Below are 110,349 nucleotides of genomic sequence, written 5' to 3' on the forward strand. Positions count from 1 at the left end.
AAGCCGTCGGCATCATGCGGTGCGTTTTCGCGCCGACCGGAAAGGACAATCATGCCCCCCTATCTGAAAGCCGGCGCAGCCTTGGGCGCGTTGTTGCTGACCTCCCCCATCGCCGCACAAGCGCAGGAAAAGCTGACGCTGGAGCGCGTATTCGCCAGTCCCGATCTGGCCGGGCCGCAACCGCGCGCGCTGAAACTGTCGCCGGATGGGTCGCTGGTGACGCTGCTGAAGCCCCGCGCCGACGAGAAGGAGCGGCTCGACCTGTGGGCGATCGACAGCAAGACCGGTGCGGAGCGGATGCTGGTCGATTCGAAGAAGACCGGCAGCGGCGCGGAATTGAGCGAAGCGGAGAAGATGCAGCGCGAGCGGGATCGGAGCGTCGCGGGCAGCACCGGCATCACCAGCTATGACTGGTCGCCGGACGGCAAGAGCATATTGGTGCCGGTCGATGGCGACCTCTATCTGGCCGGGCTGGATGGCAAGGTCACGCGCCTGACCGATACGCCCGACGGCGAACTGAACGGCGTGGTCAGTCCCAAGGGCGGCTTCGTATCCTTCGTGCGCGGCGGCAATCTGTTCACCCAGCGGATCGGCGAGCAGGAACGGCAATTGACGCAAGGCGCCAGCGACACGCTGAGCTGGGGTGTGGCGGAATTTGTCGCGCAGGAAGAAATGGACCGGCGTACCGGTTACTGGTGGTCGCCCGATGACAGCCGCATCGCGGTCGCGCGCGTGGACGAAAGCCCGGTCGGCATCGTCACCCGCACTGCGATCGGAGGCGAGGGGACGAAGGTCTATCAGCAGCGCTATCCCGCTGCGGGAACGCCCAATGCCATTGTCGACCTGTTCGTGATGAAGCCGGACGGGTCGGGACAGGTGCAGGTCGACCTGGGACCGGACAAGGACATCTACCTCGCCCGCGTGGACTGGTCGAAGGATGGCAGTACGCTTTATGTCCAGCGCGAGAACCGGGACCAGAAGCGGCTGGACCTGCTGGCGGTCGATCCGGCTACCGGCAAGGCAAAGGTGGCGCTGAGCGAAAGCGCGAAAAGCTGGATCAACCTGTCGAACAATTTCCATGCGCTCAAGGACGGCAGTTTCCTGTGGTGGTCGGAGAAGAGCGGCCATGGCCATCTCTATCGCGTGAGCGGGGCCAGGTGGACCGCGCTGACCAGCGGCGATTGGGAAGTGCGCGATGTGGTGGGCGTGGATGAAGCCAAGGCGCTGGTCTATTTCACCGGCAATCGCGAGACGCCGCTGGAGCAGCAGCTTTATGTGACGTCACTGGGCAAGGCTGAACCGGCGCGGGCGCTGACGCAGCAAGGCTGGTGGAATGACGCCGTGATGGATGGCGCAGCGAGCAAGGTCGTGGTGACGCGGCAGAATGTCGATCAGCCCAAACAGGTCTATCTGGCCGACAGCAGCGGCAAGCAGTTGCAATGGCTGTCGCAAAATGCGCTGACGGGCAACCATCCCTACGCGCGCTATGTCGCGGGCCATGTGAAAACGACGTTCGGCACGGTGAAGGCGGCGGATGGTACGACGCTCCATACCAAGATCATGACGCCGGCGATGGAGGCGGGGAAACGCTATCCTGTCTTCATGATCCATTATGGCGGGCCGGGTGGCGGTCGTCAGGTGACGAACACATGGTCCGGCGCGCTGAACCAATATCTGGTGGATCGCGGCTGGATCGTCTTTGCCATCGACAATCGCGGCACGCCCGATCGCGGCAAGGCGTTCGAGGACGCCATCTATCATGCCATGGGCACGGTCGAGGTGGACGACCAGTTGAAGGGCGTCGAGTGGCTGAAGGCCCAGCCGTTTGTGGACCCCAAGCGGATCGCCACCTATGGCTGGTCCTATGGCGGCTATATGTCGGTCAAGCTGCTGGAAAAGGCGCCGGGCGTATTCGCCGCGGCCGTCGCGGGTGCGCCGGTGACCAAGTGGGAGTTGTACGACACCCATTATACCGAACGCTATCTGGGCAAGCCGCAGGACAAGGCCAGCGCCTATCCGGCGTCGGGTGCGGTGGATGAGGCGGTGAAGATCACCGATCCGCTGCTGCTGATCCACGGCATGTCCGACGACAATGTGGTGTTCGACAATGCCACCGCGCTGATGGCCAAGATGCAGGGCGCGGCGGTGCCGTTCGAGATGATGGCCTATCCGGGCCAGACCCATCGCGTCGGCGGGCCGGGCATCAGCGTGCATCTGTGGAAGACGATCGAGCATTTCCTGGCCGAACATGCAGGCGGTCCGGCCGAGAAATGAGGCGAGACGCTATCGCCAGGCGTGAAAGATCGCCCGGCGATAGCGGTTCTTGTCGCGGAAGGGCATGACCCATCTGCGCCAGCCCTGATTGTCCAGTCCTTCCGGCAATACCTGAAACCGGGAATAGCCGAACCGCCGGCACATTTCGCGCAGCGCCAATATGTTGGGCGCCCAGAAATTGGTGGCGTCCTGATCCAGTTCCAGTTCCGTGAACAGGCGCATGGCCGGGACCGGTTCATGCCGCAGCGCCGTCACCGTTTCGATCACCAGATGATCGCTGCTCATCGCGGCGGCGGCCTCCAGCGTGCGATAGGGATCGGTGACATGGTAGAGCACGCCCAGCAGCAGCACCGTGTCGAACTGCCCCAGATCCTCGACCCTGTGGTCCGCGACGTCGAGGTCGAGCGAGCGGACCTTGGATCCGAAACGGGCATGGGCATGATCGAAACCGCGCTTGTCACCCCAGCCCTGACCCGACCAGCAGAAATGATCGGTCGCCAGCACCTCCGCCGCGCCGCGCTGCTCCGCCTGGAAGGAGAAAAAGCCATCCCACGCGCCGATATCCAGCACGCGCCGCCCGTCCAGCCGGTTGGGAAAGATCAGATCGGCTTCTTCGAGCAGCGATGTCAGCGGCTTGACGCCATCGGCCCGGACGCCATCTGGAAAGACGAAGCTGTGAAACCAGTGTTCGGGCAGGGGCGGCAGCAGGGTGGACTGCATCAGGACTTGGTATCCGTCTTGTTTTTGGGGAAGGGTTTGGGCGTTCCGTAACGGCGGAGCCATGCGGAGGCAATCGCGCGCTTTGTGCTGGGCAAGCCCTTCTTTCTGGACAAACGCCGCAGTATCGTTATGGCGCGCACTCCGCAAGATTTGCATTGGAGTGGAGACTTTAGTCATGGGTTATAAGGTCGTCGTCGTTGGTGCCACCGGTAATGTGGGCCGCGAGATGTTGACCATTCTCGCCGAGCGCGAGTTCCCTATTGACGAGATCGCGGCGGTCGCATCGTCGCGGTCGCAGGGGCTGACCGTCGATTTCGGTGAGACCGGCAAGACCATCAAATGCCAAAGCATCGAACATTTCGACTTTACCGGATGGGATATCGCCCTGTTCGCGGCGGGCAGCGGCCCGACGGCCGAATATGCGCCCAAGGCGGCGGCGGCCGGTTGTGTCGTCATCGATAACAGCTCGCTCTATCGCATGGACCCGGACGTGCCGCTGATCGTGCCGGAAGTGAACCCGGACGCGATCGACGGCTACAAGAAGAAAAACATCATCGCGAACCCGAACTGCTCGACCGCGCAGATGGTCGTGGCGCTCAAGCCGCTGCATGATGCCGCAAAGATCAAGCGCGTGGTCGTGTCGACCTACCAGTCGGTGTCCGGCGCGGGCAAGGCGGGCATGGACGAGCTGTTCGAGCAGAGCCGCAACATCTTCGTCGGCGATCCGGCCGAGCCGAAGAAGTTCACCAAGCAGATCGCCTTCAACGTGATCCCGCATATCGACGTTTTCCTGGACGACGGGTCGACCAAGGAAGAATGGAAGATGGTCGCGGAAACCAAGAAGATCCTCGATCCCAAGGTGAAGGTTACCGCAACCTGCGTGCGCGTGCCCGTGTTCGTGGGCCACTCCGAATCGATCAACATCGAGTTCGAGAACGAGATTTCGGCCAAGGAAGCGCAGGACATCCTGCGTGAAGCGCCGGGTATCATGCTGGTCGATAAGCGCGAAGATGGCGGCTATGTCACGCCGATCGAATGCGTGGGCGATTTCGCGACCTTCATCAGCCGCGTGCGTGAAGATTCGACTATCGAGAACGGCATCAACCTGTGGTGCGTCAGCGACAACCTGCGCAAGGGCGCGGCGCTGAACGCGGTGCAGATCGCCGAACTGCTGGGCCGTCGCCACCTGAAGAAGGGCTGAGCCCCGCATGATCTCCGGCGCTGTGGCGATGTGGAAAGCCCTTCCACAGGCGCAGCGCCGGATGATCGCGTTGTTGCTGGCCGCAATCGGCCTTGCCAATATCGCGCAACCCTTTCCCGATCTCGCGCCGCTCCAGCATGGCCCGACGATCGCGCTGATCCTTGCCGCGCCATGGCTGCTGCGGCGCTGGCCACTTTCCAATTCCGCCGTCGGCTGCATCTGGCTTTTCCTGTTGTTGCACACGCTGGGTGCGCGCTGGATCTACAGTTATGTGCCTTATGACGATTGGGCGCGGGCGGTGAGCGGGCATGATATTTCCAGCCTCATGGGCGCAACCCGCAACGGATATGACCGGCTGGTCCATTTCGCCTTCGGTGCGCTGCTGACGCTGCCGGTCGCGGAAGGCGCGCGGCGCCATATGCCGTGGCGGTGGAGCCTGACTTTTGCCTTTGCCGCCATCGGTCTGGGCAGCGCGCTCTACGAGATATTCGAATGGCTGCTGACCATGATCGCGGCCGGCGACACGGCCGACTATTATAATGGGCAACAGGGCGACATGTGGGACGCCCAGAAGGATATGGCGATGGCGCAGATCGGCGCGACGCTGGCGATCATCGCACTCTTGCGCCGCCGGGGCTGACGCCATATCGGCGGGGCATTGCTGCCCGACAAGGATTTGCCCCGATGACCGACCTTCCGATCGAACGCCATGACATCAAGGGGCGGGACGGGCTGCCGATTGCGGTGCATGTGGTTGGCGCCGATACCACCGAAACCCGCGATCTGGTCCTGATCCATGGCTATTTTTCCAACGCCTTCACCAACTGGATTCGCTATGGCCATGCCGCCAAGCTGGTGGAGGCGGGGTTCCGCCTGATCCTGCCGGACCTGCGCGGCCATGGCGAAAGCGCCAAGCCGCATGACGCCGCCGCCTATCCGCCCGACGCGCTGACCGACGACAATCTGGCGCTGATCGAGCAGATGGGGCTGACCGACTATGATCTGGGCGGTTATTCGCTGGGCGCACGCACGACGGTACGGATGCTGGCGCGCGGGGCGACGCCGCGGCGGGTGATATTGTCCGGCATGGGGTTGCGCGGCCTGACGCAGACGCTCGATAATGGCGGCTATTATACCAATGTCCTCACCAATCTCGGCTCGTTCGAGCGGGGCACGTCCGAATGGATGACCGAAGCTTTTCTGAAGACGACGAAGGGCGATCCGGTCGCGCTGCTCCATATTCTCAAGACCTTCGTCGACACGGACGAAGCGACGATCGCCGGATTTGCGCAACCCACGGCGGTGATTTGTGGCGCAGATGACGACAGCAACGGAAACGCGCGGGAACTGGCCGACATATTGCCCGACAGCCGCTATTTCGAGATTCCGGGCAATCACATGAACGCCGTCACCCGCAAGGAGCTGGGGCAGGCGATGGTCGATTTCCTGACCGCTTGACTGTATCGCCGAGGCAAGTCACGTTCCTCGCCATACACCGATAAGGGGAATCCCGTGAAAATCGCCATTTCTTTCGCCGCTCTTGCGGCCGCGCTCGTTGCTTCGCCACTCTTGGCGCAACAGGCTCCCACTGCTGCGCCCACTGCGGCGGAGGCGGACGCCTTCCTCGCCAAGGCGGAGAAGGCGCTGTTCGACCAGTCGATCGTCAGCGGCAGGGCGGCGTGGATCAACGCGACCTATATCACCGACGATACCGACGCGATGGCATCCTATTTCGGCGCGATCGACACCAGGCAGCGGGTCGATTATGCGCTGGAAGCGGCGAAATATGCGACCGCGCCGGGGCTGAGCGAAGAAACCAGGCGCCGGCTGACGCTGCTGCGCACGGCGCTGACCCTGCCCGCGCCGACGACGCCGGGTGCGGCCGAGGAACTGAACGACCTAGCGACCAAACTCCAGTCCGCCTATGGCAAGGGGAAAGGGACGCTGAAGGGGCAGGCGATCAACGGCAGCGATATCGAAGAGCAGATGGGGGAGAATCGCAACCCCGAAGAATTGAAGGAGATGTGGGTCAGTTGGCATGACAATGTCGGCGCGCCGATGCGGGCCGACTACGCCAAGCTGGTGAGCATCGCCAATGCCGGGGCCAAGGAACTGGGCTTTGCCGATACCGGCGCGATGTGGCGATCCAAATATGACATGCCGGCCGATGATTTCGCCAAGCTGACCGACAAGATCTGGGCGGAGGTGAAGCCGCTTTACGACGATCTCCATTGTTATACGCGCACCAAACTGAACGAGAAATATGGCGATGCGGTGCAGGCCAAGACCGGGCCGATCCGCGCTGACCTGCTCGGCAATATGTGGGCGCAGGAATGGGGGAATATCTATGACGTCGTGGCGCCGGCCGGTGCGGGCGACCTGGGTTTCGACACCACCGACCTGCTGAAGACCAAGGGCTATGACCCGGTCAAGATGGTGAAGGCGGGCGAGGGCTTCTATAGCTCGCTGGGTTTCGAGGCATTGCCGCAAAGCTTCTGGGATCGCTCGCAAATCACCAAGCCGCGCGACCGCGAAGTCATCTGCCACGCATCGGCCTGGGATCTGGACAACAAGAACGACATCCGCATCAAGATGTGCACCAAGGTGAATGGCGACGATTTCGTCACGATCCATCATGAACTGGGCCATAATTATTACCAGCGCGCCTATCAGATCCAGAAGCCGCTCTATCTGGACGGCGCAAACGACGGTTTCCATGAAGCGATCGGCGATTTCGTCGCGCTGTCGATCACGCCTGATTATCTGGTGAAGATCGGCCTGCTGGACCCGGCCAAGGTGCCGGGTGCGGACAAGGATCTGGGCCTGTTGCTGCGGCAGGCGATGGACAAGGTGGCCTTCCTGCCGTTCGGCCTGCTGATCGACAAGTGGCGCTGGGGCGTGTTCGACGGGTCGATCCCGGAGAGCCGGTATGAACAGAGCTGGACCGACCTGCGCCGCCAATATCAGGGCATCGTGCCGCCCGTGTCCCGCGACGAGACGAAGTTCGATGCCGGCGGTAAATATCATATTCCCGGCAATACGCCTTATACCCGCTACTTCCTGGCGCGGGTGTTGCAGTTCCAATTCTACGAGGCGGCATGCAAGCAGGCCGGTTGGAAAGGGCCGCTGCATCGCTGTTCCTTCTATGGAAACAAGGCCGTAGGCGCGAAACTTGATGCGATGCTGAAGATGGGGGCGTCAAAGCCCTGGCCGGACGCGCTGCAAGCCTTCACCGGCAGCCGTGAAATGTCGGGCAAGGCGCTGGTCAATTATTTCGCCCCGTTGCAGAAGTGGTTGGTTCAACAGAATAAAGGCAAGTCTTGCGGCTGGTAAGTCGGCGTAAAGATTGATAAGCGGCTGGCGCATGAACGCGCCAGCCATTCTTCTTTCGCTGCTCTTTGGCACGGCGACCGTGATGACGGTCGCGCTGGCCGTAGCATGGTCCCACTTCGGGCGGCAGAAATATGTACTGACCTGGACCGCATCCTATGCGGTGGGCATGTTGCAATGGATGGCCAATGCCGGCGGCTTCTTCCTGAAAAGCCCCTTCTGGTTCATCATCACCGGCATCGGGCTGATCATCAGCGGATCGTTACTGGCGATCGGCGTGCGCCAGCGATCCGGCAAGCCTCTGCGTCTGGTCGGCTTCGCCATTCCTGCCGCGATCGTGATCCTGGCGATGGCCTTTGCCATCGGCCCGGTGGGTAGCCAGATCATGCAGGGCCTCATCATTCCCTGTTATGTCGGGGCGTTGTTGGCGGTGAGCGCGGTTTCGCTCTGGCCGAAGGGCCGCCGCTTCACGCCGCCTGAACTGGCCTTTTTCGTTGCGCTGCTGATCTTCGTGATCGTCCAGTTTGCGCTGGCCGGCGCGGCGATGATGATCCAGGGTCCGGAAGTCGGCAAGGATCTCTATCGGCTGATCTTCAGCATCTTCACGCCCACCACCTATGTCGCCACCGCCGTTACCGCGGTGCTGGTGGTGGCGGGCGACCTGGCGGAGCAATTGCGCACGCAGATGCGCCATGACCCGCTGACGCAGGTGCTCAATCGCCGGGGACTGGACGAAGCGGCGGCGCAGGCGATCGCGCAGGCGCGCCGGCACAAGCGTCCGCTGGCGCTGGTGGTCTGTGATCTGGACGGGTTCAAGGCGCTGAACGACGGACATGGTCATATTGCCGGCGATCAGGCGCTGCGCGGCTTTTCCCGCCTGCTGACCAGCGCGGTCCGACGCGGGGACGTGGTGGGTCGCATGGGCGGCGACGAGTTCGGCCTGCTGCTGCTGGACACCGACGCCATCGCCGCCGCCGAAGTGATGGAGCGGGTGCGGGCTGAAATCGCGCATCTGGCGCTGCCGGGCGTGCCCGTCACCGGCCTGCGCGCCAGTTTCGGCGTGGCGGAACTGGTCGCGATCGACCAGCAACTGGAGGACATGGTCGTGCGCGCCGACGCGGCCCTGTATACCGCCAAAAGGAACGGCAAGGACCGCATCGCCATCTGGCGCGAAGCCGCTTAACGGAAGGGCGGCTCGTTGAAGGCGCGCAGCTTGCGACTGTGCAGCTTCGCCCCTTCTTCACGCAGTAATTCGCAGGTCATCAGGCCGACGCGCAGATGGCTGGCGATGGCTTCCTCATAGAAGCGGTTGGCCTGACCCGGCAGCTTCAATTCGCCATGGATCGGCTTGTCCGATACGCAGAGCAGGGTGCCGTAGGGCACGCGGAAGCGATAGCCCTGTGCTGCGATGGTGGCCGATTCCATGTCGATGCCCACCGCGCGCGACAGGCTGAACCGCAGGGCCGAACTGGAATAGCGCAACTCCCAGTTGCGATCGTCGGTGGTCACGACGGTGCCAGTGCGCAGGCGGCGCTTGAAATCCTCAGGATCGCCCTTGCCCAATACCGCTTCGGCGGCCTGCGCCATGGCGACCTGCACTTCGGCGATGGCCGGCACCGGAATTTCGGGCGGCAGCATTGCGTCCAGCACATGATCGTCGCGCAGATAGGCATGGGCCAGCACATAGTCGCCGATTCGCTGGCTGGGGCGCAGGCCGCCGCAATGGCCAATCATCAGCCAGGCTTCGGGACGGACGACCGCCAGATGATCGCAAATCGTCTTGGCGTTGGACGGGCCGACGCCGATATTGACCAGCGTGATGCCGCTGCGGTCGGGCGCGATCAGATGATAGGCGGGCATCTGGTGCCGGCGCCATGCACTGTCGGCGATCATGCGCGCGGGGTCGGCGGTTTCGGGCGTCACATAGACGCCGCCCGCGCCGGACAGGGCCGTGTAGCGGCTGCCTTCGCGCTGCAACTCCGCGCAGGCCCATGCCACGAATTCATCGACATAACGGTGATAGTTGGTGAACAATATGTAGCGCTGCACATGTTCGGCGGGCGTGCCGGTATAATGTTTCAGCCGTGCGAGCGAGAAGTCGGTGCGCAGCCCGTCGAACAGGGCGAGCGGCCGGTCGCCGTCGATGTCGGGCATGAACAGGCCGTCGGCGATCTCGTCGCCGATCTCCGCCAGTTCGGTAGCGGGGAAATGACGGGCCAGTTCGGTCGGCGGGGTGCCGTCCAGCGCGTTGATGTCGAGGCCATCGAGCACATAGGGGAAGGGGATCTGTTGCTCACTCAGCCCGGTTTCCACCTCCACGCCATAATCGCGGACGAGCAGGTCGATCTGTTCGGCCAGATATTCGGCGAACATGGCGGGGCGCGTGACGGTGGTGACGTAGCGGCCCGGTTTCGACAGGCGCGCGAAGGAGCGGCCCGGCGGCGGCGCGTCGCTGTCGCCATGATAGATGATCCGCAATTCGGGATAGCAATAGCGCCGGTCGGTCTTCGCTTCCGGCGGCGGGACACTGCCATCGCGGGCATAGGCCCGCATCGCTTCCCGCAAAGTTTCAATAGATGTCTGATAAATCTGGTCGAGCTGTGCGACCGCCTTGTTGCCGATGCTTTGTGTCATCGCCCCCTGTTACCGCCTTTGCGTGACGGAAGGAAGACGCAGCTTCGCCGATTGCGCAGCGGACCTGAAATCCGCTGCGCAATCGCCGGGAATCAAAGCTGTTCGAGCAGATAATCGGCCGAAGAAACCTTGAAGTCGCCCGGTGCCTCTACGTTCAATTCTTCCACGACGCCGTCCTTGACGATCATGGAGAAGCGCTGGCCGCGGGTGCCCAGGCCGAACTTGCTGCCGTCCATGGTCAGGCCCACGGCTTGCGCGAAATCGGCATTGCCGTCGGCGAGCATCGTCACCTTGCCTTCGGCGCCGGCGGACTTGCCCCAGGCGCCCATGACGAAGGCGTCGTTGACGGCGGTGCAGGCGATTTCGTCCACGCCCTTGGCCTTCAAGGCTTCGCTCTTGTCGATGAAGCCCGGCAGATGCTTGGCCGAGCAGGTCGGGGTGAAGGCGCCGGGCACCGAGAAGATAGCGACCGTCTTGCCGGCGAAATAGTCTTCGGACGGCACGGCTTCGGGGCCGTTTTCAGTCATCTTGGTGAAGGTGGTGCTGGGAAGGCGATCGCCCTTGGAAATGGTCATGTCATGTCTCCTGGCCTTTGACGGGCGGGAGGTCGTATCTTGCCTTGCCGCTGTCAAGGTAGAGGCGTCCCATTAACTTAGGAATGTGCCGCAACGCCCCAAGCGTGCGATACATGTCCTTGGCAAGGCGGTGCAGCAGTTTATATTCATGTCATGATCCAAAAATCTTTCTATGCCGGGCATTTTCTGCTCGCTCTTCCGGGCATGGCAGACACGCGGTTCGACCATTCGATCGTGGCGCTGTGCGTGCATGACGAAAATGGCGCTTTGGGCATCGCGGTCGGCGAGGAGATGGAGGGCGTGACCCTGCGCGAACTGCTGGAAAGTTTCGATATCGATGGCAGTCAGGTGGCCGATGTGCCGGTGTTGCGGGGCGGGCCGGTGGAGCCGCGACGGGGCTTTGTGCTGCATTCGCTCGACTGGGGCGGGCAGGATATGGTGCAGGTCGATAATCGTTGGGGCCTGTCCGGGTCGCTCGACATATTGCGGGCGATCGCGGAAGGGCGCGGGCCGAGCCGCTACCTGGTCGCGCTGGGCTATGCCGGGTGGGGCGCGGGGCAACTGGAACAGGAAATGACGGGCGAGAGCTGGTTTCTGGCCGATGGCGACCCTGACCTGTTGTTCGACGTGCCCACGCGGCGCAAATGGGCCGCCGCTTATGCCGCTTCGGGCGTGGATGCGTCGCATCTGGTGTCGGGCGCGGGGTCTGCCTGATCCGTCATGAACGCGACATAAAGAAATCTTTATATGAGTTGCCATGGGCTTTGCCGGTTGGTAAGGCGCATCCCATCGCCATCGTCCGCCATGCGGCCGAACGGCACAATTTCAAGCTGACGGAGATATGATCGTGGCCACCGCACCCGCCACCCAGGCGCAGGATTATGTGATCGCGGACATCGGCCTTGCTGCCTTTGGTCGCAAGGAAATCGAGATCGCCGAAACCGAAATGCCCGGCTTGATGGCCCTGCGCGCCGAATTCGGTGCGTCGCAGCCGCTCAAGGGCGCGCGCATCACCGGCTCGCTGCACATGACGATCCAGACCGCCGTGCTGATCGAGACGCTGACGGCACTGGGCGCGCAGGTCCGCTGGGCGACCTGCAACATCTATTCGACGCAGGACCATGCTGCCGCCGCGATCGCCGCGTCGGGCGTGCCGGTCTTCGCCATCAAGGGCGAGACGCTTCAGGAATATTGGGACTATGTCGAGCGCATCTTCGACTGGCACAATGACGACAGCGGCGTTTGCAACCTGATCCTGGACGATGGCGGCGACGCCACCATGTTCGCCCTGTGGGGCGCGCGTGTCGAGGCGGGCGAGGAACTGTTCACGCCGTCGAACGAGGAAGAGGAAATCTTCGTCGCCGTGCTGAAGCGCGTACTGAAGGAGCGTCCCGGCTTCCTGACCAAGACCGTCCAGTCGATCAAGGGCGTGTCGGAAGAAACCACCACGGGCGTTCACCGCCTGTATGAACTGTCGAAAAAGGGCAAGCTGCCCTTCCCCGCGATCAACGTGAACGACAGCGTCACCAAGTCGAAGTTCGACAATCTGTACGGCTGCAAGGAATCGCTGGTCGACGCGATCCGTCGCGGCACCGACGTCATGCTGGCGGGTAAGGTTGCCTGCGTTGCCGGTTTCGGTGACGTTGGCAAGGGTTCGGCCGCGTCGCTGCGCAATGGCGGCGCCCGCGTTCTGGTGACCGAAGTCGATCCGATCTGCGCGTTGCAGGCCGCGATGGAAGGCTATGAAGTCGTGACGATGGAAGACGCCGCGCCGCGCGCCGACATCTTCGTCACCGCGACCGGCAATGAAGGCGTCCTGACCGTTGACCACATGCGCGCCATGAAGAATATGGCGATCGTGTCGAACATCGGCCATTTCGACAGCGAGATCGAGATTGCGGGTCTGTCCAACATGAAGTGGACGGAAATCAAGCCGCAGGTCGATGAAGTCGAGTTCCCCGACGGCAAGAAGATCATCGTCCTGTCGAAGGGCCGTCTGGTCAATCTGGGCAACGCCACCGGCCATCCCAGCTTCGTCATGTCGGCCAGCTTCACCAACCAGACGCTGGCCCAGATCGAATTGTGGACCAAGAGCGAGACGTACGGCAACGACGTCTATGTCCTGCCCAAGCATCTGGACGAAAAGGTCGCCGCGCTGCATCTGGAAAAGCTGGGTGTGAAGCTGACCCAGCTCAGCCAGCGTCAGGCCGACTATATCGGCGTGCCGGTGGAGGGGCCGTTCAAGCCGGACCATTACCGCTATTGAGCGAATGCCGTCTGGCAAAAGGAAACGGAGGGAGGTGGCAACGCCTCCCTTTTTTCTTGCGCCTGGCTTGGCCATCAGGCGGTTCTGGTTTAGGCCCGGTCGGCTTATGAACAGGGACTGGCAGGCTATGGCGCGCAAGGGGCGGATGTCGTGACGACATTGTCCCCCTATGCCGCGATCATTTTTGGCGTGGTGCTGGCCGGCTGGCTGGGCGCTGGGGTATGGGCGTTGCTGAGCGGCCAGCGGATGCGCCGCGAGGGCATGCAGGCGCAAGGCAAGCTGGATCGGCTGACCATGTTGCTGGCGTCGGCTCCCGCCGCGCCGATCATCATCCATCCCGATGGGCGTCTGGAAGCAGCCGATCGCCTGGCCAAATGGCTGGGCAAGCCGCGTGTGCCGACCTTCGCCTCCGAACTGACGGCGCCCGACGGGGGGCTGGAGCCGGAGGATGCCGCCGTGCTGGCGCAGGAGATCGCATCCGCCCAGCGCGCGGGGAAAAGCTTTGCCCTGCCGGTGCGCGGCCATGGATCGAACCGCCTGCTGCTGGTGCGCGGTGCGCCGGCCGGGCCGGGGATCGCAGACAGCGGGGGCGTGATCCTGTGGATTTTCGACGCGACCGACAGCCAGTCGGAAATCCAGTCGCTGCGCGGTCATGTCGAGCAATTGCGCGACGCGCTGGAGGCGCTGGCCGGGCTGGTGGAGGCTGCGCCCTTCCCGATGTGGCATCGCACGACGGACTTGCGTCTCAGCCTCGTCAACAGCGCCTATGTCAGGGCGGTCGATGGGGCGGGGGCGGCCGACGTCATCAGCCAGGGTACCGAGCTGGTGGAAACCGTCGCCGGTCTGACGCCGAAAGCGGCGGCCGCCGATGCCATCGCCCGCGACGAGCCGGTCGAGCGCATGGTGCCCGCGACGATCGACGGTGAACGACGCACGATGCGAGTCGTGGATGTGCCGCTGGGTCCGGCGGGCGTTGCGGGCTATGCGGTCGATCAGCATGAACTGGAGCAGGCGCGGACCGAGCATCGACGGCTGGAGACGGCGCAACGCGATTTGCTCGATCGCCTGTCGGCCGGCGTGGCGCGTTTTGGCCCGGACCGGGCGCTGCGTTTCTGGAACCAGCCCTTCATCAGCCTGTTCGGCCTGCGTCAGGATGCGCTGACCGACGCGCCGCTGTTCGAGCGGGTTCTGGACCAGATGCGGGACGCGCGACGCTTGCCCGAACATCGCGATTTTCCTGCCTGGCGTGGTGAACGGCGGCAATGGTTCCTGTCGCCCCATCCGCTGGAGGAAAACTGGCTGTTGCAGGACGGTACCCATCTGCGCGTCTATGCCCAGCCCTTGCCCGATGGCGGGCTGCTGCTGATCTTCGAGGATCGCACCGAGCAGGTGCAATTGTCGAGCGCGCGCGACACGCTGCTGCGGGTGCGGACGGCGACCTTCGACAATCTGTTCGAATCGATCGGTGTCTTTTCATCCGACGGCAAGCTCCAGATGTGGAACAGCCGGTTCCGCACCATCTGGGGCGCAAGCGAGGATTTGCTCGCCGGCCATCCGCGCATCGACGATCTGATGCGCGCGGTGCAGGCGAAGCTGACGAAGCCGGAACAGGCCAATCTGGTGCGCGAACTGGTGCGCGCCGCCACGGTCGAGCGCAAGCAGCGGATGGGCCATGTCGGTTTTGCCGATGGGCGCATCTTTGAATTTGCCGCCATCCCGCTGCCCGATGGCAATGCGCTGTTCACCATGCTGGACGTGACCGACAGCCGCCGGGTCGAGCAGGTGCTGCGTGACCGGAACGAGGCACTGGAGCAGGCGAACAAGGTCAAGACCGCGTTTGTCACCAATATGAGCTATGAACTGCGGACTCCGCTCACCACCATTTCCGGTTTCGCCGAGATGATGAGCGCGGGCTATGCGGGCGAGTTGAGCGAGTCGGCGAAGGGCTATGTCGACGGTATCCTGCAAAGCACGGCGCGGCTGTCGATGCTGATCGACAATGTGCTGGACCTGACCCAGGGCGAAGTGGGCACGCTGCCGATCGAGCTTGCGCGCGTCGACTTGGGCAAGGTCGTGCAGGACAGCGCCAGCCGGATGACGATGGACGCGACCGCCAAGGGTATCGAGATCGAGATAGCGTTGAAGGACAGCCTGGGCGCAGTGCAGGGGGACGCCCGGCGGATCGGGCAGGCGATCGACCATCTGCTGGAAAACGCGATCCGCTATTGCGGCAAGGGCGCCCGCATCCTGCTGCATGGCGACGGCACGGGCGAGAAGGCCCGGATCGTCGTGTCGGACAATGGCCCCGGCATCAGCGCGTCGCAACAGGGCGCCATCTTCGATCCCGCCGCGCGCGCCGGGCAGGCCCGCAATGGCGGCCGCGCCGGCATCGGCCTGCCGCTGGCGCGCCAGTTGGCGGAGGCGCATGGCGGCACGCTGCAACTGGTATCGGAAGCCGGGCAGGGGACGATGGCCGTGATCGAACTGCCGCGTGGCTGAGGCTGTCATGGAACTGAGCGGCGAGGCGGCGATGCTGGATCTGGGCCGGCGGATCGCGGTGCATGCCCGGATCGGCGACGTCATCGCGCTGGAAGGCGGCCTTGGCGCGGGCAAGACGACGCTGGCGCGGGGCCTGCTGGAAGCGCTGGGACTGGAGGGCGAGGCGCCCAGCCCCAGCTTCGCCATCGTCCAGCCCTATGACGTGCCGGAAGTGCGCCTGCCGGTCGCCCATGTCGATCTTTATCGACTGGATGATGCGGCGGAGGCCGAGGAACTGGCGCTGGGCGACTATCTGATGGACAGCCTGCTGATAATCGAATGGCCCGACCGGCTGGGCGATGCGCTATGGCCGCATGCCCTGCGCCTCAGCATCGACTTTGCCCAAGATGAGGCCGGGGAGGACGCGCGGCGCTTGACAGCGGACGTGCCGGACGCTTGGACGGAGCGATGGTCACAGATATGATCCCCCCCGCCACCGCGCCCGCCTTCCTCGCCGACGCGGGATGGGATCGGGCCGCCATCGTCCCGCTGGCCGGAGACGCATCCTTCCGCCGCTATTTCCGCGTGCTCGACGGCGGCCGTCGTGCCGTGCTGATGGATGCGCCGCCGCCGCATGAAGACCCGCGCCCCTTCATCGCCGTTGCCGAACATCTGCTGGCGAACGGTTTCGCCGCGCCGCGCATATTGGCGCGCGACCTGGAACAGGGGCTGGTGCTGATCGAGGATTTCGGCGACCTGCGCGTAAAGGAACATCTGGACGCCGAGCCGGATGCGGAACTGGCCGTCTATGCCCGCGCGATCGAGTTGCTGGCCGACCTGCACAGGCTGCCCGCCGCCGACGTGCCGCCCTATGACCGGGCGGTGTATCAGCGGGAGGCCGGGCTGCTGACGCAATATTATTGCCCGGCGATCGGCCTGGAAGTCGATTCCGACGCCTATGTGCGGGCATGGGATGCGGTGCTGCCGCTCGTGGAACAGTCGCCCAGCCCGACCGTGACGGTGCTGCGCGACTATCATGCCGAAAATATCATGCTGATCGACGGGCCGGCCTCGCACGGGCTTGGCCTGCTCGATTTTCAGGACGCGCTGGCGGGCCATCCGGCCTATGACCTTGTGTCGTTGTTGCAGGATGCCCGGCGCGATGTGCCGGTCGAGGTCGAAGCGGCGATGCTGGCGCATTACAAGGCGGTCGCCAGCCCGCCGGCCGATTTCGATGCCGCCTATGCGGTGCTGGGGGCACAGCGCAATGCCAAGATCATCGGCATCTTCACGCGACTGTGGAAGCGCGACGGCAAGCCGCGCTATCTGTCCTTCCTGCCGCGCATGTGGGGCCTGCTGGAACGCGACCTGAAGCATCCGGCGCTGGCCCCTGTCGCCGACTGGTTCGCCGCCAATATTCCAGCCGACAAGCGCCATCAGGCGCTGAAAGAGCATATTCCCGCATGATCGACACCGCCATGCTGATGGCCGCCGGATTGGGCAAGCGCATGCGCCCGTTGACCGCGACCCGGCCCAAGCCGCTGGTGAAGGTGGCTGGCAAGCCGTTGATGGACCATGCGCTCGACCGGCTGGAGGCGGGCGGCATCAGCAAGGTGGTGGTGAATGTCCACTATCTGGCCGACACGGTCGAGGCGCATCTGAAGGCGCGCAAATGCGGTTTGGAGTTCGCCGTGTCGGACGAGCGGGCGAAGCTGCTGGAAACCGGCGGCGGGCTTATCAAGGCGAAGGCGCTGCTGGGCGATCAGCCGTTCATCTGTGCCAATAGCGACAATCTGTGGATCGACGGGCCGCAGGAAACGCTGGGCATGATGCAGCGTATCTGGAACCCGGACAAGATGGACGCGCTGCTGCTTCTGGTGCCGCTGGCCCGCGCCACCTGTCATAAGGGGCCGGGCGATTTCCATATGGATGCGACCGGCCGGTTGACCCGGCGCAAGACCGCCTATGTCGCGCCCTTCGTGTTCACCGGCGTGCAGATCATGACGCCGAAGCTGCTGGTCGATCCACCGGCGGACGTGTTTTCCACCAACATCTTCTGGAACCGCGCGATAGAGGCCGGGCGCCTTTACGGCGTGTCGCATCAGGGTCTGTGGTTCGACGTCGGGACGCCGCAGGCCATCCCCGTCGTGGAGTCGATGCTCGCACATGGGTGAGCGCAGCAAACCCGCCTTGTTCACCATTCCCGCGCACCGCGCCTTTGCCGATGCGCTGGTAGCGGGACTGCTGGCCCAGCATCGCGGCGATGCCATGGCGCTGGCGCAAGGCATGGTGCTCTTGCCCAATAATCGCGCCATCCGTGCGGTCAGCGATGCCTTCGTTCGCCAGTCCAATGGCGGGTTGCTGCTGCCCCGGCTGGTTGCGATCGGTGACCCGGACCTTGGCGAACAGGTCGGCGGCGCACTGGACCCTCTGGGCGAGGAAGAGGCGGTGCCGCCCGCGATCGCGCCGATGCGTCGGCAGATGATCCTGGCGCGCATGGTGCAGCAGGCGAGGCCGGAAATCGACGCCGGACAGGCGCTGCTGCTGGGGCAGGCGCTGGGCGCGGTGCTGGACCAGATGCAGGTGGAGCGGGTGGCACCGGGGGCACTGCGCGACCTGCCGCTGTCCGAAGAACTGTCCAAACATTGGCAAACATCGCTCAAGATATTCGAGATTTTGATCGCACGCTGGCCCGATGAACTGGCCCGCATGGGCTGCATCGACCTGGCCGACCGCCGCAACCGGTTGTTCGACCGGCTAACGGCGCGCTGGCATGTGCATCCGCCGGCGGGCTTCGTGGTCGCTGCCGGCATTTCCACCACCGCACCCGCCGTCGCCGCGCTGCTGCGCCGGATCGGAGCCATGGCCAATGGCATGGTGGTGTTCGCCGGCCTGGATCAGCATATGGACGAGGAAGCATGGAAGGCGATCGGTCCGTTCGATCCCGACCCGCTGACCGGGCAGCGACGGCCCGGCCATGAGAGCCATCCGCAATATGCGCTGAAGCTGCTGCTCGATGCCATGAGCGCTACGCGCGAGGACGTCGCCAACTGGCGCTGGGGCAGCGAGCATGATGCGCGGGCGGTCCGCAGCCGTAATATTTCCAATGCGATGTTGCCGCCGAAGCTGACGAGCCGCTGGCGCAACCTGAAGACCGCCGACCGGTCGCTGGCTGGGGTGGAAGCGCTGGAACTGGCCACGCCGGGCGAGGAGGCGCAGGCTATCGCCATCGCTTTGCGGGAGGCGCTTGATACGCCGGAACGGACCGCCGCGCTGGTGACGCCCGACCGGCAACTGGCGACGCGCGTGTCGGCCCATTTGCGCCGCTGGGGCATAGAGGCCGACGATAGCGCGGGTCAGCCGCTGTCGCGGCTGCTGCCCGGTACGTTGCTGATCGCCATCGCGGAAGCGGTGGCGGAACGATTTGCACCGGTGCCGTTGCTGACGCTGCTCAAACATCCGCTGGTGATGAAGGGCGAGCGGCGACTCGGTTGGCTGGAGGGCGTGCGCGCACTCGACCTGCTGCTGCGGGGGCCGCGGCCGCAGGCGGGACTGCATGGCATAGACCTGATGATGCACGCCCGCCCGGACGACAGGCAACGTGTCCTGCGCGAACAGGTGTGTGCGTGGTGGCCGGATGCGCGGGCTTTGCTGGAGCCGCTGGAAACGGCCTTCGATGCGGCCGCAGACCTTGGCGAACAACTCGCGGTGCTGCGCGAGCAGGCTGGCGCACTGTCGGGCGATGCCGTCTGGTCCGGGCATCAGGGCCATGCCGCCGCCGACCTGTTCGCGGAAATGGAAGCGGCAGCGCCCGAAGGCCCGCGTCAGGCCGATCCGCGCGCGCTGCCGGTGCTGCTCGATCATATGCTGGGCGGCGTATCCGTGCGGCCGCCGCAGGGGGGGCATCCGCGCATCAGCATATTGGGCCTGATCGAGGCGCGGCTGATGCAGGCGGACCTCATGATCCTTGGTGGGCTTAACGAAGGCACCTGGCCCGGCCTGCCGTCGCCCGACCCATGGCTGGCGCCGCGCATCCGGCGCGAACTGGGGCTGCCGGGGCTGGAAACGCGCATTGGCCTCGCCGCGCATGATTTCTCCAGTGCGCTGGGCGCGCCGCATGTCCTCATCACCCGTGCCCGGCGGGGAAGCGGTGGGCCGGCGGTCGCCTCGCGCTTCTGGCTGCGGCTGAAGGCGATGGCAGGGCCACAATGGAAATCGGGCGACCGCTATGCAGCGATGGCAGGCGCGATCGACGCGCCGGGTACGCATCGTCCGGCCGGGCGACCGGCCCCGGCACCCCCTGCATCGGTGCGGCCGCGCGTCATTCCGGTTACCGATGTCGACCGCCTGAAGGCCGATCCCTTCGCCTTCTATGCCAAGCGAGTCCTGCGGCTGGCGCGGCTCGACCCTGTCGATGCCGATGCCGGGCCGGCGTGGCGCGGGACGGCGGTGCATGATGTGCTGCAACGCTGGGCCGAAGCCGGCACGCTCGATCCGGCCGATCTGGAGCAGCGCGCCCGCGCCATGTTCGAGCAGCCGGAAGTGCACCCGCTGCTCAAGGCTCTGTGGCAACCCCGCCTGATCGAGGCGATCCGGTGGATCGCGGCCGAAGTGGTGAAGGACGAGGCGGCGGGGCGCACCATATTGGCCGTCGAGCGGGAGGGGCGGGCCGACATTGCCGGCGTGACGCTGATGGGCAAGGCGGACCGGATCGACCGGCTGGCCGATGGCCGCATCGGCATCATCGACTACAAGACCGGCAAACCCCCAAGTGCGCGGCAGGTGAAGGCGGGCTATTCGCTGCAACTGGGGCTGCTGGGCATCATCGCCGAGTTGGGCGGGTTCGACGGTTTGGGGACGCAGCCGAAAGCGGGCGATTTCGAATATTGGTCGCTGGCCAAGAAGGGCGATCAGTTCGGCTATCGCGAGCGGCCAGTCGATCCGCTGGGCAAGCGGGACAAGGTCGTCAGCGATGAATTCACCGCCCATGCCCATGAACATTTCGAGGCACTGGCCAACGCATTCTTGCTCGGCACTGTGCCGTTCCGGGCGGAGATCAACCCCGAAGTCGCCAATTATGGCGATTATGACCAGCTCATGCGGCTGGAGGAATGGTATGGCCGCGACGATGGCTAAGGCACGCGCGCTCCAGAAACTGCTGGGAGATCAGGCGCGGGCAGCCGCGCCCGACGCCCATGTGTGGCTGTCGGCGTCGGCCGGCACCGGCAAGACGCATGTGCTGACAGCCCGCGTCTTTCGCCTGCTGTTGCAGGGGGTGAAGCCGGAAAATATCCTGTGCCTGACCTTTACCAAGGCGGGCGCCGCGGAAATGGCCGACCGTATCCATGACCGGCTGGCGGCATGGGTGCAGATGGATGAACCCGACCTGTTCAACGATCTGGAGGCGCTGGGCGAGGAATCCGGGCCGGAGCAACGCGACTATGCCCGGCGTCTGTTCGCCGAAGTGCTGGAGTCGACCGGCGGCGGCCTGCCCATCCAGACCATCCATGGCTTCTGCCAGCAATTGCTGACCGCTTTTCCACTGGAAGCGGAACTGACGCCGGGCTTCCGTCCGCTCGACCAGCGCGAGCAATCCAGCCTGGCGCGGCAAACTCTGGCCGACATGGTGGTGCGCGCGCATGACCAGGGCGACGAGGCGGTGATTGGCGCGTTGCAGGCGCTCAGCCTGCGGCTGGGCGAAGGCGGAGCGGCGCAATTCCTGCTGCGCTGCGCGGCGAAGGGGGAGGCGCTGGATGCACTGCCCGATGCCATCGGGCCGGAACTGAACGCACAGATGGAGTTGCCGGAAGGCGATGTCGATCAATGGCTTGCCGGACAATGTTCCGATGCCATGTTCGACATGCGGACATTGGACGGGATCGTGCGCGCCAATGTCGAATGGGGCAAGACCCGCGCACTGGAGCGATGCGACCGGATTGCGGCGTGGCGTGGGCTTGATCCGGCGGGGCGGGCGGCGACGCTGGCCGACCTGCACCGCGCCTGGGCCAAGGCGGATGGCGATTTCCTCGACAGCAAGGGCTATGTACCGCCGGTCGATGGCTATGCCGAGATGGCAATGCGGCTGTATGAGCGGTGCGGGGCGCTGATCGCGACGAAGCTGCGCGCCGATTATGCGGCGCTGCTGGCGCAGGCGCTGCATGCCGGGCGTGCCTATGCCCGCGATTATGCGCAGGCCAAGCGGCTGGCAGGCGCGGTCGATTTCGACGATCTGATCGCGCGCACGGCGTCTCTGCTGGAACAGTCGGGCATTGCCGAATGGATCCGCTACAAGCTGGACCAGCGGATCGACCATATTCTGGTGGATGAGGCGCAGGATACCAATGTGCGGCAATGGACAATCGTCGCCGCCCTGACCGCCGAGTTTTTTGCGGGTGAAGGAGCCAAGGGCGACAAGGTAAGAACAGTTTTTGCCGTCGGCGATTTCAAGCAGGCCATCTTCGGTTTTCAGGGCACCAGCCCCGCCGAGTTTCGCGCTGCCCGGATTGCTTTTTCGAGATATGCCCACGAAGCGGGCCACGACTTCTTCGACCTGTCGCTGGACCGGAGTTTCCGATCGACGCCGGCCGTCCTCGACGTGGTCGACCGCACCATTTCCACGCTCCGCGCCGAGCGGTTGGGGATGGAGGCGGGGGAGGTGCGCCATGTCAGCGCCAACCGCCATCCCGGTGAGGTCCAGCTCTGGAAACCGGTCGTCGCCAACCTGTCCGAGGATGCCGAGGGCGAGGAGGATTGGGCCGCCGATCAGGAGCGGACGCTGGCGACCCGGATTGCCCGGCAGATTAGGCAGTGGATCGACGACGGGTTGATGCTGGAAAGCCGGGGGCGGCCGGTGCGCGCGGGCGATATCATGATCCTGGTGCGCCGCCGCAGCGAACTGGCGCGGCTGATCGTCGCGCGCCTCTATGAGGAGAAGGTGGCAGTCGCGGGGATCGACCGGCTGCGGCTGAACAGCCCGCTGGCGGTGCGCGACCTGCTGGCAGCTTTGCGCTTCGCGGTGCAGCCGGAGGATGAACTGAACCTCGCCGCACTGCTGGTGTCGCCGCTGATCGGGTGGACGCAGGACGAGTTGATGACGCGCCTGATCGGGCGCAAGGCCGGGCTGTGGCGGCACCTCAACCGGACTTTGGACGACGCGCTGTTGCAGCCTTTGCGCGAGCTGCTGGCGGTCGCGGATTTCACCACGCCCTATCGTTATCTGGAGGCGATCCTGTCCGGGCCGATGGATGGGCGGCGGCGGCTGGTGGAGCGGCTGGGCAGCGAGGCGGCCGATCCGATCGAGGAGTTGTTGAACGCCGCGCTCGCCTTTGAAAGCGACGATCACCCCTCGCTCCAGCGCTTCATCGACTGGTTCGACAGGGGCGAGGTGGAAATCGTGCGGGATGCGGCGGCGCAGGGCGATAATCTGCGTCTGCTGACCGTGCATGGCGCCAAGGGGCTACAGGCCCCGATCGTGATCCTGGCCGACGCCTGCCTCGACCCCGATGCCGGCAATCGCGCGGATTCGCTGGTCTGGAATGGCCTGCCGATCCTCGCGCCGCGCAAGCCGGAACGGCAGGGGCCAATCGGCGCCGTGGCCGAAGCGGCGGCGCAGGTGGAGAAGGAGGAACATTGGCGGCTGCTCTATGTCGCCCTGACCCGCGCGGAGGAGAGGCTGATCGTCGCGGGATCGCTCGGTCCGCGCGCCAAAGGCGAGGTGAAGAGCGAAAGCTGGTACGCCGCCGTCGAGGGCGCGATGATTTCGCTCGGTGCGGAGTGGGAGGCTGATCCGCTTTGGGGCGCGGCACGGCGCTGGCAGGGCGGCGAAGTCCTGCCGTCCAAAGCAGCGGAACCAGAAAGCGCGGCTGAAGCCGTTGCCATGACCGAACCATCATGGCTGCGCCAGCCTGCTCCGGCCGAAGCGCGGCCGCCCCGGCCGCTGGCGCCATCGGCACCGGTCGAGGACGATGTGCCCTACCCGCCGCCGACCCCGGCGATGCGCGCGGCGGCCGAGCGGGGGCGCTGGCTCCATGCCCTGTTCGAGCGATTGCCCGATCTGCCGATGGATCGTCGACGGGATGCGGCCGATCGCTGGCTGGTGCAGCAGGGCGTGGCCGATGCAGCGCAGCGCCATGACGTCATCGAGCAGGCGCTGCGCGTGATCGACGCGCCGGATTTTGCCGCGCTGTTCGGCCCCGATGCGCTGGCCGAAGCGCCGATTGCGGCCGTGGTGGGGGAGGCGGTGATCGCCGGGACGGTCGATCGGCTGTGCATCGGCGCCGATCGCATCCAATTGGTGGATTTCAAGACCGGGCGGGTTGCGCCGCTGACGCTGGCGGATGTGCCGACGCCGCATATCCGGCAGATGGCCGCCTATGCCGCGGCGCTCGCCGTGATCTTCCCCGACCGAGCGATCGAGGCGGGGCTGCTTTATACCAGCGCGCCCCGCTTCATTCCGCTGCCGGCCAGCCTGCTGGCGGCGCACAAGCCGGGCTTTGCGCCCGCACAGGAGAATTTGCCGCTCTGACCCGTTGAGCCGCATGCGCGCCCATCCTAGATATCGACCAACGCAAAGGAGTTTATTGCAATGGCCACCAAGGCAGTCACCGATCTCAGTTTCAAGGACGACGTCATCAACAGCGACAAGCCCGTGCTCGTCGACTTCTGGGCCGAATGGTGCGGCCCGTGCAAGATGATCGGCCCGGCGCTGGAGGAAATCTCCGAGGAACTGGCGGACAAGGTCACGATCGCCAAGATCAACATCGACGAAAATCCCGACGCACCGGGCCAATATGGCGTGCGCGGCATCCCGACGATGATCCTGTTCAAGAATGGCGAAGCGGCCGCGACCAAGGTCGGCGCGGCGCCAAAGAGCGCGCTCAAGGGCTGGATCGAAAGCGTCCTGTAAGCTGCTGAACGTGTCGGGCTGAATTGTCCGGCGCGCCCGGCCGAACCGGGCCTATGTCAGCGGGATCATCACCGACTGGGCATAGGCCGGCCGGGCGCGCAGCCGGTCGTACCAGGCGCGCACATGCGGCACGTCCGGCCGCTCCATGTCGAGCGTGAAGAAGCTGTGGGCGTACACGCCCATCGGCACGTCTGCGACACCGAAAGAGACACCTGAAAGCCATGGCTGCACCGACAATGTGCGGTCCAATATCCGCATCGCCGCGCCCGACGCCGCCGCCGATGCCGCGAGGAGCTGTCCATCTCGTTGTTCGGTCGGAATGCGGACCAGTTGGAGGAAGGCATCGCGCTGGGCGTCCGCAAAGCTGAACTGCCAGTCCATCCATTTGTCACCCTGTGCCCGTTCAGCCGGGTCGATCGGCCAGAGGGCAGGGGCGTAGCGTGCCGCCAGATAGCGCAGGATAGTGTTGGATTCCCACAAGGTAACATCGCCATCCTCGATCGTGGGAATCAGCCGGTTGGGGTTCCTAGCCAGATAATCGGCGCTCATCCCGAACTTGCCGCCGACGTCATGGCGGACATAGGGCAGGCCGATTTCGTCGGCGAACCAGGCGATCTTCTTGACATTGTGCGAGTTCAATCGGCCCCAGATCGTCAGCATGTCCTATCCTTCAATCGAAGTCCGTCAATCGAACAGCGTCGCCGCTGCCTTGTCCCACAAGCGGGGCGAGGATGCCCCCATCAGCCCGCGCCGCAAGTCCCCCACCTTGTAAGGCGTTCCGTCAAGGCGCTGGCAGCAGCCGCCCGCTTCATTGACGAACAGGGTGCCGGCCGCATGATCCCAGGGCAGGACGCGCGCAAAGACCGACACGTCATTCTGCCCCAGCACCAGCCGGGGATATTGTTCGGCGGCGCAGCGGGGAATATCCACCAGCGTGAAGATGGCCTGCGACCGGCGCATCATGTCGGCGCGCTCCTGTGGGTCCATGAAGATGGTGGAGATCGCCGCGACCGGCAGGTCGCCTTCGGTTTCGCGGGCCTGCACCTGCTGGCCATCGACATGGCTGCCGCCACCGAGCATGGCATGACACAGCCGGCCGGTCAGCGGATCGAGTATCCAGCCCGCCAGCGTCGTACCGGCATCGGCCAGCGCCACCATGATGCCGAAGGGCGGATTACCCGACGCGAAATTGCCGGTCCCGTCGATCGGGTCGATGATCCAGTTCAGCCCGTCGCCCGCCCGATCCAATATCGCCGGGTCGGCGGCACAGGCTTCCTCGCCGATGACGCCGGCTTCGGGCAGGATCGCGGCCAGCCCTTCGGCCAGGCGGATTTCGCTTTCCTTGTCGGCGATGGTGACGAAATCGTCCGCCGCCTTCTCGCTGATCTGGTCGCTGGACAGGTTGCGGTAGCGAGGCATAATGATATCACGCCCCACATCGCGCATCAGGGCGATGACGGGTTCATGCAGTTCCAGCATCGGTGACGCCCCTTTAGCTGCGATAGTCGGCGTTGATCGAGATATAGCCATGGGTGAGGTCGCAGGTCCAAACCTGCGCCCGGCCTTCGCCAAGGCCAAGGTCGACGCCGATCAATATGTCCTGACCCTTGAGATGGGCGGCGACGGGGGCCTCGTCATAGCCCTCGACCGCCAGGCCGCCGGTCGCCACCTGCGTCGCGCCGAAGCGGATCGACAGCGTGTCGCGGTCGGCCGGCTCGCCTGCCTTGCCCACGGCCATGACGACCCGGCCCCAATTGGCATCCTCGCCCGCAATGGCAGTCTTGACCAGCGGGGAATTGGCGATCGACAGGGCGATACGATGCGCGCTGGCGTCGCTCTCAGCCCCTTCGACGCTGATGTCGATGAACTTGGTCGCGCCTTCGCCGTCCCGCACGACCAGATGGGCAAGCTGGCGGCAGAGATCGGTGAGCGCGGCATGGAAGGCGTCGGCGCCGGCATCGTCCATGGACGCGATCGGCGCATTGCCCGCCTTGCCGGTGGCGAAGGCCAGCACAGTGTCGCTGGTGGAGGTGTCGCTGTCGACGGTGATGCAGGAGAAGGTCTTGCGGTTGGCGGCCGACAGCATCTGTTGCAGCAGCGCGGGGTCGATCGCGGCGTCGGTGAAGATGTAGCCCAGCATCGTCGCCATGTCGGGCGCGATCATGCCGGACCCCTTGATGATGCCGACCAGTTCGACCCGCTGGTCGCCGATCATGGCGGAGACATGGGCGCCCTTGGCGAAGGTGTCCGTGGTGCCGATGGTGGTCGCCGCCTCTTCCCAGCCACAGGGGGTGGCGGTGAAGGCGGCTTCGAGGCCGGCTTCGGCCTTGTCGATCGGCAGCGGTACCCCGATCACGCCGGTCGAGGAGACTAAGATGTCGGACGGCTGGCAGCCGAGATGATTGGCGACCTTGGCCGCGATCGCCTCCACCGCCGCGCGGCCGCGATGGCCGGTGAAGGCGTTGGCGTTGCCGGCATTGACCACCAGCGCGCGGGCCGAACCCAGCGGGATGGCATCGCGGCACCATTCTACCTCAGGCGAAGGGCATTTGCTCTGCGTCGTCACCCCGGCGACCGCCGTGCCGGCGTCCAGTTCGACATAGGTCAGGTCGCAGCGCGCCCATGCCTTGTATCCGGCGCGGGCGGCACGCAGCGTCACGCCGTTAATGTCGGGCAGGATCGGGAAGGCGGCGGGGGCGAGGGGCGAGCGATCGGTCATGACGGGCGAAATGCGGCAAAATCGAGCCAGGGTCAATCACTGCGCGACGGGGGAAAACGGCCGGTCCGAAGATAGAGCCGGCCCACGCCATCGGGCATCGTCAGCATCCGATAGCCGTGGCGACGAGCATAGGCTATCAGCCCGCCGTCGGGGCGCAGCGGCAATTTGCGGGTGCCGTTCTCATAGCCGGTCAGGATCGCAGCAGGCGGAGCGTGGTCCATGTCGGCGAGCGTGGCCGGGATCATCGCATGCACCTGCCGCGCCAACACCGGTCCCATCGTCCAGCCGGTGCGGTAGGCGAAGGGACCAGCGGCGAAGCGCGGGTCCAGGTCAAGGCCGCTGCCCAGGATCATGTGCGGAGACAGAGTAACGATATCGTCGCCATGACCCATGGCACGCACGGTCATGCCGACCCAGCGCGCGCCGGCGTCCGCCTTCAGGACCGGCGATCCTCCGCGCAGCATCGAGACGATATGGCGGGTTGCCGGCAGCATGCCCGGAATGGCGGCCAGACAGAGCAGCCCGAGCAGCGCCTGCCGCCGGGTGAAGGTCCAGCGGCGCGCATCGTCGAGCAGATAGCCGAGCGCCAGTGCCAGCGACGGGAGCAGCGGCATGACATATTGAACCTGCGAAGGGGTGGGCAGCGCGGCACCGATCAGCGCCCCGCCGGTCATCCAGATCGCCAACCGCCGCCCCGGCGAACGCACGCGCCCCCGCGTCGCGATCCAGTTGCCGCAAAGCAATAGGAGCGCGACGAGTGCCGGCCCCTTCCACAGATATTTGAGCAGGTCGGTCAGCTTCTCCAGCCTGTCCAGTTCATCGAACGCGCCATTGGCGGCATACCAGGCATGCGGGGCGGTCGCGCCATAGGTCAGCACACCATAAAAGAAGGCATCCGGCGCCGCCCACCAGGCGATCAGCATCGGCGCCATGCCCGCCAAGGCCCCCAGCGCCAGAAAGCAAGCCGCCTTGAAGCCGCAACGTCCGCCCGTGAACAGGACGAACAGGCCAGTCATCAACCCCAGCGGCGCGAAATTCAATTTGGTCGCGATGGCAAGGCCAAACAGGGCGCCAGCAATGAACCAGTATCCGCGCTTGCAGTGGCGCAGAGCCAGCAGGCTGACCAGCAGCCCCATGGCGGACAGCAGGGTTGGCAGCATATCGTTGCGCACCACCGCACCGGTAAACTGAAACGCGGCGGTGGACGCCACCAGCAATGTTGCGATCGCCGCACTATCGCGCGACACGCCGGCGACCCGCTGCGCCAGCCAGAGCGCTGACAACGTGAAAAGCGCCGTCAACGCGGTCGCCAGTCGCATCGCCAGCACCATATGATCAGGGAATAGCCAAGCCAGCGGTGCATAGGTCCAACTGTGCAGTGGCGGCTGGAGATAGAGAAAGTCGCGGAAGATCAGCAGCCGGCCGCTGAAATAGGCGCCGGCGACATATTGGCTTTCGTCATGATCGAATTGAGTCGCGATCGCCGTCAGCCCGAACCACAGGGCCAGCGCGATCGTCACCGATATGGCGACCGGCAAGGCATAGCTGCGCGGCGGCGCAAGAACGAACGAACGATACAATTTTGCGACCCTTGCCCTATGTCACGCTGTTGTGGCGCAGCTTATGCGACCTGCAAAGCGTTCCGCGCCCTGATGACGCCACCACCCGACGAAAACCGCCTGCCGCGCGACCATGACATCGTCGCGACAGGTCGGGTTCAGCCGCAGTCTGATTGACTAACGGATGTGCCGTGCCTAAATCGCGGCGCATATCTGCGTGCGTCTCTCGCAAGGAGGCGGAACGTCCCCCTATTGTCAGGAATTTGCATGTTCGGCGCACTCGCCAAGTCCATCTTCGGATCGTCCAACGAACGTTATGTGAAGTCGCTGGGCAGGATCGTCGATCAGATCACCTCCTTCGAAGGCGCCGTGCAGGCGATGAACGACGAGGAACTGGTCGGCCAGACCGCCCGTTTCCGCGAACGGCTTGCCAATGGCGAGACGCTGGACGATCTGCTGCCCGAAGCCTTCGCCACGGTTCGGGAAGCGGCCGTCCGCGTGCTGGGCATGCGCCATTTCGACGTGCAGATGGTGGGCGGTATCGTCCTGCATCGCGGCGAAATCGCCGAAATGCGTACGGGTGAAGGCAAGACGCTGGTCGCGACGCTGGCCACCTACCTCAACGCACTGGAGGGGAAGGGCGTTCACGTCGTCACCGTGAACGATTACCTGGCCAGCCGCGACTGCGAATGGATGGGCCAGGTCTATCGTTTCCTGGGCCTCACCACCGGCGTCATCGTGCCGAACATCAGCGAGGATCAGCGGCGCGAGGCCTATGCCGCCGACATCACCTACGCGACGAACAACGAGCTTGGCTTCGACTATCTGCGCGACAATATGAAATATGACCGCGCGTCGATGGTCCAGCGCCCGTTCAACTATGCGATCGTGGACGAGGTCGATTCGATCCTGATCGACGAAGCGCGTACGCCGCTCATCATTTCCGGCCCGACCGACGACAAGTCGGAGCTCTATGTCGCGGTCGACGCGATCGTGAAGCAGGTGACCGAAGCCGATTATGAGAAGGACGAGAAGCAGCGTACCGTCACGCTGACCGAGGATGGCACCGAGAAGATCGAGCGCCTGCTGGAGGACGCAGGCCTGCTTCAGGGTGCGAACCTCTATGACTTCGAGAATACCGCCGTCGTCCATCATGTGAACCAGGCGCTGCGCGCGGTCGTGATGTTCCGCCGCGACATCGACTATATCGTCAAGGACGGCAAGGTCGTCATCATCGACGAGTTCACCGGCCGCATGATGGACGGTCGCCGCTGGTCGGACGGCCTGCATCAGGCGGTGGAAGCCAAGGAAGGCGTCCAGATCGAGCCGGAGAACCAGACGCTCGCATCCATCACCTTCCAGAATTATTTCCGCATGTACCCCAAACTGGGCGGCATGACCGGTACGGCGGCGACCGAAGCGGCGGAATTCTTCGAAATCTACAAGATGAACGTCGTCACCATCCCGACGAACAAGCCGGTACAGCGCATCGACGAAGAAGACAGTTTCTACAAGAATCTGGACGACAAGTTCCGTGGCATTGCCAAGACCATCAAGGTCCATGCGGAACAAGGCCAGCCGGTTCTGGTCGGCACCGTGTCCATCGAAAAATCGGAAATGCTGTCGGAATTCCTGACGCAGGAAGGCGTGCCGCACGCCGTCCTGAACGCCCGTTTCCATGACAGCGAAGCGCACATCGTCGCGCAGGCGGGCCGCAAGGGCACGGTGACCATCGCCACCAACATGGCTGGCCGCGGTACCGACATCAAGCTGGGCGGCAATCTGGAAATGCGGGTCGAGGACGAACTGCGCGACATGCCGGAAGGGCCGGAGCGCGACGCTGCGATCGCCCGGATCGAAGCGGAGATCGAAGTCGAAAAGCAGGAAGTGCTGGCCGCCGGCGGTCTGTTCGTGCTGGCGACCGAGCGGCATGAAAGCCGCCGTATCGATAACCAGCTTCGCGGTCGTTCGGGCCGTCAGGGCGACCCCGGCCTGTCGCGTTTCTACCTCAGCCTTGACGATGACCTGATGCGCATCTTCGGCCCGGACACGATGTTCGCCAAGATGATCCGGTCGAACCTGGAAGATGGCGAGGCGCTGCCCCCGTCCAAGTGGCTGAGCAAGGCGATCGAGACTGCCCAGCGCAAGGTCGAGGCGCGCAATTACGATATCCGCAAGCAGGTGGTCGAATATGATGACGTGATGAACGACCAGCGCAAGGTCATCTACGAACAGCGCAGCGACATCATGGACAGCGACACCGTGGACGATGTCGTGATCGACATGCGCCATGAGACGGTGAACGATCTGGTGGGCGCATCCTGCCCGCCCGGCAGCTATCCCGAACAGTGGGACATGGAGCGGCTGAAGGCCCGCACCGCCGAGATACTGGGGCTTGAACCAGATTTCGACGCCTGGCTGGCCGAGGATTCGGTCGATCCTGAAATGATCGAGGAACGTCTGTCTGCCCTGGCAGACGAAGCCGTCGCGGAGAAGGTCAGGGAGGTCGAGGCGTCCGACTGGCACATGATCGAAAAGTCGATCCTGCTCCAGAGCCTGGATCATCACTGGAAGGAGCATCTCTCCACGCTCGACGCCCTGCGTCAGGTCGTGCATCTGCGCGCCTATGCGCAGAAGACGCCGATCAACGAATATAAGCAGGAAGCCTTCGCTTTGTTCGAGCGGATGCTGGAGAATATCCGCGAGGATGTGACCGGCTCCATCGCCCGCGTCCAGTTCCGCATGGAACAGCCGCCGCTGGAAGATTATGGCCTGCCGGTCCTGCCGGACTTCATCACCACGCATATCGACCCCTTTTCGGGCGAGGATAACAGCGCGGATATCGACGCCGGCAGCTTTGGCGGCGTCACCACCACCATATCGCGCGCGCCCGTAGGCAACGCCTCGGCCGGTGAGTTCGCCAATCTGGACATCAGCCGCAATGCGCCTTGCCCGTGCGGATCGGGCCAGAAATACAAGCATTGTCACGGCGCCCTGGCCTGACGATAGTTTAAGGGGCCGGGCGATGTGCCCGGCCTTTTTCGTTCCAACAGGTCGTTAACCAAAGTCTTTCACCTTTCCGCAACCTTCTGCATGGACTTTGGTCTGATCCTGGGGGGCGACCGGGAGAAAGGCTATGGACAGCATGACCTATCGCGCGCGTGCGGAACGCCGCCGCGAGAGCCGTTATGACGCCGAGGTCGAGGCGACGCTCAATTGGGATGGCATCAGCCAGCCGGTCACGATTCGCAATATTTCCATATATGGTGCGCTGCTGACCGGCACGTGGTTGCCGGCGGTCGGGGAATGGGTGACGCTCATTGCCCAAGGATTGGAAGTATGTGGCACGGTTATCTGGGACGGACCGGACCGCTGCGGCCTGCTGTTCAGCCATCCGGTAGATCCGGTCGCGATCATCGCGGAAGCCGGCATCCACAGGATGGACCTCCCGCCCGTCATCCTTCACGGCACCGGCCCCAGCAGCTATGCCTGAGCACTCGTTTCGGGAAAGGCCGGCGGAAGCGGCGACTGCCGCAGTTTGAACCAAGCCGCAATATAGGATACTGAAAAGATTGGCAAATCCGGCATATTTTGCAAGAGCATACTGCCGGCAAATGCCAAGCCATGCTAACCACCGCTGACTTCGAAGAACGGGCCGTGATGGCTTGGTTGTTCTGTCGATCGGCCCTGGTGATGAAAGAAGGCGCGGCAGCCTTTGGCCTCCATCTCGGCCATGTGGCGGGTAGCAGGGATATTCGCTTTGGCAGAGATGAGATCATGGCAAGGGTCGCTGTCGACACGGCCGTTGGGAATGCCATATGAAGATATCTCGCGACATGTGCGCCTGCGCCTCTGAGCCATGCCGACTGAGCCGCGCTCCTCTACCAGCGCTAGAGCGCGCTGCGTTAAATCCGATGCAGGTCGCGCGCTCTAGTTTTTTGTTTTCGCATCGTTTTAAGCGAAAAACCGGTTCCCACTTTTCCGCAGCTGATTGCCGGCGTGCTGTTGCCGAGCCACCGGCTTATTCCAGCATCTCGCCGATCTTGGAGGACAGATGCTCGATCTGGAACGGCTTGGTGATCATCTGCATGTTCGTGCCGAGGAAGCCCGCGCGGATCGCCGCGTTTTCGGCATAGCCTGTGACGAACAGGATCGGCAGAGCGGGCAGATGCTCGCGCGCGACCTCGGCGAGCTGGCGCCCGTTCATTCCCGGAAGGCCGACATCTGTGATCATCAGGTCGAACTTTCGGCCGCTGTGGAGGAGCCGGATGGCCGATTGCGCCTCAGCGGCCTCGACCGCCTTGTAGCCCAGTTCGCTGAGAACATCGCGCACCAATAGCCGCACCGATTCATCGTCCTCGACCAGCAATACGGTCTGGCCGTCCCCGTGATGGATCGGCGCAGGTGCGCCATCCTCCTCTGCGATGCCGCCCTCGGCGACCGGAAGGAACAGCTTGACCGACGTGCCTTCGCCCGGTGTCGAATGAATGCGGACCTGCCCCTCCGATTGTTTGGCAAAGCCATAGACCATCGATAGGCCAAGTCCCGTCCCCTGGCCAACCGGCTTGGTCGTGAAGAAGGGATCGAACACTTTCTCCAGCGTCTTGTGATCCATGCCGACGCCACTGTCCGAAACCGCGACGACGACATAGCGTCCCGGAATCGCCCCCGGATGCGCCTCGCAATATATCGTATCGAACGCCGTCACGCTGGTCTCGACCGTCAGCGCTCCGCCCTCTGGCATGGCGTCGCGAGCATTGATTGCCAGGTTCAGGATCGCGCTCTCCAACTGGTTGGCGTCGACAACGGCCGGTGGAACATTGCCGCCCGGCAGGATCGAAACCGAGATCTGCTCGCTCATCGTCCGACGCAGCAGATCCTCCAGCGATGCGACCAGCGCGTTGACGTCCGTAGCCCGGCTGTCGAGCGATTGACGGCGCGAGAAGGCCAGCAAGCGCGCGGTCAGCCCTGCGGCGCGGTGGGCAGATACGCTGGCGGCTTCCATGAACCGGTCGAGATCGTCCAGCCGTCCCGCTGCGATCCGCCGCTTCATGACGTCGATCGCGCCGATCACGCCGGTCAGCATGTTGTTGAAGTCGTGCGCGATGCCGCCTGTCAACTGGCCGACCGCTTCCATTTTTTGCGATTGACGCAGCGCGGCCTCGGCCCGTTCGCGCACTTCGGCCTCCGCCTCTAAATCACGCAAAGCTTTGGTCAGGGCTTGGGTCCGTTCGGCAACCTGTTGCTCAAGCCGGCCTGCGGCTTGGGCCAGCGCAACCTGACCGCGCTTTTGTTCGTCGATATCGACGATCACGGAAATCGCGCCGGTTACCCGATCGCCATCCAGCAGAGGAATTCCGCTTACCCGCGTCCATACCGGCTCCCCGATCGCCGGATGATGCAGGAATTCGACGCCTGGCACGCGCTCACCGCGCAGCGATCGTGCCGTTACATAGCGCTTGCGCTCTATGCGGCTGCCATCGGCTTCATAGCCTTCCCAACGATCCTCCGAACCCGCGATGCGCGACGGCACCTCGCCTGTCGGCAGGAAGCGTCGAAATTCGGGGTTGGACAGAAGGGTCGATCCGTCCGGATTCACGAACGCCACGCCCACCGGGATCGTATCGAGCAAGGTCGTCAGGCGAATCCGTTCGCTGACCAGTTCTGCCAGCTGGTCGCGGATTTCGAACTGCTTCTGCCGCGCGCGCATAGCCGAGATAATTGCGCTGAACAGCGATTCGCTGCTGAGTGGTCGTTCGAGCAGCACGACGTTGATGGCGCTTGCGGGCAGCCGCCGCCGGATGGCTTCGCTCGTCGCCGCGCGCCCCGCCTGGCGCCCGGCCAGCAGCACGAAAGGCACGTCCGACCATGTCGGTTGCGCCTCAAGCGTCCGATTTAGCGGCCCAAGATCGGTGAACAGCGCCTCCTCGGTGATCAGGATCACCCCGACATCCTCATCAAGCGCTTCGGCGATATCGGCAAGCGATGCACAGATGCCGACGTCATAGCCTTGCGTGCCCAGCAGTTTGGCCACGCTCGCCGCGTCGTTGGCATAGGGTGCGCTGACCAGGACGCGATGGCCGTTGGGTGAGGAACGATGCACCTAGCCGCGGTCTTCCATCAATGGGGTTTTCCCCCCGACATATTCGGGTGTACCGGTCAGAACGCCGCGGAACTCCGCCAGCGGCGCTCCGATGCGTATGCCCTGCGCATCGATGCGTAACTCGCGGATCGTGTCCTCATGCTGGCCGCTGCGATTTTTGACGACAGAGATCGCCTTGCGGATGCGGCCCCGGCTTTCGAAGAAGCGCAGCAGGATGACAATATCGGCGATGTACGAGACGTTTAGCTCGCTGGTGTGCATCGTGCCGAAGAACCCGGATTGGGGGTTGATCAGAAACGTCACCACGCCAGCCTGGTTGAGATAGGACATGAGCTCATGCAGTTGCAGGATCAACTGCTGTTCCTGCGGCATCGCGGCGAGATAGCCGTTGAGGCTATCGATCAGCACGACCTCGACGTTGTTCTCCTCAACCTCGCTGCGAACCATCGCCGCGAACTGCCCCGGCGTGATCTCCGCCGGATCGATCTGGCGGATAGCCAAGCGACCGTCCGACATCAGATCTTGCAGGTCTATCCCGAACGCCTGCGCGCGGCTTATCAGGGTACCGATACGCTCATCGAACTCATAGATTACCACCTTTTCCCCGCGGCGGCACGCGGCCGCCATATATTGCAGCGACAGCGTCGTCTTTCCAGCCCCCGCCGGTCCCGTGATCAGCGTCGAGGTGCCGCGCGCGGGGCCACCGTTCAACAGCGCGTCGAGTGCATCAATGCCGCTCGGCACCGGGTCGCCGATGAACGGGGTGTGGTGATCGGCCGCGATCAGGCGCGGGAAGATATCGACGCCGCCCCGGCGGATGATCATATCGTGATAGCCAGCGACGAAATCGACGCCGCGCATCTTTTGCACCTGCATACGCCGGCGCGCCGCGCCGAAATCGAGCGTGTGCCGTTCAAGCGTGACCACCCCGTGGCATAAGCTGTGCAGTTGATTATCCCGCCCGCCGCCTGATCCGGTCATGTCGTCGACCAGCAGTACGGTGGTGTCGAGCCCGGCAAAGAACTGTTTCAGGAACAGCAACTGGCGACGATAGCGCAACCCATCCTGCGCCAGCAGACGCATTTCGGAAAGGCTGTCGAACACGATCCGTTTAGGCTGCACCCGCTCAACTTCCTCGCGGATCAACTGGATCGTACCGCCCAGTTCCATTTCCCAGCTATGCAGGATCGATTGGTCGCGGCTTACGCCCAGCACTTCGTCCGCCGAGGCCAACTCGAACAGGTTGACCCCGTCCAATGACCAGCCATGCGACTTTGCAACGACATCCAACTCCTCGCTGGTTTCCGACAGCGTGATGTAGAGAACCGGCTCGCCACTGCGCAGGCCATGCAGCAGGAACTCGAGTGCGAGCGTGGTCTTGCCGGAGCCGGGCATGCCTTCGATCAAGAACAGCCGATTGGCCGGAAGTCCGCCACGCAAAACGAAGTCGAGGCCGACATTTCCAGTTGAAACTCGTGCATCTTTGTAACCCATCGGCAATCTCTCTCGTGTCCGACCGTCGCTCCATAGCGCGATGCCAATTGTCGCAGACTGCTCTCCATCAAGCTGGCCTGGCGACCTCATATTTCTTAAACGCCAAAACCAACGGTCGGGTTGCACCCGTAACGATTTGGAGGAACGATATGGCTCCGTTGCAGCGGCAATCGCACGCGCTCCACGTTGAGCGTGCGGATGAGCCGGATGATCCGTCTTCCTGCGATGCTGAGCCTTATGCCATTGCCGATCAAAGCTGCTGTTCAACAGCAGCACGAACGTCCGGTCCTCGATAGGAAGCCTAATTAAAAGAGCTTAAAAGCCTGCGGTCCTGTCAGATGATCCATCAAGATTTTCATGCCTTTCGCTGCCGCGCATAGAGCAGTGCGGCGACAATGGCGGCCGATCCGATCCCGACAGCAGCACCGAGAATTTTTGTTGGAACGGAAATTCCGTTTGCCTGCCCGCTCTCGTCCGGTTCGTTAGATGGCGTATCTGCCTGTATGCTTTCAGCATGGGGCGCGGGGTGCGCGGGATATGGCGGCATGCTGGCCGGAGGCACGGAAGGCCGATATGTCATAATTCTCTCCTTGTACCCATCAAACGCACGGATGACGGCGGGGTTGCGCTTGGGCGTCCAGCGCTCGGCAATAGCTGCGCCAGTTGGTATGTGCTTGAGCAGCGTCCCCGAAATTTTTCTACATGTCGCTATATGTGCGCCGCATGGTACGCCATGAGGATCAATAGACTGATATGCTGTGACATGTGGAGGTGCGCAAACTCCTCCGGGTTCTTCCGATAATTGGGATTGACGCCTTGCAAGCTGCTCGGGCCGCTCCATATTGTGCAGTGCAGCATAAATCGATTGCCGGAGGGATTGACGGCTGACGTTCCAAGATAGGAGATTTTCGCGTGACCAGTTTATCCGCCACGATCGCCCGACTGGCAGCAATGCGCGCTGGCCAATCCGTCCAAGCTGGTGCGGTTGGTGCAGGCCGATTAGCGAAATTTGACGCCTTTGGGACCAACCCCGGTGGGTTGAGCGCTAAAATCCATGTTCCCAAACGCATTGCCGAGACACCCGCGCTGGTCGTCGTGCTGCATGGCTGCACGCAAAGCGCCGGAGGGTATGATCACGGGTCGGGCTGGTCACAATTGGCAGATGAGCACGGCTTCTTGCTGCTGTTTCCGGAGCAGCAGCGCACAAACAATCCCAATCTCTGTTTCAACTGGTTTTCTCCTGCCGACAATGGCCGCGACCTGGGCGAGGCGTTGTCCATCCGCCAGATGATCATGGCGATGGTGAACGTCCATGGCGCCGACCCATCCCGCATATTCGTCACCGGCCTTTCCGCAGGTGGCGCAATGACTTCCGTTATGCTTGCCTGCTACCCCGAATTGTTTGCAGGCGGTGCGATCATTGCCGGCCTGCCGCATGGATCGGCGTCCAATATTCCGCAGGCGCTCGAAGCGATGCGAGCGCCCGAGGCTCATGATGGAAAGGAACTCGGTAACCGGGTCCGTCGCGCGTCGGATCATGATGGCCCCTGGCCCCGAATTTCGATCTGGCATGGAAGCGCCGACGCGACGGTCAGCAGCGCCAATGCGGACGCGATCCTTGCCCAGTGGCTGTCGGTGCATGATCTTGATGCTGCGCCGAATGCTGTCGAACAGATAGCTGGCCATCGGCGGCGCGCCTGGAACGATGCTGAGGGGCGCCCGCTGGTCGAGGATTATCGCATCGCCAATATGGGCCATGGTACGCCGTTGGCCACGTCCGGGAAGGATGCTTGCGGAACGGTGATGCCGCATATGATCGAGGCGGGCATTTCATCGACGCGCCGGATCGCGGAGTCCTGGGGGTTGCTGGGGACGAAGACGGAATCCTTTTTTGCGCAATCAGTTGGCAATGTGCACAAGGGAACGCCAAATCTGCCGGTGCCAAGGATAGGCCGGCTGGAAGAACGGCCTTCCGAACCGTCCGGCTCGGCTCCATTGGGCAAGGCAGGCGTTGAAAAAATCATCCACGATGCCCTTCGCGTTGCTGGCCTCATGCGGTGAGAATGGTTCAGCGCGCGCGTTACGCCCGGCGGATGCGATAGGGACCATTGCGGGACGCCATGACCTTTCCCTTCCAGCTCAGCGCGACCAACTCATCATCCAGCATCTGATCGACTGCGGCATGGACGATCGGCATCACCGCGCGCCACGACTGATCATTCGGATAAACGCCGGCCGGACCGGCAACCGCCCTTGCGACCTCACTTGGACAGATTGTCGCTTCCGCTGAGCGGCCGTCGAGCAACCGTAAAACGGTGCTGCGCATGCCTGCTATCCGCTCCGGGGTAATGTCAGGGGTCATTGGATCCGTTCAGAATGACTGCCAGATTGAAGACGGTCATGCCCGGTCCTGTCCGAGCTTCCATGTCGACGGCGCCGCTCCGAGCAAAATTTGACCTGCTCCCAATCCCGCGCCGATTTGTTGCGCCAAGCAAATGCGCGCACGCAGCCGAGGCAGCTCTTGGAAGGGAGTTTCAGTTTGCGATGGGTCATGACTTGATCAAAGCCCGATCTCTTCCAGCGCCGAGGCAAGTTCTGGATCGATCGCGTGATCGGACTTGGGTGTCAGGCGGTTCAGTGCAGTGCGCAGCCGCTGTTGCGCTACTTGCAAAGTCTTATGCCGCACCTCGCGCGTGAGGTTGGTTCGCCATGACCGGCTCTCGCCCAGCAGGGCCGCCCATTTCGCTTCTTCCGCCGCCAAGATCGACAGTGCCAACCGCAGACCATCCCGGCGGCCATGTGCATAATCCTGTTCCATGGTCATTCCTCAGCAAGTCGCATTCCATGCTTCGACAACATGCAATTGCAATGTTTGGCGCAATGCAGTGCATCGGCCTTGTATAGGGGATTGCTAACGTACTGACGCAGGTTAATTCTTGCTTTTTGGAAGGGTCTTTCCAGCTTTCTGGTGGTTCAGATGCCGAGGCTGCTGCGTCTGGCAGCGGCACTGAAACGAGGATGACCCATGACCGAATTCAGCCATGATATCTCGACGCTCAACGGCCTGATCGCTACCACTCTTGATAGTGTTGATGGCTATACCGAAGCCGCCAAGAACACGGAAAATTCCGGCTTTGTGACATTATTCAACGGTCTTGCCAGCGAACGGCGTCAACTGGTTTCGCGGCTCCAGCAGGAAGTGTCCTCGCTTGGCGGCGAACCGGAGGATGATGGTACGATCCTGGCCGGCGCGCATCGCGTTTTCCTGAACCTCAAATCCATTGTCACCGGCCATGATGACAAGGCGATCATCAACGAGGTCGAAGCCGGCGAAGATCATATCAAGGCCAAATATGAGGACGCAATCGAAGACCGGGATCTGTCGCCCGCCGTGCAGACGCTCGTCTCATCGGCCTATGGTTCGGTCAAAGCTGGACATGACGAAATTCGTGACATCAAGCATTCGATGGAACGTTGAATTTATGGCGGCGGGGCAACCCGCCGCCTTCATTCTCTAAAATGCTGAAGACTTGCGGGCGTCTGCCAATTCGGCAGCGCTCGCTGCTCGCCGCAATATGACGCGATTTTCGATTCTGGCGATCAGACCCATATTCTCGAACCCATCAAGCCATCCTTCCATCGGCCACAATTCCCAACGATCGTAAAAGCGCTGCGCGTTGCGTACGATATCCTCCAGATGCTGGAGCGGCGGATCAAACACGTCATGATGCTGGTGGAAAGCGCCCGCGCCGCCTTTGAAGAGCAATGGAACGCCCGCATCCCGCGCCCGAAAGCCGAAGTCGGTATCTTCCGCGCCATAGCCACTGAAGGCCTCATCGAAGCCTTGAAGGTCAGCGAACCGGCTCCCCCTGATAGCAAAGACCAGTGACCAGAATAAGCCGGCATTGCCTTCCACGCGGATGCCATCTGCGGGGAATGCGCGGACCGGATGGGATCGCGCCGATAGTTTCAGGCTCTCTTCGTCCCATCCATCGCGAGCGGCTGTCGGACCGAGATAGAAGGCTTCGGCGCAGATCAATCCGTCGACGCGCTCAAGCTGATCGCGCATTTCCCCCACGAGGCCGCGCATCGGTATGCAGTCGACATCGAGGAAGAGAAGATGCTCGCCTTTCGCGATATGGGCCGCCGCGTTGCGAGCGGCGGCGAGTGGCAGGCCAGCCATTCCAAGGGTGACAAGCCGGACCGGAAAAGCCGCATCAGGTGCCATGATGGGAGGCGTACTTCCCATGTCGACAATGACCAGCTCGTCAGGTGGAACGACGCTGCGCCGCAACCCTTCCACCAGTTCGGCAAGATGATCTGCCCGGTTCTTGACAATGGTCAGAACACTGATGGTCATGGATTGCGCCGCCACAGATCGAGGCGATAGCGTGGCCGACGACTGGCGGTGACGACATCCAATGCACCGGTCAGCGGCGCAAGTAATTTGGTCACTGCATCATCGCCGCTTTGCGGATAGTCGGTGTCCCCTGTGAAGTGGACCAGCAGAAGGTCGCCGCCAGTCACAAGATGCGTTTCCAGCCAGTCAGCGGTCCGGCAAATGTCCCGGTCGTCCCAATAATAGGCGACTTCGGACAGGACCACCAAATCGAAATGCCCTGAGGGGGCGTCTTGCGGAAACGCCATCTGGGCAAAGCTGACGTGATCGAGATGCGCGACACGTTGTCGCGCTGCCGCCAACGCGGTTATGCTGACGTCGATCGCGAAAAGGCTTTTGCAAAAAATACCGAGTTTCGCCGTCAGCACTCCTTTGGCACAGCCTATTTCAAAAGCGCTGGCGTAGGTCCGTCCGCCAAGCGCCGCCACGCTGTCTTGATATTTCGCTTGTTCATAAGGGCTGGTTTCCAGATCCCACGGATCGTTCGTCCCGCTGAACATATGTTCGAAATAATCGGGGCCGATGGTCGACTGATGTCGGTTCATGCGCGCCTCCTGACGTACAAAAGATCGTGCGGTGTCATCGACCGCTTGTCCCTGGGCAAACGAAAACCGATACCGTGCGAGGCGGTGAGTTGGCTGCGATGGGCGGCAAGGGCCTGACGTCTGACACCCGGCAACATCGAAGGCGCGATCAGCGCATTATGGGTCTGCGCCGCAGGCGCTTCGCCCCAGACGCAATATTCGGCAACGTTGATCCTGCCGTGTGACCTGATCCCGACGGCATGAGCCAAATCCGCTGCCGCCGCATGGTCGCAATGGGGTTCATGGGCGGCGGTCGTCGCCAGCATGTCGACCCGCAATCGCACGCAGAGCGCCGCCAGGGTGCGGCAACTGCGCCTGAAAATCGCTGAGCCTGCATCTTCAGGAGCGCCGTCTTTCCACCCGAGGAACAGGGGCGGCTTCGTCCATGGGCCGGCAAGGCGTCGATAGGCTCGCTGCGCCTCCCGCTGACGCGCAGCAATGAGAGGGCCTGCCTTGCCGTCCTTCAGCAGATGCGATCCCGATCCGTCGGTCAGGTAGACAAGGCCAGCCAGCCTTCCCGCCTTAGCCATATGCGCGATCAGCGCGCCTGTACCGAGCGTTTCATCGTCGGGGTGCGGGGCGATGACGAGCCAACGCAATGTGCGCCATGGCCGCGCCGTCAGCGGATGTGCGCCGCCACGCCTGCTCACCACAGCGCGTCTCCGCTGCCCCAGACATCATGGTCGATCCATGCGATCGCGGCCTGATCCTTGGCATAGTCCGGTCCGGCCTGTCTCAGATAGACGCTCAAATCCCTGATGATCTTGTCGATACGCTGCCCGTCGATGGCGCTGCGGGTGCCGATGATCCGGCTCGCATATTCCATGACGTCGAGCGCCGCACGCTCCACGACCCCGCGGGTCATGCGGGCAAACGCCGGGCCATCCTGATGCCCAGCCGCTGCGCGGGCGGCGCATTCGCGGACCCACAGATAAGCGGACCGTGCGGCGACGACGGCATCGGCAAATTTGGCGCGTTGCAGCGGGTCTTCGCGGGCGACCATCGTCATGGCGGCGCGGGTTTCGGCCAGCAGCGCCTCGATACCGCCAAGCTGGACGGCGGTGAACCGCCATGCGCCGGTGGTGAAATCGGGTTCCCGGTCATAGTCGCCGCCCTGTCCCAGCAGAGCGTCCGGCGCGACGGCCATGCCGCCGAGGTCGTAGATCCCGCTTCCCGTCGCGCGCATGCCGCGCATCCGCCATTGCGAAAGATCGGTTCGCGCTGCTTCGTCCGCCTTTGCGATGACGAGCCTTCGCGGACCATGTGACGATTGCGCCGTGACGATCGCATAGGACAGCCCACCAGCGCCGGTCGCGAAGGATTTGGCGCCTTCCATGGTCCAGCCGTCATCCGCCCCGACAAGCCGAACGCCGGGCGGTGGCTCGGTCGCCCACACCCCGAACAAAGCGCCCTCCTTGAGTTGCTGCCGCAGGACCGCCAGTTGACCGGTCGTCGCGAACCAGTCGAACAGCAGCAGGGCGTTGACGTGCCCTTCATACAGGCGACCGACGCTCAGGTCCCCGCGTCCGACAATGCGCAGGACGTCCATCATGGACGCATATCGGGCATGGCGGTCGGGAAAGGCGTCGCCCCCTGCATCCGGCGGCGCGAAGCTACGCAGCAATCCCGCATCCCGCAGCAATTTTACGCTCTCGACCGGAAAAACCGGGGCGGCATCATAGCGAGCGCCAAGTTTGCTCAGCGGTTCCACGATCATCTGCGCACGCTGCTCCGGCGTACCGCTCTCCGCCGGCTTGTTTTCGGCAAAGCTCATGCCGCTTTCTCCTGCGCCGGATCGACTGCATCAGCCATACTGCCCAACCATTGCGCAGCGAGCCGTGCGCCATCGGGAACGTGCAGCTTTCGCCTCGCCCGTGACGGTAACGCCAGTGCATCCATGATGTGCCCTGACCATCGTTCGGGTTCGGGCCAGCGGTCCAGGACCAGAGCCGCGCCAATCTCCCCCAGCCGTTGCGCCGTCATGCGTTGCTCCGCATAAGGCCGCTCTTGCGGGATACAGACAAACGGGCGATCGACGGCCATCACGCTGCTCACCAGACCATCGCCCGCCGCGCCGACGACCAGCGTCGCACGGGCAATCTCTCTATCCGCATCCTCGACCCAGCCAAGAATTTCGAGATTTGCGGGCGGATCATGCGGCGTCGAACATGGTCCGATCACCCGCCACCGCCATTGCGGACAATGCCGGGCGGCCTGTGCCAATGCCTCGCCATCCCCGGCTTTTCCGCCGCGACCGACAACGACCAGAATGATCGGATCGACGCCGTTGACTGTCATTGTGCGTGCTGGAGTTACGCCGGGCAGATAGCGCGTCTTTTCAACCACCCATGATGGGGTCGATGCCGCTTCGATATCCCGATGAAAGGGCGCCAGCAGGGCCGTCGCGCCTTTGAACGCCTCCAGATGCGGCCCGTCGGTCCGATCGCCGTTCAGCCGGACATAGACGATCGGGACCGACGCCAGACGCGCCAGCATGGCGACCTCGACCGAAACGTCGATCACCATGAGGGCGGGCCGGTGCATATCGATCCATTGCGCGATCGTCGCGACCCGCGAACGGATGCCTTCATGATCGATCGGGGCATAGTGCAGGCTGCCGGGCCGACAATCAGACTCGTCCGCTCCGTCGAAAGCGCCGGTATCGAGGCGGTCGTCGGCAAGGTCGATGCCCTGCGCACCGATCCCCGTCCCAAGGAGGACGACACGGCCACCGGATGCACTCGCGATGGCGCGAGCGCGGGCGAGATGCCCGGCGCCATGATGATGGACATAATAGCCGATGGGCCGCGAACTCATTGACCGGCCTCCAGCCGCATGTCGTGCGGCATGGGTGGCAGGCCCGCCTCATCCTGCGCGATGCTGGCATGGCCATCGGGATGCTGGCGCATGGATTTACGCCATGTCGCCCGCGCGACCCAGTGGGCAAAAGCGGGCGCCATGGGTGCGCTTTTCATTTCGGCCGCGTCGTACAACGCCCGCATCGCCGCTGCCATGCCGCCTTCGGCCCGCCCATCGGTTCGTGGCGACACCCGGACATAGACGTCGGCAGGATGGGCGAGCCTGCCGCCCATCGCCACGGCCGCCTGAACCAGTGCGCAATCTTCTCCCGTCGGCAGAAGCGGAACGCCGCCACAGGCGAGATACAGGTCGGCCCGAATGGCGAGGGACGCGCCCGTGTGATCGCCATGTCTCGGCGCGGGATCCCAGGCGATCGGATCGATGCGATCTTCTATCTCGCGCACCTTCACCCAATAGTCATTCCAAACCTGGCGCAGTCGGGCAGCGCCTGGGGGTAAAGGTTCGCGCTCTTCGTCGATGACGATCCTGCCCCCGATCAGATCGGCGCCGCGCGAAAAAGCCGCTGCTATATTCGTCAGCCATTCGGGAGGCGGACGCACATCCGCATCCGTGCTGACGAGTATTCCTGTATCAAGGCTGGAAAGGCACCGAAGCCCCTCCGTCATGGCCAGCCGCCGTGCCGATCCGGCATGGGCCAGAGTCGCTGGAAATTCAGTCACCACAGCCCGAATGTCCAACCTGTCCGCGTGACGCACCCGTGCCTGGCTGATCTTTTCCACACTGTCGTCCGTCGTGTTGTTCACCGCAATCGAGACGCAGATGATTCCGGGCCAAGACTGCGCGGCGATGGCATCCAGCAATATAGGTAACCGATCGCCCTCATTGCGCGCGGGGACGCATACGCACAGGGAAAGCGGCGATGCGCCGCGCGCCGTCATGGCATGGCGCGACAGGCGTTCAAACATGGAGCGAGGCATCCGTCCGAGCGCCGGAGCGCAACGTCGTTACAGGCAGAACGGCAGGGGGCATGGCATCATCCCCGGCATTGCTGACCAGCCGCAACCGTGCATCCGCGCCCGCTGCAAGTCTGCCATAGAGCGCTTCATAGGCGTCAATCATATGTTCGGCATCGCAAACCTGCTCTGCACGGCGGCGACATGCACTTCGATCGAGCGACAGCGCCGCCAGCGTGGATCGGGCAAGCGATCCGACATCATCGGGAACCGCCAGCACACCGCATGAGGCGTCGAGAATGTCCGGGATGGCGCCACGGGCGAAAGCGGCGACCGGCACGCCGCAGGCAAGCGCCTCCGCCACGACCAGTCCATAGGGTTCGTCCCATTGCGGCGTACATAGAAAGGCGCGTGCGCCACCGACCAGTTGCGCCAGCTTTCCGTGCGACAAATGGCCGACATGCATGGCATCGAACCCCAGATGCGGGGCGATATGGTCGCGGAAATAGACTTCGTCCAGGATAGGCCCCGCGATCCTCAGCGGCAATCCGACCTGTTTTGCCGCTGCTATCGCAAGATGCAGCCCCTTTTCCGGGACGATGCGACCATACCAGATCAGATAGGGCTGCGCATCGGGCTGGGGGTGAAAGGCGAACCGATTAAGATCGATGCCGTTCATGATGACCGCTTGCGTCGGCAGGACATGGTTCCACAGCTTGCCCACGGCATTGGACACCGCGACAAAGGCATTGTTACGCGCCCGGCACAGGCGGATGCCGCTTTCCAGCCAGCAGAAAGGCGGCGTGTGTAAAGTGGTCACCATCGGCATCGGCAAGCTGTCCGCCATCGTCACCGGAATATAGTGCAGGCTGTTATTGTGGATGACGTCGAAACGCCGATTGCGCAGGTCGCTCATCAGGCTGAGATAGGCGTGATGTTCCTTGAAGAATGCGACATCCGGCGCTTCGGCCGTCCCGACGGTACTGATAGCCGTTTCCGAACAGATGGCTTCCAGACCAAGGGCGGAATCCGACCGAGAAGAGGCGAATATGGTGACGGCATGGCCCCGATCCCGCAGCGACCGGGCAAGCAGATGGGTGTGCATTTCCAGCCCGCCCGCAAAGGGTTCGGCAATCGGGTATTTCAGGTGGGCGATTATGCCGATCCGCATTCGGAATAGTCCTTACAGGCTAGCCAGCGGGACCGGCGCGCAGCCGGCCCTCGACGGGATATGAAAGGAAGGATCAGCTTTCCGGCCGGGCATCCAGATCGACGGCGGCTTCGCGTGGCCAGTAACGCAGCGCGCGGCAGGCTTCGATGAATGTCTTGGCGTCGGACGGCTTGGCGATGGGAATACAGGCCTCGTCCAGATCCTCGGCGATACCCGCCTTGACGAAGATCGCCTCCGCGTCCTTGCCGATGCCGATATATTTGCAATGGGCGAAAGCATCGGTCGCAAAATCCTTGGCCGCTGCATCAAGCGCCAGCAAAGCCGCGCCTTCTGCTGACGTCAGGATGACCACGGCGTCGAACAGAACCGACGGTCCACCATCGACCTTGTGCTTAGCCGCAACCGTCGTGCCATCGGACAGGGTTACGCCGGCGATCTTGGGCGCGATGACTTCATAGACCGCGCCTTCGCTCTCGATCGCCTTCAGCAGCGCCTTGAAGATCGCCGCGTCCGCGCCATCGCTCAGCATGATGCCGACCTTGCGCCCCTTGAATGAGGGCGGCCCATTCTTGGCGATGCTCAGCTTGTCCGACGGCGCCAGATCGGCGATCGGTGCGCGCGCCGCAATGGCCGGATCGGGCAGGGCCATGCCCAGGCCATCTGCGACCGTCGCCGCCAAAGTCGCGTCGATGTTCAACAGATGCGACACGGTGCGCGACCGGATATCAGGGCGCTCCACCTTCGACAGTTCGAACACCAACGCGTCACCGATATGCTTCTGCTCGATCGGCGTCTGGCTGATCAGAAACTGACGCGCCTGGCTGTAATGATCGGCGAAGCTTTCCGACCGAACGCGCTGCTTGGGACCATCGGCGGTTTCGGCATAGCTGGTAAAGCCGCGCACCGGGTCTTCGCGGGGGCCACCCTGCGTCGGTCCCCAGCTATTGGGTTCATAATTTACGCGACCTTTTGGGTTGCGCATGGCCATATGGCCGTCCTGCTGGAAATGGGCCATCGGGCATTTGGCCGCATTGATGGGCAGATGCGTGAAATTGGTGCTGCCCAGCCGCTTGATCTGCGTATCCAGATAGGAAAAGTTGCGGCCTTGCAGCAGCGGATCATTTGAAAAATCGATGCCCGGCGGCACATTCTGCGTCATGAACGCGACCTGCTCGGTTTCGGCGAAGAAGTTATCGACCACCCGATCGAGCACCAGCCGTCCTACGATGCGAACCGGCACCAGTTCTTCCGGGATGATCTTTGTCGCATCCAATATGTCGAAATCGAAACTGTCGGCAAAGGCGTCGTCGAAAAGTTGGACGCCCAGTTCCCATTCGGGGAAATCGCCGGCATTGATCGCGTCCCACAAATCGCGGCGATGGAAATCGGGATCTGCGCCGTTGATCTTGACCGCTTCGTTCCACACCACCGACTGAAGCCCCTGTTTCGGCTTCCAGTGGAATTTGACGAAGGTGGATTTGCCGTCCGCATCGACCAGCCGGAACGTGTGGACGCCAAAGCCCTCCATGGTGCGGAGCGAACGGGGAATCGTCCGGTCGGACATGATCCACATGATCATGTGCATGGATTCGGGCGTCAGGCTGATGAAGTCCCAGAAATTGTCATGTGCGGTCTGCGCCTGGGGGAAGGCGCGGTCGGGTTCGGGCTTGGCGGCATGGATCAGGTCCGGAAATTTGATCGCATCCTGGATGAAGAAGACCGGGATGTTATTCCCGACCAGATCCCAATTGCCCTCCTGGGTATATAGCTTTACCGCAAAACCACGGACATCGCGGGCAAGGTCCGCCGACCCCTTGGACCCTGCGACTGTCGAAAAGCGAACGAAAGCGGGGGTGCGTTCTCCCACCCGCTGGAATATGTCGGCGCGTGAGACATCGGCAAGGCTGTCTGTCAGCTCGAAATAGCCATGCGCGCCATAACCGCGTGCGTGAACGACGCGTTCGGGAATGCGCTCATGGTCGAAATGAAACATCTTCTCGCGAAAATGCGCGTCTTCCATCAAGGTCGGACCGCGTGCCCCTTGTTTCAGACTGTTCTGATCGTCGGCCACGGGGATGCCATGTTGCGTGGTCAGCGTCGCAACGCCGTCGCCTGCAACCTGACGCGTTTCCCCGCCGTTCCCCTGCGGTTCGGCATAAGTCGGGCTTATGTCCGCGTCATCGGGCAGCGCCGAAGCCATATGCGGAGATTCGCCCCCGATATCGCACGGCGACAGGTCGGCTGACGTAGTCCTGGCCTTTGCCTTGTCATTGGGTTGCTTCGACGGCGACTGGGTCTTGGCCATGGTCATCCTCATCCGATTAAGTGATTGGCGCGGAAACAGGCTGACCGACCGAAATGGATCGCAACAGCCCTGACTGCGGGGGAGATGCAGTTAGAAACAGGCAGCGCGATGCGAAGTTGCGGCTTCTGCGCGTAAATTAACCTGTGTCATCACGATTGTCGGAACCGGTAAGGCAACAGCTAGGCGTGCGGACCGTTATAGCTTCGCACCTGCATGGGCGGGGGTGCATCAACGCATTCAGACAGGGTCCGATATCTATGTTCACCGAGCGGTTTCTCAGGCACAGGCGCGGCGTGCACCTTACGGTCGAGGAACGGGCGCGGCTTGAAGCGGCTATCGGCGAGATCAAGACCTTGCCGCCGCGCACCAATATCGTGGTGGCGGGCGAGGAACTGAATCAGAGCATTTTGCTCCTGGAAGGGTTCATGTCCCGCTATATCGATGATCGTAACGGGTTGCGGCAACTCGTCGCGGTTCATGTGCCCGGAGATTTTGTCGATCTGCACGCATTTCCGCTCAAGATACTCGACCATGACGTGGCTACAATGACGCCGGCTACGGTCGCAATAGTTCCACACGCTCAACTGGAGGCGATTACGCAGGATCTGCCGGCGCTATCGCGAAAGCTGTGGTTTTCAACATTGATTGATGCAGCGATCCACCGCGCCTGGCTATTTCGTCTTGGTCGACTGGACGCTGTGGGGCGGGTCGCGCACTTCCTGAGCGAAACGAACGTCCGCCTTATGTCTGCAGGGCTCAGCGACGGCCGGCGGTTTGCGCTCGGCCTGATACAATCGGATCTGGCTGAAATCTGCGGGCTTACCAACGTGCATATCAACCGTGTTTTGCGGCAACTGCGCGAGGAAAAAATATGCGTTTTCCGCTCTTCCCTCGTCGAAATATTGGAGCCTGAACAATTGGCCGCCATGGGCCAATTCGACCCTGCCTATCTTTATATCGACCTACAGGTCGCTGAACCTATATCCTCCCGCCAAAGGCCGATTTCATGATAGATTTTTCCAATGCTCCACAACCGCTGAAGGAACCAGGACGCGCCAGTGCCGAAGATGGTCTGGTCATATTGGACGGGCCGAATGGGGTCGCCATCACGTTGACTGCGGATGCGGCGCGGAAAACCGGCCATAGCCTGGTTGCGGCCGCCGAGATCGCGGAACGGCAGGCGATGGGTAGGGGATAACGGCTGCGATCGGGAAATGTGGAGAAGCTACACGTCGTAGAGGCGCCGGTCGCGGCGGCGAAAATGGCGCGGTTTCAATTAGCTATACCAATTGTTGGCGGAAGCGGTGGACTTATTAAGTCTTGCCATAATTATTTGAAATCAAAGTCAAATCATTATGCCAAGTGTCTATTTCCCACGCCCTATACCACACTTATCCGGTTTCCTTAGCCGTCCACCGATGTCCGGGTACGTTGAAGCGATATATTGAGTGTGTCTAGTCCTGAAATTTGCTGGGCCAGCTATCAGTATGACTGACATTGAAACCGCTGCTTCTGGCCGATAGGCGAATGGCCGGTTCGGGGTTGGCATGTCGCGATAGCTGCCGCTCGCGCGCGTCGCCCACCGACCACATTTGAACGATTGTCGTTACGATCTGAACGTTGGGTTTTGACGGAAGCTGCCGATCAAGCTGGACACAGAGCACGCAGCGGCTGACATCCGCCTGGGCAGTTGGCCATGATGGGGGTATATGTGGCGGTCTTATTGGGACCGATCGAGTTCGACAAAAAATTATTAACCGTCAATTGCGACGAGATATTTTAGACGAGTGGTTCCACGACCCCCGACGCTTTGAAGACAACCGATGGCGCACTCTTGGTGAACGTCCCAGCAAAATCTGTTGTTGTCCTTGCTCTCAATTGAACAGAGCAGCTATTGCTATGACGTGGTCGACCCGTCATCGCTGCCACGATGGCGTAGATCGCTGGCTTCGATCAGCCGCACCATATCAGCCAATGTTGCGGTCGTTGGCGCACTTAATCCCAACAACTCTGCTGCGGCGACGATGGCACCGTTAATGGACTCGATTTCGGTCGGGCGGCCAGCCAATCGATCCTGCAGCATCGACGCTTGATGATTTCGATGGTTGGCAAGTGCGAACGCGATTTTCGCATCAATACGGCCCCTGTCCAGGCGGATGCCTTTGGCCGCAGCGACGTTCACCACTTCGCTGGCAACGGCTCCGGCAATGCGTCGCCCAGGTTCCTCATCCATGCCCCCGACCGTCAGGCCGGTTATGGTTGCCATCGCGTTGAGCGCCGCGTTGAACGCTGCCTTCTCCCAGATCGCGACCAGAATGACCGGATCGGCCTCGGCCTGTAGCTTGCCGCGATTGAGCAGTGCTGCAACGGGGTTCGCTGCGGAATGCGCATCGGCAGTCATGCCGCCCAGGCGGATATGGCCTTGGCCATGCGAATGGACCTGCCTCGCCCCGACCAGGTCCGACGGCAAGTCTGTCACACCCATGAGGACCCGGTTGGGCGTGAAGATTTCGGCGATGATTTCCGCGTTGCCGATCCCGTTCTGGAGGGTCAGCCCATGGGCATGACCGTCTGCCAGATGCGCGACTGAACGGATCGCGGCTACGCTATGCATCCCCTTGGTGAAGAGCATGACCAGATCGACCGGTCCTGCAACATCGCTCGCCACGGCCGCACGCACGGGTATCACGCGCTCGCCGTCATCATCGGACAGGACAATGCCGTCGCTGTTGAGGAGCGCCAAACGCTGCCTGTCCACATCGACGAGTGTCACATCGACATCGGCTTCGACAAGACGTGCAGCAAACAGGCAACCCATGGCACCCGCGCCGACGATAACGATATTCTGCATAAAGCCTCTCACCCTTAAAGTGTGAGATGCTGCTAGGACCGGGCGGGCGGCAACGCAAACGGGGGTGATGCCCCGTCCGCGCCGACAAGGGGCAAGAAAGACAGCATTCGGCAAGCCGCATCCGGCAACAACCCTCGACGCCTGCGATAAACGAAAAACCGTCGATGGAGGGTCAATTCGCTGACGGTGAGCAAACGGACGGCCCCGCTCGCCACGTCGCTCTGGATCAACGGATGGGGCAGCCAACCCAGGAGTCGCCCCTGCGCGACGAACGATAATTGCGCCCCGACCGAGCCGGTTTCGACCGCGACGATGGGTAAGCCGCGTCCAGCCTGGCGCACCATCTTTTCAAACAGCGTGCGCGGGGTCGATCCTGGCTTGGGCATGATCCAGTTCTCGGCCAGAACCTTGTCCAGATCGACATCGCTTTGCCGCGCAAGAGGATGGGCCGCCGCGCAAAAAACGGTATAGACATCGTCGAAGCGACATTCCCCGAGCGGCATAATCTCGTCATTTGCCGGTATTTCCGCGGCGATCATAAGGTCGATGCGGCGTGACGTAAGCGCCTCGATCAGATCGCCGTCCGGCGCTTCCATCATGTCAATGCGCAGGGCAGGGGAGTCCTTCAACAATCTGGCGGCAGCGCGCGGGACGATGCTTCGCGTCACCGCCGCTACCGCGCCAATCCGCACGGTGCCACGGCGCAGTCCTTTCAGCGCGTCGATCGTTTCGACCGCTTGTTCCATCTCGAAAAGCAGCAACCTGGCATGGGGCACAAAGCCTTCGCCAGCTGCGGTCAGCGCCATGCCCTTGCTCAGCCGATCGAACAAGGGCAGCCCAAGTCGAACCTCCATATCCTGTATCAATCGGCTGAGCGTCGGCTGCGTCATGTTGACCGCTGGTGCTGCCCTCCCGATGCTTCCACAATCGACGACGGCAAGGAAGGCGCGCAATTTTCGTTCGTCAAAAGTCATGCATTATTTGCATGGCCTTGTCGGTATTTTGCAATGGTGAATATGCCTCTCCTCGCACAGTAAATTCCGGTAGGCGAAGGAGCGAGGCAAATGACGACGGTAAGAGATGCGACCATAAAGCTGCTGCGCGCTTTTGGCATGAACATGATCTTTGGTAATCCTGGATCGACCGAATTGCCGATGTTCCGCAATTTTCCTGCCGATTTTCGCTATATTCTCGGCTTGCAGGAGTCGGTTGTCCTGGGCATGGCCGATGGCTACGCGCAGGCAACGCGCAACGCCGCGCTGGTCAATCTCCACTCATCGGCCGGAATGGGCCATGCGCTTGGCAATCTGTTCACCGCCTTCAAGAACCAGACGCCACTGGTTGTGACCGCCGGACAGCAGGCGCGATCGATCCTGCCCTATGAGCCTTTCCTCTTCGCCGACCGGCCGACTGAGTTTCCTCGCCCCTTTGTGAAATGGGCCTGCGAACCGGCCCGTGCGCAGGATGTCCCCGCCGCCATTGCCCGTGCTTATTATGTCGCAATGGAACCGCCCTGCGGCCCAACCTTCGTGTCCGTGCCTGTCGATGATTGGGACCAGCCCTGCGATCCCATCGAACCGCGCCGCATCGCAGCCATCAATCCGGGCGATCCCGTTATGCTGGCTGAAGCCGCCGAAGCGCTGGCGGCGGCCAGCCGTCCGGCCTTCGTCGTCGGCGCCGGCGTCGCGCGGGATGATGGCTGGGACGAAGTGATCGCGCTCGCCGAACGGCACACGGCCGCGGTGTGGGTGGCCCCCATGTCGGCGCGCAACAGCTTTCCCGAAGATCATCCGCTGTTTGCCGGCTTCCTGATGGCAGGGCGCGAGGCTATCGTCAAAAGCCTGACGGGTCACGACCTTATCCTCGTCCTCGGCGGCCCCATGTCGCTTTATCATGTCGAAGGTTTCGGGCCGCATGTGCCCGAAGGTGCCAAGGTCATCCAGATTGTCGACAATCATGCACAGGCCGCATGGTCGCCAACCGGCACGGCGATCATTGCCCACGCCCGTCTTGCCCTTCGCACCCTGATGGCCGGGCCGTCACCGGTCAGCCGCGCCATGCCGAAAGCGCGCGCACCAGTGCCGGAACTGGATGGTCGTGTCATGACCAGCGCCTATCTGTTGCAACAAATCGCCCGGCACCGTCCGGCAGGCTCCGTGATTGTCGAGGAAGCCCCCTCCAGCCGGGGGGCAATGCACGACCATTTGCCGATCATTGATCGCGACGGCTTCTACACCTGCGCTAGCGGGGGGCTTGGCCATGGCCTTCCTGCCGCCATCGGCGTGGCGCTGGCCCGGCCAACGGACAAGATCATTGCAGTTTTGGGCGACGGGTCGAGCATGTATGCCATTCAGGGATTGTGGTCGGCAGCGCAGTTGGGCCTTCCCATCAGCTTTGTCGTCGTGAAGAATGGGCGCTATGAGGCGCTTAACAGCTTCGGTCGGATTTTCGGCTTGCAGGAAACCGTTGGTACGCAACTGCCCGACATCGACTTTTGCGCGCTGGCGCGCGGACAGGGCATAAAGGCCAGACGGGCCATGAATGCGCAGGAACTGGATGAGGCACTCACGGCGTCCTTCAGTGCCTCCAGCCCCACGCTCGTCGAAGCGGTCGTGGATTGATTGAGGGATGACCATGTTTCAGGGCAGGCTCGCAGAGCTTATCGAAGACCGGCCGGATGACGGCGTGTTCCGCGTCAGTCGCGCCATTTTCGATGACCCGGATATTTTTACGCTGGAGATGCGCCGCATCTTTGAAGCTGGATGGATCTTTCTGGGCATCGCATCGCAAGCGGCTGCGGCGCATGACTTCTTCACCACGACCGTCGGCCGCGTGCCAGTGCTGGTGACGCGCGACGGAACGGGCCAACTGCATGGTTTCGTCAACAGCTGCCCGCACAAGGGCTCACGCGTGGCGCAGGTCATGCAGGGCAATGCCCGGCTTCATGTTTGCCCCTATCATAGCTGGACCTTCGACAGCGCAGGGCAGAATAAGGCGATCAAATGGAAGAAGGCCGGCTGCTACTCGGAAGGCTTCGACCAGACGAGTCATAATCTGGCACCGCTTCCCGCCTTCGGAGAGTATCGCGGCTTCGTTTTTGGTAGCCTGTCTGCCGATGTGCCGTCCCTCACTGATCATCTGGGCGAGGCGGCCAAGCTGCTCGATCTGGTGGCGGACCAGAGCGACGAGGGCATGGAACTGGTGCCGGGCGGCGTTACCTTCACCTATGACGCCAATTGGAAGTTGCAGCTGGAAAATTGCTCTGACGCCTATCATTTCACCTCGGCGCATCCCTCCTACATTCGGGTGCTGGAACAGCGACAGAAGCAGGCCGACGATTCGGTGGTGAAGTCAGTTTTTGAAAATAGCGACTATTGGACCGGAGAGAGCGAAGGCGTCGCGGGCGGCAGCTACAGCTTCGCCCATGGCCATGTGCTCAACTGGGGCCGCTTCGGCATTTCGGAGGCACTGCCACTCTATGAACGGGCGGATCAGTTGGCGCAAAAACATGGGCGCGCCAAGCGCGACTGGATGTTCAACATGCGCAATCTCACCATTTTCCCCAATTTGCAGATTGCCGAAAACGCCTCCAGCCAGTTGCGCGTGATCCGCCCGCTCTCTGCCGGAAAAACCGAAATGCGGACCTGGTGCATCGCGCCCAAGGGCGAGAGCGCCGAGGCGCGTCGGCAACGAATTCGCCAATATGAGGATTTCTTCAATCCGAGCGGCATGGCGACGCCCGACGACACTGTGAGTTATGAAAATTGCCAGCGGGGCTTTGCAAGTGGCGTCGAACCCTGGCTGCAAGGCTATGCCAGGGGCCAGACCGCCAGCAAGCCTGGCGGCAACATTTTCTCAAAGGCGCTGGGGATGGAACCGGAACGCAGCGTTCTTTCCGACGCGCAGCTTTGCGATGAAACGCTATATCACAGCTATTATCGCGAATGGGCGCGCCGGATGGCCGGGGCGGTGAAGGCATGAGCGGTCCTCTGACCCGTGCGGAGGCGGAGGACCTGCTCTACCGCGAAGCGTTAGTGCTCGACCGCGGGGAGTGGGACGCATGGCTCGAACTCTACACGACCGACGCCATCTTCTGGATGCCCGCCTGGCGCGATGAGGTGACCCCGACATCAGATCCAGACAGCGAGTTATCGCTCATCTACTATCGCGGCCGCCGCAATCTGGAAGATCGGGTATGGCGTGCAAGGTCCGGCATGTCGGTCGCCTCCAGCCCGCTGCCGCGGGTTGTTCACGCAGTGACGAATGTTGTCCTGGAAAGCGCCGACGAGACCGGGGGGCGAACTGCATCGAGCTTTACGGTTCATCTTCACGACCGCCGCAGCGAACGCAGTCATGTCTTCTTCGGGCGATACGAACATCATCTCGTGCACCATGATGGTGCGTGGCGCATCGCGGCCAAGAAGATACTGCTATTGAACGATGTCATTCCAACTGTCGTCGACTTTTATTCGATTTGAAGACAGCGCCTTGACCGGCGCGGTCTCAGGCCATGTTTACTATTCAGCCAGGTGGAAGGCCACGGAAGGCGCCCCGCAAACTTCTTTCCAGTTCTGTTACCAAAGCTCCACGGTGCAGGTTACGCGCAATTCTGCGGATCAACAGGTTGGGCAACGGCTGTTCCATCGGCAACATGACCATTGCATCGGCCCCTCCTATATCGTCACCTGTAGAAGCGAACAGGCAGCCAAAACCCTGCCCGCGGCGAACGCTGGTCAGGATCAACCCATAATCGTCGGATTCCACAGCAACCGGGGGATGTCCCAAGCCATATGCCTCCAATGCTCGATCAATCAGCGGGCGCAACGCAGTGCGTTGGCTCAGATGCACCACGGGCAGGGCAGACAGGTCAGCGCGCGTGACGCTCGACTGGGTCACCAGGGGATGATCTCGTGCCATGAATATAGCAAGCGGTTCCTGTGCCATCGTCGCCGTAAAGGGCTTTGCTTCCAGCTCGTCATGTTCAAAGGCGAAATAATAGGCCAGATCGACCGCGCGGCGGGCGACTTTTTGGGGAAAATCGGGCGCGACGCTGCCGTCAATATCCAGCTCAAGCATGACTTCGGGATGTTGCGCCCGGAATGCGTCGATGCCTGGCTGCAGGTAGCGCATGATGTAGGGATGCGCGCCCAGCACGATCTTGCGTGACGTGCTTCCCTCCGATGTGTCGTAAAGATAGGATAGGTCATCCAATATATTGGACGCATGTTGAAAGGCGCGCTGCCCCAGGCTGGTCAGGAGAGCTGGCCCTCCCGGTCGGCGTTCGAACAGATGATAGCCGAGATTATCCTCGAGCGCCCGCATGTTCGCGCTAACCGCCTCTGGCGAAATGCCGAGGTGATCCGCGCAACGGCGGAAACTGCCATGAGCTACAATTCCTGCAAAAATCTCCATTTGTCGAAAGGTAATCACGCCATGTGGTCCTAAGCAATTCCTTATCACTTGCTAAGCGCCCGCTTCCTTCCCGGCAAGACGCGTTTTGCATTAACTGCATCCAATAAGACGGCCATGACGCCGCCCGAAAAAGAGGATGCAAGATGGCCGATAATGATGCGCTTCTCCGCAGGATTGGGGAATTGGAATCCCGCCTGGCGGCGATCGAGGATCGCGATGCGATCCACCGCCTCCAGAACATATACGGCTATTATATCGACAATCGCTTATGGCGTGAGCTGGCAGATTTGTTTGCCGAAGAAAGACCGTCTATGGAGATCGGGCGACGGGGCAACTATATCGGCAAAGAGCGTATCTTCCGTTTCTTGCGCGACGTGCTGGGTGGCGGGCGCACGGGTCTGCTCAAGCATGAGATCATCAATCATATCCAGCTCCAGATGGTGCTGACGATCGATCCTGGCGGGCAGAGCGCCAAGGCGCGCTGCCGTGCAATCGTGCAGGGCAATTCCCCGCCCGGTTCGGGCAAGATGCTCTGGGCCGAGGGCCTATATGAAAACGCCTATGTAAAGGAAGCCGACGTCTGGAAGATCAAACGTCTCTGGTGGGTTCCAACTTTCTACACACAGATGGATGGCTTCGACAAAGCGGTTTTCGAGACTGGTCCTGCAAGCACGGAATTCCCACCCGATGGTCCATCCTATCCATCGGATGATGCGCTCGGCCGATCTTTCCCGCCATTCCATTATCCACATCCGATAACCGACTGCGAAGGCGCATCGCCGTCTTCCGGCCAGGAGGGTTGATCCGACATGTGCCCAGACCAAATCAAACCCGTCCAGGATGTTCCCGGTGCCTCGGGCGCCATACCAGAAGCGCTGCACATCGGCACAAACGACCGGCCTTATGCAGATGATTTCGGGGCACCCGGCGTTGCGTTGCAGCTTCTGCACGCCGACGTCGAGGCAGGGACCTTCGCCGTCCGTATCCGGTTCCGGCCCGGTGTTCAGTTGCCGCCGCATCACCATACCGGCGTCGTCTTTGCCTATACGATTTCGGGCGAATGGAATTATCTCGAATATCCTGAATCCCCGCCCAGCCGGGCCGGTTCCTATCTTTACGAGCCGCCGGGCACCGTACACACGCTGAAAGTGGCGGACCATAATCAAGATGTGACCGATGTGATTTTCGTCATCACCGGGGCCATGCTGATCCTGGACGAGGCGGGGTCTGTCGTCGCGGTGCTCGACGCTGCGAGCCATATGCGCGACTGGCCTGCCGCGCTGCGCGAACAGGGCAAGCCGGTGCCGGAGATCATCCGTGGCGGACGCCTATCCTACGATATTCCGGCCTGACAAAGAGCATGACATATGACGTGATCATTATCGGCGCAGGATCAGCCGGTTGCGTGCTCGCCAACCGTCTGTCGGCCGATCCGGCGCGCAAAGTGTTGCTGCTGGAAGCCGGAGCAGAAACGCGCCATCCGCTGATCAGAGCGCCTGTATCCTGGCATCTGGCGTCAGAAAAGGCGCGCTTCACATGGGGCTATCGCAGCGAACCGGAGGATGAAAGCGGCAATCGCAGCCTGGAACTGGCGCGCGGCAAGGTGATGGGCGGTTGTTCTTCCATCAACGGCCAGATGTATTCGCGCGGCAATCGCGGCGATTATGACGGCTGGGCTGCGATGGGCCTGGACGGCTGGAGCTATGACGATGTGCTGCCCTATTTCCGCCGCGCGGAAACCAACTGGCGCGGCGATACTGCCTATCATGGCGGATCGGGTCCATGGCACACCGCGCGCAATCCCCAAGCGCCCCATATCTACCCCACCATGATCCAGACGGCCGCCAATCTGGGGTTTGGCGAGGTTGAGGATTTCCACGGAGCCAGCCAGGACGGCTTTGGAATGCCGGACTTCAACGTGCGCAAGGGACGGCGCGACAGCGGCGTCACGGCCTATCTCGATCCGGTCCGCCATCGCAGGAACCTGACCATCTTGGATCGAGCGCTGACCACACGTATCCTGCTTGAAGGCACGCGCGCCGTGGGCGTGGAATATGTGCGCAACGGCAGAACGGTTGCACTGCGATCGGGTGAAGTCATCCTGTCGGCAGGCGCATTCAATTCTCCCCATATCCTCATGCTGTCGGGGGTTGGACCGGCCACGCATCTGAAGCGCCAAGGCATTCGCGTCGTCGCGGATCTGCCCGGCGTCGGCACAAATTTGCAGGACCATCCGTTGGTTGCGGCAGGCTTTGCCGCATCGGCTCCTCTTGGGTTTGAAGCGATGCTGCGTCTCGACCGTCTCGCGCTCCATGCGCTCCGATGGGGCGTGACCGGCGGCGGCCCGATCGGTCATGCGCCATTGTCGGTACAGGCCTATCTGCGCCTGCTGGAGGCGACGGATCGACCCGATACGCAGTTTCAGGTCAGCCATGTGTCTTTCATGTCGCGCCCCTGGTTTCCCGGCTGGCGACCGACGATCGGCAATCAGTTCACCGCCGCGGCGATGCAGTTGCGGCCCCATGGGCGGGGCAGCGTCACGCTGCGATCGGCCGACCCGCGCGACCCACCCCATATTCGCCTGGGCCTGCTTCAACATCCCGCAGACCGCGCCGCAGCGCGCAGCATGTTGCGTTTCATCCGTACATTCTTCGCCTCAGCCCCGCTGTCCGATATCATATCGGGAGAGATCTACCCCGGCGATGCCGCCCAGTCGGACGAGGAACTGGACGCTGTGATTCGCCAGACGATCATGACCGGTGCCCACCCCACATCCACCTGCTCCATGGGTGTCGATCCTGCGACGTCGGTCGTCGATGCGACGCTCAAGGTTCATGGCATCGAGGGTCTGCGCATTGCCGACGCATCGGTCATGCCACTGATCGTCAGCGGCAACACCGCCGCACCCGCTGTCATGATCGGCGAAAAAGCATCTGATCTGGTCCTGGGGCAGCGCCTCGCGCCGGAACGGACGCAGCCTGATCGCGAGCTCGCGGCATGAAAAACACCGTTTCCTCTGGAGCATCCACCGTCATGTCCACCCCGCCTTTCATACGCCTTGCCCATCCCGACAAGCTTTTCATCGGCGGCGTGTGGGTTGATCCTGTGAAAGGCGGACGGATCGACGTGATCTCCGCCCATAGCGAAGCGGTCATCGCCAGCGTGGCCGAGGCGACGGAACAGGATATGGATGCCGCCGTCGCCGCCGCGCGCGCCGCCTTCGATCATGGGCCATGGCCGCGCCTCAGCCCGGCGGAACGGGCGCAATGGCTGCAAAAGCTCCATGCGGCACTGGAAATCCGCGTCCCCGAACTTGTTCGCGCCTGGATCGACCAGATCGGTGCCCTGGCCCATGTGGCGCCGTTCGTCATTGGCGGCGGCATGCAGACATTGCAGTTCACGATCGACCAAGCGGGAACCTACCCGTTTGTGGAAAAGCGCCTGCCCTTTGACGGTCGCGGCCAAGCCCTGATCGTGCGCGAACCTGTCGGGGTGACCGTCGCCATCGTGCCCTGGAACAATCCCTTCGGCATCATGATCAGCAAGCTGGCGTCGGCCTTGCTGGCGGGTTGCACGGTCATCATGAAACCCGCACCGGAAACGCCGATCGAGGCTTATATTATTGCTGAGGCGGCGGCGGCGATCGGACTGCCGGCCGGTGTAGTCAATCTCGTACCCGGCCATCGGGAAGCCTCCGATCATCTGGTTCGCAACCCTGGCGTCGACAAGGTAAGCCTGACCGGATCGACCATCGCGGGCAAGCGGGTCGCCTCCGTCTGCGGCGAACGGCTGGCCCGTTGCACGCTGGAACTGGGGGGCAAATCGGCGGCGATCGTGCTGGACGATTATGACCTTGAGGCCGCAGCCAAGGTCCTGACCGATACCATCATCATGTCGGCAGGACAGGTTTGCGCCACATTGTCCCGCGTCATCGTCTCGCAGCAGCGGCACGACGCATTGGTCGAAGCGATCCGCGCCGAGATGGCGAAGGTGCGTGTCGGCAGCCCGTTCGAGCCCGATACCCAGCTTGGTCCGCTCGCCCTGGAGCGGCAGCGCGACCGGGTGCTCGACTATGTTGCGATCGGCAAGGCGGAGGGTGCACAACTGATCTTTGGCGGCGGTCGACCCGCTCATCTAGCGACAGGCTATTATGTCGAACCGACGCTGTTTGCCGGTGTCCGTTCGTCGATGCGGATCGCACAGGAGGAGATATTCGGTCCTGTGCTGGTCGTCATACCGGTCGCGGATGAGGCGGACGCCATCCGTGCGGCCAATGATTCTGATTTCGGCCTCTTCGGGGCCGTGTTCACCAACGACAGCGAGGCTGCCTATCGCGTCGCCCGTGCTGTGCGCACCGGCACGATGACCCAGAATCATTTTCGGTTCGATCCGTCGCTACCCTTTGGCGGCTTCAAGCAGTCGGGCATCGGCCGAGAAGGCGGGGCCGAGGCAATTGGCAGTTACACCGAAATCAAATCGATCCTGCTCGACGCCGCTTTGGACGCGTGATGCAGCACATGGGAGAGTGACATGAAAATAGTCGTCACAGGCGCGTCGGGCCATTTCGGGAGCGGAGTGGTCCGGCAACTGCTTGATCGGGTCGCGCCGCAGGATCTGATCCTGGTCACCCGTGATCCGACCCGTCTTGGGCATCTGACCGACCGTGGGGTCACGGTCCGGCATGGTGATTTCGACGATCGTCAGTCGCTGGTTGCCGCATTTTCCGGCGGCGACAAATTGCTGCTCATCAGCGCGACCAAAGTCGGCTTTCGCATTCCACAGCATCGCAATGCGATAGAGGCGGCAGCCGAGGCCGGTGTAAGCCATATCGTCTATACTTCGTTCATCGCGTCCGATGACAGCAATCCCTCGCTCGCCGTGTCCGATCATCGCACGACGGAAAAGCTGCTGGCTGCATCGGCTCTCGACTGGACGGTTCTGCGCAACGCCCAATATACCGATGCGGTGATCGAGGCGATGGCACCCCTGGCCTTGCAACGGGGACGTTGGATCGCGTCTGCCGCCGATGGCAAGATGGCCCATGTGTGGCGCGATGATTGCATCGCCAGCGCTGTCGCAGTGCTGAGCACGCCTGGCCATATCAACATCAAATATGACATTACCGGACCGGAACTGCTCTCGTTCCGAGAAATCGCCGCCTTCATATCGCATGTGACCGGCCGTTCGATCGCGTTCGAAGCGGTGACAGACGATGCCATGTACGCATTTTTCGACGCGCTGGGCATCCCGCGCGAAGCGGTGCCGGACCAAAGCGTAGGTGACGTCCCTTGGTCGAGCGACGACATGGTGTCGTTCGAATGCGCCATCCGCGAAGGTCATATGGCGGTAATTTCTGACCATGTCGAACAGCTTACCGGACGCAAGCCCAGATCCGTTCTCGACATGGCCATAGACCGCCGAGGAGCGCTGATGGCAGCCTGAAATTCAAATCATAATTCATAAAAGAGGGAGAGTAATATGAACATCGAAGATAGCTTTTCGCGCATTGTCGCGTGCGCTTCGACAAGTGCGATCGCGCTTCTGGCTGTACTGGGTACCTCGCCACTACAGGCGCAGGAGGCTGACCCATCATCGGACCAGCCACAAACGCAGGACATCATCGTCACCGCCCAGTTCCGCAATCAAAAGCTTCAGGATACGCCCATTGCCATCACGGCGGTGACCGCGGAAACATTGGAGGCCAGGGCGCAAGCGAGCGTCAACGACATCGCGACTTTCACCCCCAATGTGAATATCGCCCCGGCCTTCGCCTCGTTCGGCAGTTCGATCAACGCATTCATTCGCGGCATCGGCCAGAATGATTCCAATTTCGCCCTGGAGCCGGGCGTCGGCATTTATATCGACGACGTCTATTATGGCGCGACCTTCGGCGCGGTGTTCGACCTTAGTGATCTTGAGCGGATAGAGGTGCTGCGCGGCCCCCAAGGGACTTTGTCGGGCAAAAATTCGCTCGGCGGGTCGGTCAAGCTGTTTTCCAAGAAGCCCGACGGCACGGGCGGTGGCTATATCGAGGGGACTTATGGCCGGTTCAACCGGATCGACCTGCGTGGCGGCATCAATCTGACACTGGCCGATGGCCTCTATCTTCGGGCGTCGGGCGTCAGCAAGCATCGCAATGGCTTCCTCAAACGACTGGACTATGGCTGTGCCAATCCGGCTGGCGGGATCGTGGCCAATCCGGCGGCGGGTGACGGATGCAAGATCGGCACCGAAGGCGGGCAGGATCTGAACGCCGGGCGTCTTGCCTTGCGCTATGCGCCCGATGGTTCGCCGCTCGAAATCAACCTGATTGTCGATGCGACAGAGGACAAGTCGGAACCGGCGGCATCGAAACTGATCTTCGCAGGCAATCCGGGCGTGCGTAGCTATGATCCCGCCAATCCCGCAGGTGGTGTGCCCTTCGACAGCCGCTTCATCACAGGTGCCCATAGCTATAGCAGCTATGCCAGCTATGCGGCGGGTGGCAATTTCACGACGGTCTTTGGCACGCCCTATGTGCAGACGCCCGGTTTTCAGGCGAGGCCGGAAAGCTCGGTCAGCGCCAGGGGTGTTTCAGGCTCGATCGATTATGAACTGACCGATGCACTCAAACTGAAATCGATCACCGCCTATCGCTCGGTCAAGGGCTATAGCGGCGTTGATCTCGACGCCTCGCCGCTCAACCTTGGCACGCAGGGCAATCATTTCGAGCATAAGCAGTTTACCCAGGAATTGCGCCTGTCCGGCCAAGTGGGCGATCTGGTCGATTATACTGTCGGCGGCTTCTATTATGACGCCGATGGCCTGATCCGCCAGCGCGTCAACCTGCCCACGGTGCTGATGGATTTCCTGACCGATGATCCGGTCAAGACCAGCAGCAAGTCCGGCTTCGCCCATGTCGAAGTCCATGCCAGTGACGATCTGAACTTTATCGGTGGCCTGCGCTATACCAAGGACAAGAAGACCTACACGTTCAGCCGCCGCAATGCCGACGGCAGCGCCATCAGCGGTATCCCGCTGACGGAGAATTTTGTCGTCGCCTCGCTGGACGGCATTGCCGACACCTTTACCGATGACCGCTGGGATTTCCGCCTGGGCGTCAACTATCGCTGGTCGGATGCGCTGATGACCTATGCGCAGGTTTCCACCGGCTATAAGGGCGGCGGCGTCAATCCGCGTCCCTATCATCCGGGTCAGTTGCGGACATTCGGTCCGGAGACGCTGACCACCTATGAAGCCGGTTTCAAGGCCGATTTTCTCAATCGCGCCGCGCGCGTCAACGGCGCTATATTCTTCAACAAATATAAGGATATCCAGATCACGCTGCTGGCCTGTCCGGAGGTTCCCTGTTCCCTGCCGGCCAATGCGGGTGATGCCGATGTGCTGGGCTTTGAGCTGGAAGGGACGCTGCAACCCGTCGCGGGGCTGACGCTGGACGGGTCGGTCGGCTATCTCGATTTCGACTATAAGCGCGTCGATCCATCGACCTTCGTCACGCTGGACCAGACCGCGCCGTTCGTCAGCAAGTGGCAGGCTTCGGCGGGCATAGCCTATGCGTTGGACCTGGGATCGGCAGGCACGCTGACGCCGCGGGCCGACTGGTCCTACCGCTCCAGCTTCTACTTCACCGCCCCGAATAATCCGGGGAACAAGGTGGACGCGCGCAATCTGGTGAACATGCGCCTGACCTATCAGACAGTGGATGAGGATTGGAGCGTTGCGCTGGGCGTGACCAACCTGTTCGACAAATTCTATTATGTCGGCAAGAATGAGAATGTGGCGGGCTTCGGCGTCAACCAGGGCATATTGGCACCGCCCCGCGAATGGTCGATGACCATCAAGCGGAAATTCTGATCGTCCGACAGATGGCTGCGGAGGGCGAACGGCGCTCGCCGCAGCTTTTTGCGCACTGATGGATCGAAGGCCAGATCGGGGTGGCGCTGGCAAAGCTATAGAAGGACCATTATGATGTGCCAGACCGAGGGCTTTCCCGCCCTGAAAGTGCCAGAACGCTCCATTCCCGTCCCGCGCTCGATCAGCGTCCAGGCGCAGGCTGTGCTTGGCAGGGCCGCCGGAAACCCTCTCGTCTGGCCACCCTATCCGCCGCTTGATGATGTCGACGCCTGGCTGGAATATATCGACGCTGCTGACGCCAATATGAAGGCGATGATCGAGGCGATGCCCGATCCGGGCGACGATGCCGCGTTCGAGACGCTCCAGATTGGCGATGCAGCCTGTTTCCGCGTGCCGACTGGCCCGGACCCGGAGGATGGATCGGGCAATATCCTCCTCACCATCCATGGCGGCGCGCTGATCGGGGGCGGTGGAGCGCTTTGCCGCGTCATGGCGTGCAGGGCCGCGGCGCGCATCGGCGCAACCGTTTACGCACCCGACTATCGGATGCCGCCGCGCTTTCCCTATCCGGTTCCGCTGGACGACTGCCTCGCCGTATATCGCGCGGTGATTAATCGTCACGCGCCGGACAGGATCGTCGTGCATGGCAATTCGGCTGGCGGCAATCTGGCCGCCGCGCTCATGCTCAAGGCCAGGGCGGAGGGGCTGCCGCTGCCCGCGGGCCTCATATTGGAGACGCCGGAACTCGACCTGACGGAATCGGGCGACAGTTTTCAGACCAACGCGATCATCGATGTCGTGTTGCAGGGCAGCCTGATGGCGGCAAACTGCCTCTATGCGGGCAGCCATGATCTGGAAGAACCCCTTCTCTCGCCCCTATTTGGCGACTTTGCGGGCGGCTGGCCCCCAACCCTGCTGACGGCGGGGACGCGCGACATGTTTCTATCGAATGCCGTTCGGATGCATCACCGGTTGCGCGCAGCGGACGCCCCCGCAGAGCTGCTGGTCTATGAGGCGATGCCCCATGGCGGCTTCTTCGGAACGCCAGAGGATGACGCCGTCTCAAGCGACATCCGCGCGTTCGCCCGCCGCTGCTGGTCCTAGCGGCGATGCGGTGGGGCGGCGATCCAGGGTGACGCGCCTGTGTAAAAGCTGCGAAGTACACAGTACCGCAGGCCACGCATGTGCGCGGGCGCGGACCCGTGGCACGGATTTCGCAACAGGAGATTTTGCGAAACGCACGCGCGGCGGCGGGCCGTCCGGGCGGGGACGGACGATGGGAAAAAGTCAGGGGCGGATGGCGTGGCGCAGGGGTGCAGGACAGCGTGTGTTCTTGGGCGATGGTCGACCGTCTGCTTTTCTAACGCCTGAACCTGAACGAATGGCCGCTTCCAAGAAATAGAAATTACCCGTTCGACGGCGACAAATGGCGCATTACCGCTCGGCAGTTCGTCGTCTTAGACTGGCGCAGTGTTGCCGGGCCGACTTACGGTAGGAATGGCCGGTAGCGGATTGTCGGATTTCCGGTGGCCGGGCGGCGATAGCCAACGGCCATCCTTCTACACCGGCGATCGGTCGAATAGCTGCAAGTCGGCTGTCGACCAAAGCCGGGCGCAAAGGCATATTTCTCACACTCCGGAAGCGGACGCTCTCTTGTATTATGGCTGTCGGTAAGCGGCCACTACCCATATCTAACGACAGGTGGCGCAGATGATAAACCGTGCGTGACTGACTGGCGCAGATCGGGGATGGCGGCTTTGATCCTGGCTGCAACCGCATCTTCGGCTCTTTGCCGGCGCCCAGCATCTGACGATGCCAGATCCTGCCTTATCCACATTGGAATTCGAGCAACGGTTGAGGCGAGGAGGGCACAAAGAATCTGGCCCGACCGCGCATGGCGTGCATCGTCGGAAGCACTGTCTGAACCGCTCAATTGATTGCTCCTACAGATTTTAACCGGCACGCTTCAATCAACCGGCGCAGGCTCTCGACGAGGACAAGTGTGGAGCTACCCAATTTCACAACCTCAACTTCGCGATCTGCGATCAGCACATACAGCGTGCTGCGACTGACGCCGATGAAGCGGCAAGCGTCGGGGACGCGCAAGCATATGGGTTCAACGTTGCTGCCTTGCTGTTCTACGTCAACATTTTGGAAGGCTGTCCGCTGGGCCATGCGAAGCTCTTTGGTGCTGGCGGTGACGAACAAGACCGCTGGGGAGAAACGGCCAGCCCACCACCGTCGCCGATTATCGGTGACGCGAAAGGTGGGTGCTACATGACGTTTCTACGCCAGAGTCTGTCATTCTACGCTCATGCGTCGGCAGATTGGGTTTAGGCGGATGCTATCGGCTTTGCATGGGTATTGCGGCGTTCCCTTCCGACGCGCTCTCAGCACTGCGGTTTAGAGATATCTGCCAGCGCCAGAATTGTTGAAATCATTAGAGAATTGGCGGGAGGAGACGGCGGGGCCTCATCGGTGACGGCTTAAATACAGTAACTAGACCAACCACATAGCCCACAGCCGACGGCGGGCCTTTTATCTCGCCCTCCTATTTGGGCCAGTGTTTTTCGTAGGTCTCGCCATCGTCGTTCCTCTTTCATCAAAGTAAAATGCAAGGTCTGCCGCGCCTGTATGTGAACTCCTGCAAAGCATTCGAGGTCAGGTACGCCGCGCACTCCTCCGTGCTCATCGACGGTGTGTTGGAACTGATCGCAAGCAGCGTTCGAACCGTCGCGGCACATGTCGCTATCGGATTTACGGGGCAGCATCACAGGCATTCGAGCGTGGTCCAGCAATGCTGGCCACAGGCGAGATATCGTGCTTCCCGTTTTCCTGGTCTGTACCATTCCTCTGCCGCTCGCGCGGTCCTCCTTAAGCGCTGTGGGCCGTCACAAAGGCGACGCCCGTGGGTTTTCCCTGTCATGATCGGGCAGCGGCAAGGCGCTGCACCTTGGCTGCATTGCGGACGGCGATCTCCTGTTCGGCCGTATCGGGATCGCCGACATAGAAAGTGCCGTCGCGCCACATGGCATGCATGGTGACGGCGAGCTTGAACGACTCCCCTTCGCGCAACCTGACCATGAAGGCTGCCACATCGGCATAGGGCATGGCCGCAAAATGCCCGTCCTTCTTGGGCTGGCGCGGAAACCCCTTGGTGATGGATCGCATCGGCGCTTCGGTTTCGCGGTAGCCCGACGCAAACGCCCAATCTAGGACAGCGCCGATCCGCTGGCGCACCCGGCGCGCCTTTTCCGGCTTGGTCAGCCAGATTTCGGCAAGCACGTTGCGGATCATCCGGCCAGTAATCTCCGACACCCGGATATCGCCGATGAGGGAAGGCGAAGGCTTCCAGCGCTCGCAGCCATTGCCCTTCATGCTTCTCGTTGCGCCAGGTCTTGCGATTGGCCGCATAGACCTTCGCCGTCGCTTCCCTGAACGTCGGTATGCCGCTCGCCTTACGCTTCTCGAAAACCGGGTCGGGGCCAAGCTCAACCCAGGTCCGCACCACGCGCGCCCGATCGCGGGCGACGGACAGCGTCACCTTCGATGCGCTGCCTAATCCGATGTCGCGCCTACGCCCATGCTTCTGGACCCTGCACACCCAGCTTTTGGAGCCAGTGGAGCCGACCACCAGGAACAGGCCGTCACAGTCACCGAAACGGCCCGGTCGCTTCGCCGCCTTCACACCTGTTACAGAGAGCTTTCCCATGCCGATATTCTCCCACGCTTTTTACCACACGCCAAATCGGTCACCGACAGATGCGAGGGGATGACGTGGGACGCGGATCAGCCCGAAAGGCCCGTAAATACTGGCCTTTTTTTTCGGTTCGCTGGGGATGTAGGAAAACAAGGTTTTGGCGGAAGCGGTGGGATTCGAACCCACGGTGAGCGTAAACCCACGGCGGTTTTCAAGTTTAGCGTAACCGGCGTTAGCGCATGTTTGCAGAGGCTATCATAAGCAAGCCGAGCTAAGGGAAACAGCCATATTTGGCCGCTGGACGTTTTACGTAGGTTGCCGTAAGTTAGCGCAAGCTGCTTATGACTTGCTTACGAGGTTTCCCGCAATGGCTATCAAACTGACAAAGACGGTCGTTGACCGCATCAAGCCCGGCCCAAAGGACGAGTTTCATTGGGACGCGGAGGTGAAGGGCTTCGGCGCTCGCGTGACGCCCAAGGGTAAGGTCACGTTCGTGGTGCAGGGACGCGTTGAGGGGAGCGGCAAGGAAGCCCGCATCACCATTGGCCCATACGGCGTGTTCACGGTGGATCAGGCGCGCGACGTAGCGAAGGAGCATTTGCGCTCCATGCGGATGGGGAACGACCCGCGCGACGTAAAGAAGCAGAGTGAGGCGATGAAGGTGACGCTCGCTTCCGTCATGGAAGCGTATGTTTCCCGACCGGGCAAGCTCAAGGAAACAAGCCAGTGGGCGATCCGCCGCCATGTGACCACGACCTTCGCGGCGTGGAAGGACAAGCCGGTCGTCAACATCACCGAGGATATGTGCCGCACCCGGTATCGCGAGATATTGACGAAGGGCCTGCGTGGTAATCGCGAGGGAGGCTCACCGGGGCAAGCAAATCAGGCGTTTTCGGTTCTCGGGGCGCTGCTGAACTACGCTGCACGCCAGCATAAGCGGGCGGACGGTTCGCCGCTGATCTTGCGCAACCCCGTTGCCGTTCTGCGCGACGACAAGGTGAAGTTGAAGCCGCGCACCGCGCGTATCCTTGACGCCAAGGTCGGCGCAGCTTGGAATGCGCTGACCGAGTGGCGCGCCAACGCTCATAATCGCGATACCATGTCGAGCATCGACCTTGTGCGGTTCCTCATGCTCACTGGCCTGCGCATCGGTGAAGCGTCGTCGCTCAAGTGGAGCCAGGTCAAACTGGAGGAGGGATATTTTCACCTCCCGAACCCGAAGAACGGCAACCCGGTGTCAATGCCGCTCTCGACGCAAGCGGCTGATTTGCTGAGGGCGCGCCCGAGGGTTGAGGATAATGAATACGTGTTCCCGTCATGGGGCAAGCTGGGCCACATCAAAGACCCGCGCGATCTGATGAAGAAGCTGAGCAAAGTGGCGGGGACGAACATAACCCCGCACGCACTTCGGCGGACGTATACGAACATCGCGCTGACTCACTGCGACATCCAGAAATACAGGGCCGACCTGCTCAGCAACCGCCTCACTCGCGACGTAACCATTGAACACTATTTCGATACGACGAACCTTCAGAAGTTCCAGCCGGAGGCGCAGAAGATCGGCGACTATCTCGATCTTGAAGCGGCGAAGGTGGCCGGTGCCAACGTGGTAGTGCTGGCGCAGCGAGCGTGACCCACGCGCTGGGCCGCGCAGCCTCGCGCACAGCGGCGATCGCGTAGCGCCGCCGGGTTAGGGGCGGCGGGGTGGCGATCGCGCCCCACAGCGGCTTACAGCGAGAGCCGGTCCCGGTCGGTCAAATCGAACTATTCGGGCAAATCGGTCGAAGCCGGCATTAGGCCAATCGCCCCCTGATCGGTTTACGGACCAAAAATCTGCCGACCTGATCTTTGCCGATTACGCTCTCCCGGTTCGGGACGGTGGACCTGCATTTTATCCAACATTGGCCGTTTAGCTTGTGCTAACAATGCAGTTGCTGTTCGTCCTCCATGGCAGGGCGACGGCGCAACGGGCTTCTTGCGAAGCTGCCGACACCCCAATTCCCTGCTCTGGGTTCCCCGCAGGCCATCGCCTAGCGGCTCATGGCGCTCGCGGGCATTGCAGGAGTGTCTGCAATGAGTGCCGTTAAAGTTCTCAATCACTATGAAGCCGCCGCGTTGATCGGCGTCACGCCCGCCACCCTCCGCTTCTGGCGCTGCAAGGGCAAGGGGCCGCCCTTCATCAAGCTGGGCCAGTCCAAGCAGGCCGGGGTTTGTTACGACCCGGCTGACATCGAGGCATGGAAGGCGGCGCGCAAGTTCGCGTCCACCAGCGCCGCGACCGTCCAGTATCCCGCCACAGCATGAACGTCATGAATAGGGGCCGGACGCCCAGCAGCATCCGACCCCCGAAAGGTATCACAGTGACCAGCGCCAATTATAGCGGCCTCGCTGCGAGGTCGCAAACATCAACATGCCCCGAAGTTTGTGCGAAATACTTTGCTTCGCGTAAAAATTTGCCGAGTGCAGATGGCGACAGGCAGAAATCCCTTATTACCCCGACCCGGCAGGAGGTGCATCATGTCTCAGCCGCATGAAGTCGATGGCATCACCTACGATCCAGCTTTCCTTGCGGAGACACTTCCGCCGCGTGATCCTGAACTTGGTTTCCATCTCAACTGGAAGGAGAAGGTTGAGTGGGAACAGAGCCGCGTGAAACTGGCGGAGCAACATGCGCGCGCCGAAGAGGCGAAGACAAAGCGTGAGCGAATGCGGCGAGGGCTTGGACCCGACGCATCCGACGCTCCCCGTGAGCTTGTCTTTCGGTCGCTGGGTGGGGTTCAGATGCACGCCATCGAATGGCTTTGGACCGGGTGGATTCCGAAGGGATATATCACCCTGCTGGCGGGCGAGACGGGCGCGGGCAAGTCCACGGTGTTCGCGGACGTGACGGCGCGTGTGACCACAGGTGCGCCGTGGCCCGGCGAATACGACTGCCCCAACGCATGGCGGAAGCCCGAGCGGGTGCTGTGGCTGGGCAGCGAGGACAGCATTGAGGAAATGACGGTGCCAAGGCTCACCGCGTGCGGTGCCAACCTTGCGAACGTGGTTGAGATTCAGGGCGTCATGCAGGAAGGCAAGCGCAACACGTTTTCCATGCAAGACGACTTGGAGGCGGTGAGCAAGGGGTTGGCGGAGGCGCGCGACATGGGCGATCCGTTTGCCATGCTCGTTATTGACCCCGTGACCAGCTACCTGCCGGGGCAGAAGCTGCGCAAGGTCGATCTCAACGACGCTGGGCAACTCCGCACGGTGTTGGAGCCGTGGTTGATCCTCGCGCAGACGCACAACATCGCCATTGTCTGCGTGACCCACTTTGCGAAGGCGACTGACCGCTCCATGCTTCATCGCGTCCTCGGCTCGACCGCATTCGTTCAGACTTGCCGCAGCCTGTGTGCCGTGATGGAGCCACCCCGAACCGAGGACGAGGAACTGGACCCTCACGCAAAGGTGTTCATGCAGGTGAAGATGAATCTGCCAGAACATCCCGGCGGAGCATGGCGTTTCAATACCGAGCGTGTCGAGGTTGGCAGTGACCACAGGAACGGCAAGCCGATCTACGCCACGCGCCCGGCATGGGACCAGCTAGACCCCGCACTGACCCCGAACAGCACCGTGGGCAAATCACGCGGACCCAAGAGCCAGTATGAACCGCAATTCGCCATGTGGTTCCAAGGCTTCTACCTGATCTATCCTAACCACGAGTGGCTGCCTGTCAGCACGGTGAAACAGGTCGCCTTGCAAGAGAAGGTCGTCTCGGCAAGCTGGTGGGACAAGCATAGCGCTGACCACATGCAGAAGGAGAACATCAAAGGCACTTGGATGTGCCGACCGAAGCAAATTGCCCCTGCTAAAGAGTGAGTTAGGTGGGGAAAGTGGGGGGTGTGGTTGCAAACTGGGGAAACTGGGGAGGGTGGTGGCTAAGCGTTTGTTTTTACTCACTCCACCCCCCACTGCCCCCACAGCCCCCACTCCCCCCACCTTGCGGGGTTTCGTTACATGCGCGCCCGCGTGCGCAACGCTGGTCCCACCTGTGGTCATTACAGCGATCGGTGTTAGAACCGTCCGTCAATCACAGGGGCGCTTCTTGCGACATCAACTCACCGGCAATGCAGGCATGTATCATGTTGCGCGCGAACTATCCCGGCGCGGCTGGCACGTTATGCCGACCGTGCGCAATGCGCGTGGGGCGGACCTGTATGCGGCGAGCGAGGACGAGGCGCGGGTGTTGCCCATTCAGTCCAAGGCGCTGTCGAAACGCAACCCGGTCCCGCTAGGCGGCTCGCTCGACACCCTGCGCTCCGAATGGTGGATCATCACGATCAACGCCAATACCGACATGCCCACCTGTTTCGTGATGACGCTGGCCGAGGTGAAGGACGCTGCGCACCGTGGTCAGAACGAGGCGGGCAAGGTGTCATATTGGCTCCAGCCGAAACACTACGACCAGCTTGAATATCGGGACGCATGGCACCGGCTGGGTGAGCCGTAGGTCAGCCAGTGCCTTCGCAGATGCCAATTATTCGCGCCACCAGTTCCGGCATTGAGCATCGATAGGGAACGAACTTGTCTTTGCTATCGATGTTCGTGTTGGGTCGGATGACAAACTTCTTCTCGGTGGTTCTGCCAAGCTGCGGCAGTATGGCCAGCGGGACGAACCATGTGGTCAGGAACTGCGTCAGGTCGTCATTCATTAGTGCAGCGACGAGATAGGTCTGGCGCGTCTCGTTGAAGGTCGCACGCCGCACCTCGAAATGCGTGCCAGTGCCGCGCTCCTTCGTGCCGGGCTTGAACAGCGTCACGGTGCGGCACTTTAATTGGATAGCGACAGACCGCCCGGTCAGCTTGTCGAAGAACAGCACGTCCAACCCATCGTCGTCAGCCAGCGGTTGGAATGGCGAGAGCCGACCGTCGCTTGCCTTCATGATGGCGTTCACCAGCAAGTTTTCGCCGATGGCACCAATTTGAGTTGAAGATAGAGGCATGGTCGCCCTCGTAACCTGTCTTGCAGATCACCGCTACTGTGGTCACCACATGCAGCGAGCAGCGCCGGGGGTAGGGGCACCAAAGCCGCACCGTCGCCGCTACACGGGCACCCCATGCGTGCCGCGCCCCCAGCGTGCCCCGTAGCGCCGCGTAAGTGCATGTAGATCAAGCCAAAAAGTCAGGAACGGCAAATACGGTATTTTGCGGTCCTAACAGGCAGAACTGAACTAAGTGACTGTTAAATAACAAAAACAGGTTGCGGACCTTCGCGCGGCCTAGTTACGCATAAGCCTACCGTAACTTATCAGCCGAAAGTGTAGTTCGATATGGCCGATGAAATTGATGTCCGCGTCAGCCTCGATTTGGACCCCGAAGCCGCGATGCTCACCATCACTGACTACGACGACGACACTGCGTCTTATGTTGGTCCTGCCAAGGCAGCGTTTAGCGAGGCCTTTACTTCGTTGCGCGCCATCCACGACGCCAAGGCAGCGGTGGCGGAAGACCCGACCCTTACGGAAGCGGGCGCTCTGCTAAAGGTCGCGGACTACGCCGACAAGCGTATGATCGCCAAGGTCTACCCCCTGTGGGACGCCGCGTCGTCCACGCTCAATGCCAAGGTGGAGGCATGGGAGAAGGAAATGACGAAGGAGGTCGTTTCCAAATCTTCGCAAATGGTGTCGGGCGAGATTCGCGCCCATTTCAAGGGTCTCAAGACCGGCGAACGCTTGACCACGCTGTCACAAGCAATCCGCGATGGCGATGAGGTGGTCGCGTCTGCTGTGCTGGGCGCGCCCGCTATGCTGTCAGGCTTCGATGAAGAAATGAAGCAGGTGATGCTCCGCGAGTATCACGAGCGGTTTAACGCTCCGCTTGCCAAGCGCCTCCGAGCAGTGACAGCCGCGCGCGATCTAATCGACGGTCGCATGGGCGTGCTGAAGCGGGAGGTCGCCAAGGCAGTCGGCACCATCAAGATCAAGGGCAACACGTTCGACCTGCACGGTCAGTATTCGGGTGAGATTACCCCGGCGCAATTGCGGGCAAAGCGGGACAAATCCAACAAGCCCTTCACGCTCTGAACGATCCGACCTGATTGATGTGAGGCTGCTTTATCATGGACACGAACCCTATCCCTCCGTGGCGCGAAGGCTGGCAACCCGCCCCGCCTCGCGAGAAGCCGACGCCGGGACCGCCGGGGAACCCCAAATGGGTAAAGGGCATGAAAAGTCCCAACCCGGCTGGCCGGCCGCCCGGTAGCAACGCCCAAACCAAGTTGGTCCAGCGCATGTTGGAGAACGCGGACGGCATCGTGGACATGCTTCTGGCCAAGGCGATGGAGGGCTGCACTAACAGCGCCAGCCTGATCCTCAGCCGCATCATGCCCAGCATCAAGGCCCAGGCGCAGCTTGTGGCTTTCGATTTTGACCACACCGCCCCGGTCAGTGCGCAGGTCGAGCAGGTCATTTCCGCGATAGCGGATGGCACCGTGCCCGCCGACATCGGACGGCAGATTATCGACGCCATCGGCACCCTGAGCGCCATCCGAGCCAACGAAGAGCTGGAGGCGAGGATCACCGCCCTTGAGGAGAAGCAGGGGTGAACGCGCAAACGGCAAAATTAGCGTCGTTTGCAAAAAGGCCGAGAGCGAACGGCAATATCGAAAATCCACTCCTAGGGAGACCGGCATGACTGACTTTCGAAGCTGGCGCGCTACTCATCGTGCCATGTGCCCGGAACCGGGTCCGCGCGACCTGTTCCTTGTCATCATCATCAACGGCAGGCGCGCTGCTATCCAGCACGCGGATGAATACGAGCGGTGGCGGGTAGCTGCGGAGCGCCTTGCGGCAAGCGAGAAGTGCGACGTGAAGGTGCTGCCCATGTCGGGTAGCGAGATGATGAACTTCCTCGGAATCGAGCCAGCACCGCCCCAGCCCATCGCCAACCTCGATCCCGCGTTTCGCGAGCAGGCGGTGAAGAACTGCATGGACGTGCTGCGCGAGTGCAACGGGTCATACGACCGTGAAGTGGCGCTGGACCTGCTCGGTCACCTTGGGGTGATGCAATGAAGTATGGGATGCCCATCGAATACGCGCCGCGCATCGTTGAGCGCCACTTCGGGGTGTCGGACGAGCAGCAGCTACTCGCTAGCGGCGTGCTGGACCACAACCTCCGCGTGGCATGTATCGCAAAGGCGCTGCTCGACAGACCGCTTGCGCCGTCTGCACCTGTTGCAGTGCCAGCACCGGAAGCGGCGCCCGCGCCAGAGGTAGCGCCGCCCGTTGTCGCCATCACCCAGCGCGCGCGACCGGACAGCCTGCGCGAGCGGTTCGGCATCGGGTAGCCGCATGGCAGGCTCCCGCGCTTTGACCCGCCGCGTGAAGCGGATGGAGGAAGCGGGGAAGCCAAGACCGTCGCTTATCGCAGTCTGGTATGGCTCGTTTGACGCATGGGTTGAGCAGGAGGTGCTGCCGGGGGTGGAGAACGGGACACTGGAACCCGACGACATGGTTGATATTGTCGCTGCCCTTCGCGGTTGGGAGGCACTGTATGCGCGCTGACGGTGAGCCAGCGTGGCTCCTAGCGTGGCGGGAGCAGCTGAGTCAGCCAGCGTCGGCAGCGCACGCGCGCACGACGATCAAGATTTACGCGCCGCGTGACACGTTCAGTTTCCCAGCGCGGGAGGGCGCGGACTGGCAGGGAATGATTGTCCCGAAGCGATGGGATTATGACGGGTGCGTGCGCCGCGAGCCGGTGGTGGACGCAGATGCCAGCCCGCCGCGTGTGGTCAGGAAGGTGGGCTGGCAGCGTTGCATGAAGTGCCGCCGTCCATTCTTCTCGGAGGACGTGATCCGCCTACGACTATGCACGGGAGGGGGCGGCACCACCGGCTGTCGGGGAGATGAGGACAGATTTAGATAGAGGTTGCGTGGCAATGAACGCCGCCACGCCGAGGTATAGCGGTGCGTCCCTCGATAATCCAACGACCGCACCAGCGGGGGCGCTCCTTCTACGCCCTGACGCTGTGCAACGCCTCGCGCCTTCGGGTGCGGGGCGTTGCTGCTACCCGCCGCGCGGTATCCAGCCTTTGGAATTACGAGCCGGAACAGGTATGCCCTTGGCTTCAAGACGCTTGATGACCAGAGGCTCCAGCATTGGCCCCCATCCATCCCAGTTGGCCTTGTAGCAGGTGTCGCAAACCATCATGTCATAGGCGTGGAGCTTGTGACCTTCATAGCGATGGGGTCCATGCTGATATTGCCGCCCGCAGACATCGCAAGGAAACGTGAGCGCATCCATATCGCAGCCTTTCGATCAGAATTGGCGGAAGAGGTGGGATTCGAACCCACGGAACGGTTGCCCGCTCGCCGGTTTTCAAGACCGGTTCCTTAAACCACTCGGACACTCTTCCACGCCGTTTCGGGGCTGGCAGCTTACGACAGGCTTATGGGCATAACCACATGCCGAATCGGACCTACGCTAACCCCTTGTATTACCGCTCCTAATTCCCGTTCACGCCGACAAGCTCCGGTAGCTTTCAAGACCGCTGCCTTAAACCACTCGGCCACACTTCCATTGAACGGCTTCCTAGCGTGCACACCGATATTGCCAAGCGAAAATCGCGACCGGCACGGTTCATCGCCTTAAGCGACCGGCGATCGCAATAAAGGATTCACCTGCCGCCCTGCCTGTGCAACAACAAGGGGATGAGGGATTCTTTACGTTCGCCCGTCCTGTCTTTGTTGCTTGGCCTGACCGCCATTACCGGTGGCAGCGTCGCTGTTGCGCCTGCTCAGGCGCAGGATAGCGCGGATTTCCGGGCCTATCTGGAAAGTCTGCGGCCCAAGGCACGAGCCATGGGCATCCGCGATGCGACATTGGACAGCGTCTTCCCGACGCTGACGATCAATCCGCGCGTCGTGCAACTGGATCAGAGCCAGCCGGGCGGGGGCGCCTATTCGCCCATTCCCAATTTTGAGCCGTATCGCCGCCAGCATGTCGACGCCGCGCGCATCAGCCGTGGCCGGATCGCCTATCAGACGAACCGGTCGCGCCTTTCCCGAATCGAAGCGGAAACCGGCGTTCCGGAGGAGATCATGGTCGCCATCTACGGCCATGAAACCAACTATGGCAGCTATACCGGCGATTTCGATCTGATCCGGTCACTCGCAACATTGGCGCATGAAGGTCGCCGCCGGACATTGTTCGAGCCGGAATTGCTGGCGACGCTCAAGATGCTGGACAATGGCGTGCCGCGCAGCCGGCTGGTCGGTAGTTGGGCCGGTGCGACCGGCTATCCGCAATTCCTGCCGTCGGTCTATCTGCGCATCGCCAAGGACGGCGACGGCGACGGGAAGGCCGACATCTGGACCAGCGAGGCCGACGCGCTGGCTTCCATCGCCAATTATTTCGTGCAGTCAGGATGGCGCAAGGGCCAGCCCTGGGGCGTGGCCGTCAATGTTCCGGGCAGTTTCAACCGCGCTTCCGTGGCCGCCAAGACCGAACCGGCGCGTTGCCCCCGCGTATTCAACCGGCACAGCCGCTGGCTGACTATGGCCGAATGGCGCAAGCTGGGCCTTTCCCCCAACAGCGGCGTGTGGCCGGCCGATGGCGTCATGGCGACGCTGCTGGAACCCGACGGGCCGGGCAAGACCGCCTATCTGCTGACCAGCAATTATCGGGCGATCCTGGATTATAATTGTTCCAATTTCTATGCCTTGTCGGTGGGATTGCTGGCGGATGCTGTCAAACAATAAGGCGCTGTTCGTCACGGCCATGATGCTGGCGCTGGCCGGAGGCGGTGCGGGCGCTGCGCAGCCGCAACGGGCCGATTTGGCCGGGGCAGGCGCCATGGCCAGCGATGTGCCGGCACCGTTGGACGCGCCTTATGCCGTGGGTGGCGTCACCTATACGCCGGCCGACCCGGTTTCCTATGACGAGGTCGGCTATGCCGGCGAAAGCGCGGATGGCAGTCAGGGCGGCGCGACCGCCAATGGTGAGATGTTCACGCCCGCCGCTATCACCGCCGCGCACAAGACACTGCCCTTACCCAGCTATGTCGAGGTGACGGCGCTGGATAGCGGGCGCACGATTTTAGTGCGGGTGAATGATCGCGGGCCTATGCGGGGCGACCGGTTGATCGCGCTGTCGCCGGGCGCGGCATCGCAGCTCGGCGTGAGCGGGCAAGCGATGGTCCCCGTGCGCGTGCGCCGGGTCAGCCCGCCCGAGCAGGAGCGCGCGGCGCTGCGCGGGCAGGGACGGGCGGCCGAGCGACTGGAGACGCCGGCGGCGCTGCTGCGTGTGCTGCGGACCAAGCTGCCCGCCATCCGTGGCGCGGCGGCGGCTGCCGTCAGGACGCCCGCGACTGCGAAACCGAAACCCGTCGCCGCCGTTGCCCGGCCAGTCGCCGAGAGCAGGCCCGGCGCCGATTTCGACCAGGCGCCACCGCCGCCCCGCGTCGCCGCCCGGCCCGCCAAGCCACTGCCCAAAGCGCCGCAGCCTCCGGCTCCCGTACCGGCCACGCCGCGCACCGGCGGCTATATCGTGCAGGTCGGCGCCTTCTCATCACAGGCACGGGCCGAGGCGTTGGCGAAGAGCATCGGCGCTCGTTGGGAAGCGGGCAATGGGCTATGGCGGGTGCGCCTTGGCCCCTATTCCTCGCAACAGGCCGCGCAAGCCGCAGCCAAGGGCTTTAAGAATGCCCGCATCATAGCTAATGACGCGCGATAGAGATCGCGTGAACATAAGCGATTCCATCCTAGTCGAAGGCAGTTTCCGATGAAGAAAAGCGTTGCAGTCCTCCTTGCCGCCGGGCTGCTGGCCCAGCCGCTGATTGCGGCCGCGCCGCCCTACACCAGCGAAGCGCCAATCGCCTATATGAAGGATTTGTCGTCGGGCGCAGTGCTGTACGACAAGGGCGGCGAAACCCGCATGCCGCCGGCGTCGCTGGCGAAGATGATGACGGCGCATGTCGCCTTCCGCCTGATCCAGAAGGGCGAGTTGAAGCTGGACACCAAATTCACCGTGCGCCCGGAAACCTGGAAACAGTGGCACGGCCCGCAGGCCGGTTCGACCATGTTCCTGTCGGTCGGTGAGCAGGTGTCGGTGGAAAATCTTCTGCATGGCATCGTCACCCTGTCCGGCAATGACGCCTGCGTCGTGCTGGCCGAAGGGATTGCCGGGACCGAGCAGGCTTTCGTCGCGCTGATGAACGAGGAAGCCAGGCGGCTTGGCCTGAAGAACAGCCATTTCGGCACCAGCAACGGCTGGCCGGATGAAGGCGTGACCTATGTGACGGCAGAGGATCTGGCCAGGCTGGCCGAGGCGACGATCGTGGAGACGCCCGACCTCTACAAGCGTTTCTATGCCACCCGATCCTTCACCTGGGGCAAGACCATGGGCGGATCGGACATCGCGCAGGCGAACCGCAACCCGATCCTGGGCAAGATCCCCGGCGCCGATGGTTTGAAGACCGGCCATACTGAGGAGGCCGGTTTCGGCTTCACCGGATCGGCCGAACAGGATGGCCGCCGTCTTGTGATGGTGGTTGCGGGCCTGACCAGCTTCAATGGCCGGATCAACGAATCCGTGCGTTTCATGGACTGGGGCTTCAAGGCATGGAAAGCGCAGCCGCTGTTCAAGAAGGGCCAGATGGTCGAGACGGCCGCAGTGCAACTGGGCAGCGCGACGAGCGTATCGCTGGTCGCGCCGCAGAACCTGGCCGTCACCCTGCCGCGCACGGCGTCGGCCAATGTGCAGGTGAAGGTGGTCTATACCGGCCCGATCAAGGCGCCGATCGCCAAGGGCCAGCAGATCGCCCAGTTGATCGTCCAGACGCCCGACACGCCGCCGCAGATCATGCCGCTGGTCGCAGGTGAAGATGTGGCGGAAGCGGGCATTTTCGGCCGTCTGTGGAATGGCCTGAAATCGTTGTTCGCTTGACGCCCAAATCACCAGATAGCGGACGGTTCATCACGCTGGAAGGCGGCGAAGGGGCGGGCAAGTCCACGCAACTTCGCGCGCTGGCGGCAGCGCTGCGCGCACGCGGGCTGGATGTGATCGAGACGCGCGAGCCGGGCGGGAGCGAGGGGGCGGAGGCGATCCGTGCCCTGCTGCTGACCGGTGGTGCCGATCGCTGGAACCCGCGCGCCGAAGCGCTGCTGTTCGCGGCGGCGCGAGCGGATCATGTCGAAAAGACTATCCGGCCGGCGCTGGCGCGGGGTGACTGGGTGCTGTCCGACCGTTTTCTCGATTCGAGCCGCGCCTACCAGGGACAGGGCGACCTGACCGATGGCGACATATTGGCGCTGCACCGGATCGGCAGCGGCGGCTTCCTGCCCGATCGCACATTGTTGCTGACACTGCCGGAAGAGGAAGCGAGCGACCGGGCGCGAGCGCGGGATGGCGATGCAGCCGACCGGATCGGCGGACGGGCGAGCGATTTCCATAGGACCGTCGCTGACGCTTTCACGCGCTTCATGCGGGAGGAAAGCGAGCGCGTACATGGCGTCGACGCCTCCGGCCCAGCCGAGGCGGTGACGGTTCGCCTATTGGCCGCCATCGAAGACCTGCTGCCATGACGATATTGCTGGGGCATGACGCGCAGACGCACATGCTGATGACGGCGGCGCATAGCGGGCGGATGCACCATGGCTGGATCCTGGCCGGGCCGAAAGGCATCGGCAAGGCCAGATTCGCGCGCGCGCTGGCCATGCGTTTGCTGGCCGACGCCGCCGGGCCGGCAATCGACGAAGAGGGGATGTTCGTTCCTGAAAACCATCCGATCCGTCGCCTGATCGAAGCTACAGCCCATCCCGACTATGCCGAACTGGCGCCATTGGAGAAGGAAACCGGCACCGCCCGCAATATCAGCGTGGACCAGATACGCGGGCTTGCCCGCCTGACCCAGTCGGCCCCGTCCCTGTCGCAGCGCCGGGTGGTCGTGGTCGATAGCGCCGACGATCTGGAGCGGGGTGCTGCCAATGCGCTGCTCAAGACGCTGGAGGAACCGCCGGCGGACATGATCTTTCTGCTGGTGAGCCATGCGCCGGGGCGGTTGCTGCCGACGATCCGGTCACGCTGCCGCACTTTGCGCTTCGACCCGCTGGACGCCGCGACGATGCGCGCTGTGCTGAAGGCCAGTGATGAAACGCTGTCGCCGCAGGAGGTGGACGCCCTGGTGCGCGCGGGTGAGGGATCGCCGGGGCAGGCGCTGCGCTATGCGGGCCTTAATCTGTCGGAGATCGAGCAGGCTCTCAGCATCCTTGCGACGCAGGGCGATCCGGGCAATCGTCAGCGACTGGCATTGGCGAAGGCGCTGGCGCTCAAGGCCGCCAAGCCGCGTTACGAGGCCTTTCTGGAGCGCGCGCCTGCCTTCATCGCGCAGGCGGCGCGGACGAAGCAGGGGCCAGCGCTGGGCCAGGCGCTCGACCATTGGGAAAAGGCGCGCCATCTGGCGGGCGGCGCGGTGATCCTGTCGCTCGATCCGGCAGCGGTGGTGTTCGAACTGGCGGGCCATGTCGCGGCGCTGGCGCCATCGCACGCATAAAGCGACTTTGCGCCGTCCATAACAGCCGCTAGGGATGGCGCCATGTCCAAGCCCTTCACCATCACAACCGCCATTTCCTATCCCAACGGCCGCCCGCATATCGGCCATGCCTATGAGGTGATCGCCACCGATGCGGTCGCGCGTTTCCAGCGGATGATGGGCCGCGACGTCTTCTTTCAGACCGGTACCGACGAACATGGGCTGAAAATGGCCCAGACCGCGCGCGACCGGGGAATCGATCCGCGCGCACTGGCCGATGAAATGGCCGGCTATTTCAAGCAGATGAACGAGAGGCTGAATATCAGCCATGATCGTTTCATCCGCACCAGCGAACCGGATCATCACGCCGCTAGCCAGGCGATCTGGCAGGCGATGGAGGCCAATGGCGACCTGTATCTGGGCCGTTATGAAGGCTGGTACTCGGTCCGCGACGAAGCCTTTTACGATGAGAAGGAAATCGTCGACGGGGAAGGGGGCGCGAAGCTCTCGCCGCAGAATACCCCGGTCGAATGGACGGTCGAGGAAAGCTGGTTCTTCCGCCTGTCGGCCTATCAGGACCGGCTGCTGGCGCTGTATGAAAGCCAGCCCGACTTCATCCAGCCCGACAGCCGCCGCAACGAAATCCTGCGCTTTGTCGAAGGTGGCCTCTCCGATCTCAGCGTATCGCGCACCAGTTTCGACTGGGGCGTGAAGGTGCCGGGATCGGACGGCCATGTGATGTATGTGTGGGTCGATGCGCTCACCAATTATCTGACCGGCTGCGGCTACCCTGACGATGCCGAGCGGATGGCGCGCTACTGGGCCGAGGGTGGCGATATTACGCACATCATCGGCAAGGATATCGTGCGGTTTCATACGGTTTACTGGCCGGCCTTCCTGATGAGCGCGAAGCTGCCTTTGCCCAGCCAGGTCTTCGGTCACGGCTTCCTGCTGAATCGGGGCGAGAAGATGTCCAAGTCGGTCGGCAATGTCGCCGATCCTATGGAACTGGCCGATCGCTTCGGCGTGGATCAACTGCGCTATTTTCTGCTGTCCGAAGTCACCTTCGGCAATGACGGCAGCTACAGCGCGGAGGCGATCGTCGCGCGGTCGAACAGCGATCTGGCCAACAGCTTCGGCAATCTGGCGCAGCGGACGCTGAGCTTCATCGCGAAGAATTTGGAAGGCCGCCTGCCCGAACCGGCAGCGCAGGATGTCGATAGCGAATTGCTCAAGAGCATTGCCGACACCGCGCAGACCTTCCAGGGCGCCATGGACGATCTGGCACCGTCGGTCGCGATCGAGGCATGGATGCGCGCGGTTTTCGCCTGCAACGCTTATATCGATGCGCAGGCGCCATGGGCGTTGCGCAAGACCGATCCTGCGCGGATGGAGGCGGTGCTGGCCACGCTCTATGAAGCGATCGCCAGCCTGGCCATCATGATCCAGCCGGTCATCCCGGCGAGCGCCACCGCGTTGCTGGACCAGATGGGGATCGACGGGGAGAAGCGCGGCTATGACGTCATCGGCAGCGACTTCTACGCCGCTCTTCGCGCTTCGGGCTTCACTCTCGGCGCGCCCAAACCGCTCTTCCCGCGTCTGGAACTGACCGAGGCGGAAGGCTGATCCCATGCTGATCGACAGCCATTGCCACCTGAATTACAAAGGCTTGATCGAGGATCAGGCCAATGTGCTGGAACGGTCGCGCGCCGCCGGTGTCGACCTGATGCTCAACATCGCCACCCGCGAAAGCGAATGGGACGCTGTGCTGGATACCGCCGTGCGGGAGCCGGACGTGTGGGCGACGGTCGGCATCCATCCGCATGAGGCGGATGAGCATCCCCATGTCGACACCGCCAAGCTGGTCGAGCGCGCGGCGCATCCACGGGTCGTGGGCATCGGCGAAACCGGCCTTGATTATTATTATGACCATAGCGACCGCGAACGGCAGCAGAAGAGCTTTCGGTCCCACATCGCCGCCTGTCGCGAGACGGGCCTGCCGCTGATCGTTCATACCCGCGATGCGGAGGAGGATACGCTGCGCATCATGCGGGATGAAATGGAGAAGGGGCCTTATGGCGGCGTCATCCATTGCTTCACCGCCAGCGGCGCCTTTGCCGATGCGGCGATGGATCTAGGCTTCTACATCAGCATTTCCGGCATCGTGACCTTCAAGAGCGCGAAGGATTTGCAGGAGACGGCGGCGCGCCTGCCGCTCGACCGGCTGCTGGTGGAGACGGACTCGCCTTTCCTCGCTCCGGTACCGCATCGCGGCAAATCGTGCGAGCCGGCCTATGTCGCGGACACCGCCAAATTCCTGGCCAACCTGCGTGGCGAGAGTGTCGAGCAACTGGCGGCTGCGACGTCCGCCAACTTCCGCACGCTTTTCTCGAAGGTCGCATGAGCCTGAAGCTGACGATTCTGGGCAGCGGCACCTCTTCCGGTGTGCCCCGGATCGGCAATGACTGGGGCGACTGCGACCCGACCGAGCCGAAGAACCGGCGGACGCGGGTGTCCATCCTGGTCGAAAGCCCTACGACCCGTATCCTGGTGGACACATCGCCGGACATGCGGGCGCAGTTGCTGGCGGCCGACGTGATCCAGATCGACGCGATCCTGTGGACGCATGACCATGCGGATCATAGCCATGGCATTGATGACGTGCGCCAGCTTTTTCATCATCGGCGTACACCCGTGCCCGGCTATGCGCGGGCGCAGACGCTCAAGCTGCTGAGCCAGCGCTTCGCCTATGCGTTCGATGGGAAACATGGTTATCATGCGACGATCCAGCCGCATGTCCTGCCGGTCGGGCTGCGCATCGGCGATATCGACATCGCCTGCGTCGACCAGCCCCATGGCGAGATCTACTCCACCGGTTTTCGCTTCACTCATAGCGGCCGGTCGATCGGCTATGCCACGGATTTCCATGCGCTGACACCCGACATGCTGGCGCTCTACGACGGGCTGGATATTTGGGTTGTCGATGCGTTGCGGGTAAAGCCGCACCCGACTCATCCGCATCTGGCGCTGACGCTGGACGGTATCGCCGCGACCCGCCCCGATCGCGCCATCCTGACTCATATGGACCAGAGCATGGATTATGCGACCCTGCGTCGCACCCTCCCCAACGGCGTCGAGCCGGGCTATGACAATATGGTGATCGAATTGGACGCGAAAGAGCAGGGGGCCTGAATGGACGGCACGGATCAGGCGGCATCGACCATCTGGTATGTGCTGGCGATCATATTGGTCGGTTCCGCGCTGATTGGGAGGCAAATGGCCTGGGGCAGCCTGCTGCGCATGGCGTTGCTGTGGGTCGCCATCTTTGCCGGCCTGCTGGGCCTGTTCAAATTCGGCCAGAGCCAGGGGTTCATGACGGGGCGCTGGGCGGAGGAGGGGAGTGCAATTGCCCCAGACGAAGCGCCCGCCGCCTTGCCGCGCGCGCAGGCCGAGGGTCAGGCATTGCGCATACCGGTGGCCCCGGACGGCCATTATTGGGTGGAGGCGACGATCAACGGCACGTCCGCCCGCTTCCTGATCGACAGCGGCGCGACCATCACCGCCTTGTCCGAAAATACGGCGCGGGCCGCCGGCCTCAATTATGATGTCGGCGAACCTGATGTCATCATGACCACCGCTAACGGCAACGTTCAGGCGAAACGATCCAGCATCGCCACTCTGGCCATCGGCCCCATTTCGGCGAGCGCCCTGCCCGTCGTCGTCTCACCAGCCTTCGGAGAGGTCAATGTGATCGGCATGAACATGCTTTCGCGGTTGAAAAGCTGGGGGGTGCAGGATGGCGCGATGGTGCTGAAGCCATGAGCGACGGGACGGGGGCGCCGACCCAGGCGCAGCGGTTGAAGGCGATCATCGGCGGATCGACCGGCAATCTGGTCGAATGGTATGACTGGTATGCCTATGCCGCCTTCACTCTCTATTTCGCGCCGCATTTCTTCCCAAGTGAGGACCGCACCGCCCAGTTGCTTAGCGCGGCGGGGATTTTTGCCGTCGGTTTCCTGATGCGGCCGATCGGCGCGTGGATGATGGGCGTCTATGCCGATCGTCATGGGCGCAAGAGCGGGCTGACCCTCTCCGTAGCCTTGATGTGCGCAGGATCGCTGCTGATCGCGGTGACGCCGGGCTATGAGACGATCGGGGTCGCGGCACCGCTGTTGCTGGTTGTTGCACGGCTGATGCAGGGGCTGTCGATCGGCGGCGAATATGGTGCCAGTGCAACCTATCTGTCGGAAATGGCAGGCAAGAACCGACGCGGATTCTTCTCCAGCTTTCAATATGTGACACTGATCGCCGGGCAACTGGTCGCGATCTGCGTGCTGTTGCTGTTGCAGGCGACGCTGAGCGAGGCGCAGTTGGATAGCTGGGGCTGGCGGATACCGTTCTTCATCGGCGGGGCACTGGCGGTCATCGTCTTCTGGCTGCGCCGGGGCCTGGCCGAAACGCAGAGCTTTACGGTCGCCAAGGCAGCGGGCGCGCCCAAATCCGGCTTTGTCGAACTCATCACCAACCATCCGCGCGAAACGCTGACAGTGATGCTGCTGACGGCGGGCGGTACGATCGCTTTCTATGCCTATAGCATCTACATGCAGAAATTCCTGTTCAACACCAGCGGGTTGAGCCGCGAAGTGGCATCGCAGATCAACGCGGTGACGCTGTTCGTCTTCATGCTGTTGCAGCCGGTCGCCGGCGCGCTGTCCGACCGGATCGGGCGCAAGCCGCTGATGATCGGCTTTGGCGTCATGGGCGTGTTGTGCACCTATCCAATCTTTGCCACGCTGGCGGTGACGAAAGATCCGATCGTAGCGGGGCTGCTGGTGATGGCGGGCCTTGTGATCGTGACCGGCTATACGTCGATCAACGCGGTGGTGAAGGCCGAACTGTTTCCCGCGCATATCCGGGCACTGGGCGTCGCGCTGCCTTATGCTCTGGCGAACACGCTGTTTGGCGGGACGGCCGAACTCGTCGCCTTATGGTTCAAGCAGGCTGGCATGGAGCAGGCTTTCTACATCTATGTGACCGTGATGATCGCCATATCGCTGATCGTCTATGTGCGGATGCGCGACACTGCCAAGCACAGCCTGATCCGCGAGGATTGAGGGCCAGCATGCAAGGCGATTGCGACAGCGAGTTGGACAGGTGTTTGCGATTGCGGTGATGAGGGCGGTTGTTTAACATAATATATATTATCGAACTTATTTCTATCACCATCATCAGCACTGGCCAGCGAGCCGCGTAACCCCTACGGCGGCCGGTACGTCTCAACAGCGATCAGGTTTCCCATGTCCAAAGCCAGTTCCGCCGACATCATGCCGCTTGCCGACGTCATGGCGCGGCTGCGCGACCCCGACACCGGCTGCCCCTGGGATATTCAACAGGATTTCGCGTCGATCGCGCCCTATACGATCGAGGAAGCCTATGAGGTTGCCGACGCGGTCGAGCGCAACGACATGGATGCGCTGCGCGACGAACTGGGCGACCTGCTGCTTCAGGTCGTGTTCCATAGTCGCATGGCGGAACAGGCCGGCCATTTCGCGCTACAGGATGTGATCGACGCCATCACGCAGAAGATGATCCGACGCCATCCTCATGTCTTTGGCGAAGGTGCGCGCCGCGAGGATGGCCATGCCCAGTGGGAAGCGATCAAGGCGGCCGAGCGAGCCGAGAAAGACCCTGACCCGAGCGCGCTGGCTGGCGTGGCGACCGCTCTGCCCGCGCTGCTGCGTGCCGAGAAATTGCAGAAGCGGGCCGCCCGTACCGGCTTCGACTGGCCAGACACGGTCCGCGTGATCGACAAGATCGTCGAGGAACTGGATGAAGTGCGCGAGGCGGCGACGCAGGATGAATGTGAGGAAGAAATCGGCGACCTGCTCTTTGCCGTCGTCAACCTCGCACGGCATCTTAAGGTCGATCCGGAAGCTGCTCTGCGAAAGGGCAACGCCAAGTTCGGTCGTCGGTTTCGGTCGATGGAGGCGCAGGCTGGTGATGCCTTTGCCGGCCTGTCGCTGGAAGACAAGGAAGCGCTGTGGCAGCAGGCGAAGCGAGAGGAAAAGGCGGGTTGAGACAGGCCGCCAGCCCTACCCGTCAGACATAATTCAGACAAGGTTCAGACTTGAAACCTATGTTTGACAAGCATTTGCAAAAGCCATAGGTTTTCCGCCTCACGACGGAGGAATGTGCAATGCGCCTGACTGTCCTTCTGCCCCTTTGCTGCGCCATCGCGGTGCCGGCCCATGCCCAGCATGTCGGCGGCGTATCGGGTATTCATTTCAACACGGGCACGCCGATGTCCGCGCCGGTGAACGGTTATAATGCCGCCGCTTTCAACCCGGTGTCCCCAAGCCCCGACCTGCGCCAGGCGCAAGGGCTGATCGCTGCGGGGCAATATGGGCAGGCCGATGTGCTGCTGTCCAAATTGATCGGGCAGAGCAGCAGCAAGCAGGTCCGCTTCCTGAAGGGCGTCGCGAAACTCGGCATGGGTGACGCACAATCGGCGCGCCGTTATTTCGAGCAGAGCCTCTATCGCGGCCGTAATGGCTATCCGGGCGCGATGTCCGGGCTGGCGCTGGCGGAAATCCGGCTGGGCAACCGCGATGCGGCCGAAAATATCCTCGACAAGCTGCGTTACCAGCAGGAAAAATGCGGCCATGATTGCGACCGCGCCAAGCCGTTGGACCAGGCCGTCGCGGTCGTGGAAAAGGCCCTGATCTGACGAAACAGGGCGGCGCGGGCCGCCCCATCGCCCCGCCCTACCCCTTTGCCCGCTTGGAATAGCGGGCGAAGGCGGCGTCGGACAGGCGTACGTCGATGCGGCTTTCTTCGCCTTCGACCATGGTCGACAACACTTCGCCATGTTCGTGGAGCCAGGCCAGCGTGGCGCCGTCCGATACCGGGATGCGCAGGCCATAGACTTTGGCGCCGCGCGTCATGCGATCGCTGATCGTGCGCTGGAGCAGGTCCACCCCTTCCCCGGTCAAGGCAGAGAGAATGACGACATCGTCGCGGCGCGCGGCGGTTTCGCGCACGATCGCGGCATCCTCCTCGTTCAGCAGGTCGAGTTTGTTCCATGCCTCCAGGATGGGCGGCGGTGCCGGCTCCCCTTCCCCGCGATCCAGCGCCGCTTCGCCCGCGACGCCCAGTTCGCCGAGAACGTCCAGCACATCGTCGCGCTGCGCCTCGCTATCGGCGTGGGCGATGTCGCGGACATGGACGATGAGGTCGGCCGACAACACTTCCTCCAGCGTCGCGCGGAAGGCGGCAATCAATTGGGTCGGCAGGTCGGACACGAACCCGACGGTGTCGGACAGGATCGCCTTGTCCAGGCCCGGCAGCGCGATCTGTCGCATGGTGGGGTCCAGCGTGGCGAAGAGCAGGTCTTCCGCCATGACGGTGGCACCGGTCATCCGGTTGAAAAGCGTCGACTTTCCGGCATTGGTATAGCCGACCAGCGCAATCACCGGCCAGGGCGCGCGCTGGCGCCGGGCGCGGTGGAGGCCGCGGGTGCGCGTCACCTGATCCAGTTCACGGCGGATCTTCGCCATGCGATCGCGGATCATGCGCCTGTCGGCCTCAATCTGGGTTTCACCCGGACCGCCGAGGAAGCCGAAGCCACCGCGTTGCCGTTCAAGGTGGGTCCAGCTACGGACAAGGCGGCCGGCCTGATAATCCAGATGGGCGAGTTCGACCTGCAAGCGGCCTTCATTGGTGGCTGCGCGTTCGCCGAAGATTTCCAGGATTAGCCCGGTCCGGTCGATGACCTTGGCCTCGCACGCCTTTTCCAGATTGCTTTGCTGTACCGGCGACAGGCTGTTGTCGACGATGATGAGTTCGGCTTCTTCCTGCCGCGCGAGGGTCGCGATCTGATCCACCTGACCGCTGCCGAACAGGGTCGCCGGCTTGCGATCGCGGACGCGGAAAGCCTGTGCCGCGCGCACGTCGATCCCGATGGCGAGAGCAAGGCCGCGTGCTTCCTCCAGCCGGGCATCACTGTCCCGGCGGTCGGCATTATGGGTTTCGGCATGGACGACGACGGCGCGCGCGCCGCGCGCCACTTCGTCATCGGAGTCGCGATTGAATATGGCCATGGCGGCTTAAAGCACCGGGATTGCCAGAGGTCCACATATTCCCAATCGCCGTTCGTGCCGAGCCTGTCGAAACACGCGCCCATGACGGGCGCCCTGCGACAGGCTCAGGGCGAACGGCGGGATGGGAGGAACCGACAAGCCGGATCAGTCGTCCTGTTCGTTTTCGCCGCTCAGGTCTAGCGCATGGAGCGGCTGGACCGTCGAAATGGCGTGTTTGTAGACGAGCTGCACCATGCCGTCGCGTTCGAGCAGCATGCAGAACAGATCGAAGGCCGCGATTTCGCCCTGGAGCATCACGCCGTTGACCAGGAACATCGTCACCGGGCTGCCCGACTTACGGACGGCCGTCAGGAAGATTTCCTGAAGCAATTTCGACTTGTTGTTGCCATCGCTGGCCTTGCGCAGGTCGGTCAGGTCCATCGACGCGGCCGGCATGACCGTGGAAATGGCGTGCTTGTAGACAAGCTGCGACTGGCCATCGCGGCGCAGCAGGACGGAAAAATTGTCGAACCAGGTGATGATGCCCTGCAACTTCACGCCCTTGACCAGGAACATGGTCACCGGGGTCTTGCTCTTGCGCAGGCTGTTGAGGAAAATATCCTGAAGGTTGTTCACTTTGTCGGCCATGGTCGTCGCCAGTCCTTTTCTTGGCGGGACGTTACCCGCTCTCGCATCCTAAGCAGGATGTCTTGCTCGCCCCCGCCTGTCGGGAGCGCTGCGATCCTATCGCAATTGCGAAGGGGCGTCCATGCCGCAGATGCGAATTGGCAAAAGTTCAGCAAACGATTGACAACTCCTTCGCAAATCCCGTCAATCCTTGCCTTCGGTGATACCGAGCAGCTTGAGTTTGCGGTGCAGCGCGGAGCGTTCCATGCCGATGAAGGTCGCCGTGCGTGAAATATTGCCGGAGAAGCGGCGAATCTGGATGCGCAGATATTCGCGCTCGAAACTCTCGCGCGCCTCTCGCAGCGGCGCACCCATGATCGCGGATTGACCCATCCCCTCCCCGCCACCGCCGCTGGTGAGTTCGGCGGGCAGCATGTCCAGTTCGATCCGGCCGATCCGGTCCCCCGGCGCCAGGATCATCGTTCGCTCAATGACGTTGCGCAACTGGCGCACATTGCCCGGCCATTCATTGGCCTGCAAAGCGGCCATCGCGTCGCTGGCGATTTCGGGCGGCGGCACCCGGCGTTCGGCGGCGAAGCGGGCCAGATAATGTTCGACCAGCGGCGGAATATCGTCGCGTCGTTCCGACAACGGCGGGATGGCCAGCGGCACGACATTGAGCCGGTAGAAAAGATCCTCGCGGAAACGCCGTTCTTCGATTTCGCCCGCCAGATTGAGCGCGGTCGAGGAGATGACGCGGACGTCCACCTTCACCTGCCGCTGGCCACCGACGCGCGTAAAGCTCTGATCGGTCAGGACGCGCAAAATCTTGCCCTGGGTCGTGATCGGCATGTCGGCGATTTCATCGAGATAGAGCGTGCCGCCGTGCGACTGCTCCAGGAAACCGGGGCGCACGAGGCCGCTGGTGTCTTCGACGCCGAACAGTTCTTCTTCCACCCGGTCCGGGTCCATGCGCGCGGCAGCGACGATGATGAAGGGTGAGTCGGCCCGGCCGCTCCAACTGTGGAGCATGCGCGCGGCGACTTCCTTGCCGACGCCAGCAGGGCCGGAGATGAGGACACGGCTACCGGTGCCGGCGACCTTCTTGATCGTAGCGCGCACGCCGTTGATCGACGCCGATGTGCCGGTCAGTTCGTCATCCTGGCCGAAGCGGGCGCGCAGCACCTGATTTTCGCGCCGCAGCCGTTCGGTCTCCGTTGCGCGGGCGACGAGATGGAGCAGGCGATCGGCTTCGAAAGGCTTTTCGATGAAGTCGGCCGCGCCCTTGCGGATCGCGGCGACCGCCGTGTCGATATTGCCATGGCCGGAGATCATCAGCACGGGGACGGTCGGATCGCGCCGCTTGATTTCATCGAGCAGTTCCAGCCCGTCCATGCGGGAGCCTTGCAACCAGACGTCGAGCAGGACCAGCGAGGGGCGCCGGTTGTCCAGCGCCTCGATCGCGCTGTCGCTGTTGGCGGCGGTCCGCGTGGTGAAACCTTCATCTTCCAGCACGCCCGCGACCAGATCGCGAATGTCCTCTTCATCGTCGACAATCAGAATATCAAGCGCCATTGGCCGTCACTTTTCCTTTTGGGAGGGCAATAACCTGCCCCTCTTCCATTTTTTCGAGCGCCCCTGCGGCGAAGCGCAATGTCACGCATGCGCCTCCCCCCTGTGCATCGTCGAAGCGAATCTCCCCCAGATGCTCCTCGACAATCTTCTTGACGATGGCGAGGCCAAGGCCAGTCCCCTTGGACCGCGTCGTCATATAAGGTTCCAATATCCGGTCGCGTTCGGGCGGCAAGCCGATGCCATCGTCCCGGACCGTGATGATGATGTCTTCGCCCGCCTGATGGAGCGCCATGCGGACATGGCCGCGCGACCCTTCACTTTCAGAAACCGGCTTTTGTTCAATGGATTCCACGGCATTCTTGACGATATTCGTCAGGGCCTGCCCCAATTGCCGGCGGTCGCACACCATGTCCAGATCGGGCAGGTCCGCGTCATATTCGAAGCGGATGTCCGGGTGCGCGACTTCATGCAGGAACAGGGCATGGCGGGCAATGTCGCCCACCGCCTCCCGCCGGAAGACCGGCTTGGGCATGCGGGCGAAGGAGGAAAATTCGTCGACGATGCGGCGCAGGTCGCCCACCTGGCGGACGATCGTGCCGGTCAGCCGGGTGAAGGTCGCCTTGTCGCTCGTCACTTCGCCGGCATAGCGGCGCTGGAGACGCTCGGCCGCAAGCTGGATCGGAGTCAGCGGGTTCTTGATCTCATGCGCGATGCGGCGGGCAACGTCGGACCAGGCGGCGCGACGCTGGTCGGATAATTGCTGGGTGATATCGTCGAAGGTCAGGATGTGGCGCGATGCGTCCTGCGAGCGCTTGACTGCCAAGGTACGCAGGTCGCCATGGGCACGGACCTGAACGATCCCCGCGCTGTCCTCCGACGCGATGAATTCGGCGAGTTCGGGCGACACTTTGAGCAGCGGGCGGCCGACCGGATCATCCCCCTCATCGACCAGGATCGCGGCCGCCGAACTGTTGAGCAACTGCACCACGCCGTCGAAATCGACGGACAGCACGCCAGCACTGACGCCGGACAGGATCGCCTCGATAAAGGCGCGCCGTTCGTCCAACTGGCTGTTGGCGGCGACCAACGCGCCGGTCTGCGCCTCTAGCCGCTGGGTCATGCGGTTGAAGGCGGCCGCCAGCGTGCCGATCTCATCGCGCGACTTGTGGCCGGTGACGCGCGCCGACAGGTCGCCCGCCGTGATCCGCCGCGCCGCCGTCACCAGTTCGTTCACCGGCCGCACCATCCAGTCCGCCACCGCCAGCGCGATATAGACGGCGATGCCGACCAGCAGCAGCGACCCGACGAACAAGGCGATGTTGAAGCGCAACTGAAGCGCGCGGGACTGCGCCGCGAACAGGTCGTAATCGGACAGCACTTTCTGCGCGCGCGCGACGTTCGAGAAGGAGGAACTGTCCGCGTTGCGCGAAGCGTAGAGATAGACTTTCGAGCCGGGATAAAGGAGCGTCACCGCGTCGATCTGGTTATTGCGGGTCTGGACGACGATCGTCTCCCCCTCACCCAGCCGCTTGACGACTTCGGGCGTCAGCTTGTCGGTGGCAGGGCGATTTTCGGGGTCGACGGTGGCGGCGGTGCGGGCGATGCCGTCCTTGCCCAACTCGATGATCGCGGCCCGGCTGAGCTTGCGACTGACCACCTGATACAGGACATATTCGGCAAAACGCGGGCTGTTGACCTGGGAATTCAGCAATTCCCTGCGCAGGTCGCTCGACATGGTCACCGTCTCGTCGCCGACTTCGCGCAAATTCTGTTCATAATAGCCGCGCGCCAGATCGCTCGCATTCTGGAGCATGTTGCGCGCGCTGTCCGAGAACCAGAATTGCACGCCATATTGGAACAGCAGCGAGGCGAAGATGACGACCAGCAGCATCGGCACGCTGGCGACGATCGAAAAGATGGCGACGAGGCGAACGTGCAACTGGCCGTCGCTGCCGATGGCGGACTGGGCGGCGCGCCGCTTGGCCACCCGCCGCCCCAGCAGCATCAGCAGCGCAATCGCCGGGACCAGATTGGCCACCAGCAGCAGCGCAACGATGGGCGGCGTCAGCAGCGTGTAGGACTGGCCATTGCCCGAAAGCATATAATAGGTGAGGCCGGCCATGCCCAGGAACAGGGCCAGCGTGAACGCCTCGACCAAAGCCGCCAGACGCCCGTGGCGCAGGAAGGCCGGCAATTGCCGCCGCCATGCCGGTGCCCTTTTGGGCAATGTCGTCGCGCCACTCATCGTGGCTTTGTTACAACAAGGACCGTGCCCGTTCAAACACAGTATTTGATTAAAACCCTGTCGCTGGTCGACGCAGACCGTCGGTTCGTCCCGGCAAAGGATTGATCGGCGGATGGACAGTCCGCCTGATCCCGATCAATCGTTGAGCCGCAACTGCATCGGGTCCAGCCCATAGTCGGTCAGTTTCTTGCGCAGCGTGTTGCGATTGATGCCCAGCAGACCGGCCGCGCGGATCTGGTTGCCATCGACGCTGGAGAGCACTTCCTGCAAGAGGATCGGTTCGACCACGGCCAGCAGATCGTCATGCAGGGCGCGGTTGGGCTGGGCGAAGCCGACGCCCAATTGCCGCCTGGCCCATTCACGCACGGCATGGGCCAGTTGGTCGGCAGGCGCGGCATGATCGGCCGGCACTGCGTCCAGCGGCAGCATGTGGCGCAAAATCTCCGCCGTGATGACATTTTCACGGCTCAGCACCGACAGGCGCTGCATCAGGTTTTGCAGTTCGCGCACGTTGCCCGGCCAGTGATAGGCCATCAGCAGTTGCGCCGCGTCATCCGCCAAAGCCTTGCGCGGCAGGCCGTCCTGCGCAGCGCGCTCCATGAAGTGGCGGGCGAGCAGGATCACATCCTCGCGCCGCTCCCGCAGCGCCGGCAGCGCAATCGGCACGACGTTGAGGCGATAATAGAGATCCTGGCGGAAGCGACCGTCCTCGATCAGCAGGGGTAGATCCTTGTTGGTCGCGGCGATGATGCGGACATTGACCCGCACCGGCTTCGACCCGCCGACCGTGGTGACTTCGCCGGACTGGAGTACGCGCAGCAGGCGGGTCTGCGCCTCCATCGGCATGTCGCCGATTTCGTCCAGAAACAGCGTGCCGCCCTGCGCCTGCTCGAATTTGCCGGCAGTGCGGGCATGGGCGCCGGTGAAGGCGCCCTTTTCATAGCCGAACAGTTCCGCCTCGATCAGTTCGCGCGGAATCGCCGCCATGTTGATCGCGACGAACGGCTTGGTGCGGCGCTGGCCCAGGCTGTGGATCGCTTCGGCCACCAGTTCCTTGCCGGTACCCGATTCGCCCAGGACCAATATGGACAGGTCATTGGACAGGACGCGCGCAATGGTGCGGTAGACCTCCTGCATCGCCGGCGACCGGCCGACCAGCGGCAGGCCGTCATGCGGCAAGCCAGGTTCGCCGTCCTGCACTTCCGCGCTCTGCCGGGTACCGAGTGCGTCGGACACGGCGCGGGTCAGTTCGTTGAGGTCGAAGGGCTTGGGCAGATATTCGAACGCGCCCTTCTCCGTGGCGCGGATCGCGGTGTTGAGCGTGTTCTGTGCCGACAGGATGATGACGTTGAGGTCAGGGCGCCCGGCAATGATGTCCGCAACGCCATCCAGCCCGTCGCCATCCGGCAACATGACGTCGGTGATCAGGATGTCGGGCGCGAAACTGTCCATCAGGGCACTGCGTTCACGGATGGAGGCGGCGGTCTTCACCTTGTGCCCCTGCCGCCGCAGCGCTTCGCCCACCACCACGCAAATGGCAGGATCGTCATCGACGACCAATATGGTGCCCGTCGCCGCCATCAGCCCATGCACATCGGCAGGAGGATGCGGAAAGTGGATTCGCCCGCCTCTGTATCGCGCGAATATTGGACGAAACCGCTCATGTCGCGGACCAGCTTGTCGACCAGCGCGAGGCCGAGGCCCTGCCCGTCCCGCTTGCCGGTGATGAAGGGGTTGAACAGATGGTCGAGAATATGTTCAGGTACGCCAGGTCCATTGTCGATGACGAGAATTTCGATCGGCAGCACCGCGCTGCCCTTGCCGCCGCCCACCACGACGGACACGCCGTGACGGAAGGCTGTCTCCACTCGAATTCTAGGTTCATCCATATATTCAAGCGCTTCTGCCGCATTCTTGAGCAAATTTATCATCACCTGCACCAGCGCGTCATCATTGATATTGGCGAATGGCAATGATGGATCATAATGCTTTATGATCTTTATATTTTTTGCAAATCCGGCTGCGGCAATCCCGGCTGCCCGGTCAATCAGCGGATAGATGTTGCCGGCATGGCATTCCAGCGTTCGGTCGGTGGTGAAATCCTGCATCCGGTCGATCAGTGCGGCGATCCTGTCCACCTCATTGCAGATCAACTGGGTCAACGCGGAATCACGGCCACCCTGGCTGGATTCCAGAAGTTGCGCGGCGCCACGGATGCCCGACAGCGGGTTCTTGATCTCATGCGCCAGGATCGCAGCGGCGCCCATGGCCGATCGGGCGCCGCCGGCCGAGCCGCGATGGCCGATCTTGCGCGCCTGACTCTGGGCATGAAGCGACACGACCCGCCAGCCGTCATGATCCACGATCGGCGAGATCATCAGATCGACCTCCATCTCGGCGGTGCGGCCGGCATGGACCTTGATGTCATAGGCTGCGATCGGCTTGTTACTGTGCCAGATGTCGAAACGCGCACCCGCCTCCGCTATGCGGATGGTGCGGGCCACATCGCTGCCCACGATCGCCGACCGCGCCATGTTGAGCAGTGTTTCGGCCCGCACATTGGCTTCGGCGATATGATTGTCCGGCCGCACGAGCAAGGTCGCCACCGGCAGCGCCGTCATCTGTTCGGTCAGCGAAGGCCCGTCCTGCACCATGCGAAGCGGCGGGACGGTCGTCAGCAGGTTCGTCATGCAGCCTTGCGCAGCGCGGCGGCACGCAGCGCATCCGCGTCGAGGCCGCTGGCAATGAGCGGCTCGTAGAAGCGCGCCAGCATGTCCAGCACCACATCGGCATCAGGCTGCTGGTTCACGGCATTGCGGAACTCGGCCGAACCGGTCAGCCCCTTGGTGTACCAGCCGATATGCTTGCGCGCCATATTGACGCCAGTATGCCTGTCATAATGTTCAAGCATCGCGTGATAATGCTCTACGATAACGCGATATTGTTCTTCCAGCGATGGATCGGGCAGGCGGGTTCCATCGGTCAGCCAGGCCATGACCTGACCGATCAGCCAAGGCCGGCCATAGGCACCGCGTCCGATCATCACCCCGTCCGCCCCGCTCTGTTCCAAAGCCGTTTCGGCATCCTCGATCGAGCAGATGTCGCCATTGACGATCACGGGCAGCTCGACCGCGTCCTTGACCGACTGCACGAAGGCCCAGTCGGCCGACCCCTTGTACATCTGGTTACGGGTGCGGCCATGGACGGTGATCAGCTTCGCTCCCAGATCCTCGGCGATATGGGCGAGTTCAGGAGCGTTGAGGCTGCTATGGTCCCAGCCCATGCGCATCTTGACGGTGACAGGCACATCGACAGCCTCCACCGTCGCCTTGATCAGCGACGCGGCCAGCGGCAGGTCGCGCATCAGCGCGCTGCCCGCATCGCCATTGACGACCTTCTTCACCGGGCAACCCATGTTGATGTCGATAATCGCCGCGCCGCGATCGGCATTCAGTTTCGCAGCATCGGCCATTTCCGTGGGCGAGCAGCCGGCAAGCTGCATCGACACCGGTTCCTCCAGCGGATGCCAGGCGGCCTTTTGCAGCGACTGGCGCGTTTCGCGGATCATCGCCGCCGACGCGATCATTTCCGTCACATTGAGGCCAGAACCGTAGCGGCGGACGAGCGTACGGAAGGGCATGTCAGTAACGCCGGTCATCGGTGCCAGCACAACCGGCATGTCGATGGTCACAGGACCGATGGAGATAGGAGAAAGGTTGCGCATGATCTTGTTTCGAAATACTGCCTAAAAAACAGGCAGCCATTAGCGGAAAATGGGTCGGACGGCAAGCCGCTCCCCCTTTCGGTCCGTCTCGCCACCCGCTATGCGCCGTGCCATGACCTCCCATCACAAGATCGTCGCGCTGATCGTCGCTGCCGGCCAGGGCAGCCGTGCCGGCGGCGCCATTCCCAAACAGTTTCGCATGGTCGCCGGCAAGGCGGTGCTGGCCCATGCCCATGATGCCCTGACGGCCCATGGCGAGATCGACGCGATCCATATCGTGCTTGGCGAGGGGCAGGAGGCGCAGGTCCGCGCGCTGCTGGGCGATCGGGCCGCGACATTCGTTACCGGGGCCGATAGCCGGCGCGGGTCGGTGCGCGCGGGGCTGGAGGCGATCGCAGCCGCAGGTGGCGCAGATATCGTCCTGATCCATGACGCCGCCCGCCCTTTCCTACCCCCAACCGTAATCGACCGCCTGCTCGGCGCGCTGGATAGCGCCATGGGCGCCACCCCTGCCCTGCCCGTCGCCGATACGCTGGTGCGCAGCGATGGCGACATGATGGGCGATGGCGTGGAGCGGGCCGGCCTGCACCGGGTACAGACGCCGCAGGCATTCCGCTTCGACGCCATATTGGCAGCGCACCGCGCGTGGGACGAGAGCCGCGAGGCAACCGACGACGCGCAGATATTCAAGGCGTGGGGTCATGACGTCATGTTGGTGCAGGGCGATGAAAGGCTTGAGAAATTGACCTATCCGCAGGATTTTGCCCGCGCCGAGACAACGCTTGCTACACCGCGCAGTACCCGCGTCGGCATGGGTTATGACGTCCACCGCCTCGCCCCGGACGAGGAATTGTGGCTGGGCGGCATATTGGTTCCGCATGATCGGGGCCTTGCGGGCCATAGCGATGCCGATGTCGCACTCCATGCCATTGTCGACGCGATGCTCGGCGCGCTGGCGGAAGGGGATATCGGCAGCCATTTTCCGCCGTCCGACCCGCAATGGCGCGGCGCGGCGTCCGACCGCTTCCTGGCCTATGCCCGCGACCGGGTTGCGACACGTGACGGCGTCATCGACCATATCGACCTGACCATCATTTGCGAGGCGCCGAAGATCGGCCCGCATCGTGATGCCATGCGCGCGCGGATCGCGGAGATACTGGCGGTGCCGATCGACCGGGTTAGCGTGAAGGCGACGACGACCGAGCGCCTCGGCTTTGCCGGCCGGCGCGAAGGCATCGCCGCGCAGGCGGTTGCAACCCTGTCCCTTCCCGCGCTATCCTGACGTCATGCAAGATACGATCCTGCCGGCCCAGTTGGTCGAACTCGCCGAAAAGGTCATCATCGCCAACCGGCGCGCCGGGCGCACGATTTCTGTGGCGGAAAGCTGCACCGGGGGCCTGGTGTCCGCCGCGCTCACCGAAATTGTGGGATCATCCGACGTATTCGACGCCGGATTTATCACCTATTCCAATGACATGAAGGCGGAACTTCTGAAAGTTTCGCATGATGTGCTGGACACGTTCGGCGCCGTGTCGATCGCCACGGCCTGGGCGATGGCGCAAGGTGCGCTCAAGAAAAGCCATTCCCATGTCGCGGTGGCCATCACCGGTATCGCCGGGCCGGGCGGCGGCAGCGAGCAGAAGCCGGTCGGCACCGTCGTCTTCGCCCGCGCCGAACGCGGCGCCCGCGCCGACAATGTCGTGGCCGACATGCGGCATTTCGAGAATAATGGCCGAGGTGGTGTGCGACTTCAGGCGGCGCTGTGCGCGCTGGAACTGCTGCTGCCCGAATCGGAAGGGTAGAGATCGGCGGCGCGCGCCTCGAACGCGCCGATCATCTTGCGCAGCGCCTTGTCGAAAAACTGGCCCGCCAGCATTTCGAACAGCCGGTTCTTGAATTCGAACTCGACCTCGAAATCGACCAGCACCCCGCCCTGCCCATCGTCGCGGAACTGCCATTCATTGTGCAGATGCTTGAGCGGGCCATCGAGATAATCGACCCGGACATGGTCGGGGCGATGCTTGTGGACGCGAGAGGTGAAGCTTTCCTTCACCCCCTTGAACCCCACGATCATGTCCGCGACCATTTCCGTCTCGCTGTCGGAGCGGACACGGATGGCGCTGATCCAGGGCAGGAACTGCGGGTAGGCGGCGACATCCGATACCAGATCGAACATCTGCGTCGGCGTGTAAGGCAGCCGGCGCGTTTCCTGATGCTTGGGCATGGCGCGATCAGGCCTTGGCCAGAGCCGCCCTGGCGAGCTTCGCGTCGCGTGCCGCCTTCATTTCGGCAAAATCCTTGCCGGCATGATAGCTGGAGCGCGTCAGCGGGCTGGATGCCACCTGAAGGAAGCCCTTGGCCCGTGCGATCGCCGCATAGGCGTTGAAAGCGGCCGGGGTGACGAACTCCATCACCTTGGCATGTTTGGGCGTCGGCTGGAGATACTGGCCCATGGTCAGGAAGTCGATGTCGGCCGAGCGCATGTCGTCCATCACCTGATGCACCTCCAGACGTTCCTCGCCCAGGCCCAGCATGATGCCCGACTTGGTGAAGATGGATGGGTCCAGCCGCTTCACCGATTCGAGCAGGCGCAGCGACGCATAATAGCGCGCGCCGGGGCGGATGGTCGGATAGAGGCGCGGGACCGTCTCCAGATTGTGATTATAGACATCCGGCCGGGCGGTGACGATCATTTCGACTGCGCGCTCATGCTTGTTGCGGAAGTCGGGCGTCAGTATCTCGATCGTCGTATTGGGCGTCGTGCGGCGCAGCGCCTCGATCACCTTCACGAACTGCGAAGCGCCGCCATCGGGCAGATCGTCGCGGTCGACCGAGGTGATGACGATATGTTCCAGGCCCATTTCGGCGCAGGCATCCGCCAGATTCTGCGGCTCGTTGGGATCGACCTTGCGCGGCATGCCGGTCTTCACGTTGCAGAAGGCGCAGGCGCGGGTGCAGACATCGCCCAGGATCATCACCGTGGCATGTTTCTTCGTCCAGCATTCGCCGATGTTCGGACAGGCCGCTTCCTCGCACACCGTCGCGAGTTTCTTGTCCCGCATTAGCTGGCGGGTTTCGTTATAGCCCTTGCTGGTCGGCGCCTTGACGCGAATCCAGTCGGGCTTGCGAACGCGCTCAGGGTTGTTGGCCGAGCTATTGGCGGACTGAGCGGGCACGGGGATCGGGCTGATGTCGTTCATGTGCCCCAGATAGCGATGCAGGGCCGCTCTTGCCAGTCCTGTCTTTGTGCGGCACATCTCCCGGCCATGACCGACTTTACCGATATGATCACCGGCTATCGCCGCTTCCGCACCACCGGCTGGAGCCAGCAGCGCGAACGATGGGACGAACTGAACGAGGGGCAAAGTCCCAAGGTGATGGTGATCGCCTGTTCGGACAGCCGGGTCGATCCCGCGCAGATTTTCGACACCAGTCCCGGCGAGATTTTCGTCGTCCGCAACGTGGCCGCGCTGGTGCCGCCGTTCGAGACCAATCCGGGCTGGCATGGCGTGTCGGCCGCGCTGGAATTTGCCGTTCAGGTGCTCAAGGTCGGCGAGATCGTCGTCATGGGCCATGGCAAATGCGGAGGTTGCAAGGCGGCGCTCAGTCAGGATCTGAAGGATGCGCCTCCGGGCGAAGGCGGCTTCATCCATAACTGGATCGAGTTATTGGATAGCGCCCGCGACGTGGTGGTGGAGCAATATGGCGAGCAGCGGGATCGCGATGTCGAGCGCGCCATGGAACAGGAAGGCGTCAAGGTCAGCCTTGCCAACCTGCGCAGTTTTCCCTGCGTGCGCGCCAAGGAAAAGAGCGGCGAATTGAAGCTGGTCGGCAGCTTCTTCGCCATATCCGACGGGCAGTTGCATCTGCTGGACGAGGCAAGCGGCACGTTCGCGCCCGCCTGAAGGAGACTGACATCATGGCAACCGGGCAGGAAGGCCGCGGCAATATCGCCCTGCTGATCGATGCAGACAATGCGTCGGCGGCACATTTCGATTCGGTCATGACCGTGCTGGCGGAACTGGGCACGGTGAATATCCGACGCGCCTATGGCAATTGGAGCAAGGCGACGCTCAAGACCTGGGCATCCCTGTCGGTCGCCCATGCGATCGAGCCGCAGCAGCAGTTCGACCTGACCAAGGGCAAGAACGCCACCGACATGAAGATGACGATCGACGCCATGGACCTGATGGCGTCGGGCCGGGTCGACGGTTTCGGCCTGATGTCGAGCGACAGCGACTTCACGCCGCTGGCGACGCGCATCCGGCAACAGGGCATTCCGGTCTATGGCTTCGGATCGGCCAATACGCCGGAGGGCTTCCGCCGCGCCTGTACGCGCTTCCTTGATGTCGCGGCGCTCAAGCCCGCCGCCGTACCCGTTGTAGCCAAGGCGCCGGTGAAGAAGGCGGCGGCCGCCAAGGCCGCGCCGGCCAAGAGCGCTCCGGTAACACCTGCTCCGCCCCCACCGCCGCAGCCGCAGCGGAAGGCCGTGGACGAGGAAGTCGTGCGCCTGCTGATCGACGCTTATGATGAGGCGAAGCGGGATGAGCGCGGCTTTGTGGCGCTTGGCCCTGTCGGGCAGCGGGTCGGTAACCGCTCCAGTTTCGACGTACGCAATTTCGGCTATAAGCGGCTGTCCGATCTGGTGGCTGCCATCCCCAATTTCATCACCGAAGTGCGCGAAGGCGGCCAGACCTGGATCAAGCGGGTCAAATAATGCCGGTCGTCGCCCGGCACCTGATGATCCATGGCAGGGTGCAGGGCGTCTGGTACCGCGCCTGGACGGTGGATACCGCTCACCGTCTTGGTCTTGTCGGCTGGGTCCGCAACCGGGCGGACGGCAGTGTCGAGGCCGTTGTCGAGGGTGAAGAAGCGGCCGTCGGACAATTTCAGGCGCTGGCCCATGATGGGCCGATTGCCGCAAAGGTGGCGCGGATCGACGCGACCGATATAGCGGCAACGCCATTCACGACGTTCGAGAAACGACCGACTGTCTGACGCCAATCATTAAAAAAAGGGCCGATCCGTGAGGATCAGCCCTGAAAGTTTTAGGAGAGGATGCCTGAAAGGCCCGCCCCTTGTGAAATGTTAGCGCCACCATCGCAATTGCGAAAAGTTCAGTCGCAATTGCAAAAATTGCAACTGCCCCGCCAATTGTCAGGCAGTGCCCCAAATCGCTTCGGCCGTTCGTACGACCAGTTCCAGCTTGGCCTTCTGTTCGTCCGACGTGATGGCGTTCCCCTCTTCCGTCGAAGCAAAGCCGCATTGCGGCGCGATGCCCAACTGGTCGATGTCGGCAAACTTGGCCGCTTCCTCGATCTGACGCTTGAGCTGATCGACCGGCTCCAGATCGGGCGTCTTGGTCGTGATGAAGCCGGGATAGACGCGCTGGCTGCCTTTGGCGAGGAAACGCAGCGGTTCCAGGCCACCGGCGCGCTCGCTGTCATATTCCATGAAGAACAGATCGACGCCGGTCTGGTTGAAGATCGCATCGGCCGCCAGATCATAGGCGCCCTCTGCCGCCCAGGTGGAGCGGAAATTGCCGCGGCACATGTGCATGCCGATCAGCATGTCGGCCGGGCGGTCCTTGATCGCCTCCCGCATCATGCGGGCATAGGCGGTGATCAGCCAGTCGGGGTCGATGCCTTCCGCCGCCTTCTGCGCGCGATGCTTGGGATCGCACAGATAGGCGAAGAAGATATCGTCCATTTGCAGATAGCGGCAGCCCGCGTCGTAGAAGGCCGCAACCGCCTTGGCATAGGTGGCGGAAAGGTCGGCAAACAGCACATCCAGATCGGCATATTCCGGCACACGGATATCCGCCTTGGCCGTGCGGAAATGGCAGCAGCTAGGCCCCGGAATAGAGATTTTCGGTGTGACGCCGGTGTTCGCGGCGAGGAAACGGAAATGGTCCAGCATCGGATGGTCCGCGGGAAAATCCAGCTTGCCGTTGATGACCGGGAAGGTCGGCCGCAGTTTCACGCCGTGAAATTGCGCGCCCTCTTCCGGATCGCGCTGTTCCAGGTCGAAACCGTCCAGGCCGCCCATGAAATCATAATGCCAGAAGGACCGGCGAATTTCGCCATCGGTCACGACTTTCAGGCCGACCGATTCCTGCATCTTCACCGCGTCGATGATCGCGGCATCCTCCACAACGGTCAGGTCTTCCCGCGTGATGGCGCCATCCTCGAAGAAGGCCTTACGCGCGGCCGTGACCGCAGCGGGCCGCAACAGCGACCCGACATGGTCCGCCCGTGCGGGCGGTGCAATATTCATCATAGTCAAAAGTCCCGAATGAAAATCAGCGCGTCAGCTTCTTGTAGGACAGCGCGGTCGGACGGTCGGCCGCATCGCCCAGACGACGGCGCTTGTCTTCTTCATAGGCTTCGAAATTACCCTCGAACCATTCGACATGGCTGTTGCCTTCAAACGCCAGGATGTGCGTGGCGAGGCGATCGAGGAAGAAGCGGTCATGGCTGATGACCACGGCGCAGCCCGCGAAATTTTCGATGGCTTCTTCCAACGCACCCAGCGTTTCGACGTCGAGATCGTTGGTCGGTTCGTCGAGCAGCAGCACGTTGCCGCCCTTTTTCAGCATCTTGGCGATGTGGACGCGGTTGCGTTCACCACCCGACAGCTTGCCGACATTTTTCTGCTGGTCCTGCCCCTTGAAGTTGAAGGCGCCGACATAGGCGCGCGTCGACATGTCGTGGCCGTTGACCTTCACATAGTCGAGGCCATCGGAGACTTCTTCCCAGACATTCTTCGTGCCATCCAGATGATCGCGGCTCTGGTCGACAAAGCCCAGGCGAACGGTCGATCCGATGTCGATCTCGCCCGCATCCGGGGTTTCCTGACCGGTTATGAGCTTGAACAACGTGGACTTGCCCGCGCCGTTCGGCCCGATCACGCCCACGATGCCGCCCGGCGGCAGCAGGAAGGACAGATCCTCGAACAGCAGCTTGTCGCCGAACGCCTTGGTGATGCCCTTGAATTCGATCACCTTGCCGCCCAGGCGCTCCGGCACCTGGATGACGATCTGCGCCTTGCCGGGCGAGCGGTTGTTCTGGCCGGCGACCAGTTCCTCGAACTTCTTGATACGCGCCTTGGACTTGGTCTGGCGGCCCTTGGTGCCCTGCCTGATCCACTCCAGCTCGTCGTTGATCGCCTTCTGGCGGCCGGTGGCCTCGCGGTCTTCCTGCTCCAGGCGCTTCGACTTCTTCTCCAGATAGGTGGAGTAGTTGCCTTCATACGGGAAATATTTTCCGCGATCGAGTTCCAGAATCCAGCCCACGACATTGTCGAGGAAGTAGCGGTCATGGGTGATCATCAGCACCGACCCGGCATATTCCTTCAAATGATTTTCCAGCCAGGTGACGCTTTCGGCATCCAGATGGTTGGTCGGTTCGTCGAGCAGCAGGATGTCCGGCTTCTGGATCAGCAGGCGGGTGAGCGCGATGCGGCGCTTTTCACCGCCAGAAAGGCTTTCCACCGACCAGTCGGACGGCGGGCAGCGCAGCGCTTCCATCGCCAGTTCAAGCTGGCTGTCGAGCGACCAGCCGTCGACGGCGTCGATCTGTTCCTGGAGCGTCCCCATTTCCTCCATCAGTGCGTCGAAATCGACGTCCTCCGGCGGGTCGCCCATGATGTTGCTGATCTCGTTGAAGCGGTCCATCTTGTCCGCGATATCGCGGGCACCGTCCTTGACGTTTTCGAGCACGGTCTTGTTGGGATCAAGCTGCGGTTCCTGCGGCAGATAGCCGACGGTGATATTCTCGCCTGGCCAGGCTTCGCCGCTATAGTCGGTGTCGATGCCGGCCATGATCTTGATGAGGGTCGACTTACCCGCGCCATTCGGGCCGACGATGCCGATCTTCGACCCGCGGTAGAATTGCAGGTTGATATTGCTCAGCACCGGCTTGGCCGCGCCGGGGAAGGTCTTCGTCATGCTCTTCATGACATAGGCATATTGCGATGAGGCGGACATGGGTGTGCGCTGCTCCGAAATCAGGACGGGAAAGTCGTTTTGAAAAATCTGCGCCGAGTTAGCGGACGCGGAACATATTGGCAAATGCGGGATGCCCGGTTACGCCATCATCCATGCAGAAAATCCGATCGGGCCAGCTCGCCGCCCTCCTCCTTGGCAGCATCCTCACCCCGGCCCTGGCCCATGCAGCGGAGGGCGGCGCGATTCGCGCATCCGCGCTCCAGGACGATGTCGCGTGGGGCATCACCGAAGGGCTGACCACCGAAGTCGGCCCCCGCCCCGCCGGCACCGCACGGGAAGCGCTCGCCCGCGACTGGTCGGTGGCGAAGCTGAAGGCGCTGGGGTTCTCCAACGTCCGCGCCGAGCCTTATAAGATGCCGGTGTGGCAACGGGTGCGCGACGAAGCGCGCATCGTCAGCCCGTTCCCGCAATATCTGGTCGTGGCGGCGCTGGGCAACAGCGGCTCCACCCCGGAAGCGGGGATCGAAGGCGAGATCGTCTATTTCCAGACCATCGCGGATTTGCTGGCCGCACCCGACGGCAGCCTGAAGGGCAAGATCGCCTTCGTGAGCCATGAGATGAAGGCCGCGCAGGACGGCTCCGGCTATGGCTATTATGGCGCAGCCCGGCGTCAGGGGCCGAGCGTGGCGGCGAAGAAGGGCGCGATCGCCATCCTCGTCAAGTCGATCGGCACCGATCATCACCGCATCGCCCATACCGGCGTGCAGATGTGGGCCGATGGCGTGACGCCGATCCCTGCCGTGGCGCTGAGCGTACCCGACGCAGAGCAACTGGCGCGCGTCGTATCACGCGGCAAGCCTGTGCGCGTCCATCTGACCGCCGTGTCGACGCGGCTGAAGGATCAGCCATCGGGCAATGTCATCGCCGAAATCCCTGGCAGTGATCCCAAGGCGGGGCTTGTCGTCGCCGCCTGTCACCTCGACAGCTGGGATCAAGGCACCGGCGCGATCGACGATGCGTCGGGTTGCGGCATCATAGCAGCGGCCGCTTTACAGGTGGCCAAGGCAGGCCAGCCACGGCGCACGATCCGCGTCCTGTTCGCAGGCGCAGAAGAAGTCGGCGGCGATGGCGGCCGGGCCTATTTCGCCGCCCATGGCAAGGAAGCGCATGCGTTGGTGGCGGAATCCGACTTTGGCGCGGACAAGGTGTGGAAGGTCGATTTTACCCTGCCGACCGGCCATGAAGCGCTTGCCGGCCGCATCGCGCAGGAACTGGCGCCGCTCGGCATCGTGCCCAGCCGGGACAAGGCGCATGGCGGATCGGACATCGAGCCGCTGGTGAATGCAGGCGTGCCGGTGATCGACCTGCAACAGGACGGCACCCGCTATTTCGATATCCACCACACGCCCGATGATACGCTGGACAAGGTCGATCCAATGCAGTTGCGACAGAATGTGGCGGCCTGGGCCGTCACGCTGGAAGCGGTCGCCAATGCGCCAGAATCCATGGGCGTTAACTGAACTTTTATAGTAGACAACGCCCTGCCGCGTGATTCCATCGTCTCACCGGCGTAGAAAAGCATTGATTTGTGCAACGCACACGTTAATGCGGGTCGCTCGCGTAGGGTCACATTTGTAACGTGCCAGACGCGGCATAATGCTATGGGAGCCGTACACAATGAAGAAGATCGCTGTTGTTTTCGCTTCGGCCAGCCTGATGGCCCTCGCTGCTTGCGGTGAGAAGCCGGCCAACGAGACCGCGAACGCTTCGAACGCCGTTGTCGAAAACGTTGTCGAAAACGCTGCTAACGCCGCCGACAACGCCGCGAACGCCGCCAATGTTGCTGCGAACGCCGCCAACGTTGCTGAGAACGCCGCGAACGCTGCGCACTAATCTTCGCGTTAGCGAGATTTCCGAAGGGCGGGCCTTTATGGCCCGCCCTTTTTGTTTGTGCGGACATCATGAACCGCCGCTGCCCATCTGGCGGAACATCCCTGCCCGTTCAAGGGTTTGATCCTTGCAGACAAGGAGTGACTGACATGGGCAAAGGCATATTATTGTGGCTGCTGGGCGTGCCAATCCCGATCATTCTGCTTTTGTGGCTTTTCTTTCACTGATCGGCACGATGAGCGATTGACTGCATGCGCGCTTGCCCGCTAAGGCCGCCCCTCGTCGGGGAGTAGCGCAGTCTGGTAGCGCGCCTGCTTTGGGAGCAGGATGTCGCAGGTTCGAATCCTGTCTCCCCGACCAACTTTTTGCCTCAAAACAACGCATATGTACCCATGAGGTCCAGGGTGAAAATCCACTGTTTTGAGTGGATTGAATGTGTCACCATAGAAGGCCACCAGGATTGGAGGTGGAATGGTGAAACAACATATTCCTGGCGGAATTGCTGTTCGTCTCGCCGCGTGAAACGCAGAGATGAAGGGCTATGCTTTCCCACAGCGTTCTGACCTCGCTGAAGGCTCACGACAAACCGATTGAAAAATCTGATGGCGGTGGCCTCCTCATCCGGGTCGAGCCATCCGGCCGGAAGCTCTGGCAATTCGCCTATAGGTTCGACGGCAAGCAAAAGACACTGAACGGCGGCGTGTATCCCGATACCAGCCTCGCCCAGGCGCGCGTTTGGCGGGATCGCAACAAGGGCCTGATCGCCAACGGGAGGTATCCATCTTGCCTGCTTGAAGAGCGAAAGTCTCGGAAGCACGCACATGCCCTCACTTTCGAGGCCCTTGTACTCGAATGGTTGAAAGCCCGGAAATCATCCTGATCGCCGCGTTACTATCGGATCACCAAAGGGCGGCTCGATGCCGATATCTTTCCTCATCTTGGGCGCAAGGCTGTTCGCTCAATCCTGCCGCGTCATGTCTTGGAGGCGTTGAGGCTGGTCGAGAAACGGGGCTCGACCGGCATGACCCACAGGCTCAGGGGCACATGCAGCGAGATTTTTCGTTATGGCATCCCGGACGGCCGCGTTGATAGTGACCCGTGCCGGGACCTCATCTTAGCCATGGTGAAAATCCCTGCCACCCGCCACATGGCCAAGGTTGAGGCCAAGGATTTGCCTGCCTTTTTTTCGCAAGCTCAACGCCGATCAGGGCGCGCGCATGAGCCACCTGGCGTTACGTTGGACCCTGCTCACCATGGTTCGGACCCAAGAGAAGCGCTTTGCAACCTGGTCGGAATTCGAGGGCTTGGGAACGGATGAACCGCTATGGCGCATACCGCCGGATCGCATGAAGATGCGGACTGAGCACGTTGTGCTGAGCGCCCGCCTTGGCAGGCAGTCGAAGGGGGCCTGCGATCTGCTCACCACTAGCAGCACCCCTTATACCGCCGCCTGGTATCGAAAAACCAGCCTGACATTCAGCGACGCCATCGGCGCAATCCGACTCCAACTCTGGGTCGGCGACATTAATTTACACTCCCCGCCGCACAGAGAACCGCACTATATTCCGACAACATGACTCGTACGTATGGCTCAAGCACTATGCTTTGCTACCTAATCGTACAAAGTCGAGATAAGGACGTGATTGCAATCAGCGAATCTTGGAGTTAACCATCGCATAGAGGGGTCGCGCCTTTGCCGAATCGCTCCGCTTGACGGAGTATATCGGTTTGTTTTCCCAGGGGGAGACGTCGCGTGACCGACTATTATGGTGGACCCGAAAACAACAGCTACCTCATCACGATTTCGGATGGATCATCCTATATCGATGGCGGTGGCGGCACGGACACGCTGACGCTCGACTGGTCGGGCAGCACTACCCAGCAATATGGCCAGGCCTATGGCGCGACCAACGGTTACAGCTTTTCCTTTTACGACTATGGCACGGCCTATTCGGTCAGCGGCAGCAATGTCGAGAATCTGGTCGTCAAGTTCGGCAGCGCCGACGACACTTTCTACGCCTATGCCAACGCGGTCGTTGCTTTCAACGGCGGGGGGGGCAATGACCTTTTCTACGGCGATTTCTCGACCAGCACCGCCAATATCAGCTTCACYCTCAACGGCACCGCCGGCAGCACTTCGACCTTCACCGGCCAGGGRTCGTCCGTCACCAATGTCGAACGCATCCAGGTGACCACCGGGTCGGGCAATGACAGCCTCACCGGCGGYGCGCTGGCCGACACGCTGAACGCGGGCGACGGCACCAATAGCGTCAATGGCGGCGCTGGCGACGACAGCATCACCTCGTCGGGCATCGACACCATCAATGGCGGCGACGGCAATGACAACTGGACCGGCAATTATGGCGCCATGACCAGCGCGCTGACCATGACCGAGGGGTCGGGGCTGAGCTACGGCTTCTCCAACGGCACCAGCGTCACCAATGTCGA

At 62.5% G+C, this 110,349-nt stretch carries 101 protein-coding genes, 2 tRNA genes and 2 pseudogenes; 64 read left to right on the forward strand and 41 right to left on the reverse strand.

Annotation, left to right across the window (positions count from 1 at the left end; genetic code table 11):
• The first annotated feature begins 51 nt into the window (after positions 1-51).
• Positions 52-2,274, forward strand: a complete 2,223-nt coding sequence (locus tag ASE85_RS04915) for a S9 family peptidase (RefSeq protein ID WP_056684517.1) — start codon at positions 52-54, stop codon at positions 2,272-2,274.
• Between the two features lie 9 nt (positions 2,275-2,283).
• Here ASE85_RS04915 and ASE85_RS04920 read toward each other — a convergent pair whose 3' ends face one another.
• The gene (locus ASE85_RS04920) at positions 2,284-2,994 is read right to left on the reverse strand and encodes a class I SAM-dependent methyltransferase (protein WP_056684521.1); all 711 of its coding nucleotides are present in this window, start codon (positions 2,992-2,994) and stop codon (positions 2,284-2,286) included.
• Positions 2,995-3,169: 175 nt separating this feature from the next.
• On the opposite strand from ASE85_RS04920, the gene ASE85_RS04925 reads away from it, so the two are divergent.
• The 5 genes from ASE85_RS04925 to ASE85_RS04945 are packed head-to-tail and all read left to right on the forward strand — an operon-like array spanning position 3,170 to position 8,708.
• Positions 3,170-4,195, forward strand: coding sequence for an aspartate-semialdehyde dehydrogenase (locus ASE85_RS04925; RefSeq protein WP_056684524.1), 1,026 nt, complete (start codon positions 3,170-3,172; stop codon positions 4,193-4,195).
• Positions 4,196-4,202: 7 nt separating this feature from the next.
• Positions 4,203-4,835 (forward strand): DUF2238 domain-containing protein, encoded by a 633-nt coding sequence (locus ASE85_RS04930; RefSeq protein ID WP_056684527.1) that lies wholly within the window; start codon positions 4,203-4,205, stop codon positions 4,833-4,835.
• 44 nt (positions 4,836-4,879) lie between these two features.
• Positions 4,880-5,653, forward strand: a complete 774-nt coding sequence (locus ASE85_RS04935) for an alpha/beta fold hydrolase (RefSeq protein ID WP_056684530.1) — start codon at positions 4,880-4,882, stop codon at positions 5,651-5,653.
• A gap of 54 nt (positions 5,654-5,707) precedes the next feature.
• Positions 5,708-7,528, forward strand: a complete 1,821-nt coding sequence (locus ASE85_RS04940) for a M2 family metallopeptidase (RefSeq protein ID WP_056684533.1) — start codon at positions 5,708-5,710, stop codon at positions 7,526-7,528.
• Positions 7,529-7,559: 31 nt separating this feature from the next.
• The gene (locus tag ASE85_RS04945) at positions 7,560-8,708 is read left to right on the forward strand and encodes a GGDEF domain-containing protein (protein WP_056684537.1); all 1,149 of its coding nucleotides are present in this window, start codon (positions 7,560-7,562) and stop codon (positions 8,706-8,708) included.
• Here the strand turns inward: ASE85_RS04945 and ASE85_RS04950 are convergent.
• Together ASE85_RS04950 and ASE85_RS04955 are read right to left on the reverse strand one after the other, a co-directional pair.
• Positions 8,705-10,159, reverse strand: a complete 1,455-nt coding sequence (locus ASE85_RS04950) for an AMP nucleosidase (protein WP_056684541.1) — start codon at positions 10,157-10,159, stop codon at positions 8,705-8,707. The genes ASE85_RS04945 and ASE85_RS04950 overlap by 4 nt on opposite strands.
• A gap of 92 nt (positions 10,160-10,251) precedes the next feature.
• Positions 10,252-10,734, reverse strand: coding sequence for a peroxiredoxin (locus tag ASE85_RS04955; protein WP_056684544.1), 483 nt, complete (start codon positions 10,732-10,734; stop codon positions 10,252-10,254).
• 153 nt (positions 10,735-10,887) lie between these two features.
• Between ASE85_RS04955 and ASE85_RS04960 the strand changes: the two genes are divergently transcribed.
• The 9 genes from ASE85_RS04960 to trxA all read left to right on the forward strand — a co-directional run bounded on the left by ASE85_RS04960 (position 10,888) and on the right by trxA (position 24,383).
• Positions 10,888-11,448, forward strand: a complete 561-nt coding sequence (locus ASE85_RS04960) for a YqgE/AlgH family protein (RefSeq protein WP_056684547.1) — start codon at positions 10,888-10,890, stop codon at positions 11,446-11,448.
• A gap of 127 nt (positions 11,449-11,575) precedes the next feature.
• Positions 11,576-13,000 carry an adenosylhomocysteinase gene (ahcY, locus tag ASE85_RS04965; protein ID WP_200928295.1) on the forward strand — a complete coding sequence of 475 codons (1,425 nt, stop codon included), beginning with the start codon at positions 11,576-11,578 and terminating at the stop codon, positions 12,998-13,000.
• A gap of 150 nt (positions 13,001-13,150) precedes the next feature.
• Positions 13,151-15,499, forward strand: a complete 2,349-nt coding sequence (locus ASE85_RS04970) for a sensor histidine kinase (protein ID WP_056684550.1) — start codon at positions 13,151-13,153, stop codon at positions 15,497-15,499.
• A 7-nt stretch (positions 15,500-15,506) separates the two neighbouring features.
• Positions 15,507-15,962 (forward strand): tRNA (adenosine(37)-N6)-threonylcarbamoyltransferase complex ATPase subunit type 1 TsaE, encoded by a 456-nt coding sequence (tsaE, locus tag ASE85_RS04975; RefSeq protein WP_056684553.1) that lies wholly within the window; start codon positions 15,507-15,509, stop codon positions 15,960-15,962.
• Positions 15,959-16,945 carry an aminoglycoside phosphotransferase family protein gene (locus ASE85_RS04980; protein WP_056684556.1) on the forward strand — a complete coding sequence of 329 codons (987 nt, stop codon included), beginning with the start codon at positions 15,959-15,961 and terminating at the stop codon, positions 16,943-16,945. Before tsaE ends, ASE85_RS04980 begins: the two co-directional genes overlap by 4 nt.
• Entirely contained in the window at positions 16,942-17,652 is a 711-nt protein-coding gene (locus tag ASE85_RS04985; protein ID WP_056684558.1) for a nucleotidyltransferase family protein, read from the forward strand. The genes ASE85_RS04980 and ASE85_RS04985 overlap by 4 nt, the downstream gene beginning before the upstream one ends.
• A complete protein-coding gene (gene addB, locus ASE85_RS04990) occupies positions 17,645-20,614 on the forward strand; it encodes a double-strand break repair protein AddB (RefSeq protein ID WP_056684561.1) in 2,970 nt (989 codons plus the stop codon). The genes ASE85_RS04985 and addB overlap by 8 nt, the downstream gene beginning before the upstream one ends.
• Entirely contained in the window at positions 20,595-24,002 is a 3,408-nt protein-coding gene (addA, locus tag ASE85_RS04995) for a double-strand break repair helicase AddA (protein WP_056684564.1), read from the forward strand. The genes addB and addA overlap by 20 nt, the downstream gene beginning before the upstream one ends.
• A 54-nt stretch (positions 24,003-24,056) precedes the next feature.
• Positions 24,057-24,383 (forward strand): thioredoxin TrxA, encoded by a 327-nt coding sequence (gene trxA / locus ASE85_RS05000; RefSeq protein ID WP_327196607.1) that lies wholly within the window; start codon positions 24,057-24,059, stop codon positions 24,381-24,383.
• Positions 24,384-24,434: 51 nt separating this feature from the next.
• Here trxA and ASE85_RS05005 read toward each other — a convergent pair whose 3' ends face one another.
• The 4 genes from ASE85_RS05005 to ASE85_RS05020 are packed head-to-tail and all read right to left on the reverse strand — an operon-like array spanning position 24,435 to position 28,682.
• Positions 24,435-25,043 carry a glutathione S-transferase family protein gene (locus ASE85_RS05005; protein ID WP_056684570.1) on the reverse strand — a complete coding sequence of 203 codons (609 nt, stop codon included), beginning with the start codon at positions 25,041-25,043 and terminating at the stop codon, positions 24,435-24,437.
• 24 nt (positions 25,044-25,067) lie between these two features.
• Positions 25,068-25,862, reverse strand: coding sequence for an inositol monophosphatase family protein (locus ASE85_RS05010; RefSeq protein WP_056684573.1), 795 nt, complete (start codon positions 25,860-25,862; stop codon positions 25,068-25,070).
• Positions 25,863-25,875: 13 nt separating this feature from the next.
• A complete protein-coding gene (gene argJ, locus ASE85_RS05015; RefSeq protein ID WP_056684576.1) occupies positions 25,876-27,102 on the reverse strand; it encodes a bifunctional glutamate N-acetyltransferase/amino-acid acetyltransferase ArgJ in 1,227 nt (408 codons plus the stop codon).
• A gap of 32 nt (positions 27,103-27,134) precedes the next feature.
• Complete coding sequence (locus ASE85_RS05020) at positions 27,135-28,682, reverse strand: ArnT family glycosyltransferase (RefSeq protein ID WP_056684579.1); 1,548 nt, start codon at positions 28,680-28,682, stop codon at positions 27,135-27,137.
• Positions 28,683-28,928: 246 nt separating this feature from the next.
• Between ASE85_RS05020 and secA the strand changes: the two genes are divergently transcribed.
• Positions 28,929-31,664 carry a preprotein translocase subunit SecA gene (gene secA, locus ASE85_RS05025; RefSeq protein WP_056684582.1) on the forward strand — a complete coding sequence of 912 codons (2,736 nt, stop codon included), beginning with the start codon at positions 28,929-28,931 and terminating at the stop codon, positions 31,662-31,664.
• 133 nt (positions 31,665-31,797) lie between these two features.
• On the forward strand, positions 31,798-32,154 hold the full coding sequence (locus tag ASE85_RS05030) for a PilZ domain-containing protein (protein WP_056684584.1): 357 nt from the start codon (positions 31,798-31,800) through the stop codon (positions 32,152-32,154).
• 528 nt (positions 32,155-32,682) lie between these two features.
• On the opposite strand, the gene ASE85_RS05040 is transcribed toward ASE85_RS05030, so the two are convergent.
• The 3 genes from ASE85_RS05040 to ASE85_RS23695 form a co-directional block, all read right to left on the reverse strand.
• Entirely contained in the window at positions 32,683-34,764 is a 2,082-nt protein-coding gene (locus tag ASE85_RS05040; protein ID WP_056684590.1) for a hybrid sensor histidine kinase/response regulator, read from the reverse strand.
• Positions 34,765-36,258 (reverse strand): ATPase domain-containing protein, encoded by a 1,494-nt coding sequence (locus ASE85_RS05045; RefSeq protein WP_056684593.1) that lies wholly within the window; start codon positions 36,256-36,258, stop codon positions 34,765-34,767.
• A gap of 355 nt (positions 36,259-36,613) precedes the next feature.
• Entirely contained in the window at positions 36,614-36,838 is a 225-nt protein-coding gene (locus ASE85_RS23695) for a hypothetical protein (RefSeq protein WP_156358207.1), read from the reverse strand.
• A 332-nt stretch (positions 36,839-37,170) separates the two neighbouring features.
• Here ASE85_RS23695 and ASE85_RS05050 point away from each other — a divergent pair, with 332 nt between their 5' ends.
• The gene (locus ASE85_RS05050; RefSeq protein WP_235523231.1) at positions 37,171-38,319 is read left to right on the forward strand and encodes an extracellular catalytic domain type 1 short-chain-length polyhydroxyalkanoate depolymerase; all 1,149 of its coding nucleotides are present in this window, start codon (positions 37,171-37,173) and stop codon (positions 38,317-38,319) included.
• Positions 38,320-38,338: 19 nt separating this feature from the next.
• Here ASE85_RS05050 and ASE85_RS05055 read toward each other — a convergent pair whose 3' ends face one another.
• The 3 genes from ASE85_RS05055 to ASE85_RS05060 are packed head-to-tail and all read right to left on the reverse strand — an operon-like array spanning position 38,339 to position 39,076.
• Positions 38,339-38,584, reverse strand: a complete 246-nt coding sequence (locus ASE85_RS05055) for a DUF3253 domain-containing protein (protein WP_235523233.1) — start codon at positions 38,582-38,584, stop codon at positions 38,339-38,341.
• A 32-nt stretch (positions 38,585-38,616) separates the two neighbouring features.
• On the reverse strand, positions 38,617-38,811 hold the full coding sequence (locus ASE85_RS22240; RefSeq protein WP_082462665.1) for a DUF2256 domain-containing protein: 195 nt from the start codon (positions 38,809-38,811) through the stop codon (positions 38,617-38,619).
• 7 nt (positions 38,812-38,818) lie between these two features.
• The gene (locus ASE85_RS05060; protein WP_056684822.1) at positions 38,819-39,076 is read right to left on the reverse strand and encodes a hypothetical protein; all 258 of its coding nucleotides are present in this window, start codon (positions 39,074-39,076) and stop codon (positions 38,819-38,821) included.
• 207 nt (positions 39,077-39,283) lie between these two features.
• On the opposite strand from ASE85_RS05060, the gene ASE85_RS05065 reads away from it, so the two are divergent.
• Positions 39,284-39,736: a PA2169 family four-helix-bundle protein gene (locus tag ASE85_RS05065; protein WP_056684603.1), complete on the forward strand. Its 453-nt coding sequence runs from the start codon at positions 39,284-39,286 to the stop codon at positions 39,734-39,736.
• A 36-nt stretch (positions 39,737-39,772) separates the two neighbouring features.
• Here ASE85_RS05065 and ASE85_RS05070 read toward each other — a convergent pair whose 3' ends face one another.
• The 8 genes from ASE85_RS05070 to ASE85_RS05105 all read right to left on the reverse strand — a co-directional run bounded on the left by ASE85_RS05070 (position 39,773) and on the right by ASE85_RS05105 (position 48,490).
• Positions 39,773-40,618, reverse strand: a complete 846-nt coding sequence (locus tag ASE85_RS05070; RefSeq protein WP_200928296.1) for a glycosyltransferase family 2 protein — start codon at positions 40,616-40,618, stop codon at positions 39,773-39,775.
• Complete coding sequence (locus ASE85_RS05075) at positions 40,615-41,157, reverse strand: SAM-dependent methyltransferase (RefSeq protein WP_327196605.1); 543 nt, start codon at positions 41,155-41,157, stop codon at positions 40,615-40,617. The genes ASE85_RS05070 and ASE85_RS05075 overlap by 4 nt, the downstream gene beginning before the upstream one ends.
• A gap of 41 nt (positions 41,158-41,198) precedes the next feature.
• On the reverse strand, positions 41,199-41,894 hold the full coding sequence (locus ASE85_RS05080; protein ID WP_082462666.1) for a PIG-L deacetylase family protein: 696 nt from the start codon (positions 41,892-41,894) through the stop codon (positions 41,199-41,201).
• Positions 41,888-43,015, reverse strand: coding sequence for an acyl-CoA dehydrogenase family protein (locus ASE85_RS05085; RefSeq protein ID WP_056684614.1), 1,128 nt, complete (start codon positions 43,013-43,015; stop codon positions 41,888-41,890). Before ASE85_RS05085 ends, ASE85_RS05080 begins: the two co-directional genes overlap by 7 nt.
• On the reverse strand, positions 43,012-44,058 hold the full coding sequence (locus ASE85_RS05090; protein WP_056684617.1) for a glycosyl transferase: 1,047 nt from the start codon (positions 44,056-44,058) through the stop codon (positions 43,012-43,014). Before ASE85_RS05090 ends, ASE85_RS05085 begins: the two co-directional genes overlap by 4 nt.
• Positions 44,055-45,026: a glycosyltransferase gene (locus ASE85_RS05095; protein ID WP_235523235.1), complete on the reverse strand. Its 972-nt coding sequence runs from the start codon at positions 45,024-45,026 to the stop codon at positions 44,055-44,057. The genes ASE85_RS05090 and ASE85_RS05095 overlap by 4 nt, the downstream gene beginning before the upstream one ends.
• Entirely contained in the window at positions 45,019-46,185 is a 1,167-nt protein-coding gene (locus ASE85_RS05100) for a glycosyltransferase family 4 protein (protein WP_056684621.1), read from the reverse strand. Before ASE85_RS05100 ends, ASE85_RS05095 begins: the two co-directional genes overlap by 8 nt.
• 73 nt (positions 46,186-46,258) lie before the next feature.
• Positions 46,259-48,490 (reverse strand): catalase, encoded by a 2,232-nt coding sequence (locus tag ASE85_RS05105; protein ID WP_082462671.1) that lies wholly within the window; start codon positions 48,488-48,490, stop codon positions 46,259-46,261.
• A gap of 257 nt (positions 48,491-48,747) precedes the next feature.
• Between ASE85_RS05105 and ASE85_RS05110 the strand changes: the two genes are divergently transcribed.
• Positions 48,748-49,500 (forward strand): Crp/Fnr family transcriptional regulator, encoded by a 753-nt coding sequence (locus ASE85_RS05110; protein ID WP_056684624.1) that lies wholly within the window; start codon positions 48,748-48,750, stop codon positions 49,498-49,500.
• Positions 49,497-49,688, forward strand: a complete 192-nt coding sequence (locus ASE85_RS05115) for a hypothetical protein (RefSeq protein ID WP_056684627.1) — start codon at positions 49,497-49,499, stop codon at positions 49,686-49,688. The genes ASE85_RS05110 and ASE85_RS05115 overlap by 4 nt, the downstream gene beginning before the upstream one ends.
• A gap of 699 nt (positions 49,689-50,387) precedes the next feature.
• On the opposite strand, the gene ASE85_RS05120 is transcribed toward ASE85_RS05115, so the two are convergent.
• Both ASE85_RS05120 and ASE85_RS05125 read right to left on the reverse strand, forming a co-directional pair.
• Positions 50,388-51,341: a ketopantoate reductase family protein gene (locus ASE85_RS05120; RefSeq protein ID WP_056684630.1), complete on the reverse strand. Its 954-nt coding sequence runs from the start codon at positions 51,339-51,341 to the stop codon at positions 50,388-50,390.
• Positions 51,342-51,373: 32 nt separating this feature from the next.
• Positions 51,374-52,315, reverse strand: a complete 942-nt coding sequence (locus ASE85_RS05125) for a LysR family transcriptional regulator (RefSeq protein ID WP_082462667.1) — start codon at positions 52,313-52,315, stop codon at positions 51,374-51,376.
• A gap of 90 nt (positions 52,316-52,405) precedes the next feature.
• Here ASE85_RS05125 and mdlC point away from each other — a divergent pair, with 90 nt between their 5' ends.
• From mdlC to ASE85_RS05140, 3 genes are read left to right on the forward strand one after another with little or no spacing between them, the layout of a single operon-like run.
• Complete coding sequence (gene mdlC, locus ASE85_RS05130; protein ID WP_056684636.1) at positions 52,406-53,962, forward strand: benzoylformate decarboxylase; 1,557 nt, start codon at positions 52,406-52,408, stop codon at positions 53,960-53,962.
• 7 nt (positions 53,963-53,969) lie between these two features.
• Positions 53,970-55,322 (forward strand): aromatic ring-hydroxylating oxygenase subunit alpha, encoded by a 1,353-nt coding sequence (locus tag ASE85_RS05135; protein ID WP_056684639.1) that lies wholly within the window; start codon positions 53,970-53,972, stop codon positions 55,320-55,322.
• Positions 55,319-55,819 carry an aromatic-ring-hydroxylating dioxygenase subunit beta gene (locus tag ASE85_RS05140; RefSeq protein ID WP_056684643.1) on the forward strand — a complete coding sequence of 167 codons (501 nt, stop codon included), beginning with the start codon at positions 55,319-55,321 and terminating at the stop codon, positions 55,817-55,819. Before ASE85_RS05135 ends, ASE85_RS05140 begins: the two co-directional genes overlap by 4 nt.
• Positions 55,820-55,862: 43 nt before the next feature.
• On the opposite strand, the gene ASE85_RS05145 is transcribed toward ASE85_RS05140, so the two are convergent.
• Positions 55,863-56,771, reverse strand: coding sequence for a LysR family transcriptional regulator (locus ASE85_RS05145; RefSeq protein ID WP_156358208.1), 909 nt, complete (start codon positions 56,769-56,771; stop codon positions 55,863-55,865).
• A 125-nt stretch (positions 56,772-56,896) separates the two neighbouring features.
• On the opposite strand from ASE85_RS05145, the gene ASE85_RS05150 reads away from it, so the two are divergent.
• From ASE85_RS05150 to ASE85_RS05180, 7 genes are all read left to right on the forward strand, one after another.
• A complete protein-coding gene (locus ASE85_RS05150) occupies positions 56,897-57,556 on the forward strand; it encodes a nuclear transport factor 2 family protein (RefSeq protein WP_056684649.1) in 660 nt (219 codons plus the stop codon).
• 6 nt (positions 57,557-57,562) lie between these two features.
• Positions 57,563-58,105: a 2,4'-dihydroxyacetophenone dioxygenase family protein gene (locus ASE85_RS05155; protein ID WP_156358209.1), complete on the forward strand. Its 543-nt coding sequence runs from the start codon at positions 57,563-57,565 to the stop codon at positions 58,103-58,105.
• A gap of 8 nt (positions 58,106-58,113) precedes the next feature.
• Positions 58,114-59,754 (forward strand): GMC family oxidoreductase, encoded by a 1,641-nt coding sequence (locus tag ASE85_RS05160; RefSeq protein ID WP_056684652.1) that lies wholly within the window; start codon positions 58,114-58,116, stop codon positions 59,752-59,754.
• 32 nt (positions 59,755-59,786) lie between these two features.
• Positions 59,787-61,262: an aldehyde dehydrogenase gene (locus ASE85_RS05165; protein WP_056684655.1), complete on the forward strand. Its 1,476-nt coding sequence runs from the start codon at positions 59,787-59,789 to the stop codon at positions 61,260-61,262.
• Between the two features lie 21 nt (positions 61,263-61,283).
• The gene (locus ASE85_RS05170) at positions 61,284-62,195 is read left to right on the forward strand and encodes an SDR family oxidoreductase (RefSeq protein ID WP_056684658.1); all 912 of its coding nucleotides are present in this window, start codon (positions 61,284-61,286) and stop codon (positions 62,193-62,195) included.
• Between the two features lie 36 nt (positions 62,196-62,231).
• Positions 62,232-64,607: a TonB-dependent receptor gene (locus ASE85_RS05175; protein WP_056684661.1), complete on the forward strand. Its 2,376-nt coding sequence runs from the start codon at positions 62,232-62,234 to the stop codon at positions 64,605-64,607.
• A gap of 111 nt (positions 64,608-64,718) precedes the next feature.
• The gene (locus ASE85_RS05180; RefSeq protein WP_056684665.1) at positions 64,719-65,711 is read left to right on the forward strand and encodes an alpha/beta hydrolase; all 993 of its coding nucleotides are present in this window, start codon (positions 64,719-64,721) and stop codon (positions 65,709-65,711) included.
• 825 nt (positions 65,712-66,536) lie between these two features.
• On the opposite strand, the gene ASE85_RS05185 is transcribed toward ASE85_RS05180, so the two are convergent.
• The 3 genes and pseudogenes from ASE85_RS05185 to ASE85_RS23705 form a co-directional block, all read right to left on the reverse strand.
• On the reverse strand, positions 66,537-66,782 hold the full coding sequence (locus ASE85_RS05185) for a helix-turn-helix domain-containing protein (protein WP_056684839.1): 246 nt from the start codon (positions 66,780-66,782) through the stop codon (positions 66,537-66,539).
• Between the two features lie 747 nt (positions 66,783-67,529).
• Complete coding sequence (locus ASE85_RS23700) at positions 67,530-67,985, reverse strand: phage integrase central domain-containing protein (RefSeq protein ID WP_235523242.1); 456 nt, start codon at positions 67,983-67,985, stop codon at positions 67,530-67,532.
• A 136-nt stretch (positions 67,986-68,121) separates the two neighbouring features.
• A pseudogene (locus ASE85_RS23705) lies at positions 68,122-68,319 on the reverse strand (Arm DNA-binding domain-containing protein); the annotation flags it as partial.
• Positions 68,320-68,674: 355 nt separating this feature from the next.
• Between ASE85_RS23705 and ASE85_RS05195 the strand changes: the two are divergent.
• The 4 genes from ASE85_RS05195 (at position 68,675) to ASE85_RS05210 (ending at position 72,796) form a co-directional block, all read left to right on the forward strand.
• A complete protein-coding gene (locus tag ASE85_RS05195; protein ID WP_056684668.1) occupies positions 68,675-69,940 on the forward strand; it encodes a tyrosine-type recombinase/integrase in 1,266 nt (421 codons plus the stop codon).
• Positions 69,941-70,380: 440 nt separating this feature from the next.
• The gene (locus tag ASE85_RS05200) at positions 70,381-70,611 is read left to right on the forward strand and encodes a helix-turn-helix transcriptional regulator (RefSeq protein WP_200928299.1); all 231 of its coding nucleotides are present in this window, start codon (positions 70,381-70,383) and stop codon (positions 70,609-70,611) included.
• 213 nt (positions 70,612-70,824) lie between these two features.
• Positions 70,825-72,165, forward strand: coding sequence for an AAA family ATPase (locus tag ASE85_RS05205; RefSeq protein WP_056684671.1), 1,341 nt, complete (start codon positions 70,825-70,827; stop codon positions 72,163-72,165).
• A gap of 226 nt (positions 72,166-72,391) precedes the next feature.
• Complete coding sequence (locus ASE85_RS05210) at positions 72,392-72,796, forward strand: hypothetical protein (RefSeq protein ID WP_235523239.1); 405 nt, start codon at positions 72,392-72,394, stop codon at positions 72,794-72,796.
• 1 nt (position 72,797) lies between these two features.
• On the opposite strand, the gene ASE85_RS05215 is transcribed toward ASE85_RS05210, so the two are convergent.
• Positions 72,798-73,289, reverse strand: coding sequence for a hypothetical protein (locus ASE85_RS05215; RefSeq protein WP_156358210.1), 492 nt, complete (start codon positions 73,287-73,289; stop codon positions 72,798-72,800).
• Between the two features lie 327 nt (positions 73,290-73,616).
• Here ASE85_RS05215 and ASE85_RS05220 point away from each other — a divergent pair, with 327 nt between their 5' ends.
• From ASE85_RS05220 to ASE85_RS05240, 5 genes are all read left to right on the forward strand, one after another.
• A complete protein-coding gene (locus tag ASE85_RS05220; RefSeq protein ID WP_056684679.1) occupies positions 73,617-74,369 on the forward strand; it encodes a hypothetical protein in 753 nt (250 codons plus the stop codon).
• Positions 74,370-74,509: 140 nt separating this feature from the next.
• The gene (locus ASE85_RS05225; RefSeq protein WP_056684682.1) at positions 74,510-74,890 is read left to right on the forward strand and encodes a hypothetical protein; all 381 of its coding nucleotides are present in this window, start codon (positions 74,510-74,512) and stop codon (positions 74,888-74,890) included.
• Positions 74,891-74,975: 85 nt separating this feature from the next.
• Positions 74,976-75,356 carry a hypothetical protein gene (locus ASE85_RS05230; RefSeq protein WP_156358211.1) on the forward strand — a complete coding sequence of 127 codons (381 nt, stop codon included), beginning with the start codon at positions 74,976-74,978 and terminating at the stop codon, positions 75,354-75,356.
• Positions 75,357-75,364: 8 nt separating this feature from the next.
• Positions 75,365-75,631 carry a hypothetical protein gene (locus ASE85_RS05235; protein ID WP_156358212.1) on the forward strand — a complete coding sequence of 89 codons (267 nt, stop codon included), beginning with the start codon at positions 75,365-75,367 and terminating at the stop codon, positions 75,629-75,631.
• A 4-nt stretch (positions 75,632-75,635) separates the two neighbouring features.
• Positions 75,636-75,848, forward strand: a complete 213-nt coding sequence (locus ASE85_RS05240) for a hypothetical protein (RefSeq protein WP_056684692.1) — start codon at positions 75,636-75,638, stop codon at positions 75,846-75,848.
• A 502-nt stretch (positions 75,849-76,350) separates the two neighbouring features.
• Here the strand turns inward: ASE85_RS05240 and ASE85_RS05250 are convergent.
• Both ASE85_RS05250 and ASE85_RS05255 read right to left on the reverse strand, forming a co-directional pair.
• On the reverse strand, positions 76,351-76,587 hold the full coding sequence (locus ASE85_RS05250; RefSeq protein WP_056684698.1) for a hypothetical protein: 237 nt from the start codon (positions 76,585-76,587) through the stop codon (positions 76,351-76,353).
• 22 nt (positions 76,588-76,609) lie between these two features.
• A tRNA-Ser gene (locus ASE85_RS05255) sits at positions 76,610-76,699 on the reverse strand.
• Positions 76,700-76,994: 295 nt separating this feature from the next.
• On the opposite strand from ASE85_RS05255, the gene ASE85_RS05260 reads away from it, so the two are divergent.
• The 12 genes from ASE85_RS05260 to ASE85_RS05315 all read left to right on the forward strand — a co-directional run bounded on the left by ASE85_RS05260 (position 76,995) and on the right by ASE85_RS05315 (position 88,541).
• Positions 76,995-78,044 carry a lytic murein transglycosylase gene (locus ASE85_RS05260; RefSeq protein ID WP_056684701.1) on the forward strand — a complete coding sequence of 350 codons (1,050 nt, stop codon included), beginning with the start codon at positions 76,995-76,997 and terminating at the stop codon, positions 78,042-78,044.
• Positions 78,028-79,017 (forward strand): septal ring lytic transglycosylase RlpA family protein, encoded by a 990-nt coding sequence (locus ASE85_RS05265; protein ID WP_056684704.1) that lies wholly within the window; start codon positions 78,028-78,030, stop codon positions 79,015-79,017. Before ASE85_RS05260 ends, ASE85_RS05265 begins: the two co-directional genes overlap by 17 nt.
• Positions 79,018-79,065: 48 nt before the next feature.
• Complete coding sequence (locus ASE85_RS05270; RefSeq protein WP_056684707.1) at positions 79,066-80,229, forward strand: D-alanyl-D-alanine carboxypeptidase family protein; 1,164 nt, start codon at positions 79,066-79,068, stop codon at positions 80,227-80,229.
• On the forward strand, positions 80,226-80,867 hold the full coding sequence (gene tmk / locus ASE85_RS05275; protein WP_056684710.1) for a dTMP kinase: 642 nt from the start codon (positions 80,226-80,228) through the stop codon (positions 80,865-80,867). Before ASE85_RS05270 ends, tmk begins: the two co-directional genes overlap by 4 nt.
• A complete protein-coding gene (locus ASE85_RS05280; RefSeq protein ID WP_056684713.1) occupies positions 80,864-81,835 on the forward strand; it encodes an AAA family ATPase in 972 nt (323 codons plus the stop codon). The genes tmk and ASE85_RS05280 overlap by 4 nt, the downstream gene beginning before the upstream one ends.
• Before the next feature lie 42 nt (positions 81,836-81,877).
• Complete coding sequence (gene metG / locus ASE85_RS05285; RefSeq protein ID WP_056684715.1) at positions 81,878-83,440, forward strand: methionine--tRNA ligase; 1,563 nt, start codon at positions 81,878-81,880, stop codon at positions 83,438-83,440.
• 4 nt (positions 83,441-83,444) lie between these two features.
• The gene (locus tag ASE85_RS05290) at positions 83,445-84,218 is read left to right on the forward strand and encodes a TatD family hydrolase (RefSeq protein WP_056684718.1); all 774 of its coding nucleotides are present in this window, start codon (positions 83,445-83,447) and stop codon (positions 84,216-84,218) included.
• Positions 84,215-85,006 (forward strand): MBL fold metallo-hydrolase, encoded by a 792-nt coding sequence (locus ASE85_RS05295; RefSeq protein ID WP_056684721.1) that lies wholly within the window; start codon positions 84,215-84,217, stop codon positions 85,004-85,006. The genes ASE85_RS05290 and ASE85_RS05295 overlap by 4 nt, the downstream gene beginning before the upstream one ends.
• Positions 85,007-85,636: a retropepsin-like aspartic protease family protein gene (locus ASE85_RS05300; RefSeq protein WP_056684724.1), complete on the forward strand. Its 630-nt coding sequence runs from the start codon at positions 85,007-85,009 to the stop codon at positions 85,634-85,636.
• On the forward strand, positions 85,633-86,928 hold the full coding sequence (locus ASE85_RS05305; protein WP_056684727.1) for an MFS transporter: 1,296 nt from the start codon (positions 85,633-85,635) through the stop codon (positions 86,926-86,928). Before ASE85_RS05300 ends, ASE85_RS05305 begins: the two co-directional genes overlap by 4 nt.
• 183 nt (positions 86,929-87,111) lie before the next feature.
• Positions 87,112-87,891, forward strand: coding sequence for a nucleoside triphosphate pyrophosphohydrolase (gene mazG, locus ASE85_RS05310; RefSeq protein WP_056684730.1), 780 nt, complete (start codon positions 87,112-87,114; stop codon positions 87,889-87,891).
• Between the two features lie 119 nt (positions 87,892-88,010).
• Positions 88,011-88,541 carry a tetratricopeptide repeat protein gene (locus ASE85_RS05315; RefSeq protein WP_056684733.1) on the forward strand — a complete coding sequence of 177 codons (531 nt, stop codon included), beginning with the start codon at positions 88,011-88,013 and terminating at the stop codon, positions 88,539-88,541.
• Positions 88,542-88,578: 37 nt separating this feature from the next.
• Here ASE85_RS05315 and hflX read toward each other — a convergent pair whose 3' ends face one another.
• The 7 genes from hflX to dusB all read right to left on the reverse strand — a co-directional run bounded on the left by hflX (position 88,579) and on the right by dusB (position 98,063).
• Positions 88,579-89,913: a GTPase HflX gene (gene hflX, locus ASE85_RS05320; RefSeq protein WP_056684736.1), complete on the reverse strand. Its 1,335-nt coding sequence runs from the start codon at positions 89,911-89,913 to the stop codon at positions 88,579-88,581.
• A 144-nt stretch (positions 89,914-90,057) separates the two neighbouring features.
• Positions 90,058-90,552: an RNA chaperone Hfq gene (gene hfq, locus ASE85_RS05325; protein ID WP_156358213.1), complete on the reverse strand. Its 495-nt coding sequence runs from the start codon at positions 90,550-90,552 to the stop codon at positions 90,058-90,060.
• Between the two features lie 171 nt (positions 90,553-90,723).
• Positions 90,724-92,094 carry a nitrogen assimilation response regulator NtrX gene (gene ntrX, locus ASE85_RS05330; RefSeq protein WP_056684741.1) on the reverse strand — a complete coding sequence of 457 codons (1,371 nt, stop codon included), beginning with the start codon at positions 92,092-92,094 and terminating at the stop codon, positions 90,724-90,726.
• Positions 92,084-94,339: a sensor histidine kinase gene (locus ASE85_RS05335; RefSeq protein WP_056684744.1), complete on the reverse strand. Its 2,256-nt coding sequence runs from the start codon at positions 94,337-94,339 to the stop codon at positions 92,084-92,086. The genes ntrX and ASE85_RS05335 overlap by 11 nt, the downstream gene beginning before the upstream one ends.
• 135 nt (positions 94,340-94,474) lie before the next feature.
• On the reverse strand, positions 94,475-95,920 hold the full coding sequence (gene ntrC, locus ASE85_RS05340; protein WP_056684747.1) for a nitrogen regulation protein NR(I): 1,446 nt from the start codon (positions 95,918-95,920) through the stop codon (positions 94,475-94,477).
• Positions 95,920-97,029 carry a two-component system sensor histidine kinase NtrB gene (locus tag ASE85_RS05345; RefSeq protein WP_056684750.1) on the reverse strand — a complete coding sequence of 370 codons (1,110 nt, stop codon included), beginning with the start codon at positions 97,027-97,029 and terminating at the stop codon, positions 95,920-95,922. Before ASE85_RS05345 ends, ntrC begins: the two co-directional genes overlap by 1 nt.
• Positions 97,026-98,063, reverse strand: a complete 1,038-nt coding sequence (dusB, locus tag ASE85_RS05350; RefSeq protein WP_056684752.1) for a tRNA dihydrouridine synthase DusB — start codon at positions 98,061-98,063, stop codon at positions 97,026-97,028. The genes ASE85_RS05345 and dusB overlap by 4 nt, the downstream gene beginning before the upstream one ends.
• Positions 98,064-98,163: 100 nt before the next feature.
• On the opposite strand from dusB, the gene ASE85_RS05355 reads away from it, so the two are divergent.
• Together ASE85_RS05355 and ASE85_RS05360 are read left to right on the forward strand one after the other, a co-directional pair.
• Positions 98,164-99,345 carry a bifunctional 2-C-methyl-D-erythritol 4-phosphate cytidylyltransferase/2-C-methyl-D-erythritol 2,4-cyclodiphosphate synthase gene (locus ASE85_RS05355; RefSeq protein ID WP_056684755.1) on the forward strand — a complete coding sequence of 394 codons (1,182 nt, stop codon included), beginning with the start codon at positions 98,164-98,166 and terminating at the stop codon, positions 99,343-99,345.
• 4 nt (positions 99,346-99,349) lie between these two features.
• The gene (locus tag ASE85_RS05360) at positions 99,350-99,865 is read left to right on the forward strand and encodes a CinA family protein (protein ID WP_056684757.1); all 516 of its coding nucleotides are present in this window, start codon (positions 99,350-99,352) and stop codon (positions 99,863-99,865) included.
• Here the strand turns inward: ASE85_RS05360 and ASE85_RS05365 are convergent.
• Both ASE85_RS05365 and lipA read right to left on the reverse strand, forming a co-directional pair.
• On the reverse strand, positions 99,814-100,287 hold the full coding sequence (locus ASE85_RS05365; protein WP_056684760.1) for a type II toxin-antitoxin system RatA family toxin: 474 nt from the start codon (positions 100,285-100,287) through the stop codon (positions 99,814-99,816). The genes ASE85_RS05360 and ASE85_RS05365 overlap by 52 nt on opposite strands.
• Positions 100,288-100,294: 7 nt before the next feature.
• On the reverse strand, positions 100,295-101,320 hold the full coding sequence (gene lipA, locus ASE85_RS05370; RefSeq protein WP_056684762.1) for a lipoyl synthase: 1,026 nt from the start codon (positions 101,318-101,320) through the stop codon (positions 100,295-100,297).
• Positions 101,321-101,329: 9 nt separating this feature from the next.
• Between lipA and ASE85_RS05375 the strand changes: the two genes are divergently transcribed.
• The 3 genes from ASE85_RS05375 to ASE85_RS05385 are packed head-to-tail and all read left to right on the forward strand — an operon-like array spanning position 101,330 to position 103,061.
• Positions 101,330-101,968, forward strand: coding sequence for a carbonic anhydrase (locus tag ASE85_RS05375; RefSeq protein ID WP_056684765.1), 639 nt, complete (start codon positions 101,330-101,332; stop codon positions 101,966-101,968).
• Positions 101,969-101,982: 14 nt separating this feature from the next.
• Positions 101,983-102,780, forward strand: a complete 798-nt coding sequence (locus ASE85_RS05380) for an NYN domain-containing protein (protein ID WP_056684768.1) — start codon at positions 101,983-101,985, stop codon at positions 102,778-102,780.
• Positions 102,780-103,061 carry an acylphosphatase gene (locus ASE85_RS05385; protein ID WP_056684771.1) on the forward strand — a complete coding sequence of 94 codons (282 nt, stop codon included), beginning with the start codon at positions 102,780-102,782 and terminating at the stop codon, positions 103,059-103,061. The genes ASE85_RS05380 and ASE85_RS05385 overlap by 1 nt, the downstream gene beginning before the upstream one ends.
• Before the next feature lie 159 nt (positions 103,062-103,220).
• Here ASE85_RS05385 and ASE85_RS05390 read toward each other — a convergent pair whose 3' ends face one another.
• Both ASE85_RS05390 and ettA read right to left on the reverse strand, forming a co-directional pair.
• Positions 103,221-104,342, reverse strand: a complete 1,122-nt coding sequence (locus ASE85_RS05390) for a 5-methyltetrahydropteroyltriglutamate--homocysteine S-methyltransferase (protein ID WP_056684775.1) — start codon at positions 104,340-104,342, stop codon at positions 103,221-103,223.
• Positions 104,343-104,364: 22 nt separating this feature from the next.
• The gene (gene ettA, locus ASE85_RS05395) at positions 104,365-106,050 is read right to left on the reverse strand and encodes an energy-dependent translational throttle protein EttA (protein ID WP_056684780.1); all 1,686 of its coding nucleotides are present in this window, start codon (positions 106,048-106,050) and stop codon (positions 104,365-104,367) included.
• A gap of 113 nt (positions 106,051-106,163) precedes the next feature.
• On the opposite strand from ettA, the gene ASE85_RS05400 reads away from it, so the two are divergent.
• The 7 genes and pseudogenes from ASE85_RS05400 to ASE85_RS05425 all read left to right on the forward strand — a co-directional run.
• A complete protein-coding gene (locus ASE85_RS05400) occupies positions 106,164-107,531 on the forward strand; it encodes a M20/M25/M40 family metallo-hydrolase (RefSeq protein ID WP_056684783.1) in 1,368 nt (455 codons plus the stop codon).
• 157 nt (positions 107,532-107,688) lie between these two features.
• Positions 107,689-107,904 carry a hypothetical protein gene (locus ASE85_RS05405; protein WP_056684845.1) on the forward strand — a complete coding sequence of 72 codons (216 nt, stop codon included), beginning with the start codon at positions 107,689-107,691 and terminating at the stop codon, positions 107,902-107,904.
• A 280-nt stretch (positions 107,905-108,184) separates the two neighbouring features.
• Positions 108,185-108,261, forward strand: a tRNA-Pro gene (locus ASE85_RS05410).
• A gap of 181 nt (positions 108,262-108,442) precedes the next feature.
• Positions 108,443-108,781: an Arm DNA-binding domain-containing protein gene (locus ASE85_RS05415; protein ID WP_056684788.1), complete on the forward strand. Its 339-nt coding sequence runs from the start codon at positions 108,443-108,445 to the stop codon at positions 108,779-108,781.
• A gap of 15 nt (positions 108,782-108,796) precedes the next feature.
• A pseudogene (locus ASE85_RS24340) lies at positions 108,797-109,219 on the forward strand (phage integrase central domain-containing protein); the annotation flags it as partial.
• Complete coding sequence (locus ASE85_RS05420) at positions 109,119-109,478, forward strand: hypothetical protein (protein ID WP_056684790.1); 360 nt, start codon at positions 109,119-109,121, stop codon at positions 109,476-109,478. The pseudogene ASE85_RS24340 and the gene ASE85_RS05420, both read left to right, overlap by 101 nt.
• Positions 109,479-109,654: 176 nt before the next feature.
• A partial coding sequence (locus ASE85_RS05425; protein WP_443018477.1) for a calcium-binding protein occupies positions 109,655-110,349 on the forward strand: 695 nt, incomplete at its 3' end.

Source organism: Sphingobium sp. Leaf26, assembly GCF_001421665.1.
Taxonomy (GTDB): domain Bacteria; phylum Pseudomonadota; class Alphaproteobacteria; order Sphingomonadales; family Sphingomonadaceae; genus Sphingobium.

Coding starts and splice junctions, on each gene's coding strand:
- ASE85_RS04915 (WP_056684517.1), top strand. CDS start 52: ATGCCCCCCTATCTGAAAGCCGGCGCAGCCTTGGGCGCGTTGTTGCTG.
- ASE85_RS04920 (WP_056684521.1), bottom strand. CDS start 2,994: ATGCAGTCCACCCTGCTGCCGCCCCTGCCCGAACACTGGTTTCACAGC.
- ASE85_RS04925 (WP_056684524.1), top strand. CDS start 3,170: ATGGGTTATAAGGTCGTCGTCGTTGGTGCCACCGGTAATGTGGGCCGC.
- ASE85_RS04930 (WP_056684527.1), top strand. CDS start 4,203: ATGATCTCCGGCGCTGTGGCGATGTGGAAAGCCCTTCCACAGGCGCAG.
- ASE85_RS04935 (WP_056684530.1), top strand. CDS start 4,880: ATGACCGACCTTCCGATCGAACGCCATGACATCAAGGGGCGGGACGGG.
- ASE85_RS04945 (WP_056684537.1), top strand. CDS start 7,560: ATGAACGCGCCAGCCATTCTTCTTTCGCTGCTCTTTGGCACGGCGACC.
- ASE85_RS04950 (WP_056684541.1), bottom strand. CDS start 10,159: ATGACACAAAGCATCGGCAACAAGGCGGTCGCACAGCTCGACCAGATT.
- ASE85_RS04955 (WP_056684544.1), bottom strand. CDS start 10,734: ATGACCATTTCCAAGGGCGATCGCCTTCCCAGCACCACCTTCACCAAG.
- ASE85_RS04960 (WP_056684547.1), top strand. CDS start 10,888: ATGATCCAAAAATCTTTCTATGCCGGGCATTTTCTGCTCGCTCTTCCG.
- ahcY (WP_200928295.1), top strand. CDS start 11,576: ATGATCGTGGCCACCGCACCCGCCACCCAGGCGCAGGATTATGTGATC.
- tsaE (WP_056684553.1), top strand. CDS start 15,507: ATGGAACTGAGCGGCGAGGCGGCGATGCTGGATCTGGGCCGGCGGATC.
- ASE85_RS04980 (WP_056684556.1), top strand. CDS start 15,959: ATGATCCCCCCCGCCACCGCGCCCGCCTTCCTCGCCGACGCGGGATGG.
- ASE85_RS04985 (WP_056684558.1), top strand. CDS start 16,942: ATGATCGACACCGCCATGCTGATGGCCGCCGGATTGGGCAAGCGCATG.
- addB (WP_056684561.1), top strand. CDS start 17,645: ATGGGTGAGCGCAGCAAACCCGCCTTGTTCACCATTCCCGCGCACCGC.
- addA (WP_056684564.1), top strand. CDS start 20,595: ATGGCCGCGACGATGGCTAAGGCACGCGCGCTCCAGAAACTGCTGGGA.
- ASE85_RS05005 (WP_056684570.1), bottom strand. CDS start 25,043: ATGCTGACGATCTGGGGCCGATTGAACTCGCACAATGTCAAGAAGATC.
- ASE85_RS05010 (WP_056684573.1), bottom strand. CDS start 25,862: ATGCTGGAACTGCATGAACCCGTCATCGCCCTGATGCGCGATGTGGGG.
- argJ (WP_056684576.1), bottom strand. CDS start 27,102: ATGACCGATCGCTCGCCCCTCGCCCCCGCCGCCTTCCCGATCCTGCCC.
- secA (WP_056684582.1), top strand. CDS start 28,929: ATGTTCGGCGCACTCGCCAAGTCCATCTTCGGATCGTCCAACGAACGT.
- ASE85_RS05030 (WP_056684584.1), top strand. CDS start 31,798: ATGGACAGCATGACCTATCGCGCGCGTGCGGAACGCCGCCGCGAGAGC.
- ASE85_RS05045 (WP_056684593.1), bottom strand. CDS start 36,258: ATGGGTTACAAAGATGCACGAGTTTCAACTGGAAATGTCGGCCTCGAC.
- ASE85_RS23695 (WP_156358207.1), bottom strand. CDS start 36,838: ATGACATATCGGCCTTCCGTGCCTCCGGCCAGCATGCCGCCATATCCC.
- ASE85_RS05055 (WP_235523233.1), bottom strand. CDS start 38,584: ATGCGCAGCACCGTTTTACGGTTGCTCGACGGCCGCTCAGCGGAAGCG.
- ASE85_RS22240 (WP_082462665.1), bottom strand. CDS start 38,811: ATGACCCATCGCAAACTGAAACTCCCTTCCAAGAGCTGCCTCGGCTGC.
- ASE85_RS05060 (WP_056684822.1), bottom strand. CDS start 39,076: ATGGAACAGGATTATGCACATGGCCGCCGGGATGGTCTGCGGTTGGCA.
- ASE85_RS05065 (WP_056684603.1), top strand. CDS start 39,284: ATGACCGAATTCAGCCATGATATCTCGACGCTCAACGGCCTGATCGCT.
- ASE85_RS05070 (WP_200928296.1), bottom strand. CDS start 40,618: ATGACCATCAGTGTTCTGACCATTGTCAAGAACCGGGCAGATCATCTT.
- ASE85_RS05075 (WP_327196605.1), bottom strand. CDS start 41,157: ATGTTCAGCGGGACGAACGATCCGTGGGATCTGGAAACCAGCCCTTAT.
- ASE85_RS05085 (WP_056684614.1), bottom strand. CDS start 43,015: ATGAGCTTTGCCGAAAACAAGCCGGCGGAGAGCGGTACGCCGGAGCAG.
- ASE85_RS05090 (WP_056684617.1), bottom strand. CDS start 44,058: ATGAGTTCGCGGCCCATCGGCTATTATGTCCATCATCATGGCGCCGGG.
- ASE85_RS05095 (WP_235523235.1), bottom strand. CDS start 45,026: ATGTTTGAACGCCTGTCGCGCCATGCCATGACGGCGCGCGGCGCATCG.
- ASE85_RS05100 (WP_056684621.1), bottom strand. CDS start 46,185: ATGCGGATCGGCATAATCGCCCACCTGAAATACCCGATTGCCGAACCC.
- ASE85_RS05105 (WP_082462671.1), bottom strand. CDS start 48,490: ATGGCCAAGACCCAGTCGCCGTCGAAGCAACCCAATGACAAGGCAAAG.
- ASE85_RS05110 (WP_056684624.1), top strand. CDS start 48,748: ATGTTCACCGAGCGGTTTCTCAGGCACAGGCGCGGCGTGCACCTTACG.
- ASE85_RS05115 (WP_056684627.1), top strand. CDS start 49,497: ATGATAGATTTTTCCAATGCTCCACAACCGCTGAAGGAACCAGGACGC.
- ASE85_RS05120 (WP_056684630.1), bottom strand. CDS start 51,341: ATGCAGAATATCGTTATCGTCGGCGCGGGTGCCATGGGTTGCCTGTTT.
- ASE85_RS05125 (WP_082462667.1), bottom strand. CDS start 52,315: ATGACTTTTGACGAACGAAAATTGCGCGCCTTCCTTGCCGTCGTCGAT.
- mdlC (WP_056684636.1), top strand. CDS start 52,406: ATGACGACGGTAAGAGATGCGACCATAAAGCTGCTGCGCGCTTTTGGC.
- ASE85_RS05135 (WP_056684639.1), top strand. CDS start 53,970: ATGACCATGTTTCAGGGCAGGCTCGCAGAGCTTATCGAAGACCGGCCG.
- ASE85_RS05140 (WP_056684643.1), top strand. CDS start 55,319: ATGAGCGGTCCTCTGACCCGTGCGGAGGCGGAGGACCTGCTCTACCGC.
- ASE85_RS05150 (WP_056684649.1), top strand. CDS start 56,897: ATGGCCGATAATGATGCGCTTCTCCGCAGGATTGGGGAATTGGAATCC.
- ASE85_RS05155 (WP_156358209.1), top strand. CDS start 57,563: ATGTGCCCAGACCAAATCAAACCCGTCCAGGATGTTCCCGGTGCCTCG.
- ASE85_RS05160 (WP_056684652.1), top strand. CDS start 58,114: ATGACATATGACGTGATCATTATCGGCGCAGGATCAGCCGGTTGCGTG.
- ASE85_RS05165 (WP_056684655.1), top strand. CDS start 59,787: ATGTCCACCCCGCCTTTCATACGCCTTGCCCATCCCGACAAGCTTTTC.
- ASE85_RS05170 (WP_056684658.1), top strand. CDS start 61,284: ATGAAAATAGTCGTCACAGGCGCGTCGGGCCATTTCGGGAGCGGAGTG.
- ASE85_RS05175 (WP_056684661.1), top strand. CDS start 62,232: ATGAACATCGAAGATAGCTTTTCGCGCATTGTCGCGTGCGCTTCGACA.
- ASE85_RS05180 (WP_056684665.1), top strand. CDS start 64,719: ATGATGTGCCAGACCGAGGGCTTTCCCGCCCTGAAAGTGCCAGAACGC.
- ASE85_RS05185 (WP_056684839.1), bottom strand. CDS start 66,782: ATGGCCCAGCGGACAGCCTTCCAAAATGTTGACGTAGAACAGCAAGGC.
- ASE85_RS23700 (WP_235523242.1), bottom strand. CDS start 67,985: ATGAAGGGCAATGGCTGCGAGCGCTGGAAGCCTTCGCCTTCCCTCATC.
- ASE85_RS05195 (WP_056684668.1), top strand. CDS start 68,675: ATGGCTATCAAACTGACAAAGACGGTCGTTGACCGCATCAAGCCCGGC.
- ASE85_RS05200 (WP_200928299.1), top strand. CDS start 70,381: ATGAGTGCCGTTAAAGTTCTCAATCACTATGAAGCCGCCGCGTTGATC.
- ASE85_RS05205 (WP_056684671.1), top strand. CDS start 70,825: ATGTCTCAGCCGCATGAAGTCGATGGCATCACCTACGATCCAGCTTTC.
- ASE85_RS05215 (WP_156358210.1), bottom strand. CDS start 73,289: ATGCCTCTATCTTCAACTCAAATTGGTGCCATCGGCGAAAACTTGCTG.
- ASE85_RS05220 (WP_056684679.1), top strand. CDS start 73,617: ATGGCCGATGAAATTGATGTCCGCGTCAGCCTCGATTTGGACCCCGAA.
- ASE85_RS05225 (WP_056684682.1), top strand. CDS start 74,510: ATGAAAAGTCCCAACCCGGCTGGCCGGCCGCCCGGTAGCAACGCCCAA.
- ASE85_RS05230 (WP_156358211.1), top strand. CDS start 74,976: ATGACTGACTTTCGAAGCTGGCGCGCTACTCATCGTGCCATGTGCCCG.
- ASE85_RS05235 (WP_156358212.1), top strand. CDS start 75,365: ATGCCCATCGAATACGCGCCGCGCATCGTTGAGCGCCACTTCGGGGTG.
- ASE85_RS05240 (WP_056684692.1), top strand. CDS start 75,636: ATGGCAGGCTCCCGCGCTTTGACCCGCCGCGTGAAGCGGATGGAGGAA.
- ASE85_RS05250 (WP_056684698.1), bottom strand. CDS start 76,587: ATGGATGCGCTCACGTTTCCTTGCGATGTCTGCGGGCGGCAATATCAG.
- ASE85_RS05260 (WP_056684701.1), top strand. CDS start 76,995: ATGAGGGATTCTTTACGTTCGCCCGTCCTGTCTTTGTTGCTTGGCCTG.
- ASE85_RS05265 (WP_056684704.1), top strand. CDS start 78,028: ATGCTGTCAAACAATAAGGCGCTGTTCGTCACGGCCATGATGCTGGCG.
- ASE85_RS05270 (WP_056684707.1), top strand. CDS start 79,066: ATGAAGAAAAGCGTTGCAGTCCTCCTTGCCGCCGGGCTGCTGGCCCAG.
- ASE85_RS05280 (WP_056684713.1), top strand. CDS start 80,864: ATGACGATATTGCTGGGGCATGACGCGCAGACGCACATGCTGATGACG.
- metG (WP_056684715.1), top strand. CDS start 81,878: ATGTCCAAGCCCTTCACCATCACAACCGCCATTTCCTATCCCAACGGC.
- ASE85_RS05290 (WP_056684718.1), top strand. CDS start 83,445: ATGCTGATCGACAGCCATTGCCACCTGAATTACAAAGGCTTGATCGAG.
- ASE85_RS05295 (WP_056684721.1), top strand. CDS start 84,215: ATGAGCCTGAAGCTGACGATTCTGGGCAGCGGCACCTCTTCCGGTGTG.
- ASE85_RS05300 (WP_056684724.1), top strand. CDS start 85,007: ATGGACGGCACGGATCAGGCGGCATCGACCATCTGGTATGTGCTGGCG.
- ASE85_RS05305 (WP_056684727.1), top strand. CDS start 85,633: ATGAGCGACGGGACGGGGGCGCCGACCCAGGCGCAGCGGTTGAAGGCG.
- mazG (WP_056684730.1), top strand. CDS start 87,112: ATGTCCAAAGCCAGTTCCGCCGACATCATGCCGCTTGCCGACGTCATG.
- ASE85_RS05315 (WP_056684733.1), top strand. CDS start 88,011: ATGCGCCTGACTGTCCTTCTGCCCCTTTGCTGCGCCATCGCGGTGCCG.
- hflX (WP_056684736.1), bottom strand. CDS start 89,913: ATGGCCATATTCAATCGCGACTCCGATGACGAAGTGGCGCGCGGCGCG.
- ntrX (WP_056684741.1), bottom strand. CDS start 92,094: ATGGCGCTTGATATTCTGATTGTCGACGATGAAGAGGACATTCGCGAT.
- ASE85_RS05335 (WP_056684744.1), bottom strand. CDS start 94,339: ATGAGTGGCGCGACGACATTGCCCAAAAGGGCACCGGCATGGCGGCGG.
- ntrC (WP_056684747.1), bottom strand. CDS start 95,920: ATGGCGGCGACGGGCACCATATTGGTCGTCGATGACGATCCTGCCATT.
- ASE85_RS05345 (WP_056684750.1), bottom strand. CDS start 97,029: ATGACGAACCTGCTGACGACCGTCCCGCCGCTTCGCATGGTGCAGGAC.
- dusB (WP_056684752.1), bottom strand. CDS start 98,063: ATGCGCAACCTTTCTCCTATCTCCATCGGTCCTGTGACCATCGACATG.
- ASE85_RS05355 (WP_056684755.1), top strand. CDS start 98,164: ATGCGCCGTGCCATGACCTCCCATCACAAGATCGTCGCGCTGATCGTC.
- ASE85_RS05360 (WP_056684757.1), top strand. CDS start 99,350: ATGCAAGATACGATCCTGCCGGCCCAGTTGGTCGAACTCGCCGAAAAG.
- ASE85_RS05365 (WP_056684760.1), bottom strand. CDS start 100,287: ATGCCCAAGCATCAGGAAACGCGCCGGCTGCCTTACACGCCGACGCAG.
- lipA (WP_056684762.1), bottom strand. CDS start 101,320: ATGTGCCGCACAAAGACAGGACTGGCAAGAGCGGCCCTGCATCGCTAT.
- ASE85_RS05375 (WP_056684765.1), top strand. CDS start 101,330: ATGACCGACTTTACCGATATGATCACCGGCTATCGCCGCTTCCGCACC.
- ASE85_RS05380 (WP_056684768.1), top strand. CDS start 101,983: ATGGCAACCGGGCAGGAAGGCCGCGGCAATATCGCCCTGCTGATCGAT.
- ASE85_RS05385 (WP_056684771.1), top strand. CDS start 102,780: ATGCCGGTCGTCGCCCGGCACCTGATGATCCATGGCAGGGTGCAGGGC.
- ASE85_RS05390 (WP_056684775.1), bottom strand. CDS start 104,342: ATGATGAATATTGCACCGCCCGCACGGGCGGACCATGTCGGGTCGCTG.
- ettA (WP_056684780.1), bottom strand. CDS start 106,050: ATGTCCGCCTCATCGCAATATGCCTATGTCATGAAGAGCATGACGAAG.
- ASE85_RS05400 (WP_056684783.1), top strand. CDS start 106,164: ATGCAGAAAATCCGATCGGGCCAGCTCGCCGCCCTCCTCCTTGGCAGC.
- ASE85_RS05405 (WP_056684845.1), top strand. CDS start 107,689: ATGAAGAAGATCGCTGTTGTTTTCGCTTCGGCCAGCCTGATGGCCCTC.
- ASE85_RS05415 (WP_056684788.1), top strand. CDS start 108,443: ATGCTTTCCCACAGCGTTCTGACCTCGCTGAAGGCTCACGACAAACCG.
- ASE85_RS05420 (WP_056684790.1), top strand. CDS start 109,119: ATGAGCCACCTGGCGTTACGTTGGACCCTGCTCACCATGGTTCGGACC.